The sequence below is a fragment of the Sphingopyxis sp. LK2115 genome (assembly GCF_014595975.1).
Taxonomy (GTDB): domain Bacteria; phylum Pseudomonadota; class Alphaproteobacteria; order Sphingomonadales; family Sphingomonadaceae; genus Sphingopyxis.
In genome coordinates, this window is record NZ_JABWGQ010000015.1 from 1 (window position 1) to 113,757 (window position 113,757).

The following is a 113,757-nucleotide window of genomic DNA, read 5'->3' on the forward strand; positions in this document are numbered from 1 at the left end:
TTCCTGTGGAAGCGGGCGGTTCCTGTTTGGTGCCGGCAGCCGCGCACGAAAAGGGGTTAATGATCGCCGCGCCCCTTGCGATTCCGCCCCGGCTTGCGATATTCCGCATGATGATGCTTCCCGCTTCGATCCCTCTTGCCGTCCGCGCCATGGCGGACAAGGACGACGACGCTACGGGCACCCCCGGCGTCGGCATCGCCACGCGCACGCGCGCCAAGCCCAAAAAGCCGTCGATGTACAAGGTGCTGTTGCTCAACGACGATTATACGCCGATGGAGTTCGTCGTGATGGTGCTGCAACGCTTTTTCAACATGGACATCGAACGCGCGACGCAGGTGATGCTGCACGTCCACCAGCAGGGCGTCGGCGTGTGCGGCGTCTTCAGCTATGAGGTCGCCGAAACCAAGGTCAATCAGGTGATGGACGCCGCGCGGCAGAACCAGCACCCGCTGCAATGCACGCTGGAAAAGGCCTGATCGACGGCCAATCGGTCATTTCCGCGAAGCCGGATGCGCCGATGTCGAAACATGCCGTCGGCCGCGCGCCGCCTGCTCGGCACTGAGCGCCGGCGAGGGCTCGCCTTTCAAATCGCCATAGCGTAACACCTCTCCGCAGCCGGGGCAGACCGGCGATGTGCCGACATCGGCGCCGCACGCACGGTGGACGTAACGGATCGCCGGACCGCCGCCCGTCTCGCCGTCGCGATAGGCCCAGCGCTCGGCCCAGCCGCGCATCGCATAGAGCACACCGAACAGATCCTTGCCCTTGTCGGTCAGCCGATATTCGTGGCGCAGCGGACGGTCCTGATAGGGCTGGCGCGCCACCACCCCTTCATCCTCCAGCATCCTGAGGCGCGCGGACACCAGCTGCGGCCCCAGCCGCGTGTTCGCCGCGATCGCCTCGAACCGCCGCCGCCCGAAAAACAGCTCGCGCAGGATCAGCAACACCGCGCGGTCGCCGAGAATCTCGGCCGAGCGCCCGACAGGGCAGAATGTGTCCGACAGATCGGCGCGTTTCGGCACAATTGTCCCCTTATCGTCATTGCAAGCACAGCGAAGCAACGCAGCGCGGATTACGCAACTTTTGACTGCTTCGCTGCGCTCGCAATGACAAGGCTTCCTGTCGCCGCACGACGATCAGCCCCGATGAAAAACCGCTTGCTACTATGATTATCATAGTTACTATCGCAGGCAAGAGGAGAATCGCATGTCCGCAGCCGTCATCATCGGAGCCGGGGACGCCACCGGCGGCGCTATCGCGCGCGCCTTTGCCGCCGAAGGGTTTACCGCCTGCGTCAACCGCCGGACACGCAACGCCGACGCGCTCGAAGCCCTGGCGCAATCGATCCGCGACGCCGGGCACCGCGCGCGCGCCTTTCCCGCCGATGCACGCGACGAAGCGGCGATGATCCGGCTGTTCGACACGGTCGAGGCCGAAGTCGGACCCGTCGAGGTCGCGGTGTTCAACATCGGCGCCAACGTCAATTTCCCGATCGCCGAAACGACGCTGCGCGTTTACACAAAGGTGTGGGAAATGGCGTGCCTCGGCGGTTTCCTGATGGGCCGCGAAGCCGCCAAACGCATGACGCCGCGCGGCCGCGGCACGATCCTGTTCACCGGGGCGACCGCATCCTTGCGCGGCGGAGCGGGCTATGCCGCCTTTTCGGGCGCCAAAGGCGCGCTTCGGATGCTCGCGCAGTCGATGGCGCGCGAGCTGGGGCCGCGGGGCATCCACGTCGCGCACATCGTCATCGACGGGGCGATCGACACCGACTTCATCAAGGGCCGCCACCCCGATTTCGACAGGGCAAAGGCGCAGGATCTGATCCTGAACCCGGCGGCGATCGCCGCCAATTATGTGATGCTCCACAAGCAGCCCAAAAGCGCGTGGACGCACGAACTCGATCTTCGCCCATGGGGAGAAACATGGTGAGCAGGACCCTTGAACTCATTTTCGATTTCGGCAGCCCCAACGCCTATCTGGCGATGAAGGCGCTCCCCGACATGCTCGACCGCACGGACGCCGACCTCGTCATCACCCCCTGCCTGCTCGGCGGCATCTTCAAGGCGACGGGCAACAAGGCGCCGATGGTGCAATATGCGGGCGCGCCCGCGAAACTCGCCTATGAAAATCTCGAAATGCGGCGTTTCATCGAACGCCATCGCCTGACGCGCTTTCGCCTGAACCCGTATTTCCCCGTGAATACGCTGACGATCATGCGCGGCGCGATCGTCGCCGAGGATGAAGGCAATCTCGACGATTATGTCGACGCGGTGAACCGCGCGATGTGGGAGGAAGGCCTGAAGATGGACGATGCCGACGTCATCGCGGCCTTCCTCTCGGCCAATGGTTTCGATGGCCCCGCGTTGCTCGCGCGCACGCAGGAACCGGACATCAAGGCAAAGCTCGCCGCCAACACCCAAGCCGCGGTCGCGCGCGGCGTGTTCGGCATCCCGACCTTCTTTGTCGGCGGCGAGATGTTTTTCGGCAAGGACCGGCTGGGCCAGGTCGAGGAGGCCTTGCTCGGTTGACGATGGGCCAGGCGACGGCGGAATTAGCTGAGGCTTCGGGACATTCCCTTCTTTCCGTTCGCATCGAGCGACGTCGCCTGCTGCGCGACGCGAAGATCCGTCTTGATCGTCGGCAAGGTTGGACGCGCGGCGAGGACTTGCATCCCTCGCATGGCGCTTCGTCAGCCCGATGGCTGACGTGCTACGGCCGCAAGCTTCACCGTGTCACGCGCGTCCTTTGCGTCCTGTAGCACCGCGCCGGATCATTCTCAATTCCTGCCCATCGAGGCGGGGGTCAGGGCGTTGCCGCGCCGCTCGTCCCCATGCTGTCATATCCGCAACCGGTCGAAACCGGGCACCGCGTCGGGCGCCCCAACCACCGCACCCGCTTGCACGCCCCCGCGCATCGGCTAAAGACGCCCGATGGATCAAATCGTCATTCGCGGCGGCCAGCGACTCAAGGGCCGTATTCCGATCAGCGGCGCCAAGAACGCTGCGCTCACGCTGCTGCCCTGCGCGCTGCTCACCGACGAACCGCTTACCTTGCGTAACCTGCCGCGGCTCGCCGACGTAGACGGCTTCGGGCATCTGCTCAACCAGCTCGGCTGTTCGACGACGATCGAGGGCTCGCGGCCCGAAGATTTCGGCCGTGTGATGACCGCGCGCGCGACGACGCTGACCTCCACCGTCGCCCCCTATGACATCGTGCGCAAGATGCGCGCCTCGATCCTCGTGCTCGGCCCGCTGCTTGCCCGCGCGGGCGAAGCGACCGTCTCGCTGCCCGGCGGCTGCGCGATCGGAAACCGCCCGATCGACCTGCATCTGAAAGCGCTCGAAGCCTTTGGCGCGGAGATCGAACTCGCCTCGGGCTATGTGAAGGCCGTTGCCCCCGGCGGGCGCCTCGCGGGCGGCAAGTTCACCTTTCCCGTCGTGTCGGTCGGCGCGACCGAAAATGCCGTGATGGCGGCGGTGCTTGCCAAGGGCACCTGCGTGCTCGAAAATGCGGCGCGCGAGCCCGAGATCGTCGACCTTTGCAACTGCCTCGTCGCGATGGGCGCGCATATCGAGGGCATCGGCACCGAAACGCTGACGATCGAAGGCACCCAACGCCTGCACGGCGCGACCTATCGCGTGATGGCCGACCGGATCGAGGCCGGCAGCTATGCCTGCGCTGCCGTGATTACCGAGGGCGATGTCGAACTGGTCGGCGCAAAGGCGAGCGAGATGGAAGCGACGCTGGCCGCGCTGCGCGAAACGGGCGCAACCGTCGAAGACACCAAGGGCGGCATCCGCGTCGCCATGTCGGGCCGCGCGCAGCCGGTGACGCTGTCGACCGCCCCCTACCCCGGCTTCGCGACCGACATGCAGGCGCAGTTCATGGCGATGGCAACGCTCGGCACCGGCGCGTCGCTGTTCACCGAAACCATCTTCGAGAATCGCTATATGCACGTTCCCGAACTCGCGCGCATGGGCTGCGACATTCAGGTCAAGGGCCGCACCGCGGTGGTGCGCGGGGTCGACCGGCTGATCGGTGCGCCGGTGATGGCGACCGACCTGCGCGCGTCGATGAGCCTGATCATCGCCGGCCTAGCCGCCGAGGGGCAGACGGAGGTCAACCGTGTCTATCACCTCGACCGCGGTTATGAGCGGCTGGAAGAAAAGCTCCAGGCCGTCGGCGCCGATATCGAACGGATCAGCGCGGGGTAGCGCCCGAATCGGAATCGACGGGCAAGGAGACCATATTGCCGCTGACCGACGGACGATCGGGACGCCGGGCGACCGCGATCACCAGCCCGATCAGCGCAACGATGCCGCCCGCGACCGACAGCATCGCCCAGCGATAATCCTCGAACGCCGTCGAAAAGCCCATCGCGATGATCGGGATGAGCACGCTCGACCACGCCGCCTGCCCCGGCCCGACCGCGCGGATGATGTTGAAATAGAGGGGAAAGGTCACCGCGCTGGCGATGACGCCCAGATAGAGGACGCCGCCCAGATACACCAATGTCGGTTCGACCACCGGCGGGCCGGTGGTGATCCACGCATAGGCGCCGTCGGCGAGCGCGCCGAACAGCATCGCCCAGCCGATCATCACGACCATTGATTGCGCGCGCGCGATCGTCGTGCCCTGCATCACATTGGCGATGGAGGCGCTCATCACGCCAGCGAGCGTCAGCGCCGTGCCCAGCAGCACCTCGCCCGCGCCGAGCGCCGCAACGCGATATTCGTGCAGGATCATCAAACCCACGCCAATGATCGCGATCCCCGCGCCGAGCAGGAAGCGGCCCTCCAGCGGTGTCTTGAGGAAAGCGCGTCCCATCAACGTATTGGGAACGATCAGCAGCGCGAACAGCACCGCGACAAGGCCCGACGTGATATACTGCTCTGCCCGGTAGACGAAGTTGAAGTTCAGGGCGAATTGCGCAACGCCAAGTGCCGCGGCGAAAAGCATCGCACGCTTATCGAGCCGAAGCCGCTCGCCGCGGATGAACGCAAAGGCGAACATCGCCGCGGCGGCGATGGCGAAGCGATAGGTCACCGACCAGCTGGGCGGCACGACGCCGAGCTGTCCCTTGATGACGATCCACGTCGACCCCCAGATCAGCGTCACCAGAAGGAAGGGCAACAGGACGCGCGGGCTGAGCAGCGTCGTCGGCGCAGCGCTCACAGCGCACCGATCGCGGCGGCGAGCGGCGCCACCGCTTCGGCGTCCTGGTCCCAGCTGACGACAAGGCGCGCCGCGCCCTCGCCCCAGTCATAAAAGTCGAACCCCGCGCTGCGCAGCCGCGCCGCCTCGTCGGCGGTCAGACGCACGAACAGCTCATTGGCCTCGACCGGATACAGGAGGCGGCTGCCGCATGCGGCGGCGAGTTTCGCCGCACCCGCATTGGCGGCGCGCGCATTGGCAAGCCACAGATCATCCTTCAGCATCGCGCGAATCTGCGCCGCGACGAAGCGCCCCTTGCTCAGCAGATGGCCGCCGCGCTTCTTCAGTTCGCGCACGCCCGCGCCGCCGCTGCCGCCGAAAAAAACGATCGCTTCGGCCATCATCGCGCCGTTCTTGGTAAAACCGAACGACAGCGCATCGACCCCGGCGCGCCAGGTGACGTCGGCGGGTGCGCAGCCCAGGAAGGCAACGGCATTGGCGAAACGCGCGCCGTCCATGTGCAGCTTCAACCCCTTGCGTTTGGCGATTTCGCTGATCTCGCCGATTTCCTGCGGCCGCCACGCCAGGCCATATTCGGTTGCATTGGTGATGCTGACCGCGGCGGGCTGAACCTGATGCACGTCCTGGCGGATGCCCGCGATCCGCGCCTTCAGCGCCGCCGTGTCGATTTTCGCACCGCGGCCGGGGAGCGGCATCAGCTTCGCACCGCCCGAATAAAAGGTCGGCGCGCCGCATTCATCGACCTCGATATGCGCTTCCTCGTAACAGAGTATGCCCTGCCACGGCCGCACGAAATGCGCGAGGATGATACTGTTCGCCGCGGTTCCGGTCGACACCCAGACAACCTCGCAATCGGTTTCGAACAGATCGGAAAAGGCCGCATCGAGCGACTGGCTGAGCATGTCGCCGTCATAGGCGGTGTCGACATGGTTGGCGGCAACGAGCGCGTCCATCACGGCGGGATGGACGGTGGCGGCATTGTCCGAAAAGAAGCGCGTCGCAGTCATGCGCCGCGCCTTAGCGCAGGACGATGCCGCTTGCTAACGCTTCCTTTCGTCAATCATCATCGTGCTTTGGGATGACTGGGCGCCGCCATCCACCATCGACGCGATAAAGCATCTTGCCAAGCGAGCGCGAACGCCGGGTCAGGTAACGGCCAGGGCCGATCCAGCGTCGCCGGACGCCATAGCCATCGGCGATCAGCACCCGGCGCGGAAAGACGACATAACATGGCCGCCAGTCCTGATCATCATTTCGTGGGGCTTGGGTATCGGACATGGCACATCCCCTGAAACAGGACCACCCCTCCGATTTTTCTTTCATTTTCGCTATATTTGGTTCGGGTATCGATAACGACGCGGCGCGACATTGTCAGCCCCGCCTACACTCAACGCGGCGTTCAGCCGCTGCGTTCCGTCACCGCTTTGATGGCCGGACGCGCCGAACTGAATGACCTCTGCCGCGCGCGCCTACCCGCCCTGTTTCGCGAGCAGTTTCAGCCGCAGCGCGTTGAGCTTGATAAAGCCGGCCGCGTCCTTCTGGTCATAGGCGCCGGCATCATCCTCGAAGGTCACATGGCGCTCGCTGTAAAGGCTGAACGGCGACCTGCGGCCGACGACATTTGCATTGCCCTTGTAGAGTTTCAGCCGCACCGTGCCGGTGACATTCGCCTGGCTGTGGTCGATCGCGGCCTGCAACATCTCGCGCTCGGGCGCGAACCAGAACCCGTTGTAGATGAGCTCGGCATATTTGGGCATCAGCTCGTCTTTCAGGTGCGCGGCGCCGCGGTCGAGCGTGATGCTTTCAATGCCGCGATGCGCGCGCGCGTAAATCTCGCCACCCGGCGTCTCGTACATGCCGCGCGACTTCATGCCGACGAAGCGATTTTCGACAAGGTCGAGCCGGCCGATGCCATGCTTGCGGCCAAGATCGTTCAATGCGGCCAGCAGCGTCGCGGGCGACATCGCCTGCCCGTTCAGCGCGACGCCGTCGCCGCGCTCGAAATCGATCGTGATATATTCGGGCGTGTCGGGCGCGTCCTCCGGGTTCACCGTACGCGAATAGACATAGTCGGGGGTTTCCTCCCACGGGTCTTCGAGCACCTTGCCTTCCGACGAGGTGTGGAGGAGGTTGGCGTCGGTGCTGAACGGGCTTTCGCCGCGCTTGTCCTTCGGCACCGGGATCTGGTTCTTTTCGGCAAAGTCGATCAGCGCGGTGCGGCTGGTCAGATCCCATTCGCGCCACGGCGCAATGACCTTGATGTCAGGGTTGAGCGCATAGGCCGAAAGTTCGAAGCGCACCTGGTCGTTGCCCTTGCCCGTCGCACCGTGCGCGACCGCGTCGGCGCCGGTTTCCCTCGCAATTTCGACCAGCCGTTTCGAAATGAGCGGGCGCGCGATGGACGTGCCAAGCAGGTAATCGCCCTCGTAACGCGCATTGGCACGCATCATCGGGAAAACGAAGTCGCGGACGAACTCCTCGCGCAGGTCGTCGATATAGATATGTTCCGGCTTGATCCCCATCAGTTCGGCCTTGGCGCGCGCCGGCTCCAGCTCCTCGCCCTGCCCCAGGTCGGCGGTAAAGGTCACGACCTCGCAACCATAGGTGACCTGCAGCCATTTCAGGATGACGCTCGTGTCGAGACCGCCCGAATAGGCAAGGACGACGCGCTTGATGGAATCGGACATGGCTGCACCTTGAACGAGGGGATGACGCGGGCGCGGCTAGCAGGGCGACGCTTTACGCGCAACCGGCGCTTTCGCGTCCGATGCAGCGCACGATATTCGCTTGGCGCTCCGCTCCGCCCTCGTTAGTGTCAAACGATACTAAATCTCATCAATGGGGAGTTTTATGCGCCTGACCCTTGCTTTCGCTTCCGCCGCCGCGACCGCCTTTGCCATTTCCTCACCCGCCGCGGCCGAAGAGGGCATGTGGACCTTCGATGCGGTGCCGACCGACGCGATCAGGACCGCCTATGGCTGGGCGCCCGACCAGAAATGGCTCGACCATACGCGCGCGTCGGCCGTGCGGCTGACGGGGGGCTGTTCGGCCTCTTTCGTGTCGGGCGAAGGTCTGATCCTCACCAACCATCACTGCGTGGTCGGCTGCCTCCAGAATCTGTCGAGCGCCGATAACGACCTGGTCGCGGGCGGCTTCAACGCGGCCGACCGCGCGCGCGAGCTCCAATGCCCCGGCCAGCAGGCCGAAGTCGTCACCTCGATCACCGACGTAACCGGCGGGATTTCCAAGGCGATCGGCAGCCTGACCGGCGAAGCGCTGGTCAAGGCGCGCGACGCGCGGATCGCGGAGATCGAGGCCGCCGAATGCCCCGACCGCGAAAAAACGCGCTGCCAGGTCGTCACGCTGTTCGGCGGCGGCCAGTACAAGCTTTATAAATATCGCAAATACAGCGACGTGCGCATCGCCTGGGCGCCCGAGTTCCAGGCGGCTTTCTTTGGCGGCGACCCTGACAATTTCAACTTCCCGCGCTATGCGATGGATGCTGCCTTCCTGCGCGCCTATGAAAATGGCAAGCCGGCCGCGACGCCCGTGCACCTCAAATGGAATCCGCGCGCGCCGCAGGAGGGTGAAATCACCTTCGTCGTCGGCAACCCCGGATCGACCCAGCGGCTGCTCACCGAAACGCAGCGCGCCTTTCAGCGCGCCGAACGCCTGCCGCTTACCCTGCTCATGCTTTCGGAATATCGCGGGCGGCTCATCGCCAGGATGGAGGAAAGCCCCGAAAAGGCGCGCGAGGGCGCCGACGAGCTGTTCGGGATCGAAAACAGTTTCAAGGCGCTGTCGGGCCAGTTTCGCGCATTGAACGACCCCGCCTTCACCGCCAAGATGACGGCCGACGAAGCCGCGCTGCGCGAAAAGGTAAAGGGCAATGCCGAAATCGGCGACCCCTGGGCGGAAATCGACGCCGCGATGGCAAAGCGGCGCGACACCTATCTCGACAGCGTGTTCCTTGAACGCGGCCCGGCGAGCTTCTCGACGCTCGCGGGTTATGCGCAGACGCTGGTGCGCGCCGCCGCAGAGCGGGCGAAGCCGAACAGCGAACGCCTGCCCGGTTTCACCGATTCGGCGCTGCCGCTCACCGAAAAGCGGCTGACCGATCCGGTGCCGACCTATCCCTGGCTGGAGGAACTGGCGGTCGGATTCTGGGCGAGCAAGGCGCGCGAATATCTGGGCACCGACAATGACGACATCCAGGAGCTGCTCGGCAAGGAAAGCCCCGAGGCGCTGGCAGAGCGGCTGGTGACGGGCACCAAGCTCGCCGATCCCGCCTATCGCAAGCAATTGTGGGACGGCGGCATGGCGGCGATCGCGGCGTCGGACGATCCGATGATCCGCTTCTTCGCGCAGCTCGATCCGCGCTCGCGCGCGATCAAGACGGCGTTCGACCGCGACTATGACGCGCCGGTCACCGCGGCGCAGGCGCGGCTCGCAAAGGCGCGTTTCGCCGCCTATGGCGACGCGCTCTATCCCGATGCGACCTTCACGCTGCGCCTGTCCTATGGCCAGGTAAAGGGGTGGACCGAACGCGGCAAGCCGGTGCCCGCGATGACGCGGATCGGCGGCACCTATGACCGCGCGACGGGCCAGCTTCCCTACAAGCTCGCTGACGGTTTCGTGACGGCCGAAAGCCGGATCGACAAAAATGGCGTCTATGATTTCGTGACGACGAACGACATCATCGGCGGCAATTCGGGGTCGCCGGTGATCGCGCGCGACGGCAGCGTGATCGGCACCGCCTTTGACGGCAATATCCATTCGCTGGGCGGCAATTTCGGATACGATGGCACATTGAACCGGACCGTCGCAGTGTCGACCGCGGCGATCCAGCAGGCGCTCGACGTGATCTGGCCCGCACCCGCGCTGTCCGCCGAACTGAAAGGCGGCACGCGCCGGTAAGGACCGCGCGTCCCGGCAGGGAGGAGCGGATGGCAAAAGCCGAGCTGAAAACCCAGGCGACCGCGGCTTCGGTCGCGGACTTCATCGCCGCAGTGCCGGACGCGCGGCGGCGCGAGGAAGCGGCGGTGGTCGATGCGATCCACCGCCGCGTCACCGGCCTCGATCCGAAGATGTGGGGACCGTCGATCGTCGGCTATGGCAGCTATGACTATCGCTATGACAGCGGTCGGTCGGGAACGATGTGCCGTGCGGGTTTCAGCCCGCGCAAGGCGGCGATGACCGTCTATCTGATGGGCCGCTATTGCGACCGGCAAGCCGAAGCCGACGCGCTGTTCGCGCGGCTCGGCAAGCACAAGACGGGCAAGTCGTGCCTTTATATCAACAGGCTGGCCGATGTGGACCTTGGCATTCTGGAACAACTCGTCGCGCTGAGCTGGGACAGCATGAACGATCTTTATCCCGTTTAACCCGTCATCCGCACAAAGGCCGGAATGACGATCGGGAAAGGCAGCGAAGATATTCGGTTTCGGTCGCCGCCATATAGTCGCGTGTCAGCGGCAGCGCGTGACGGCTGCGCGCGAACTGGATCTGGTAATTGCCCATCCCGCCGCTCTCGAAGGCCGCGGTCGCGCCGGCGAGATAGAAGCACCACATGCGGAAGAAGCGGTCGCCCATCAGGGAGATAATCTCACCCTCGTGCGCCAGGGTGCGCGCATACCATTGGCGCAGGGTCAGCGCATAATGCAGCCGCAGCGTTTCAATGTCGGTGGCGATCAGCCGGCTTTTTTCGCTCGCCGCCAGCGTCTCGCTCAATGCCGGGATATAGCCGCCGGGGAAGATATATTTGCGCGTGAAGGCGTCGGTCGCGCCGGGCCGCCCGAAGCGCCCGATCGTGTGGAGCAGCATCACCCCGTCGGCGGTCATCAGATTGGCGACGGCGCGGAAAAAGGCCTCGAAACTGGCGGCCCCGACATGTTCGAACATGCCGACCGAAACGATGCGGTCGAACCGTCCCGCCTCGCGCGCAGCCAGGTCGCGATAATCGATCAGCTCGAATCTCACGCGATCGGCGACCCCCGCCGCCGCGGCGCGCTCGCGGGCCAGCATCAGCTGTTGTTCGGACAGGGTGATGCCGACCACTTCGACCTTCTCGAGCGTCGCCAGCGTAATCGCCATCCCGCCCCAGCCGCAGCCGATGTCGAGGATGCGCTGCCCCGGCGCGAGCGCGAGTTTCGCGGCGATATGCGCCTTTTTCGCCGCCTGCGCTTCCTCCAGCGTCATGTCGGGCCGCGACCAATAGGCGCAGCTATATTGCATGTCGTCGTCGAGGAAGAGGCGGTAAAGTTCGTTGCCGATGTCGTAATGATGCCGGACGTTGGCGCGCGACTGGCGCTGGCGGTTGATCGAGCCGAGGCGCGTTTTCAGCCAGTCGGCGCGGCGGCCGAGCCAGCTCTTGTCCTTCAGCCTTGCGCCGCGATCCCATGGCGTGTTCATGCGAATAAGGGCGACGAGATCCATGATGTCGCCCTCGATCAGCTGCATCTCGCCATCCATGAACGCCTCGCCCGCGCCGAGCCGCGGGTCGAGCAGGATGCGCCACATGCCGCGGCGGCTGGTGAAGCGGACGGTGACGTCGGGAAAGCCGGACGCGGGTTCGCCGAACGTCTCGCGCGCGCCATCGGGCGCAACGACGGTCAGACGCCCCTTGCGAACGATGCGGGAAAGAAACGGACGCAGGATCGACATTTTACCAAGCAAATATTTTGGGCCGCAAATCGTTGCGTTCAGATGCCAGCATACCATTCGTAATCGATGCGGTCTTCCCAATAGCCGCCCTTGCCCGCGCCGATGCCGCCCAAGCTGTCGACCGCCTCGATCGCCGTGACATATTTGGCGTGCTTGTAGCCGAGCTGGCGTTCGAGGCGCAGGCGCAGCGGCGCGCCATTCGCGATCGGCAGGATTTCACGGTTGAGCGCCCAGGCAAGGATCGTTTGCGGGTGCAGCGCGTCGACCATGTCGCAGCTTTCATAATAAAGCGCATCGCCCAGCCGGTCGGCGCAGCGAAAGACGATATAGCGCGCGCGCTCCTTCACCCCCGCCGCGGCGAGGATACGGCGAAGCTGCGGCCCCGTCCATTCGCCGATCGCGCTCCACCCCTCGACGCAGTCGTGGCGCGTGATCTGCGTGCGCTGCGGCATCGCGCGAATGTCGGCCAGCGACAGCGACAGCGGCCGCGCGACAAGGCCCGTCACCGCGACGCGCCAATCGGCGAACCCGCTGGCGACGTGCGCGGCATAGGCTTCGCCCGGCGGCAGGCGCGTGCCGTTCGAGCGAAAGACCGGCGACAGGTCGGCGCGGGTGAACTCGCGCGCGAGCGCATCGCGATCGATCAGCGCGCGCTGGCTCGCGCGATTCATCTCCTCGCCCATCGACAATATCTTGCGCACCGCGGGTGCGTCGTTGATCGCGTCGCACGCGCCGAGCAGCGGCAGCGCGGCGGCAAGCCCGCCGGCGCGGACGATCAGCTTGCGGCGGGGCATCATCACGCCGCTCATTTCGCCTTCTCCGCAGGCAGACGGAACCAGCCGGTCACCATCGAGCGAACTTCGTTCACCGGCCCCGCCAGCAGCACCATGACGATATGAACGAGGAAAAAGGCGACGAGCGCCCAGGCGCCGATGAAGTGGATCGAGCGCGCCGACTGGCGCCCGCCGAACAGGTCGAGCAGCCACGGCGCCGCGGCGTTGATCCCCGGCGACATGGTCAGCCCGGTCGCGATCATCAGCGGCAACAGGATGAAGATCACCCCGATATAGCTGAGTTTCTGGAGGATATTATAGCGCGCCGCCGCCGCGCCGGTCGGAAAGCGCAGCCGGGCATGATCCTTGATGTCGTGCCAGATATGGCGCGGCGACCATTCGTCGCGGCGGACGTGGAGATCCTTGCGGAGGTGCCCGCCGATCACGGTCCACAGCATATAAAGCGTCAGACTGATCGCCAGCACCCATGCGAACAGCAGGTGCCAGCGCCGTCCGTCGGCAAGGCTGTAGCTGGTCGGGATCGTCGCCCAGCCGGGAAAGGCCCAGGTCTTTTCCACGCCCTGTGCATCGGTCCAGCGGCCGAGGACGCCGGTGGTCTCGATCCGCGCGGCGCCGATTCGCACATAGCCGGTGTCGGGCGTCGATCCGATCGCGAACCACGCATAATCGGCGTTCGCGCCATATTGCCCCCAGTAAAGGCGCGGGTGTGCGTTGAAGATCATCAGCCCGCTCATCAACAGCACGAGCAAAGTGACCGCGTTGACCCAGTGCCAGATGCGCACGGGCAGCCGGTGGCGATAGACGCGCGTTGGCAATGGGGCGGTTTGCGAAGGAGCGATGGGCGTTTCAGCCTCGGCCATGGTCCCGGTTCGCTCCTTCATCGGGGTCGGTTACGCGGCAACCTCCGCCGCATAGGTTTCGCGATACTGGTTCCGCAAGCTGACCTTGTCGATCTTTTCGCTGCCGAGCTTGGGCAGCGCGTCGTTCGACATCCAGATCCTGCACGGCACCTTATAGGGCGCGAGCCGGGCGCTGAGGAAAGCGCCCATGTCGTCGGCGGTGACGCGGCTTTCAGGCTTCATCCAGATCACCGCGCCGACGACTTCGCCCAGCCGCTCGTCGGGAAGCCCGAAGACCGCGCATTCGTTCGTTTCGGGATGTTCGTAAATCGCCGCCTCGACCTCCTGGCAGCTGATATTTTCGCCGCCGCGAATGATGATGTCCTTCTTGCGGTCGACGATGAACAAATATCCGTCCTCGTCGAGATAGCCGAGGTCGCCCGAACGGAAATAGCCATTGTCGAAAAAGGCCGCCCTGGTCGCCGCCGGATTGTTCCAATAGCCTTCGAAGTTGCACACCGAGCGGATGCACACCTCGCCAACGCCGCCCGGCGGCACCGGTTCGCCATTGTCGTCGAGGATCGCCAGATCGACCAGCGGCTTCGACGCCGGGCCGGTCGATAGCGGCTTGGCGACGTAATTTTCGTTGATGATGCCGCAGCCCACGGCGTTGGTTTCGGTAAGGCCATAGCCGAGCAAGGGCTTGGCCTCGCCCATTTCGGTGGCGAGGCGCTTCACATGTTCGGGCGGGCGCGGCGCGCCGCCGCCGGCATAGCTTCTGCACGTCGACAAATCGTAATTCTGGCGGTTCGGATGCGTCAGTATCTCATAGCTCATCAGCGGCACGCCGACGAAATAGTTGACCTGTTCATCCTGGATCAGCCGCATCGCCTCCTCGGCGTTCCATTTCGGCATCAGGACGAGCTTGCGACCGAGCGCAAAGCTTTGCAGGAACACCGGTATTTCCGCGGTGACGTGGAACAGGGGCGTGCAGATGAGCGTCGCGGGCTGGATGTCCGACATCTGCCCGTCCTCGGTCAGCAGATGCACGATGCTTGCGGTCTGCGTGACATAGTTGAAGATCGCCTGAACCACCGCTTCGTGGCGCGAATAGGCGCCCTTCGACTGGCCGGTCGAACCCGAGGTGAAGAGGATCGTCGCGAGATCCTGGCCGGTCAGCGTCGGCAGCACGGTCGCGGCGCCTCCCTTGGACGCCAGGGGAGCGATGGCCTCGTCGATCGGCCGGGTGATGTCGAGCGTGACGACCTCGGCGCCATGATCGAGGCCCGGTTCGGCAAGCCGCGCGGCACGCTGCGGGTCGGCGATGACCAGTTTGGCTTCGCTGTCCTTGATCCCGGCGGCAAGTTCGCCGCCCTGCCACCAGCCGTTGAGCAGCGTTGCACAGCCGCCCGCCATCAATATGCCGATATAGGTGACGCACCAGGCATTGGCGTTACGCATCGCAAGGCCCACGCGGTCGCCGCGCTTGACGCCGAATCCTTCGACCAGCCCCGCCGCGACCTGCCGCGCCGCCATATAGACCTGTTTGAACGACAGCCGCTCGTCGCCTTCGACGAGGAAGGTCGCATCGCCATGCTGCGCCGCGAAATAGGCGACATAGTCGGCGAGGTTGGTCGGCGCGTTGGTGATGAAGGGCAGCTGGCGGCCAAAGCGCTCGACGGACCCGACCTGGATCGGTCCGCCCGGTCCCGTGATCAGATTATAGGCGGCTTCCAGGCGCAAATCGAGCGCTGATGGCATCGTATATCTCTCCTCTTGGTCTCGCTCGCCTTACCCCTTATGGGGAGGCCTCTCCTGGGGAAGGATCGCGCGACTATATGTTTCTTTTTGCAACCTTAGCCGAAGCAACGCAATATGTGAACTTCGAGGAGCTGATGGGCCCCAACAGCGAGATCGCGTTCAGCGTCTTCGGCCTGCCGATCCGCTGGTATGCGCTCGCTTATCTGGCCGGCATTTTCGTCGGTTACTGGTATTTGCTGAAGCTGATCGCCCAGCCCGGCGCGCCGATGGCGCGGCGCCATGCCGACGACATGATCTTCTATGCCATGCTCGGCATCATCATCGGCGGGCGGCTCGGCTATGTGCTTTTCTATAACCTCGGCGCCTATCTGGGCGACCCGCTGGCGATCTTCAAATTGTGGGACGGCGGCATGTCGCTCCACGGCGGCGTCGTCGGCGTGCTGGTGGCGATCTGGCATGTGACGCGCAAGGACAGGCTCAGCTTCCTGCGCTTTTGCGATTATATCGCGTGCGTCGTCCCCTTCGGCCTCTTCTTTGGCCGCCTCGCCAACTTCGTGAACGGCGAGCTGTGGGGCCGCGCAACGAGTGTGCCGTGGGCGATCATCTTTCCGGACAGCGGCACGATGGACCCCCGCCATCCCAGCCAGCTTTACGAAGCCGGACTTGAAGGCCTGTTGATGATGGCGATCCTCGCCTTCTTTTTCTGGCGCACCGACGCGCGCTACAAGCCCGGATTCCTGTTCGGCATGGCGGCGATCATCTATGGCCTCAGCCGTTTTGCCGTCGAGTTCGTGCGCGAACCCGATGTCCAGCTCGGCACATTGTCGTGGGGGCTGACGATGGGGCAGACGCTGACCCTGCCGATGCTGCTGGCGGGCGTCTGGCTCGTCGCGACCGCGAAAGCGCGCCGCCAGCGCGTCGAGCCGATCGCCGGGCCCGATGCCGTTGCGTGACGGACCTCCCGCCCCTGACGAACTGATAAGCCAAATAGCGGCAGCGCGCCCGGTGACGGTCGCCGACTATATGGCGGCGGCGAACGCGCATTATTATGCGACGCGCGATCCGCTCGGCGCCGCGGGCGATTTCACCACCGCGCCCGAAATCAGCCAGATGTTCGGCGAAATGGTTGGCGTGTGGATCGCCGACCTGTGGACGCGCGCCGGCGGCCCCGCCTTTCGCTATGTCGAACTTGGCCCCGGCCGCGGCACGCTTGCCGCCGACGCGCTGCGCACCATGGCGCGCTTCGGCTGCGAACCCGTCGGCATCCACCTCGTCGAAACCAGCCCGGCGCTGCGCGCGGCGCAGTTGGCGCGCCTGCCCGCCGCCACGCACCATGACGAGGTCGATGCGCTGCCGGACGACGTGCCGCTGATGATCGTCGCCAACGAGTTTTTCGACGCGCTGCCGATCCACCAATATGTCCGCACCGCAGGCGGCTGGCGCGAACGGATGGTCGAGCGCCGCAACGGGAAGCGCGTTCCGGTCGCGGGCGACGTCCCCGCCGACGAAGCGATCCCGGCGGCGCTGCGCGGCGAAGCCGAAGGCGCGATCGTCGAAACCATGCCCGTCGCCGCCGCGATCATGCAGCGCTGCGCTTTCCGCCTTGCGCGGCAGGGCGGCGCGATGCTGGCGGTCGACTATGGCTATTGCGGCCCCGCCGCGGGCGAGACGTTGCAGGCGGTCAAGGCGCACCGCTTCGCCGACCCGTTCGCCGATCCGGGTGACGTCGACCTCACCGCGCATGTCGATTTCACCGCGCTGGCCGACGCCGCGCGGGCGGGCGGCGTCGCGGTGGCCGGTCCGGCGCCGCAGGGCGCGTGGCTGCGCCATATGGGCATTGACGCACGGCTGGCGTCGCTTGCCGCCGCAGCACCCGCACGCACCGACGAATTGCAGGGCCAGCGCGACCGGTTGGTGGAGGCGGATGCGATGGGCGATCTGTTCAAGGCGATCGCCTTCACGGCACCGAACTGGCCCGCGCCCGCCGGTTTCACAGGAGTTCCCGCATGACCGCCATCCAGTTCGCCGAACCCGCCGACGCCGAAGCGATCAGCGCCTTTGCCGAAGCGTCGTTCAAGCATACGTTCGGGCATCTTTACGACCCCGCCGACCTCGCAGCCTTCCTCGCCGACTGGAATCCGCCCGCGCGGCTGCGCGCGCAGATCGCGAACCCCGACTATGCCATCGCGCTGGTGCGCGGCGAGCCCGGCGCGATCCTCGGCTTCATCAAGATCGGGCCGGTCGATTTCGAGCTGCCGCCCGACCAGCCGGCCGACGATGCCGTCGAACTTCACCAGCTCTACGTCGCCGAAGCCGCGAAGGGCACTGGCGTCGCGGCGGCGCTGATGGACTGGGGTATCGCCTGGGCGCGGGCGCGCGCGTCGATCCTCTATCTGTCGGTCTTTGTCGACAACGACCGCGCGCAGGCCTTTTACCGCCGCTATGGCTTCGTCGATGTCGGCCGCAACGCCTTTCGCGTCGGCAATCATATCGACGAAGACCGGTTCTTCCGGCTCGACCTGTGAGCGTGCCTTTCGTCACCGCGCCGACGCTGGATGGCATCGCGCACGGCTTTTTCGGTCGCCGCGGCGGTGTTTCGACGGGCGACCTTGCCTCGCTCAACTGCGGCCTGGGTTCGGGCGACGATCCGGCACGGATCGCCGAGAACCGGCGGCGCGTTGCCGAAGCCGCGCTCCCCGGCGCGCCGGTCACCGGACTCTATCAGGTCCATGGCAACCGCTGCGTCATCGTCGATGAAGGCACCGACCTGGCCGACCGGTCCGAAGCCGATGCGCTGGCGACGCGCAGGCCAGGCGTGCTCCTTGGCATATTGACCGCCGATTGCGTGCCCGTGCTCTTCGCCGACCGCGAGGCCGGGGTCGTCGGCGCGGCGCACGCGGGGTGGAAAGGCGCAATCGCAGGCGTCACCGACGCAACGATCGATGCGATGGAGCGCCTTGGCGCCAGACGCGCCAGCGTCGCCGCCGCGATCGGCCCGTGCATCGGCCGCGCTTCCTATGAGGTTGACGATGCTTTTGTGGAGCGCTTCGTCGCCGACGATCCCGCGAACGAACGTTTCTTCGCCGCGGGCAAGCCCGGCCATGCGATGTTCGACATCGCCGCCTATGTCGCTGCGCGGCTTGCCGGCGCCGGGGTCGCGCGAATTGCCATCGGCGGGCAGGACACCTATGCCTTGCCCCAGGATTATTTCAGCTATCGCCGCGCATGCCACAAAGGCGAAAACAGCTATGGCCGCCAATTGTCGGTGATCGGACTGCGGTAGCGACATACGGATCCCGTCACCCCGGCAAAGGCGGGAATGACGCGGTGACAGGGATGGAAGAGGGGGAAGGATGACGCGCACGCGCTGGTTGGGTTTGATCGGCGGCTTCGTCGTTTTTTGCATCATGCTCCTCCTCCCTGCCCCGGCGGGCATGGAACTCACCGCCTGGCGCGTGGCCGCGCTCACCGTGTTGATGGCGATCTGGTGGATGACCGAGGCCCTGCCGCTCACCGTCACCGCGCTGCTTCCCTTCCTCACCGTCCCCGCGTTCGGGGTGATGGACGCCAACGCCATCGCCAAGGAATATTATTCGCCGATCCTCTTCCTGATCCTCGGCGGCGCCTTTCTCGCGCTCGCGATCGAGCGCGTCGGGCTGCACCGCAGGCTCGCGCTCGCGCTGCTCAAGCGCGCGCCGCAGACCGCATCGGGACTGCTCTTCGCCTTCATGGCGGCGACCGCGCTGCTCAGCATGTTCATATCGAACACCTCGACGACGCTCATCATGATCCCCATCGCGCTCGCCGTCGTGCGCGCGGGCGGCGTGCAGGAGGGCGATACGAACGGTTTCGCCGGAGCGGTGATGATGGGCATCGCCTTTGCCGCCTCGCTCGGCGGGCTCGGCACGCTCGTGGGCAGTCCGACCAACGCGATCGCCGCGGGCCTGATCGAAAAGGCGCTCGGCCTTCGCATCGCGTTCCTCGACTGGGCGATTTATGGCGTGCCGGTCGTGATCCTGTCGGTGCCCGTCGCCATGGTCGCGGTCGCACGCGTCCAGCGGCTCGCCGACCATCCCTTCGACGGGCGCGCCGCCGCCTCGGCGCTCGGCAACCAGGCGATCTGGACGACCGCCGAGCGCCGTGTCGTCCCCGTCTTCCTCGCCGTGCTCGCCGCATGGATCGCCCAGCCCTGGCTCGAACCGTTGCTGCCCAAGGGTGCGCTGACCGACGGCACGATCGCGGTGGCGGGCAGCCTGTTGCTCTTCATCCTGCCCGACGGCACGGGCCGTCCGCTGCTCATCTGGAAAGAAGCCGACCGCGCGCCGTGGGGCGTCATCATGATGTTCGGCGGCGGACTTGCGCTTGCCGCCGCGATCACCGCGAGCGGGCTCGCCGCCTGGCTCGGCGCGGTGCTCGCGCCGCTCGGCGACATGCCGACCGTCCTGCTCGCGGCGATCATCGTCGCGCTCACCATCCTTGTCACCGAATTCGCCAGCAATGTCGCGACCGCAAGCGGGATCATGCCCGTGCTCGCGGCACTGATCGCCGCGACCGGCGCCGACCCCCTATTGCTCGCGCTGCCCGTCGCGATGGCGGCAAGCTGGGGCTTCATGCTGCCCTCCGGCACCGGCCCGAACGCGCTTGCCTGGGCAACCGGACATATCGCGCTGCCGCGCATATTGCAGGCGGGATTGGCGCTCGACATCGTCGGCGTGCCGCTGCTCATCGGCACGATCTGGTCGATCGCGGCGATCGCCTGAGCGCGCGCAATATAGTTTCAAACGAAACCTGGTGCGCTATAAGGGCCGCCTCATCATCAGGAGCACCCCCATGGCCATGCGCGGCAAACCCAAGACCAACAACAAGAAGATCGGCGACCGCGAACTCAGCCCGGCGACGCTGATGATGGGGCTCGGCTATGACCCTGTGCTCTCCGAAGGCTCGCTCAAACCCCCGATCTTTCTGACCTCGACCTTCGCCTTTGAAAGCGCGGCGGCCGGCAAGCGTTTCTTCGAGCATATCACGGGCAAGCGCGAAGGACCGGCCGACGGCCTGGTCTATTCGCGTTTCAACGGCCCCAACCAGGAAATCCTTGAGGATCGCCTCTCCGTCTGGGACGGCGCCGACGACAGCCTCGTCTTTTCCAGCGGCATGTCGGCGATCGCCACGCTGCTCCTCGCGCTCGTCGGCCAGAATGACGTGATCGTCCATTCGGGGCCGCTTTATGCGGCGACCGAAACGCTGATCGCGCGCATATTGGCGCGCTTCGGCGTCAGCTTCGTCGATTTTCCCGCCGGGGCGACGCGCGAGGAGATTGACGCGATCCTTGCCCGCGCGAAACGGCTGGCCGACGAAAAGGGCGGCAAGGTCGCGCTCGTCTATCTCGAAAGCCCGGCGAACCCGACCAACGCGCTTGTCGATGTCGAGGCGGTGCGCGCCGCGCGCGATGCGGCCTTTCCGGGCGAGGCGAAACCCGCGATCGCCATCGACAACACCTTCCTCGGCCCGCTGTGGCAGCAGCCGCTGAAACAGGGCGCCGAACTCGTCATCTACAGCCTCACCAAATATGCCGGCGGCCATTCGGACCTGGTCGCGGGCGGCGTGTCGGGCGACCAGCGCCTGCTCGACATCATCCGCCCGATGCGCAACACGATCGGCACGATCTGCGACCCCAACACCGCATGGATGCTGCTGCGCAGCCTTGAAACGCTCGAACTCAGGATGAGCCGCGCGGGCGAGAACGCGCTCAAGGTCTGCACCTATCTGCGCGACCACCCCAAGGTCGAAGGGCTTGGCTATCTGGGCTTTATCGGCGATCCGCGCCAGAAGGATATTTTCGACCGCCACTGCACCGGCGCCGGATCGACCTTCTCGCTGTTCATCAGGGGCGGCGAAGCGGAGAGTTTCCGTTTTCTCGATGCGCTCAAGATCGCCAAGCTCGCGGTCAGCCTCGGCGGCACCGAAACGCTCGCCAGCCATCCCGCCGCGATGACGCACCTGTCGGTTCCCGACGAACGCAAGAAGGCGCTCGGCATCACCGACAATCTGGTGCGCGTGTCGATCGGTATCGAGGACGCCGACGATCTGATCGCCGATTTCGCGCAGGCATTGGCGGCGGTGTGACGATCGCCAGGCCGATACAGCGGGCCGTTGGCGATTGTTGGTTTTGCCGTCATCCCGGCGAAAACCGCGATCGCGCCGGTGCGTCATTCCGATAGGGTGATATCCCCGCCTTTGCCGGGACGAGGTTGAGAGGGACCGGGCGCCGGCCGCCGCTTGGCCCGCCAGTCGACCACCTGCCACCCCATGATCGGCGCAAGCCGTTTCAGGCCGCGCGACGGTGTCGTCGCGACGGCTTCGTCGGCGAAACGCAGCATCGGATGGTCCGACACATGATCCGAATAGGCGCGGATATGCGCGTCCTCGCGCGTGATCGCATTGTCCGCGAGCCAGCCCGAAATACGCGCGAACTTGGCGTCGCCATAACAATTGTCGCCCGCCAGCCGCGCGTGGATATGATCGGCGCCGTCGGGTTCGTCGAGCCGCGTCGCGAGCACGTCGTCGATCCCCAGCCGCCGCGCGATCGCATCGACATAAAGGTGGAACGACGCGGTCGCGAGCAGCAGCCGGTATCCCGCCGCCCGGTCGGCGGCGATCTGTTCGAGCGCGGCGGGATGCACGCCGCGTGCGACGACCTTGTCGGCATAGCTTTCGGCGAGCGGGGCGATTTCGGCACGCGGAAACCGTTTGCCGACCAGCAACCGCAGGTTGATCGCTTTCAACCGCGAACGGTCGACGAGGCGCAGCGCATAGGCCGCCCCCGCAAGGCCGACCAGCGGCAGGAGCAGCAATCGCCATGGCTGGCGCCGCCGCGCAACATGGATCAGGAACCCGCTGTACGTCCCCGAATGGGTGATCGTCCGGTCCATGTCATAGATGGCGACGCGGTGCCGGTGGCGGACGGTCGGCATGGCGAGCGGCTTCTCCATGCCTCTTCATAGAATGCGGCGCCGCGCTGGCCAAGCGCTGGCGACGTTTGCCATGGATTCGCTTGCCGTGCCCCGGCAAATAATCCAATGTCGTCCGCACGATGGTGGCGAGGGCGGATTTCGAACATGACGAGGGCGTCGACGGCGCCGAGGTCCGCTTCACCGGGCGACTGACGCTCGCGCGGCTCGGCGACCTGCCCGCGCGGCTCGACGCGCTCGGACCGATCGCGACGCTCGATCTGTCGGCAATCGACCGCATCGACACTGTCGGCGCATGGATCGTCACGCGCACCGCCACCGACCATGGCGCGAAAATCACCGGCGCCAGCGCCGAGGCGCAGCGACTGCTCGACGCGCTCGCGAGCGACAAGAGCGAATATCGCGTCCACCGCGACCGCCGCCCGGCGTGGGTGCGGATGCTCGAACAGGTCGGCACGGCGAGCGTCGCGGTGTGGAACGAACTGCTTGGCATTATCGGCTTTTTCGGCGCGATGATCGTCGCCATCTTCAACCAGATCCGCGCACGCCGCCGCCTGCGCTGGAACGCCATCGTCACGCGTTTCCAGACCGTCGGCGTCGACGCCTTGCCGATCATCGGGCTGATGAGCTTTCTGATCGGCATCGTCATCGCGCAACAGGGCGCGGTGCAGCTCGAACAATTCGGGCTGGAGGTGTTCACGATCAACCTCGTCGGCCGCGCGTCGATCCGCGAACTTGGCCTGCTGATGACCGCGATCATGGTCGCGGGCCGGTCGGGATCGGCGTTCGCCGCACAGATCGGCACGATGAAGCTGACCGAAGAGGTCGACGCGATGCGCACCATCGGCGTGTCGCCGATGGAGGCGATCGTGCTGCCCCGCGTCGCCGCCTCGACGATCACCATGCCGCTGCTCGGTTTCTATGCCAGCCTCTGCGCGATCGCGGGGGGCGGCCTTTTCTGCTGGGTCGGGCTCGACATCCCGCCGCTCACCTATATCCAGCGGCTGCGCGAAATCATCCCGATGACCGATTTCTGGATCATGCTGATCAAGGCGCCGGTGTTCGGCATATTGATCGGCGTCACCGGCTGTTACGAAGGGATGCAGGTGCGCCAGAACGCCGAGGAAGTCGGCCAGCGCACGACCTCGGCGGTGGTCGCGGCCATCTTCCTCGTCATCGTGCTCGACGCCTTTTTCGCCGTCTTCTTCTCCTCGCTCGGGTGGAACTGATGACCGGCGAGGAGGAAACCGAAATCCGGGAAGAACTGGCCGCCGCCGACGCAGTGCGTCCCGAAACTTTCGAGCACGCCATCTGCATCCGCGGCCTCAGGAACCAGTTCGGCGACGCGGTGATCCACGACGGGCTCGACCTCGACGTGCGATCGGGCGAGATATTGGGCGTGGTCGGCGGGTCGGGCACCGGCAAGTCGGTGCTGATGCGCTCGATCATCGGGCTGCAAACCCCGACGGCTGGCGAGATCGAGGTCTATGGCAAGACGCTGGTGACGATCGCCGACGAAGAAGAATCGCGCGACCTGCGCCGCCGCTGGGGCGTGATGTTCCAGGGCGGCGCACTCTTCTCGACGCTCAGCGTTGCCGAGAATATCCAGGTTCCGCTGCGCGAATATTATCCGCGGCTCGACGCAAAGCTGCTCGACGAGATCGCCGCCTACAAGGTGCAGATGGTCGGCCTGCCGCCCGATGCGGGGCCCAAATATCCCGCCGAGCTGTCGGGCGGCATGGTCAAGCGCGCCGGGCTGGCGCGCGCGCTGGCGCTCGACCCTGCGCTATTGTTCCTCGACGAACCCACCGCCGGGCTGGACCCCATCGGCGCCGCCAAGTTCGACGAGCTGATCCGCGAGCTGGCCGACACCATGGGGCTTACCGTCTTCCTCATCACCCACGATCTCGACACCCTCTATGCGACCTGCGACCGCGTGGCGGTGCTGGCGGAGAAAAAGGTGATCGCGGTCGGCACCATCCCCGAACTGCTTGCCACCGAACATCCGTGGATACAGGATTATTTCAACGGACCCCGCGGCCGCGCCGCAGCGAGCGGGAACCAAAGCGCAAGGTCGCCCGTGCTGGGTGGCGATAGGAACGATTGATGGAAACTCGCTCGAACAACGTCCTCGTCGGCGCCTTTCTGCTGCTTTTCACCGCCGCGCTCGCCTTCTTCGTCGTCTGGCTGGCGAACGACAGCGGCGGGGCCAAACGCGAATATGACATATTTTTCAAACAATCGGTCGATGGGCTGAACAAGGGCGCCCAGGTGCAATTTTCGGGCGTGCCGTCGGGGCAGGTGCGCGAAATCGCCCTGTGGCCCGACGATCCGCAATTCGTCCGCGTGCGAATCGAAGTGAATGAAGGCGTGCCGATCCTGCAAGGCACGACTGCCGCGCTCGAGGGGGTCGGCTTCACCGGCGTCTCGCAAATCTCGCTCGACGGCGCGGTCAAGGGCGCGCCGCCGATCACCGACAAGGGGCCGGCGGGCAAGCCGGTGATTCCGACGCGCGTTGGCGGGCTCGGCGAGATCCTCAACACCGCGCCGCAACTGCTCCAGCGGCTCTCGACGCTCACCGAACGGCTCGCCGAGCTGGCCGACGATCGCAACCAGCAAAGCTTCGCCAACATCCTCGACAATGTCGAGGCGACCACCGCGACGCTCGCGCGCAACGGCCCCGCGCTCGAACGCGCGCTTGCCGACACGCGGATCGCGATCCAGCAGGCGGGGCAGGCCGCCGAACAGATCGGCAGCCTGGCCGCCACGACGCAGGGGACGATCGACCGCAACGTCGACCCGGCGATGCGCAATTTGCGCGACACGCTCGCTTCCGCGAACAAGTCGATGCAGACGCTCGAAGCCGCAATTGCCGATGCGCGCCCCGGCCTCAAGACCTTCAGCGAGACGACGATTCCCGAAGCCAATGCGCTGATCCGTGACCTTCGCCGCACCTCGGCCTCGCTTTCCAGCCTGACCGACAAGCTCGACCAGCAGGGCGCGGGCGCAGTCATCGGCGGCAGCAAGCTCCCCGATTACAAGCCATGAGGACCGCCATGATTCGCCGTATCCGCACACCACTGATCGCCCTTGTCGGCGCGGCAACCCTGTCGGCCTGTTTCAGCTTCGGCGGCAAGCCTCCGCCCTTCCTTCTGACGCTCGATCCCGACGCCGCCCCCGCGGCGGGCGCGGCGCGCACCGCTGCCGACGCATCGACGCTGACCATCCTTATCCCCACCGCGCCGCAAAAACTGCGCACGACGCGCATTCCGGTGCAACAGGACGATGCCAGCATTGCTTATGTCCAGGATGCGCAATGGGTCGAGGCGCCACAGCGCCTGTTCCAGCGGCTTTTGTCCGAAACCGTCGCCGCGCGCACATCGCGCGTCGTGCTGGACGAGGGGCAATATCTGACCGCGCCGGGCGAACAGCTCGCGGGGCAGCTCATGGAGTTCGGCGTCGATGCGCGATCGAACGAGGCGCTTGTCGTCTATCAGGCCATGCTCGTCGCGGCGGGCGGCAAGACCGTCACCCAGCGCCGGTTCGAGGCACGCGAGCCGATCGGCGGCAAGGTCGAGGCAAAGCGCACCGGCGAAGCGCTGACCCGCGCCGCGAACCGCGTCGCCGTCGACGTTGCGGTGTGGCTTGGCGAATAGCCATGGCCGTTCGCGCCGTAGCGATTTCGATTACGTCTGACGTAATCGCTCCGGATCGCCGCGCCCGCTAAACAAGCCTCCATCAGACGATGGAGGGACAGATGGACAGACGCCAGCTGATGTCGGCCGCGGCGATCGGGGCAGCGGGGGCGATGATGTTCGCGCCGGTCCGCGGGTTCGCCGCCGAATCCGCTGCCAAACGCCCTGCCGAAAGCTTCGTCGCCGCGAAGGACGGGACGGCGCTGTTTGTGCGCGACTGGGGCGCGGGACAACCGGTGCTCTTCCTGTCGGGATGGGCGCTGCCGTCAGACTTCTGGGGTTATCAGATGCTGGGGCTGGCGCGCAAAGGCTATCGCGCGATCGCCTATGACCGGCGCGGGCACGGGCGGTCGACCGATCCGGGACGCGGTTATGACCATGACACGCTTGCCGACGATCTGGCGGCGGTGATCGAATCGCTGGCGCTCGACGGCGTGACGGTCGTTGCGCATTCGATGGGCGGAACCGAGATCGCACGTCATTTCGCGCGGCACGGCGGCCGCGGCATCGCGCGCGTCGCGCTGGTCGGCACGATCACGCCCTTTCTGATGAAAGGCCCCGACAATCCTGCGGGCGTCGATCCGGCGATGCTGGCCGAAGGCGCGGCGCTGATCGCGCGCGACTTTCCGGCGTGGATCGAGGTCAATACCCCGCCCTTCTTCACCCCCGACACCTCGCCCGCGATGGTCCGCTGGGGGCAGACTATGATGATGTCGACCTCGCTGCTTGGCGCAGCGCAACTCGCCGCCGCCAATTTCGCGACCGACTTCCGCCCCGACGTGCGGCGAATCACCGCGCCCGTTATGCTGATCCACGGCGACCGCGATGTTTCGGCGCCGCTGGCGCTGACCGCACAGGCGACGGCGGCGCTGCTGCCGCAGGCGACGCTCAAGGTCTACCAAGGTGCACCGCACGGCCTCCCGCTCACGCATGTCGAGCGCCTGACGGGCGACCTGCTCGGTTTCCTCGGCGGCGGCTGACAGGCTTGCCAGCCTGCGCGCGCCGATCTATCAGCCCCGCGCGCATGGCCTCTTTCGGGTTTCCGGCCCGCGCTTGTCCGACGAGCCCGCCGACCCGAAAGGACGCGCCCCGTGGGATGGATCATCCTCGCCATCGCCGTTTTCACCGAAATCTGTTGGGCGCTCAGCCTGAAATGGGCGGCGACGCTCGGCACCTGGCAGGCGTCGATCGTGCCGATCGCGCTCAGCTTTCTCAACATGGCGCTGCTCGCCCTTGCGATGCGCGAAATCTCCGCCGGCACCGCCTATGCGATCTGGACCGGCCTCGGCGCGGTCGGCGTCATCATCGGCGGGACGATCCTGTTCGGCGAAAAGGTGAGCTTGGTGCAGGCGGGTTTCATGGCGCTGATCGTCGTCGGCGTCGCGGGGACCAAGCTCTTCGCCGCGCATTGAGCCGCAAGGGCTGGTTTCAACCGGTTGCGGCCATGACCGCCATATAATCCGTTCGCATCGCGCGAAGTCGACATGCCCGTCGGCGTGGCGCGGTGTCGATGGGTGTCTCGACTTCGCTCGATGCGAACGGAAAGGGGGGAAGGTCTCGAATCCACCCCCAAACCGCCCTACCCCAGCAGGCTTTTCGACGCCTGTTCGGTGACGTCGCGCGACAGCCCCGGCTGCGCCAGGATGCGTTCCAGTTCGGCCTTCATCAGCGCCTGCCGCCGCTCGTCGAACCGCTTCCAGCGGCCGAGCGGCGGGATCATGCGCGCCGCGGTCTGCGGATTCTTCGGATCGAGCGCGATGACAAGGTCGGCGATCAGCCGGTAGCCCGCACCGTCGGCCTGGTGGAACGCCGCCTGATTGCCCGTCAGCGCGCCATAAAGCGCGCGCACGCGATTGGGGTTGGCCAGCGTGAAGTCGGGATGATCAGCCAGCGTGCGCACCGCATCGACGGTGTCGGGGCGCATCGACCAGGCCTGCACCTGGAACCATTTGTCGAGCACGAGCGGATTGTCGCGATAGCGTTGATAAAAAATGTCGAGCGCGTGCGTGCGTTCATCGCTGTCGCCGTGCGCGAGCGTGGCCAGCGCCGCCTGCCGTTCGGTCATCCCGTCGGCCTGCGAAAAGATCCGGAACGCCAGCGCAGCGCTATCGGCCATGCCTGTTGCAGCAAGATAGGCGAGCGCAACGCCGCGCAGACGGCGGCCACCCTTGGCCCCGCGCGACAGGTCAGTCGCGGGCGGCGCCGCGCCGCCCAGGATCGCGCGCCACTCGCCTTCCAGCGCGGCGCCGATCGCCGCCTGCAGCGCCAGCCGCTCGCGGCGGATCGCGTCGGGATCGACGGTCAGCATCTGGTCGCCGATAAAGGCCTCGCTCGGCAGCAAAACCGCCTCGGCGACGAAGGCCGGGTCGGCGGCGCGCCCCGACAGCGTCTGCGCGACGGCATCGATCACCGCCTGCGCGTCGCGATTCTCGCCCGACACGGCGGCGACAAGGGTGTCGAGCATCAATTGCTGGAGCGCCTCGTAACGCGCAAAGGGGTCGTCGTCATGCGCCGCGAGCCACGCCAGCTCGCCCGGCGCGCGCTCGAAATCGACGATGATCGGCGCCGAAAAGCCGCGATTGACCGACAGCGCCGGGCGCGACGCAAAACGACCGAGCGCGATCCGCTGGGTCGCCCCGGTGATCGTCACCAATGTGTCGGCGAGGTGCGCGCCGCTGCTGTCCATCGCGAAGGCGGCGAGGCGAAGCGGCATCATCATCGGCTGTTTTTCGGGCTGGCCCGGTGTCGGCGGCACCGTCTGAACGATATCGAGCGACCAGTTCCCCGCTTCCTCGACCAGCGACAGTTTGAGCCGCGGTGTGCCCGCCTGTTCATACCAGCGGCGGAACTGCTTGAGGTCGATGTCCGCGCCATCCTCGATCGCGCGAACAAAATCCTCGCACGTCGCCGCTTCGCCGTCGTGGCGCTCGAAATATAGGTCGGTGCCCTTGCGAAACCGCTCCGGCCCCACCATCGTCGCCATCATGCGGATGATCTCGGCACCCTTGTTATAGACGGTGGCGGTATAGAAGTTGCTGATTTCCTGATAGCTGTCCGGCCGGATCGGGTGCGCGAGCGGACCGGCATCCTCCGGGAATTGCGCGGCGCGGAGCAGGCGGACATCCTCGATCCGCTTGACCGCGGCCGATCCCATGTCGGCCGAAAAACACTGGTCGCGATAGACGGTGAAGCCTTCCTTCAGGCTCAGCTGGAACCAGTCGCGGCAGGTGACGCGGTTGCCCGACCAATTGTGGAAATACTCATGTGCGACGACGCCTTCGACGCCGTCATAATCCATGTCGGTCGCGGTGTCGGGATCGGCAAGGATATAGCGGGTGTTGAAGATGTTGAGCCCCTTGTTCTCCATCGCCCCCATGTTGAAATCGCCGACCGCGACGATGTTGAACAGGTCGAGGTCATATTCGCGGCCATAGACCTGTTCGTCCCATTTCATGCTGTTCTTGAGCGCCTGCATCGCATGGCCGGTGCGATCCTCGTCGCCCGCACGCACCCAGATGCCCAGTTCGACCCGGCGCCCCGACATGGTGGTGAAACTGTCGCGGTTGACGACAAGGTCGCCCGCAACGAGCGCGAACAGATAGGAGGGCTTCGGCCACGGGTCTTCCCACAGCGCCCAGTGCGTGCCGCCCTCGCCTTCGCCGCGGTCGATGCAATTGCCGTTCGACAGCAGCACCGGAAAGCGGCGCCTGTCGCCCGCCATCCGCACCCTGTATCGACTGAGCACGTCGGGACGGTCGGGGTGGAAGGCGATGCGGCGGAACCCTTCGGCCTCGCACTGGGTGCAAAGCATGTCGTTCGAAGCGTAAAGCCCCATCAGCTGGGTGTTGGCCGCCGGGTTGACGATCGTGTCGACCTCGACCGTCGCCGCTGTCCTTGCGCCAAGGTCGACGATCAGGTCGTCGCCCTCCATGCGCCAATCGTTCCACATCTCGCCATCGACGCGCACCGCCGCCGGGGTCAGTCCGTCGCCGCGCAGCAACAACGGTACAGGCGCGTCGACGGCGCGCACGACCGACAGCGCCGCGGTGACGCGCGTTTCCTCGATCCCCAGCGCGAAATCGAGCGCGACCTGGGGCACCAGCCATTCGGGCGGGCGATAATCGCCGCGATGGATGGTCACAGGCATTGCGGGGGTAGAGGAGGCGTCGGTCATGCGCAAAAAATGCCTTAAACAGACCGTTCGCCCCGATCGTGTCGAAGGGCCGTTCTTCTTTGGCCGCGAAGGCGAAGGACGGAGCCTCGATACGCTCGGCACGAACGAAAAAATGATCGCTTATTGTCCTAGGCTTGCGTCGCCCACCGCGCAATAAGGCGACGGATGAGCCATATGCTGATTTTCGGAATGGGCTATGCCGCGGGCCACCTCGCCCATCGCCTTCGCGCGCGCGGGTGGCAGGTGACGGGGACGACGCGCGACGGTCGCGACGGCACGATTGCGTTCGCGCACGGGACGGCGGTGCTCGCTGCGCTGCGAAGCGCCACGCATATCCTTTCGTCGGTCCCGCCGGTCGATGATGACGACCCGGTGCTCGCCCGCTATGGCGATGCGATCGCACTCGCCCCGGCGACATGGACCGGCTATCTGTCCTCAACGGGCGTCTATGGCGACACGGGCGGTGCGTGGGTCGACGAAAGCGCCCCGGTCAAAGGCCGCCGCGCGGGCCGCAACGCCGCCGACGCCGCATGGGTTGCGCTGCGCGGCGACAGCCACGTCTTTCGCCTGCCCGGCATCTATGGCCCCGGCCGCTCGATCCTCGACCGCATCCGGCAAGGCCGCGCGCATCGCATCGACCTGCCCCACCAGGTCTTCAGCCGCATCCATGTCGACGACATCGCGAGCGGAATCATCGCGTCGTTCCGCGGCCCCGCGGGCGTCTATAACCTCGCCGACGACGAACCCTGCCACCAGAACCGGCTGGTCGAATGGGGCTGCACGCTGCTCGGCGCGCCGCTGCCGCCGCTCCAGACGCTGGAGGAAGCCGGCCTGTCGCCCGCCGCGCGCGCGTTCTATGCCGAGAATCGTCGCGTCGCGAACGGCAAGGCAAAGCGCCTGCTGGGGTGGGCGCCGCGCTATCCGACGTTTCGGGAGGGACTCGCGGCCTGCCCATAAGCCGTCGCCCCCGCAAAGGGTCAAATCAACACATCGACCGTGTGGATCGCGACGCCGACCAGGCCGCCGACCAGCGTGCCGTTGATGCGGATATATTGCAAATCGTCGCCCACCGCATTTTCCAACCGGTTGGTGATCGTCTTGGCATCCCAGCCGCGGATGGTGTCGGACACCAGCTTCAGCGCCGCCTCGCCATAGCTGTCGACCATGCCGACCACCGCACGCCGCGCATAGCGATTGAGCGTGCGCTTGATGTGCGCGTCCTCGCCCAGCATCGTGCCGAACTGCGTCACCAGCTCGCCGATCCGCCCCGCGAGCATCGTGTCGGGGTTGCGCGCGGCCCTGAGCAGCGCGGCGCGGCCCTGTTCCCACAATCCGTCGAGCCACCGCTTGACCGCCTTGTTTTCGAGCAGCTCGTCGCGCACGCGCGCGACCTTCGCCTTCACTTCGGGGTCGTGTTGCAGGTCGAGCGCCATCTTGGCGAGCCCTTCCTCGACGCGAAGGCGCAGCGGGTGCGTTTCGTCGACCGCCATTTCGCTGAGCAGCTTCGACAGCCCGGCGACGATGCGGTTCGAAATACTCTCATCAAGCCCGGTGAAGCGCACGATCGCATTCGAGTTGTCGTGGACCATCTGGTGGATCAGATGCTCGTTGAGTTCCAGCGTCTTCGACCCCCATTTGACCATCGCGTCGAGGAGCGGTTGATGCCGCCCCTCGGCAAGCGCGGCCTGAAGCGCCTGCCCCAGCAGCGGTGCGACATCGAGTTCGCGCAGGCGATCGGCGATGGCCGACTTGACCATGCCGCCCAGCCTTTGCTGGTCGAGCGCGCCCAGCCCGTCGGCAATGATCCGCGACGCACCGAGCCGCAGCCGCCCGCCGCCCTCTGCGGGTTCGGACAGGAACCTGCCCACCGCGCCCGCGACATCGACTGCCTGCATCTTGCGCGCGATCAGCCGTGGCAGCAGGAAATTGGTGAGCAGGAAACGCGCCAGCGTGTCGCCGATGCGGTTCTTGTTGCGGGGGATGATCGCCGTGTGCGGGATCGGCAGCCCCATCGGGTGCCGGAACAAGGCGGTCACCGCGAACCAGTCCGCCAGCCCGCCGACCATCGCCGCCTCGGCAAAGGCGCGGACGAAACCGATCGCCGGATGCACGTCCTGATATGTTTTCGCGCCGACAAAGACGATCGCCATGACGACGAGCATCCCCGTGGCGACGATACGGATGTTGGAAGGTTTCGCCGCGACGGCGACGCCGATCGGCCGGCGGAAAGCGAGGTCGGTCATGCCAACCAAATGGCGAACCGGCGCAAAGGTTGCAACCGGCGCGACCCGACGCCGCGCCGGTCGACCATCATGTCACTCCGCCGGTTCCGGGCTCGCCGCGCCGTGCGGCCGCGTGTCGTCGCCGGGCTTGTAGGTCAGCAGGTTGCGCGAGAAGAACCGGCCCAGCCGCTTTTCGATGCTGTCGGCGAGGCTGAAGCCCGCGGGCACGATCAGCAGCGTCAGCACCGTCGACAGGATCAGGCCGCCGATCACGACAACGCCCATCGGTGCGCGCCAGGCACCATCGCCCGACAGCGAGATGGCGGTCGGGATCATGCCCGCGACCATCGCCACGGTGGTCATCACGATCGGCTGCGCGCGCTTGCGCCCTGCGTCTATCAGCGCCGCGGTCTTGCCGATGCCCTTGTCCATTTCCTCGATCGCGAAATCGACGAGCAGGATCGAGTTTTTAGCCACGATACCCAGCAGCATCAGCAGGCCGATGAACACCGGCATCGACACTTCCATGCCCGTGACGAGCAGGCCGAGCAGGCCGCCAAGCGGCGCCAGCAGCAGCGACGACATGTTGACGAGCGGCGACAGGAAGCGGCGATAGAGCAGCACCAGCGTCGCGAACACGAGCAGCAGGCCCGACACCACCGCGACCATGAAATTGGTCAGCATCTCGGCCTGCCATTTGGCGTCGCCCTGGACGACCTTGCGAATGCCCTGTGGCATATTCTTGATCGACGGCAGCGCATCGATCTTTTTCTGCGCGTCGCCCGTCACCAGGCCCGGCGCGAGGTCGGCCCCGATCACGATGCGTCGTGTCTGGTTGTAACGACGCAATTCGGTCGGTCCCGCGCCAAAGCCGATCGTCGCGACCGACTTCAGCGGCACCGTCGTCCCGCGCGAGGTCGGCACCGGCAGATTTTCGATCGTGGCAAGCGTCCGGCGCGAATCTTCCGACAAAAGCACCCGGATCGGGATCTGACGATCAGAGAGCGAGAATTTCGCCGCGTTCTGGTCGATGTCGCCGATCGTCGCGATGCGGATCGTCTGGCTGAGCGCGGCGGTTGTCACGCCCAGTTCGGCGGCAAGGTCGAGCCGCGGCGTGACGATGATTTCGGGCCGCGGAATGTCGCCTTCGATCCGCGGCGCGCGCAGTTCCTTCAGCCCCTCCATTTCCCTGACGATCCTGCGTGCGTGGCGTTCAAGCGCCACCGGATCGTCGCCGCCGATGATGAAGGTGATGTCGCGGCCCGAAAAACCGCCCGACTGGCTCTGGAACGACACGCGCGCGTCGGGGATCGCCGCCATCTGGGGTTGCAGGCTGCGCTCCCACTCGACGCTCGAGATGGGCCGGTCCTTCTTCAGCGTCAGGAAGGCGTTGCCGCTGCCCACTTCGACGTCATAAAAGGCGTTCTCGACCACCGGATCGTCGCGCAGGATCGCGTTGATCCGGTCGGCGATCGTTTCGCTCTGCGCCAGCGTCGATCCCGGCGGCAGCTCGTAACGGATCTGGCTGTAATCGCTGTTCGTGGTCGGCTGGAACTGCTGCGGCAGAATGCCGAACAGCACGAGGCTCGAAATGAAAGCCGCAACGCCGATGCCGACGATCCACACGCGATGGTCGAACAGGCGCGCATAGGCGCGCTGGAGCATGAACTTCGCCCAGTTGGTAAAGGCAAAGTCGCGCATCCCCAAGGCATAGGCAAGCGCGCCACCCAGGACCATCAACAGGCTGGCCACAAGGAAGGCCGCGATCGCCGACAGCGGCGTCATCAACAGAAAGTGCAGGGCCGGGTTGGGCGCATCCTGCCCCACCGGCACCGGCTGGAAATATTGGAAGGTCAGGCCGATGACAACCAGCCCGGCGACGATGGCGGGAACAAGGAAATAGATCAGCCGCGTTGCAAACACCGCGTAACGCGCCTTCACCACCTTCTGCTTTGAACTGTCGAGCGTAAAGGCGAGCAGCCGTTCATAACGGTCGATCCACGGCCCGTTGGCGTGATCCTGCTCGCCCTGCGCCGACAGGAAATAAGCCGCGATCATCGGCGTGATCATGCGCGCGACAGCCAGGCTCATCAACACCGCGAACACGACGGTCATGCCGAACTGGATGAAGAATTGCCCCGACACGCCGGGCATCAGCGCGACGGGCAGGAACACCGCGACGATCGACATCGTCGTCGCGACCACCGCGAGGCCGATTTCGTCGGCGGCGTCGATTGACGCCTGATAGGCGGTCTTGCCCATGCGCATGTGCCGGACGATATTCTCGATCTCGACGATCGCGTCGTCGACGAGCACGCCCGCGACCAGGCTCAAGGCGAGCAGCGACAGGCCGTTCAGCGAAAAGCCCATCATCTCCATGAACCAGAAAGTCGGGATCGCCGACAGCGGGATGGCGAGCGCGCTGATCAGCGTCGCGCGCCAGTCGCGCAGGAACAGAAAGACGACGACCACCGCGAGCACCGCGCCCTCGATCATCGCCAGCATCGAGCTGCGATATTGTTCCTTGGTATATTCGGTGCGGGTGAACAGGATCGTGAAGTCGACCTTGGGGTTCGCCTTCTTGATCTGTTCCAGCTTCTTCATCGTTTCGTCGTGGACGGTGACGTCCGATGCACCCTTGGCCTTTTCGATCGAGAAGCTGAGCACCTGCCGCCCGTTGATCTTCGCGAGGTTGCGCTGCTCGGCATAGCCGTCGGTCACTTTCGCGACATCCGCCAGACGGATCGTGCGGCCGTTGCCGATCGAAATGCGCGTCTCGCCGAGCTGGAAGGCACTGCCCGCATTGCCGAGCACGCGCACCGCCTGTTCGCTCCCGGCGATTTCGGTGCGCCCGCCCGCCGCGTTGACGTTCACCTGCCGCAATTGCTGGTTCACCTGGCTCGCGGTCAGGCCATAGCTTTGCATCCGCGCGGGATCGAGGATGACGCGAATCTCGCGGTCGACCCCGCCCGACCGGCGAACCTGGCTCATGCCGGGAATCGAGAGCAATTCCTTCGCAACCGTATTGTCGACGAACCATGACAGTTGCTCCAACGTCATGTCGGTCGCCTCGACGGCGAAATAGGTGATCGGGCCGCCGGCGATGTCAACGCGGACAACCTGCGGTTCCAGGATGCCGTCGGGCAGGTCGCTGCGGATCTGCGAGATCGCCTGATTGACATCGTTATAGGCGCGGTCGATCGGCGTGCCGATCGCAAACTGCACCATCGTCCGGCTGCTGCCTTCGCTGACATAGGAAGACATTTCGTCGACGCCGCTCACGCCGCGAACCGCCGCCTCGACGCGCTGCGTGACCTGCGTTTCCAGCTCGGTCGGCGCCGCACCGGGTTGGCTGACGATCACCTGCACCGCCGGGAACTCGACGTCGGGATTGTCGTTGACGTCCATCCGGTTGAAGCTGACGAGCCCCGCAAGCAACAACAGCACGAACAGCACGATCGGCGGCACCGGATTGCGGATGCACCAAGCGGAAATGTTGCGGAAACTCATAACTCAGGCGCCCTTGTGCGAATGCGATACCAGCGAGCGAATTACTGCGGCGTTTTCTGCAACACGGGCTTGACCGTGTCACCGACGTTCAGGAACGCGCCGGCGAGCGTCACCACCCGTTCGTTGCCTGTCAGCCCCGACGCGATCGACACGCCCGCGTCGCTGACCGTGCCGACCTTGACCGGCCTGCGCTCGATCTTGTTGTCCTTGCCGACGATCAGCACATAATTGCCTTCGGGCCCGCTCTGAACCGCGCTTTCGGGCAATAACGGCGCCTCGGCCGTGCCTGCGATCAACCGCGCATCGGCAAAGCCGCCCGGCCGCAGCACCGACGAATAGGGAATTGCGATACGCACCGTGCCCTGGCGCGTGTCCATGTCGATGACCGGCGACACCTGCCACACCTGGCCCGGAATCTCGACATCCGTGCCGACCGGCGTCACCGTCGCGCGTGTGCCGACGCGCACGCGCGCCAGATCGGCTTCGGCCATCTGGGCCAGCATTTCCATTTCGCCGCCACGCGCCATGCGGAACAGCACCCCGCTGCCCGCGCCGACGATCTGGCCCGGTTCGACCTGCCGCGTCAGCACCAGCCCCGCGGCAGGGGCGACGATGTTGAGCCGCGCATTGCGCGCCGTGGCTTCGGCATATTGCGCCTGCGCTACGCGGACGCGCGCGTTGGCGGCATCGCGCGTCGCGCGTTTGCGATCCATGTCGGCCTTGGAAATGAAACCGCGCGACACCAGCGCTTCGGCGCGCTCCAGTTCAGCCTGCGCCAGATTGGCATCGGCCTGCGCGACACGAATCTGCGCCGCGAGGCTCGCCGCCTGCTGCGACTGCACCGACCGGTCGATCACCGCGAGCGTCTGACCCGCGCCGACCCACTGGCCGGGCTCGACAAGCACGCGCTCGACCTGCCCCCCCTCGCCCGCAACGCCGACCGGCATTTCACGCCGCGCCGCGATCGTGCCGTTGGCGGCGATCGCCGCTTCGACCGACACGCGACCGGGAATGACCACCGTAACACTCGGCACCGCGGCCGCTTCGCCGCCACCGGCATCGGCGGCGCCCTTGCCGCTCGAAAAGGCATAATAGGCCGCCGCCAGGGCCAGCACGATGAGCACGACGGCGACGATCAGCCGGGTGCGCTTGCGCCGGCTGTCGTCGACCTCTTCGTAAAAGCTTTGCGTCCCCGCCAGGCTGTCCATCGAATCCACTTTCCGCTCGTAGTTCACGCCGAAATCCCTCCCTGGCATCACGCGGCGCCGGTGCGGTGCGCATCGGCGCGCCCGCCCCGAAAGTCCGGCATGGCAGGACCAAAACTCTGTCGAGGTGTATTACCTAATTAAATCACCACTTGCAAGAGGCGATACCTCGCCGTCCCGCCCGCGCCCCGGAGGGCGGTGCATAAAGCGATCCGCCCGTGATTTCCAGTGGTTGCGCGCACGAAAAAGGGCGGCGCGCCCTATGGGCGGCCACCCTCTTTGGGTCCAGCCGACGATGCCGGAGCGGTCAGCGCACGCGCCCGCGCCGGATCAGGTTGACGACGGCAAGCAAAATGACCGCACCGATAAAAGCGGTGAGCAACGTCATCGGGTCAAAGGCGTCACCGCGCAGATGGCCGCCGCCAAGGAAGCTGCCGAACAGGAAGCGGCCGAGGATCGAACCGACGCAGCCGACGACGATATTGAGGAAGATGCCCTGCTGGGCGTCGGTGCGCATCACGATGCTGGCCAGCCAGCCGATGATGCCGCCCATGACGATTGCGATAATCCAGGTAAGCATGAATAACCCCCTACTATCTGTGGTCACCCGACTGTGCAGGCACGCTGTTGGTAACCCAAATATCTGAAATCGCCTAGCGGAATGGCGAGCGAGCGCCGATCCGCGCGCTCGCCATTCCGGTTCAGCGCACGCTGCCGCGGCGAATCAGGTTGATGATGCCGAGGAGCACGATCGCGCCGATAAAGGCCCAGAGCAGCCCGATCGGGCTGAAGCTGTCGAGGCTGGCCCCCATGCCGAAAAAGCTGCCGAGAAAATTGCCGAGAAACGCCCCGACAATGCCGACAACGATATTAAGGATGATGCCCTGCTGCGCATCGGTGCGCATGACGATGCTGGCCAGCCAGCCGATGATGCCGCCGACGATCAAGGTGACGATCAAACCAACCATAATAATCCCTTCCCTGAACCGGCCGGACTGCCGATTGGCCCCGGCCCTTGCTGGAACGCCCCGCCGCAGCGGAGCCTCGCCTAGGCGATGCTCAAACAATGCCGAATGGATCGGAAAGGTTCCCGGCCACCCCATCGGAGGCGGCCGGGAAAGGGGGATCGGTTCCTGAACGGGAACGTCTCCGGGTCGCGGCACCACATAAGACAGCAGGATTTGACCGCGGTGTGACGCAGGTCACATGGGCGCCAATAAAGCGGGGTCGATGGGGTGGCGCCGATCAACGGCACTGTCGGCGCGTGGGCCGACGACGGCGCGGACGGCGCGCATACGAAATGGGGGCCGGCATCGCTGCCAACCCCCACTATCCGGTCCTGCCCCGTGCGCCTCGCCCGCTTCATCCCGGTCCGCCTCTCTTTCGATCGGCAGCCCGCAAAACGATCGTTGCGATGCGCGCCGGAACGATCCGGCGATGGTTTGGTCGGCCCCCTTTCGGGGGCCGGCCTCACCTGAAAAGCCCTTCATCATCTCGTCCCGCGCTTCTGCCGAAACAGCTGCGCTTCAAAAGCGATGGACTGCCTTTCAATTGCCCGATCGGGTTCGCATCAACTCGTGGGAATCGCTGCGTTCCGTGATCGAACTATCGGTCGATTTCCTCATCGAACCAGTCCGTTCCCGTCCGGCTGGTCTTGCAACCACCCTTGATGTCCCGGCGGTCCGACGTTTCTGTCGTCCGATGATTGAAAGCTGTCACGAACGCCTTTCGACGCCAACAAAAAAGCGCCCAAACCACCGCTGAAAAGGCCCACACTTGTGGATAAGTCCGGCATTAGCAACAAGCGGATTCGGTGCAGCATTTTTGTAACAAGCATGCAGCATTTTCGGACTCGTGTTTCCCGCAGCGGCGCGCCGACTCGATCTTCGGATCGACCGAATCACGCCGCCGAGTCGCGACTCACGCCCGGCCCAGATCGCCCTTGCCGACCGTTCCCGACGCCATTTCCAGCATCCGGTCCAGGCTCTTCCGCGCCGCGACACGCAATTCCTCGTCAAGTTCGATGCGCGGCTGAAGGTCGCGCAGCGCGATGTAGAGCTTTTCCATCGTGTTGAGCGCCATATAGGGACAGATGTTGCAGTTGCAGTTGCCATCGGCCCCCGGCGCGCCGATGAAGGTCTTTTCGGGCAGCGCCAACTGCATCTGGTGGATGATGTGCGGTTCGGTCGCGACGATCAGCGTGTCGCCGTCGAAGCTCTTGGCGAACTGCAGGATGCCGCTGGTCGATCCGACATAATCGGCATGCTCGACGATGTGCGGCGGGCATTCGGGGTGCGCCGCGACCGGTGCGCCCGGATGCTGCGCCTTCAGCTTCAGAAGCTCGGTCTCGCTGAACGCCTCGTGGACGATGCACACGCCCGGCCACAACAGCATGTCGCGCCCGAACTTGCGGTTCATATAGCCGCCGAGATGGCGGTCGGGGCCGAAGATGATCTTCTGTTCGGGCGGGATCTGGCTGATGATCGTCTCGGCGCTCGACGAGGTGACGATGATGTCGCTGAGCGCCTTCACCGCCGCCGAACAGTTGATGTAGGTGAGCGCGATATGGTCGGGATGCGCTTCACGGAAGCGCTTGAACTGTTCGGGGGGGCAGCTGTCCTCCAGACTGCATCCCGCGTCCATGTCGGGCAGGATGACGATCTTTTCGGGGCTCAATATCTTCGCGGTCTCGGCCATGAACTTGACGCCGCAAAAGGCGATGACGTCGGCATCGGTTTCCGCCGCCTTGCGCGACAGCTCGAGCGAATCGCCGACGAAATCGGCGAGATCCTGAATCTCTGCCTTCTGGTAATAATGCGCGAGGATGACGGCGTTGCGATCCTTGCGGAGGCGGTCGATCTCGGCACGCAGGTCGAGGCCTGAGAGGTTGTCGCGGATGGGAGCAGTCATGGCGTTATCCTTATCTGGCCTGGCCGTGTCGCCGCCCCTACACGTTGCCCCGCGGCGGGGCAATTCGCCGTATCAGCCGGCATGGCGTGCGGCGAGCGCGATGACGGGCGGCGTCATCGACCGTGTATAGCGTGTATAGATGGTGAGGCGGACGGCGATGACAATCGCCACGACCGTCTTTGTTCGCGGATCGTAAACGCAACCGCCGGCCAACCCGGCTTGCGTCACGCGACGCGGCGCGCGCGCCCTCGCGGCGGCGCGGCACGCACGCCGATCAGTTCGTCGATATCGACCGTGGCGGCGAACTGCACCCCGGTTCGGTTCTCGGCCGACCATCGCGCTTCGGCGTCGATCTGGAGTCCGGCCCCGAACTCCAGCGTGAGCTGCGTTCCCGGCGGCACGTTCCACAACCCCTCGATCAGCGCGCCACGCGGCGCGATGTTGCGCACGATCGCTTCATAACGATGGCCGCCGCTGTCGACGTGGATCGTGCGGAAAACGGTGAGTCGCGGCGCGCGCGCACTCTTGTATCCCTGGGCCTCGACGCGCCCGCCCCCGGCGCGCAGCAGCGCCAGCACTTCGCCCAGCTGCATGGGCTGGCCATAGATATATCCCTGGACGTGGCTGCATCCGAGACTGCGGACCAGCGCGAGGTCGTCGTGCGTCTCGACTCCCTCGGCGGTTGTTTCCATATCGAGCGCGCTGGCCAGCCCCACGATCGAGGCGATGATCGCTGCGTTCATGCTGCTCTTGTCTGCCGCGCCGAGCACGAAGCTCTGGTCGATCTTGATCTTGTCGAACGGCGCCTTCTTCAAATAGCCGAGCGCCGAATAACCGGTGCCGAAATCGTCGAGCGCCAGCCGGACGCCGGTGCGTTTCAGCTTCTGGAACATCGCCAGATTTTCGGCGCTTTCGTCGAGGAAAACGCCCTCGGTAATTTCGAGCTCAAGCTGATCGGGGCGGATGCCCGCACCCGACACCGCGTTCAGAATCGTCGCGGGCAGCGCCTCATTCGCAAACTGGCGGGGAGAGACGTTCACCGCGACGCGATAGCCGGGCCCAAGCGTCGCGACCGCGGCGCAGGCGGTGCGGATGATCCATTCGCCGATCGGGATGATCAGGTTCGATTCTTCGGCGATGGGAATGAACTTTTCGGGACTGATCGTTCCCGCGGTCGCATGGCGCCAGCGGATCAGCGCCTCGAACCCCGAAATCCGTTCGCTTCCGACATCGACGATCGGCTGATAGAGCAATTGCAATTCGTCCTTGGCCAGCGCGTCGCGCAGCGCATCCTCGATTGCCTTGCGTTCGCTCGCCTGGTTGTGCATCGCGTCGGCATAAAAACGATAGACGCCGCGCCCCGCATCCTTGGCGGCGTAGAGCGCGAGGTCGGCGTTGCGCACGAGCGCCGACGCGCTCAACCCCTCGCCATCCGAAACGGCGATGCCGATTGACGAACCGATCCGCACCTGTTCGCCTTCGATTGCGAAAGGTTTGGCCAGGCTCAGGATAATCGCATTGGCGATGGCGGCGATCTTGTCGGGGTGATTGATCTGCGGCAGCACGATCTGGAACTCGTCGCCGCCAAGCCGCCCGACCTGCCCCTTGTCGCCGACGATCTGGGTCAGGCGCCCGGCGACCTGCTGCAACAACTGGTCCCCGACGGGATGCCCCAGCGTGTCGTTCACCGCCTTGAACCGGTCGAGGTCCATGAGCAGCAGCGCGCATGGCTGTGGCTGGCCGATATGGGTCCGCAGCGCACGTTCGAGCAGGTCGGTGATGTGCCGCCGGTTGGCGAGGCCGGTGAGCGTATCATAGCGCGCGAGCTGGTTGATCTCGCGCTCCGACCGTTTCTGGTCGGTCAGGTCGGTGCCGCTGCCGCGAAATCCCTGGAAATGGCCGAGTGCATTGCTGATCGGTTGGCCCGAAATCGACCACCAGCGCTCCTCGCCGGGCACAGCCGCCTGCACCGTCAGTTCCTTGAACGGCGTACGCGACGACAGGCTGAACCCCAGGGTGCGCTCTTCGCTTTCATCGTTACCGATGCGTTTGCGGATGATGTCGGTAAAGGGTCGGCCGATCAGCTCGCCAAGTGGTTTGCCGAGCCGCGCTGCGATCGTCGGCGAGATGTAGACCAGCTGGCCATCGCGGTCGGTTTCCCAGAACCAGCCGCGCCCGGCGCGCTCGAAATCCCGCATCAGATTGAGCGCGCGCTGCTGCTCGCTCACCGCGCGGCGCGCTGCCGCGGTCGCGCGCCGCTGGTGGCGGACATCCTCTCGCGTCATCACGATCAGCAGCGCGAGAAAGACCGCGCCCGCCAGCGCAAAGGGCCAGGACGCCGTGCCGACCGCACCGCCGAACGCCACCGACCCGGCAAAGCCGAAAAACAGCGGCCGGACAATCGAGACAGCCGAGGCAGCGACGAGCAGCGACCCGATCTGGATGGCGACGAGGCTGTCGAAATGGCGCCCGCCGTCGGGCACCGCGATCGCCGCAAACATCGCTGCCGCATTGAACAGGGTGCCGAGCGCGACAAGCGCCGCAGAGAGCGTCGCGACCCGGCGCGCGCGCGCGGCAAGCGCGGGGGCGGGCGTGCGCATCGCCTGCCCCGTCACCGTCAATACGGTGTCGCACATCAGCCCCGCGGCCATCGTCAGCCACAGCGAAGGCCGGTCGAGAAAAGGTGCCACACCCGGCAGAACGGCAAAGGCCACAAAGGCAAGCAACCGCCCGACCAGCACATAATGCCACAAGGTCGCGACGCGCAGCAGTTGCGCGATGAATTCGGGTGAATCGAACAGCGATTCGCGCATCGCAAACTCGTCGCGTGACGGTCGGATGATGTTGCGCCGAACCCCCAATGCCTTGTTCTTCCCCGCTCATTTGCCCGCGCCGATCCACTGCGCGAAAGGGGGTTACCAATATCTTACCGGCGGCGCGTCGTTCGCGCCATTGCTGTGCCAAAACGGAAAGGCTTGGGTTTCGCTTCGCAACTTGTTATCATGGTGTCGATCCGATGCCTGCCGTTCGCCTCTTTCCGCCCGACCGCTTTTTCGACCGCGCCAGATGGTCGGAAATCACGCGCCCGTCGTCGTGGCGCGGAATCTGGCTCGTCGCGCATGCCTGGATCGTCAGCATCGCGCTCGTCGGCCTCGCCGCCTGGTCGCAGAATCCGCTGGCCTGGGCATTTGCCGTGATCTTCGTCGGCGGGCGCCAGCTCGGCCTCGCCATATTGATGCACGACGCGGCGCACGGGGCGCTTCATCCCAACCGCAAGGTCAACAATTTCCTCGGCCAGTGGCTGACGGGCGCTGCGGTCGGGTCGGACCTTATCGCCTATCGCACCTATCACCTCCAGCATCACAAATATACGCAGCAGCCCGAAGACCCCGACCTCGCGCTGTCGAAACCCTTTCCCACCACGCGCGCAAGCCTGTGGCGCAAGGTCGTGCGCGACCTTACCGGACAGACGTTCTTCAAACAGCGCAGGGCGCAGTTCGGATTCGCGCTCGTCGGCCTGAAAGCGATGCTGCGCGGCGAGGCGGGCGCAACTGCCGGTGCGGGCACCAGGGCGGGGACGCCGTTCAACAAGCAGTCCGACGATGGCATGACGTCGCCGACGATCGACGTCGCGGGCGCGATGGCGGTGACGCGCGCGGTCGGCCGCTTCCTTTTCGTGCAGGCGGTGCTGCTTGGGTTGTCCCTCGCGCTGTATGGCTGGGCGCCCTATCTGCTCTGGCTGGCCGGACTGGCAACGACCTTCCAGCTTTATCTTCGCATCCGCAACATCGCCGAACATGCCTGCACGACCACCGGCAGCGACGATCCCTTCACCCACGCGCGCACCACCCGCGCGGGCTGGCTAGCGCGCGCGACGGTTGCTCCATATTGGGTGAATTATCACGCCGAACATCATCTGTTCATGGGCGTGCCCTGCTATCGGCTGCCAGAGGTTCACGCCGCGCTCGGCCGCGCGGGCAAGCATGACGCAATGACGATCGCGCCCAGCTACGCCGCGGTGCTGCGACAGGTCACCGCCGCGGGCTGAGCCTTTCCACCATCGTCATGGCGAGCGCGACCAGGTTGCGCCAAAGGCCGCTGCCCATATTTCGTCATCCGGCGAAGGCCGGGCTGACGAGGCGCTGACGAACGGGGGCGGCGTCTCGGTCGAACCCCGATCACGCCTAGCGCTCGCGATATTCGGGCGCGCGTTTCTCCAGAAAGGCGGACAGCGCTTCCTTGTGATCCTCGGTCGCCGACAGGATCACCTGCTGCCGGTCCTCGATCGCCATTGCGGCGTCCAGGCTGGGCGCATCAAGGTTGAGGTTCAGCGCCTGCTTTGACAGGCGCAGCCCGTGCGGGCTGGTCGCCAGCATCTCGTCGGCGAGCGCCAGCCCGCGGTCCAGCAGCGCCTCCTCCGCCACGATCTCGCTCACCAGCCCGGCGCGCAGCGCGCGCTCGGCGTCGATGAAGCGCCCGGTCAGGATCATCTCGGCGGCCAGGCTTGCGCCGACCAGCCGCGGCAGGAAATAGCTGGACGCCATGTCGCACCCGCCCAGGCCGATGCGGATATAGGCGGCGTTGCAGCGCAGCGACGGCGCGGCATAGCGCACGTCCGATGCGAGCAGCAGCGACAGCCCGCCACCGCACGCGGCGCCATGGCCCAGCGCAATGACCGGCTGCGGACAGGCGCGCATCTTGCGATAGATATTGCCGATCCGCGTCTGCGTGCGCAGCGTGCGGAGCACCGGCGTTTCGTCGCCCGACCGATCTTCCTGAATATCCAGCCCCGCGCAGAAGCCGCGCCCCGCGCCGCGCAGGATCACGACGCGGACCTCCGGCCGCTCGGCGAGCCCGCCGAAATAGGCGTTGAGTTCGTCGACCAGCTCCTCGTTCAGCGCGTTCAGCCGCGCGGGACGATTGAGCGTCGCGATCTCGACCGCGTCGCGCGCCTCGATCAGCAGCGCGCTCACAAGGACTGCCCGTCGTCGATCGTCAACACGCTCCCCGTGATGCCCGCCGCGGCGTCGGAGCACAGCAACAACAGCGGCGCGTGCAGGTCACTCGCGGGGCGCATCCGCTGGCGCGGAAAGCTTTTCACCATCGCCGCGCCCGCGTCGCTGTCCAACAGTTCGGCGGTCATTTCGGATGCGAAATAGCCCGGCTGGATGACATTGACGCATATTCCGCGCCGCGCCCATTCGCGCGCCAGCGCCTTGCCCAGATGGCGCACCGCCGCCTTGGTCGCGCCATAGACCGAGGTGGCGGGAAACACCTTCTCGGCGGTGATCGATCCGATCAGGACGATGCGCCCGTGCTGTTTCTCGCGGCTTCCCGCCTGGTCGAGCCGTTTCGCGCCCTCGTTCGCGGTCAGGAACACGCCGCGGACATTGGCGGCGAGCAGGAAATCGACATCTTCTGCCGACAGGCCCATCGCCAGCTTCTCGGTCGCGACGCCGGCGTTGGCAACGATCGTATCGACGGTGCCAAAGGCCGCCTCCGCGGCATCATAGGCCGCCCTGGTCGAAGCTTCGTCGGTAACGTCCATGCTGACCGCGATCGCCTGACCGCCCGCCGCCTCGATCGCCGCCACCTGCTCCGCCAGCTTGTCGGCGCGCCGCGCGGCGAGCACGACCCTGGCGCCTGCCGCCGCCAGCGCCTTGGCGAAACCCGCACCAAGCCCCGACGACGCCCCGGTCACCAACGCCACGCGCCCCGTCAGATCGAACTTCGGCTGCTCGGCCATATTCATCCCCTTCCTTAGCCAACTCAGCATTGGTCGCGATGGACGGTTACGTCAACCGGCCGATCCGATTGCCCGACGAAACGGCCACAAGGGATTGACGAGCGCGCTTTGTTCACTTAATGTTCCTTTCGTGCACAACCAACCTCATCCCCCGTCGCGGCCGCCAGGCGCGGCGGACGGGGGATAAAGCTTCGCTTTCCCACCTTTGGATCATTTCGGATCGCGCCGCATGATGAAGCGGTCGCGCGCTGCGACGGGGCATATTGCCCTCGATCAGACAGCGGCGCGCAAGCATCGGCCCCGGACAGAAAATCTCGCCGCGCATCGCCCATGATCGCGACGGCTGCACCTGCATCCCGATCACGGGGAGGAGCAGGACGACGATCGGCGCCAGGTCGAACCCGCGCACCGCCGCCCCGGCGGCCTGCTGCGCCGTTGCCGCGGCCGTCGCCCATCCCCCCGCCTTGGATTTCAGCCAGCCCCCAAGCGCGGACCGAATCAAGGCCCCCGACCAGAACGCAAGCACCGCTTGCCCGCTCCATCCTTATAGGATAGGGGGGTATATTATGACGCATCTTGCTTCCCGCCCTGACCTCGTCGCGCGCGTCCGCCGGATCGCGGGGCAGGTCGCCGCAGTTGAAAAGGCGCTCGCCGCCGATGCGCCGTGCGCGACGGTGCTGCACCGCGTCGCCGCGGTGCGCGGCGCGGTGAACAGCCTGCTCGCCGAAGTGATCGCCGAACATCTGAAGGACCATGTCGCGCTGCCGGGCCTCAGCGACGCCGAACGCGCGGCCGGAACCGACGATCTGCTCGCGGTGATCCGCCGTTACGCGAAATAGCGCGCCGCCATGTCCGAATCCGTCCCGGCCACACATCGCCACGACTTTCTCGGCGCCGCGCACGACGACAATGCGCGGCGAACCCTTTGGGTGGTCGCGCTCACCGCGGCGATGATGGTGGGCGAAATTACCGCCGGTTACTGGACGGGGTCGATGGCGCTGCTCGCCGACGGTTTTCACATGGCGACCCATGCGGGCGCGCTCGGGCTGGCAGCGCTCGCCTATCGCTACGCCAAAAAGCACCGCCACGACCCGCGCTTCAGCTTCGGCACCGGCAAGGTCGGCGACCTCACCGGCTTCGCATCGGCGTTGATCCTCGGTATCTTTGCGGTCGGCATCGCGGTCGAATCAACCTCGCGGCTGATCGCGCCGGTGCGCGTCGATTTTGCGAGCGCAACGCTCGTCGCGGCGCTGGGGCTCGCGGTCAATATCGTCAGCGCACTGCTTCTGATGGGCGGGCACCACCACCATGGGCATGGGCATGGGCATGGGCATGGGCATGGGCATGGGCATGGGCACGATCACGCCCATGGCCACGACAATAATCTCCGCTCGGCCTATTTCCACGTCCTTGCCGACGCGCTGACCTCGCTGCTCGCGATCGCCGCGCTGCTCGCAGGGCGCTATCTGGGACTCGGCTGGATGGACCCGGCGATGGGCATTGTCGGCGCGATCGTCATCGCGCGCTGGTCGTGGGGCCTGATGCGCGACACCGCCGCGATTCTGCTCGACGCCCACGACGAACGCGCCGCCGCCGCGATCCGCGCAAGCGTCGAGGCGGCGGGCGTCGAGGTCACCGACCTTCACGTCTGGCGCGTCGGTCCCGATGCGCGCGCGGCGATCGTCGAGGTCGCGGATGCCGCCTCGGCCGCCACGCTGCGCGGGCAGCTCGCGGGCGCCCCCGCCATCGCGCATCTGACGATCGCCGTGCGCTGAACCCGGACGCCTTATTGGCGATTCGATACAATCGGAATAGGCGGGACGGCGTTAAGAGCGCGTCGGCGCAAAGGAGGGGGCAAGGACGATGGCGGCACCGTTCAGTTCCGGGCAGCTCAGATTTCTGAAAGCCTTGACCGAGGCCTTGTTCGACGGCGCGGCGATGGCCATCACCCCCGATCAGGTCGTGGCCAATATCGCCGAACTGTTCGGCAAGGTCGGCGGCACCAAGCTCGACGAGATGCGCGTCTCGCTCATCGCCACCGAGATTGCACTCGGCCCGCTGTTTGTCGAGGTCGATGTCCGCACACGCGTCGAGCGCATCGCGGACCGGCTGCGCGACAGCCGCATTGATCTGTTTCAGGACATGGGACGGCTGCGCGGCATCGTTTATGCCTGCTATTACGGCCACTGGCTGCCCGGCGATCAGGACGACAATGTCGCGAACCCCGTCCACCGCCAGATCGGTTTCGCGCTCCCCAGGTTCCGTGCGCGCGGCCCGGACGACGTCCCGATCGCGCCCGTTCAGGGCCGCGAAATCGACCCTGCGCACATCCTGACCGCCGACGACGTCGACGACGAATATGACGTGATTGTCGTCGGGTCGGGCGCGGGCGGCGCTGTCGCCGCCTATAACATCGCGGCGCAGGGCTATAGGGTGCTGATCGTCGAGGCCGGCCCTTTCTATCCCAGCCATGCGATCACCCATCACGAACTCGACATGATCGCGAATCTTTACAAGCATGGCGCGGTGCAGACGACGACCAACCGCGATTTCGTCGTCTTTCAGGGGCGCTGCGTCGGCGGATCGTCGACGATCAACAATGGCATTTGTTTGCGCGTGAACGAGCCCGGCCGCACGCATCCCGACGCGCCGGACGTGCTCGCCAAATGGGCGAGCATCGGCGCCCCCGTCGACCGTGCGGCCTTTCACGCCAGCTATGACGCGGTGAAGGCGATGCTTGGCATCGCCCGGATCGAACCGCGCAGCGGGCGCCACAATGGCCCGCACCTGATGAACGGCTGGCGCGCCTATGCCCAAGCCTCCACCGACCCCAGGGACAAGCGCGCGGTTGCCGACTGGTTCGACAAGAACTTTGGGCCGCCGAACACGACGAACGCCTGCGCCTATTGCGGCTATTGCAATGCGGGCTGCGCCTATGGCCGCCGCATGGGCGTTGCACAGACCTATTTGCCGCGGGCCTGCCGCGACCATGGCGCGCGCATCCTGCCCGATACCAAGGTCCAGCAGATATTGTGGCAGACCGCGATCGACGGGCGGCGCGAGGCCGAAGCGGTGCGACTCGTCCTGCCCGGTGGATCGACCCGCCTCGTCCGCGCGCGCGTCGGCGTCGTGGTCGCCGCGGGCACGATCGCCTCGTCCAAGCTACTGAACCGCAGCGACATCGACGGCACGGGTTGTCATGTGTCGCTGAACGTCGCCTCGCCCGTCGTCGCGCTGATGCCGCCGGGCGTCGGCGGCGATGCGTGGGACGAGGACCAGATGTCGAGCTATGTCGATTGCGGCGATTTCCTGCTCGAAAGCCATTTTCAGCCGCCGATGTCGATGGCCTCGCTGATGCCGGGCTGGTTCGCCGAACATGCCGCGCGCATGAAAAATTACGGCCGCGTCCATTCGGCGGGCATCCTCTTTCCTGCCGACCGGCGCGGCCGGATCGTCGATGGCAAGCTCAACTTCCGCCTCGATACGGGCGATGACCTGCCGCTGCTCCGCCGCGCGATGGCGACGCTGACCAAGGTGCATTTCGCCGCCGGGGCGCTCGAATGCTATCCGGCGCTGGCAAGGGGCCAGGCGGTGACACCCGACATGGACATCGACGCCTTTTACGACGCCGCGATCCGCGAACAGGACGATGTCACCCTGTCGAGCAGCCACCCGCACGGCGGCAATACGATGAATGAAGACCCGCAGCACGGAATCGTCGACCCGAACTGCCGCGTCCACGGCACCACCAACGTCATCGTCACCGACGCCAGCGTCTTCCCCAGCTGCATCCGCGTGAACGCGCAATGGACGACCATGGCGATGGCGCATTATGCGACGGCGCGCGGCGACCCGTTTCGATAGCGCCAGCGCCCGCACAGATGCGGGCCATCCGCGTCCCTTGTGACTTGGCGAGAAACGGCGGACAGCGACGAAACCAACGAACCGGATCGCAGGCGGGCACAACGGAACACGGCAGGAAAGCGCCTCCTTTCCGCTTGTCCTTGACGTCGGCGCCCCGGTCGAGTCCGCGATGGCGATGAAGGACCGTGGGGGTTCAACACTCCACGACGCTGACCGCGAGCCCCCCCTTCGATGTTTCCTTATATTTGTCGCGCATGTCGCGGCCGGTCTGCAGCATCGTCGCGATCACCGTGTCCAGGCTGACGACATGTGTGCCGTCGCCGATCATCGCGATGCGGCTGGCGTCGATCGCCTTGATCGCGCCCATCGCGTTGCGCTCGATGCAGGGGATCTGGACCAGACCGCCAATGGGATCACAGGTCAGGCCAAGATTATGCTCCATCCCGATCTCGGCGGCATTTTCGACCTGCGCGTTGGTGCCGCCGAGCGCCGCGGTCAGCCCCGCCGCCGCCATCGAGCAGGCGACGCCGACCTCGCCCTGGCAACCGACCTCGGCGCCCGAAATGCTGGCATTGCGTTTGTAGAGCGCGCCGACCGCGCCGGCGGCGAGCAGGAAGGTGCGCACCCCCTTTGCGTCACCGCGATAGCTGCGCTTGTAATAGCGGATCACCGCCGGAATGATCCCTGCCGCGCCGTTGGTGGGCGCGGTGACGACCTTTCCGCCCGCGGCATTCTCTTCATTCACCGCCATCGCCCACAGGTTGATCCAGTCCATCATCGCCATCGGATCGGACAGATTCGCCTCGTGCCGTTCGCGGATGTCGGCGGCGATCTGCGGCGCGCGGCGCTTGACCTTGAGCCCGCCGGGGAGCGTTCCGGTGCTTGAGCATCCCGCATCGATCGAGGCGTCCATCGCCGCGGCAATGTCGTCGAGCCCGGCATTCACCTCGTCCAGACTGCGGTGGACGAGTTCGTTTTCGAGCATCATCTCGGCGAAACTCTTGCCTGTCGCCGCGCCCATGGCGAGCAGATCGGCGCCCGATGTAAAGGCGAAGGGAAGCTCGACCTCATCCTCCGCCCCGCGGCTGTTGCGCCCCGCTTCATCCTCGTCGACGACGAAGCCGCCGCCGATCGAGAAATACATGCGGCGGGCCAGGATTTCCCCCTCTCCGTCGCGCGCGGTGAAGCTGAGCGCATTGCTGTGAAACGGCTGGCGCTGGCGCATCTGGAAATGCAGGTCACGCGCGGGCTGAAAGCGGACCCGCTGGCGGCCGAGCAGATAAAGAAAGCCTTCGCTTGTCGCGCGGTCCCAATGCGCCTTGATCGCGGCAAGGCTGGTCGAGGCAGGGATTTCACCCGCCAATCCCGCGACGACGGCGGTGTCGGCGGCGTGCCCCCTGCCGGTCAACGCGAGCGAGCCGTAGAGATCGGCTTCGACATGTGCGGTCCTGGCGATCAATGCCTGCTCATCGAGCCAAAGGGTGAAGCGCCGCGCGGCGACCATCGGACCCACCGTATGCGAGCTGGAAGGACCGACACCGATCTTGAAGAGTTCAAACAGGCTGATCGTCATGGCGCGCCTATAGGCGGAACGCGATCATAGGGATAGACCCGCGCGGGCCGATTTTCGTTACGGAATGCCAGCCATGGAACGGGAAGGACTTGACATCATGGCGCCTGCTTCCGTCAGGGCGGGAACCCGTCTCCGTGCGGCGCCGCCTTGAACCGGCTGTTGATGGGCCCCCGCCGACGCGGGGGCACACCGCATGATTGCAGCGGACCTTACGCCGGATAGGTCCAGCTGCCTTCGCGCGCGAAATTGTCGGCGGCGAAATCCCAGTTCAGCAACTCGTCGACCACCGCGTCGACATAGGCGGGGCGCAGATTCTTGCGGTCGATATAATAGGCATGTTCCCACACGTCGATGACGAGCAGCGGCTTGATGCCCGCGACGAGTTCGGTGCCCGCATCGTGCGTGTCGGTAACCGCCAGCGTGCCATCGCGCGAGACGAGCCACGCCCAGCCGGAGGCGAAGTGATTGACCGCGGTTTCCTTGAGCTTTTTCTTGAGTTCGTCCAGCGACCCGAAATCGCGGTCGATCGCGGCAAGAAGATCGCCCTTGGGTTCGGTCTTCGTCGGGCTCAGGCTTTCCCAGTAAAAGGCGTGATTCCAGGACTGCGCCGCATTGTTGAACAGGCCCTTGTTGCCCGACCCTTCGGCATGATGGACGATTTCTTCGAGCGGCTTGTCGGCCAGCTCGGTGCCTTCGATCGCGGCGTTGACCTTGTCGACATAGGCCTTGTGATGCTTGCCATGGTGCGTCGCCAGCGTATCGGCGGAAATATGCGGCGCAAGGGCGTCCTGAGCGTAAGGCAGGGGAGGATGGGCGATCGTCATGGCAGTCTCCATTGTGTTTTGAGATGTTTGCGGGCCTTAACTCGGTATCGGCCCGCACGGTTGCAACCCCGTGACGGCGAAATTTTGCCCCATCCTCGCGGGGAGGCGAAGGCGACGCGGCAATCCAGCGCGGGCTTAAACCGCTCTGGATGGCTTCGCTCCGCTCACAATGACGCCGCTTGTCAGGTCACCATCGCCCGCAACGTCGCGATCCGGTCGGCTTCTTCGGCGGGCTTGTCGCGGCGGATGCGCGATATGCGCGGGAAGCGCATCGCGAGGCCCGACTTATGGCGCTTGCTGCTGTGGATCGAGTCGAACGCGACTTCGAGCACAAGCGACTTTTCGACCTCGCGCACCGGGCCGAAGCGGTTCAGCGTGTTGTCGCGCACGAACTTGTCGAGCCACTTCAGCTCCTCGTCGGTAAAGCCCGAATAGGCCTTGCCCACCGGCAGCAGCTCGCCCTCCTCCGACCAGCAGCCGAACGTATAGTCCGAATAGAAGCTCGCGCGCCGCCCGTTGCCGCGCTGCGCATACATCATCACGCAATCGGCGGTGAGCGGGTCGCGTTTCCATTTATACCAAAGCCCGGCGCGCCGCCCCGCCACATAAGGCGCATCGCGGCGTTTGAGCATCACCCCTTCGATCGCGGCATCGCGGGCGCCGGCGCGGCGTTCGGCGAGGTCGTCGAAATCGCGTGCCTCGATAATTTGCGACAGGTCGAAATGGCTGGCGGCGAGGCGCGGAACGAAGCCCTCCAGCTGCCGCCGCCGCTCGGTCCATGGCAGGGGGCGCAGGTCACTGCCGTCCAGCGCGAGAAGATCGTAGACGCGCACGAACGCCGGATAGTCGGCGAGCATCTTTTTCGATACCGTCTTGCGGCCAAGGCGTTGTTGCAACGCATTAAAGCTCGCCGCGTCCCCGCCCTGCACCTCGCCGCGCACGAGCAGTTCGCCGTCGATCACCGCCTCCTGATCGAAGGCTGCGACCAGTTCGGGAAAGGCGCCGCTGATCTCCTCGCCGCCGCGGCTGTAGATGCGCGTCGCGCCGCCGCCGCGGACAATCTGGACGCGGATGCCGTCCCATTTCCATTCGGCGGCATAGTCGGCAAGATCGACGGTCGCGTCGTCCAGCGGATGGGCAAGCATGAAAGGGCGAAAGAAGGCGACGTCGGCAAGGTCGGGTCGCGCCGCCCTGCCCTCGCCCCAGGCAAAGAGCGGCGCATAGGGCGGCGGGATCGCGTGCCACAGCTCCTCGACATCTTCGATGGGGACGTCGAACGCCTGGGCAAACGCCTGCTTGGCAAGCCGCGCCGACACGCCGACGCGCATCCCGCCAAGCGCGAGCTTGAGCAGCGCATAACGCCCATCGGCGTCGAGCCGGTCGAGCAGCGAGGCGAGGATTTCAGGAGCGGTCGCGCGCGTGGCGGCTGCAAGGGCGTCAACCGTGGCCGCCACTGTGAGGCCTGATGGCGCTACCCGCGCGCCGGGCCACAGCAGCGCCGCGGTCTCAGCCGTATCGCCCACGAAATGCCGCGACAGGCGGAACAATTCCTCGTCCACGCGGGTCGCAAGCAAGGCGCGCACCATCCCTGCCTTGACCGCCGGAAAGTCGAGGCTTTCGGTCAGCGCCGCGATCGCCCAGCCGCGATCGGGATCGGGGGTATGGCGCAGATAATCGACGATCAGCGCAAGCTTCCTATTGCGCGACCGCGTGTAGATCAGCCGGTCGATCAGCGCGGCAAAGGGCGTCACGCCTCTTCCTCCAGATCGCGGCCGACGAGGTGCAGCGCGCGCGCCTTGCGCTGGGTGAGTTCGCACCAGCGCAGCAGGCCATCCTCGCTGCCGTGGGTGATCCACGTTTCCCTGGGGTTCACTTCGGCGATCGTCGCGGTCAGCTCATCCCAATCGGCATGGTCCGAAATGACGAGCGGCAGTTCGACCATCCGCTGCCGCGCCCGCTGGCGGACGCGCATCCACCCCGATGCCATCGCGGTCACCGGGTCGGGCAGCCGCCGCGACCAGCGGTCGTTCAATGCCGAGGGCGGCGCGATGACGATCTGCCCCGCCATCGCGGCCTTGTCGCTCTCGCCGACCAGCCTGAGATCCCCCAGATCGAGGCCATGCGCGGTATAGAGTGCGCACATCTTCTCCAGCGCGCCATGGATAAAGATCGGCGCGTCCCAGCCCGCCGCGCGCAGTTCGGCGATCACCCGCTGCGCTTTGCCCAGCGCATAAGCGCCGACAAGGACGCAGCGGTCGGGTTCGGCGCGCACCGCGCCGATCAGCTTGGCGATCTCCTCGCCCGTCGGCGGATGGCGGAACACCGGCAGGCCAAAGGTCGCCTCGGTGATCAGGATGTCGCACGGCACCACCTCGAACGCCGCGCAGGTCGGGTCGGGCCGCCGCTTGTAATCGCCGGTGACGACGATCCGCTCGCCCGCATATTCCATCAATATCTGCGCGCTGCCCAGCACATGCCCGGCGGGATGAAAGCTGAACCGCACTCCGCCACGCTCGAATCCGTCGCCATATCTGACCGCCTGCTTCTGGCGTGCTTTGGCATCAACGCCATAGCGCAGCGCCATGATCGCAAGCGTTTCGGGGGTCGCGAACACCGTGTCATGTCCGCTGCGCGCATGGTCGGCATGGCCGTGCGTCACCGCGGCGCATCCGGCGGGGTGCGAAGGGTCGATCCACAGGTCGGCCGGTCTCACATATATGCCGCCCGGATGCGGTTCGATCCAGGTCGTCGCGCCGCGCATCGTCTTATGATCAGGCCTCGCGCCACCGGGCGGGGAGCGTGATGTCGACGATCAGCCCGTCGGGCTCCCAGCGCCGCGCGATCATCCCGCCCAGATTGTTCCTGACGCTGCGTTCCATCAGCAAGGTACCGAAGCTTGTCCGCTCGGGCGGCGTAATCGCGCGGTCAGCGCCGCTTTCGGCCCAGGTCAGGCGAAAGCGGCGGTCATCGGCGCCCTCCTCGTCCTGCGTCCAGTCGACGTCGACCTGCCCGCGTTCGCCCGACAATGCGCCATGCTTGGCGGCATTGGTCGCAAGCTCGTTGAACAGCAGCGCCATCGCCACCAGCGCATTTTCGGGGAGCAACAGGTCCGGCCCCGACCAGCGGATACGCGGAAAGCTCGCCTCCACCTCGCGCAGCAGCGCGTGCATCGACCCGGTCATGAAATTGGCGCCGAGCAGCACATTCTGCGCGCGGTTGAGCGCGTCGAGCCGGTTGCTGATCCGTTCGACATAATCGTCGACGTCGCGCGCCGCGTGGCGGGTGAGCGAGATGATCGCGCCGACCGTCGCGAACAGGTTGCGCATCCGGTGATGCAGCTCGCGCATCAACAGATTGGCGTTTTCCTGGCGGCTTTTCTGTTCGGTGATGTCGATGCTGACCCCGGTCAGGATCGCATCGTCGGTTCTGACGTCCCAGTCGGCGTGCACCGCGATCCAGCGCACCCCGCGTTCGGGATGCAGGATGCGATATTCGGTCGCGTAATGGCCGCCATTTGCAACCGAATCGCCCAGCACGCCGCGCACGGCTTCGCGATCGTCGGGGTGGAGACGGTCGAAGAAGCCGTCGATATGCGCCAGCGCGGTCGCATAGTCGGCACCCCATAGTTCGGCCACCGCCCCGCTCCAGAGGATCGTGCCGGTGCGCGCATCATAGCGCCATGTCGCGATGCCGGAAAAATCGAGCGCGCGTTCCAGCGTCCGCCGCGCTTCGTCGCGTTCGCCGACGATCCGGCGCAGGTCGGCTTCGGCCATCACCAGCGCGGCGAAATCCTGAAGCCGCTCGATCTCGCGCGGGCCGGGCGCCGCGCGCGGTTTGCGGTCGATGATGCAGAGCGTGCCGAGGATCGCGCCATTATAGGCAAAGAGCGGCACCCCGGCATAAAAACGGATATGGGGCTCGCCTGTCACGAGCGGATTGTCGCGAAAGCGCGGGTCGCTGATCGCATCGCCGACGATGAGCGGTTGTTCGTCCTCCACGACATATTCGCAGAAGCTGATATCGCGCGGCGTTTCGCGAACGTCGAGGCCGTGCGCCGACTTGAACCATTGGCGACAGTCGTCGACGAGCGAGATGAGCGCTATCGGGGCGTCGAACAGATCCGCGACCAGCTTGGTCACCCGGTCGAACGCCGGTTCGGCGCCTGTATCGAGCAGATGATATTCGCGCAGCGTTTCGACCCGCCGCCGCTCGCTCTCCAAGCGTTCGTCATTGGTTTGCAGCAAATCCCATCCCTCACGCGCCCCCGATGCGGCCCGCGCCGCATCGCTTATGTCCCCAGGCGGTCGCTCTGCCATGAACTTGGTCCTAAAGAAACGATGTTGCCGCCCGGCGTACGAAACGGCACGATTTCACCAGCTTGCCTCCATCGCCACGGGCAACCCGGCTGACTCTACGCATCAGCACGCGACGGGTTGCACCCGCCCCCAGGGAACCGAAAGGCGAAGCGGGCGTATCCAGTCACAAAGGGAGGCGATTTGATGAGTTTGGGCGACGAAATCCGTGGGCATCTTCCCTATTTGCGCCGCTACGCACGCGCGCTGACCGGCAGCCAGCAGCATGGCGATAATTTCGTCCATACGCTGCTGGAAGTGATCGTTGCGGCGCCCGACGAGTTCCGCAGCGGCGCCAGCGTCCGCATCGACCTGTACCGGAGTTTCCACCGCATCTGGGAAAGCGCCTATATCGACGATGGCGAGGGCAGCGACGACGCCGAAAACGCCCTTGTCCGCGCCGCGCACCAGCGGCTTCAGCAGATGACGCCGCTTGGGCGGCAGATCCTGTTGCTCACCGCGCTGGAAGGCTTTTCGGTCGACGAAGCGGGACAGATCACGGGAACCGACACGGCGACGGTCGAATCGCTGCTTGCCGACGCGGTGGCGGACCTCGACCGCGAATCGCGCACCTCGGTGCTGATCATCGAGGACGAACCGCTGATCGCGATGGAACTCGAACAGATCGTCCGCGGACTCGGCCACGATGTCGCCGCGGTCGCAACGACGCACGAAGATGCGGTCGCGGCGTTCGAAAACACCGACGCCGGGCTGGTGCTTGCCGACATCCAGCTCGCTGACGGATCGTCGGGGATCGACGCGGTGCAGGACATTCTGGCACGCGCGCCAGTGCCCGCCATCTTCATCACCGCCTTTCCCGAGCGGCTGCTCACCGGCGGACGGGTCGAACCGACCTTTCTCATCTCCAAACCGTTTCGCGAAAATACGGTGCGCGCGGCGATCAGCCAGAGCCTGATCTTCACGCCCCAGCTCGCGGCATAGCATCGACACGCTTTGCGGCACCGGCCGGCGAAAGCCGGAAATAACCTCAGTCCGGTGCCGGCGCGCCACCCGTCAGCTCGTCGACATGGTCCATGATCGCGCGGAAGGCTTCGTTCGACGGCAATTCGTCGCTGCTCCGCCTCGGCATGTCGCCGCTTTCCAGGATCGCCTGAAGCGCCGCGCGTCCGCGCGACACGCGGCTTTTCATCGTGCCGATCGCGCAGCCGCAGATCGCCGCGCCTTCCTCATAGCTCAGCTGTCCCGCGCCGATCAGGATCAACGCTTCGCGCTGGTCGACGGGCAGCATCAACAGCGCGCGCTGAACGTCGGCGAGGTGGAGGCTGTCGTCCTGGTCGTCGGGCGCCACAAGCAGGCGTTCGGCGGCAATCTCGTCATATTCGGCGGTGAACTTCCTGCGCCGCATCTGCGACAGAAAACAGTTGCGCAGGATGACGAAGGCCCAGCTTTTCATGCTCGCGGGGCCGGGCACATATTGCGCGCGCGCCTTCCACGCCTTCAGCATTGTTTCCTGCACCAGATCGTCGGCCAGATCCGCATTGCCCGTCAGACTGCGCCCAAAGGCGCGCAGGTGCGGCAACATCGCCGCCAGTTTCTGCTTGAAGCTGGCGTCGTCGAGCGGCTGAGGCGTTATGGTGCTGATAGGAAGCCCTTTGTCTGACGGTCGATTTTTCGCTTTTCTATGACGGGCTTAACGCGCTCACCGGTCATTGCAAGGGCGCCTGCCCGCCGGACGGCGGCGGGCGACGGCCGAGCGCGACGAAATTGCCAAGCATCCGCTCGACCTCGGGATCTAGGCGGCCGTTCGCCACCAGTCGGGCGAACTCCGCCTCGTGACCGTGAAAGCCGGGCTCGTACAGCATGGCCCAGTCGGCGAAATCGCGGCGCTCGATCGCGCGGCGCCGGATTTCGGTCATCCCGCTGTGCCGCGAATCGTCCCGAATCACCGCCAGACAAGCATCGACGCGATCGGCAGGCCCTTCGAGCAATTGCATGAAATTATGCCCGTTATAGATAAGCGCGCCGGTCAGCGCGTCACGGGCATTGTTGCGGCGCGCACTCGTCAATATGGCGTTGATGTCGGCGGACGAAAGCAGCGGGTCGGCGACGCTGACATAGATTACGGAAAGCAAGTGGTGACGCTCCGTCGTTCGGCGCAATAGCCCTACCGTGTGACCCCTCACAGGCTTGTGATTAGGACGAGTGTGGCTTCCTGGCAACGCATTCGTCGCAAAAAACGGGTGGCGCGGGAACCCAGGGCCTATTTCCTCGTTGCTCTCGCATGGCAACGCAAGGCAACAAAGGAATGGATGACAAGGGGGCGCCGCGCCCCCTCGGCGCCGATGCGCCGCGCCGCGCACAGGGAAGCTTTCCCGGGACGCATGGCGACGAATGGCATCGCACGCTGACCGGGCGGCAGGCGCCCGAACCGGTGAGTGCGAAACTGCGCATGATCTATGGCAATATCGTCGCCGAACCATTGCCCGACCATATGCTCGAACTGCTTGCGCAGATCGAACAGACAAGTTCCAAATCATAATGACCGCCCCCACCGCCGCCGCCTCGCGGCCGCAGGCCGACGCGCTTTCGGACAGCGAATTCAAGTCCCTGCTCGCGGGTGTCATTCCCCATCTGCGCGCCTATGGCCGCAGCCTTTCGGGCAACCCCGACCTCGCCGACGACCTGACTCAGGACACGATGGTCAAGGCGTGGGCATCGCGCGACCGGTTTGAACGCGGCACGTCGATCAAGGCGTGGACCTTCGTGATCCTGCGCAACACCTTTCTGTCGCAGATGCGCCGCAACAAATTTGTCGGCGAATATGACGAAACCGCCGTCGAACGCACCATGTCGACCCCCGCGAGCCAGGAGGAAAGCGGCGAAATGGCCGACCTGCAGCGCGGGCTGATGGAATTGCCGCAGGACCAGCGCGAGGCGCTGATCCTGGTCGGCGCGGGCGGCATGTCGTACGAGGAAGCGGCGAGCATCTGCGACTGTGCGCTCGGCACGATGAAAAGCCGCGTGTCACGCGCGCGCGCCGCGCTTGAAGACATCATGGCGCGCGGTCAGTTCGTGCAGAAGCGCGCCGACACGCCCCCCGCAAGCGAAGCAGTCGATGCGATCATGGACAGCGTCGAGGAAATCGCCGCGCGCCGCGAGGCGGCAAACCGCTGAACCTTGCATCCAATCTTTCTCGTCCGTTCGTGCTGAACTTGTCGAAGCCCCGTCCTTATGCACCGCCGGAAGAAAGAACGGCCCCCTTCGGCTGCCTTGTCAGTCGACCAGGACAGGCTTCGACAAGCTCAGGGCGAACGGATAGGACTGGTCCTCGACAAGCCGAACCATGCGCGCCAAAACAGCATCTTCGTCCCCAGCCAAGCGAGATTTTCCGATGAAGAATCTTCCTCCCCTTGCCTTGATCGCCGCGCTCGCGATGGCCGCCTGCTCGGCGCCGGCGAGCACGAAGGCCGCGTCCGCCGACACCGCCGCGCTCGACGCATCGGGCGACCATCCCGCCGCCCCGCTTGCCGATGCCCCCTTCAGGGTGCAGGAGGTCGCGCGCTTTGACGAGCCCTGGGCGATGACCTTCCTTCCCGGCACCCGCGCCGCGCTGGTCACCGAAAAAGCCGGCAAGCTGAAACTGTGGCAGGAAAGCGGCCCGACGCTCGACGTCGCGGGGGTTCCCGCGGTTGCCTATGGCGGCCAGGGCGGCTTCGGCGACGTCATCGTCGCGCCCGATTTTGCGACCACCGGCACCATTTACCTGAGCTGGGTCGAAGCGGGGCGCGACGGCACCTATGGCGCGGTCGCGGGCCGCGCAAAGCTGATCCAGGGCGCCGCGCCGCGTATCGAGGGGCTGGAGATCATCTGGAAACAGGCGCCGAAGGTCACGGGCCGCGGTCATTATTCGCACCGCCTCGCCTTCTCGCCCGACGGCAAATATCTGTTCATCGCTTCGGGCGAACGGCAAAAGTTCGATCCGGCGCAGGACATGACGGGCAATCTTGGCAAGATCGTCCGCCTCAACCCCGACGGCAGCGTCCCCGCCGACAATCCCTTTGCCGGCAAAGGCGGCGTCACGGCCCAAATCTGGTCACTGGGCCACCGGAACATCCTGGGCCTCGCCTTCGACGACGCCGGGCGGCTGTGGAATCAGGAAATGGGGCCGCGCCACGGCGACGAGGTGAATCTGGTTCAGGCAAAGGCCAATTATGGCTATCCGATCGTGTCGAACGGCGACCATTATGACGGCCGTGACATCCCCGACCACCCGACGCGCCCGGAGTTTGCAGCGCCAAAGCTGTGGTGGAACCCCGCGGTTTCGCCAGCCGGGCTCGCCTTTTACGGCGGCGACCTTTATCCCGGCTGGAAAAACAGCCTGTTGATGGGCGCGCTGTCGGGCGAAGGGCTGGTGCAGATGCGGATCGACGGCGAGACGCTCCACAAGGCGGGGCGATGGGACCTGGCCACGCGCATTCGCGAAGTGGAGGTGCGCGATGACGGCACCGTCTGGCTGCTCACCGACGGCGACGACGGCAAGCTGGTGAAGCTGGTTCCCAAAGGATAAAGCGACCGCATGATCCGCGGCTTCCTTACCCGGCGCGCCGAATGGCCCGCGCATGTCCCCGATCCCGACGCGCCGCCGCCGCTGAAGCTGCTGTGGCGCGAGGTCGGGGCGCTGGTGCGCGCGGTGGCCGCCCGCATCCGCCCGCTCCCGCCCGAGCCCAATCCCGCCAGCGACCATCCGCCCGTCATGGTGCTGCCGGGGTTTTTGTCGGGAGACTGGGCGACCAAGGGACTGCGCGCCGACCTCCGCCGCGCGGGCTTCCGCTGCTATGCGTGGGGGCTTGGCTTCAACCGCGGCGCCACCCCCGACATCATCGAACGGATCGATGGGCGCGTGCAATGGATCATCGACCGCACCGGCTACGCACCCGCGCTGGTGGGGTGGAGCCTCGGCGGCATTTACGCGCGCGAATATGCGAAGCGCCACCCCGACAAAGTCGCGCGCGTCGTCACGCTGGGATCGCCCTTTTCGGGCAGCCGCCGTGCCAATCGCGCCTGGCGGCTCTATCATCTGATCGCGCGCCACCCGGTCGACAATCCGCCGATCGACTTTCACCCCGCGCCGCGCCCCGAAATGCCGACCTTCGCGCTCTGGTCAAAGCATGACGGCGTCGTCGCGGTGAACAGCGCGCGCGGCCAGCCGCACGAAAGCGACCGCGCGGTCGAGGTCGATTGCAGCCATATGGGCTTTGCCTATGCCCCCACCTCGGTCGCGGCGATCGTCAAGGCGCTGACCGAAGAGGTAACGCCGTCAGCCTGATCCGCCCGGCGCCATCGGGGGATGGCAAGGATCGCGGGTTCACGGGCCGGGTTCGCCTCGCCGCAAATCGACCGCCTGGATAAGGGTCAGTCGACCGCCCTGACGATCAAACTTGCGTTGGTGCCGCCGAAACCGAAGCTGTTGTTGAGCGCGGCGCGCACCTTGCGCTTCTTGGCGACCTTGGGAACCAGGTCGGCGCCCTCGGTGCCTTCGTCGGGATTGTCGAGGTTGAGCGTGGGCGGGACGATCTGGTCGCGGATCGCGAGGATGCAGAAGATCGTCTCGACCGCCCCGGCGCCGCCGAGCAGGTGGCCGATCGCCGACTTGGTCGAGCTCATCGACACATTGGCCATCGCGTCGCCGAACAGCCGCTTCACCGCGCCCAGCTCGATCGTGTCGGCCATCGTCGAAGTGCCGTGGGCGTTGATATAGTCGATGTCGGCGGGCGTCATGCCCGCCTTTTTCAGCGCCGCGCTCATCGAGCGGAAGGCGCCGTCCATTTCCGGGTCCGGGGCGGTGACGTGATAGGCGTCGCCCGACAGACCGTAACCGACGACTTCGGCATAGATTTTCGCGCCGCGCGCCTTGGCGTGCTCATATTCCTCGAGCACGACGACGCCCGCGCCCTCGCCCATCACAAAACCGTCGCGGTCCTTGTCATAGGGGCGGCTCGCCTGTTCGGGACGATCATTATAGCTCATGTTGAGCGCGCGCGCCTGCGCGAAGCCGGCGATGCCGATCGGGCAGATCGTCGACTCGGCACCGCCCGCGAGCATGATGTCGGCATCGTCGTCACGGATCATCCGCGCCGCGTCGCCGATCGAATGCGCGCCGGTCGAACAGGCGGTAACGACCGCGTGGTTGGGGCCTTTCAGGCCATATTTGATGCTGACCTGCCCCGAAATGAGATTGATGAGGCGGCCGTGGACGAAATGCGGCGACACGCGGCCCGGCCCCTTTTCGGCGAGCAAAAGGCTTTCGCTTTCGATCCCCGGCAGGCCGCCGATGCCCGACCCGATCGAACAGCCCGCGCGGAGCTTCTGTTCCTCGGTCAGGTCGGTGAGCCCCGCATCCTCGAGCGCCTGGCCCGCGGCGTCGATGCCATAGATGATGAAGGGATCGACCTGGCGCTGCACCTTGTGATCGACGCGCTTGCCGGGATCAAAGCCATATTCGTGGTCGGCGGGCTTCACTTCGCACGCGATCGTGCATTTCTGGTCCGAAGCGTCGAACTTCGTAATCGGGCCCGCGCCCGATTTGCCCGCGATCAGATTTTTCCAGCTGGTTTCAACGTCGCCGCCCAGCGGCGTCACCAAACCCAAACCCGTCACCACAACCCGGCGCATAGTCATTCCTTTCGTCGGCCCTGTTCCCGCAGGATGCCGCTTCATATGATTTGCATCGTCAACCCGGCGGAGGCCGGGGTCTCGCCCTCGCGACCTGTGATCGCCGAACCGGCGAGATCCCGGCTTTCGGCCTTTCGGCTGAAGTTTACCCCCATCGCCTGCCAGGACAGTCGAAGGGGCGGGATGACGGATGTAGCGCTGTGCCAGGCTACATCCATAAAAAAAGCTTCCCGGCCATCGCGCACAAGCGCTCGGGACCGGGAAGCCGGAAACGCGTGGACGGCTCCGGCATGGCCGGACCGCAGAGCCTTAGCCCTTGTTCGCTTCGATATAGTCGATCGCATCCTTGACGGTGGCGATCTTTTCCGCCGCATCGTCAGGGATTTCGACCCCGAATTCTTCCTCGAACGCCATTACCAGTTCGACGATGTCGAGGCTGTCGGCGCCCAGATCGTCGATGAAGCTCGCTTCTTCGGTGACCTTGTCGGCTTCGACGCCCAGATGTTCGACGACGATCTTTTTAACCTTTTCGGCCGAATCGCTCATGCACAGTTCCTTTTTCTGACCTGTTCGTGAATGTTGGAGATTGCCCTAGTGTCCGTCGGCGGGGCTGGCAAGAGGGCTGGCGCGGGCCACCCGTCGATGCGGCCTGTCGCCCCTGTCGCATTGCCCGAAACGCGGGCGCGCCCCTTTCCGCCCCTTTGGCGCCCGCCGTCGAAATAGGCACCGCGATCCCGGCGCGCAAGACCGCACGCCGCGAATAATCGGCGCGCGGAGGGTCAGCCCGCCGGGGGGCCGACGACGCCGGATTCGCGCAGAGCCGCCGACGCCCGCACGATCACCGCCGGGGTGATCATGAAGCGGCCGAGCACCTGTTCGGGCGACGCATCGGCGGGCTGGCGCGTATAATCGAGCAGGCGTCGCCACAGAGCGCGCGCCGCCTCCAGCTCGCCCTGCCGCGCCAGCACGACCGCGCGCACCATCAGATATTGCGGTTCCAGATTGGTCGGCGACGGCATCCGGTCGAGGATCGCCTGCGCCTCCGCCTGTTCGCCGCGCTGCGACAGGATGAAGGCCAACGCGACTGCGGGCACGCCGGGGTTGGAGGGGTCGAGCGCGAGCGAACGGCGCAGCAGTTCCTCGCCCTCCTGCGCGTGATCGCACGCCACCTTGAACAGGCCGAGAAAGCCGGCCATGTCGGCATCAAAGGGATTGAGCGCCCGCGCGCTGTCGCCCATCGCGATCCCCCCGGCGCAGTCGCCGGCATAGAAGTGCGCGCGCGCCATTGCGAACTGTCCGGCCGAGGCATTCGGATTTTCGCGATAGGCGCGCAGCGCGAGCGCGCGCGCCTCGGCAAAGGCTTCGCGGCCGGCAGGTGTCTTGCGCTGCGGCTGCCAGTCGCCGAAACGCACGAGCGATAACGCCGCGAGTGCAACCGGATCGCGCGGGTTGGCCTCGATCGTCGCGCGGAGGCAGCCGTCGACGCGCTTCGCCGTCGCCGGATCGCGCATCTGGCGCAACCGGTTGAACTGCGCAAGACAGGGATAGCCGGGCGCAAAATTGTCGGGCTGGCGCCGAATCTGGTCGCGCACGATCACGCCATAATCGCCCCCAAGCTGGGCGATGACGGGCTCGACGGCGGTGAACTCGGGCGTGTCGAGATGATCGAGCCGCAATTGCTGCGACCAGATCGCTCGCTGATCGGCGACGCGATTGAGCACCAACGTCACATCCACAACTCCGTCGACCGTGCGGACGAGCGATGTGTCGAGCCGATAGTCGGCGGTGCGCGGAGCCGCATCGCCCATGGCATTCGCGGCGAGCAGGTCGATCAGGTCGAACCGACGCAGCCCGTCGCGCAGCCTGCCGTCGAGCGCGCGTGCAAGCGCGCGCGATTCGGGCAGATTGCCCGATTCCGGCGCGCTGATTTCGAGCAGGGGTTCGGGCACCGGATCGCGCCCGAGCAGGCGCGGCGCTTCGCCGCGCAGCGCCCAGAGCGCCAGAAAGGCGAGCGCCAGAAGCAGCGGGGCGACGATCCACCGACCGAAGCGGCCGACGTCCGGGCGGGCGGGCGTCGGCGGCACCCCATCGCCGCCGATCGCCGCGGCTGCGGTCTTGACGTCATCGCCGCCGTCCGGTCCCCCGGTTCCGCGCGCGGCGGGCGGCGACGAGCGATGCTGGACGACCACTTCGTAACTGCCTTGCGGCACGCGCAGCCGGTGGACCCACGGCGTCTCTGCATAATAGCGGTCGAGCAGTGTCCGCAATCGGCCGACCATCACCCGCGGATAGCTGTCGACGGCGGGGTCGAAATCCTCGCTTCGTCCCAGCGCCTCGGTCGCGATCGCATAGGCCTTGGGCGCGCTGCGCCCGCCGCGCAGCCGATGTTCGACAAGGAATTGCAGCAACCGCGACAGCACCGGCGAGCGCGTGAACAGGGGCGATTCGAGCAGACGCTGAAGCTCCTCGGCGATGATCCGATCGACCTCGTCGGGGTCCATTTCGTTCGTTTTCGCCTGGTCCATGCTACCCTCAAATGCCCGCGGCGGGCGATGCGGTAGATACGCCAATCGTCCGGCGCGCCCACCCTTTGTTACGCCCTCGTAACGGTAACACGCCGAGCGATCCTCATATCAGATGTCCAAGGCCGCGCCAATGCACGACCGAAAAGGGCGAAACGGGTTAAGAAAGGGTTATCAAAAAGCGACACACCCGCATGTGACCCCTTGTAACTGCCCCGAAACGGGATTTCTGTCATCCTTTTCACCGCTGCATCGTCCTTTTTCGATGCGCCGTGAGGCCCAAGGCGAATGGTGCGAGCTGGTCCCTGGCACCTTTCGAACCCCCTCAGGCCTCATTTCAAGACTTCGCCGGGCGGCTCGACAGCCCCACCTGTTCGCCGCCCGGCAAGTCGATCCGCGTGCCCGCGATCGAGCGCCGCGCGCGACGATGCCACCGGCGCAGCGCCAGCGCCGCGACCATCAGGGATTCCAGCAACAATTCCATCGCCCGCAAGCATCGCCACGGCGACCGCCACCAGTCCTGCTGCCGCGGCCGCGAGCAGCGGCGCCGCGCCGTTGTCGAGCCAGCCTGCCGCGTTCAGGCCGGCCCGATCCGAAAGGCGCAAAGCTTGTTGCCGTCGGGATCGCGGAAATAGGCACCGTAAAAGGCGCGCGCGCCCTCCTCACCGCGCACCCCCGGCGGCCCTTCGCAGCGGCCGCCGAGTTCGAGCGCCCTGGCGTGAAGCGCGTCGACCTTCGCGCGCTCGTCGACGACGATCGCCGCCATATGGCCGTTGCCGGGATGCGGCGGCTGGCCGTCATAGGGCCGCGTCACCGCGATTCCCGGCTGTCCCCAGTCGGTCGCATAAAGGGTGAAGCCGTTCGCCTCCTCGTCGGACATCCGCATCAGTTCGCGCGCGCCAACGCTGGCGAGCAGTTCCGAATAAAAGCGGCGCGCGCGGTCAAGATCGCTGGCGCCCATGGTGACATAACCGAGCATCGCGCTTTCCTTTCTGCCGTCGGCGTCGATCGCCAGGCTTAACGAAGGGAGCGTCCGTGTCCACGGACACCGCCGAACTTCGTCGTAAAAAGCCTGGCGTCAGCTGGTCGCCGGCGCCTTGCACGGTCCGGTGTGCGTGCTCGTCATCTGCATCACCATCTCCATGTCGCCGCCGGTCGGCACTTTACCCTTGGTGGTGATCGTCACGTCGGATTTTTTGGCTTCCATCGTGCCGTTCATCGCCATTTCAACGGTCTGGCCGTTGGCGGTGCAGGTGCCTGCAACGTCGATCTTGCCGCCCGCGACATCCTTTTTCGACCAGGTGCATTCGCCGCCGTTGCCCGGCCCCTTGGCGAGCTCCGCCGCGATATCTTCCTTGTCGACCTGTTCCTGCGTGAAGCACTGGTCCATGCCGCTGGCGCCTTCGACCATCTTGGCCATGCCGTCCCTCATTTCGGGCGGCATTCCCGGAACCTCGAACTTCACCAGCTTGACCTCGGTATTCCAGTTGCCCGCCTCGCGCTTCACCGTGCCACCGGCATTTTCCGCCTTGCCGCAGCCGGACAGCGCCAGGAGCGTGCCGACGGCTGTAATCGCCATAATCTTTTTCATACCCTGTCTCCTGTGACTTGCCGCTGCCTGCTCTGTGGCGGACTCATTGCGATTGTGGACCCGCTCCATCGATACCATATTGGCGGCAATGGCAATCCAGATTCGCACCTCGCTCGACGAAATCGACACCGCCGAAGGCTATGTCCCGCACCGCCCCGCCCGGCCCGACAAGGTCGAGGGCGGCAAAAGATTTGAACTGGTCAGCGATTATGAACCCGCGGGCGATCAGCCCACCGCGATCAGGGAGCTGGTCGATACCGCGCGCGCGGGCGAACGCGACCAGGTGCTGCTTGGCGTCACCGGATCGGGCAAGACTTTCACCATGGCAAAGGTGATCGAGCAATTGCAGCGCCCGGCGCTGATCCTCGCGCCCAACAAGATCCTCGCGGCGCAGCTCTATGGCGAGTTCAAGAGCTTTTTCCCCAACAATGCGGTCGAATATTTCGTCAGCTATTACGACTATTATCAGCCCGAGGCCTATGTGCCGCGCAGCGACACCTATATCGAGAAGGAGTCGAGCGTGAACGAGGCGATCGACCGGATGCGCCATTCGGCGACGCGCGCCTTGCTCGAGCGCGACGACGTTATCATCGTCGCCTCGGTGAGCTGCCTTTACGGCATCGGCTCGGTCGAAACTTACTCCGCGATGATCTTCGATCTGAAGAAGGGGCAGGTCGCCGACAATCGCGAAATCATCCGCAAGCTTGTCGCGCTGCAATACAAGCGCAACGATCAGGCCTTTGCGCGCGGCAATTTCCGCGTCCGCGGCGACAGCCTCGAAATCTTCCCCTCGCACTATGAGGATATGGCGTGGCGGGTCAGCTTCTTCGGCGACGAGATTGAGGAGATCACCGAGTTCGACCCGCTGACCGGCAAGAGGATCGCGAGCCTGAACAGCATCCGCATCTATGCTAACAGCCACTATGTCACGCCCGGCCCGACGCTGAAACAGGCGACCGAGGCGATCCGCCACGAACTCGCCGAGCGGCTGAAAGAGCTGGAGGCCGAAGGCCGCCTGCTCGAAGCGCAGCGGCTCGAACAGCGCACCAATTTCGACCTGGAAATGATCGCCGCGACGGGAAGCTGCGCCGGGATCGAAAATTACAGCCGCTTTCTCACCGGCCGCCTCCCCGGCGAACCGCCGCCGACGCTGTTCGAATATCTGCCCGACAACGCGCTGCTGTTCGTCGACGAAAGCCATCAGACGATCCCGCAGATCGGCGCGATGTCAAAGGGCGACCATCGACGCAAGATCACCCTCGCCGAATATGGCTTCCGCCTGCCCAGCTGCATCGACAACCGGCCGCTGCGCTTCGCCGAATGGGACATGATGCGCCCGCAGACGATCAGCGTTTCGGCAACGCCGGGGACATGGGAAATGGAGCGCACGCAGGGCGTGTTCGCCGAACAGGTGATCCGCCCCACCGGCCTCATCGACCCGCCGGTAGAGATCAGGCCGGTCGAGGAACAGGTCGACGATTTGATCGCAGAGGCGAAAAAGACCGCGGCGGCGGGGTATCGCACGCTCGTCACCACGCTGACCAAGCGCATGGCCGAAGATCTGACCGAGTTCCTCCACGAAGCGGGCCTCAAGGTCCGCTATATGCACTCGGACGTCGAAACGCTGGAGCGCATCGAGATCATCCGCGACCTGCGGCTCGGCGTGTTCGACGTGCTCGTCGGCATCAACCTGCTGCGCGAAGGGCTCGACATCCCCGAATGCGGGCTCGTCGCGATCCTCGACGCCGACAAGGAAGGTTTCCTGCGCAGCGAAACCAGCCTCGTCCAGACGATCGGCCGCGCCGCGCGCAACGTCGACGGCCGCGTCATCCTCTACGCCGACCGCATCACCGGCAGCATGGAACGCGCGCTGCGCGAAACCGACCGGCGCCGCGCAAAGCAGCAGGCGTATAATGAAGCGCACGGCATCACCCCGACGACGATCAAGCGCAATATCGGCGACATCATCGCGCATGTCGCGTCAAAGGACGGCGTCGTCATCGACATCGGCGAGGACAGGCCGCAGCACATGGTCGGCCACAACCTGCGCGCCTATATCCAGGAGCTGGAAAAGCGGATGCGCGACGCCGCGGCCGACCTGGAGTTCGAGGAAGCCGGCCGCCTGCGCGACGAAATCCGCAAGCTGGAGGCCGACGAACTGGGCCTGCCACCCGATCAACAGGTCGCACCGCGCGTAGGGCGGAGCAACGAGGGCAAGCCGGGGACGCGCAAGGGGCGGTTCGGGAAGCAGAGCAAGACGAAGTGGGGGCGGTAGCCCCCCTTCGACCAAAACCCCAATCCAACCGACCAGCACCCTTGCCGCCTTCCCGCGCGCGGCTTAGCGTCCGCGCTTCCAAACGGGGAGACAAGTTGATGAAATCGGGTCTGTCGCTGATCGCGCTGGCGCTTGCCGCCGCGGTTCCTGCCATCGTCCATGCCGAGGACCAGAATGACAAGGCGAAGGCCGAAAAGCCCGTCGACTACGAACCGCAAATCCGCACCACCAGGCTCAGCGGCACCTTTGGCGGCCAGCGCGTCAATTATGCCGCGACGATCGGCGAGACGATCATCAAGAACAAGGACGGCGTGCCCGAAGTCGCCGTCGTCACCACATCCTATGTCAAGGAACCGCGCGACCCCAATCGCCCCGTGACCTTTCTGTTCAACGGCGGCCCCGGTTCGGGCACCGTCTGGCTGATGATGGGCGCGTTCGGGCCGAAGCGCGTCGCGATCCCCGGCACCGGGGTCGACGACGGCGCCCCGCCCTACCCCATCGTCGACAATCCCGACGCGCTGCTCGACGTCACCGACATCGTGTTCATCGACCCGCCGGGCACGGGTTTTTCGCACCTGATCGGCAAGGCCGACCCCAAGGATTATTACGGCGTGACACAGGACGCCAAGCTGGTGGCCGAGGTGATCCGCCGCTGGCTTGCCGACAATGGCCGCTGGAACAGCCCCAAATATCTCGGCGGCGAAAGCTATGGCACGACGCGCACCGCCGCGGTCGCACACCAGCTGATGAACGCGACCTATAACGACGTCGCCTTCAACGGGCTGATCCTGATTTCGGCGGTGCTCGATTTTGCGGCGGGCGCCGACACGCCGGGCAACGAACTGTCGCCGATCACCAATCTGCCGTCGATGGCGGTGACCGCGCTCTATCACGGCAAGGCGCAGGCGGCCTCACCCGAAGCCTTTGCCGAAGAGGCGCGACAATGGGCCATCGGCCCCTATGCGACCGCGCTGCTCAAAGGACAGAAGCTGCAGGGCGACGAACGCGCCGCGATCCGCCGCGAACTGGCGCGCTTTACCGGCCTGTCCGAAACCTATCTCGAACAGGCGGATCTGCGCGTCACGCCCGCGCGCTTCTACAAGGAACTGCTGCGCGATCGCGGCCTCACCGTCGGGCGGCTCGACAGCCGCTATACCGGCACGGATTACGACAACGCCGGCGAAACGCCCGACAACGATCCCAGCTTTTACGGGATCGACGCCAGCTATACCGCCGCGATCAACAGCTGGTTGCGCGACGGGCTGGGGTTCAAGACGACCCGCGAATATCAGTCGATCAGCGGCATCGGCAGCCAGTGGGACTGGCGCATCGGCGGGCGCGACAGCAACGCCTATCTCAACGTCGCGCCCTGGATCGGGCAATCAATGCGCGAGAACAGCGGGCTGCGCGTGCTCGTCGCGCAGGGCTGGTATGATTTCGCGACGCCCTTTTTCGCCGCTGAATATGCGCTGTCGCGCACCGGCATTCCGCAGGATCGCATTATCTACACCTATTATGGCGCGGGCCACATGATGTATATCCGCGACGAGGACCGGCGGAAACTGTCAGAGGATGTGCGCGCCTTCATCCGCGCGCGATAAGGTGTCAGGTCCGACCGGCCCCGACGCCTGTCGGCCCCGGCATCGCGCTACCCCCGCATCCTGTTCGCCATGCCCAGGATGTCGTCGAGCGGATTGCCGTCGCCGTCCATGTCAAGCATCCGGGCCAGCCCGCCTGCCGAGGAGGCGCCGCCACCCAGCGCGCCGCCGAGGACATTGCCGAGCAGACCACCGAGGCCGCCCGAAAGCCCGCCCTCGCCGCTGCCCTGTCCGCGCTGTTTCGCCATATAGCCCGCGACCATCATCGCGAGGATCGGCAGCATCTTTTTGAGCAGCCCTGCGTCGAGGCCGGTCTCGGCCGCCGCCCGCCTCGCGACGGTGCGGCTGACGTCCTTTGACCCGAAGATCTGGCCGAGCACGTCATTGCCCGCCTGAACCGGCGTCGGCTGCGGGCCAAGCACGGCGTCGAGCAGCCCCCCGCCGCCGAGCTGGCCGAGCAGGCCGCCGAGACCTTCGACGCCGCCGCCCGCCTGCGCCTGTTTCTTGAACCCGCCCAGGATCGCGGGAAGCAGCGCGTCGGCGCCCTGTTTCGCCATCGCGGGCGGCACGCCCAGTTCCTTCGCCATCGATTCGATGCCGCCGGCCTGCGCCAATATGTCGGTGAGGTTCATCGCGCGCGTCTCCCGCTATGGCGCCGATCGGTCCGCGCCCCAGACCTGCACTATAGCAGCGCGCCAGCGCACGGCGAGACGTTCATTTGGCTGTCATTATCAACGCCATAATCCTAGCCTGCGGTTCCCCGACTCGGCCATTCCGGCCAGACCGCGCGACAGTGGGAGCGAAATCATGGGCATTTTCAGCAGCATCAAGGATGCGATCTTCGGCAAGAAGGCCGAAGCGGCCGAACCCGTCGCCCCGGCGGCCCCCAGCCCCGTCGGCTCTGCGCTCGACGCCGCGACGCAGGCGATGGCGACGGCCGCCGCCCAGCCGGTCGATGTCGAGGCGATTTTGACCGCCGAGGCCGCAAAGACCGATCAGGACCTCAACTGGCGCACTTCGATCGTCGACCTGATGAAATTGCTCGGGCTCGATTCGAGCCTCGCCAACCGCAAGGAACTGGCGACCGAGCTCGGCTATACCGGCGCGCTCGACGGCAGCGCCGAAATGAACATCTGGCTGCACAAGGCGGTGATGCGCGAGCTTGCAGCGAACGGCGGCAAGGTTCCCGCCGACCTGATGGATTGATCCCGGTCAAGCCCGCCCCTTCGGGGGACGGCAGCGAAATCCGGCGGCTTGCCGTCTGGTTGCAGCGGGTGGGGGCTTGTCGCCTTGCGAAGGCTACAAGCCCTCAATCGGCGTCGGGTGGATCGGCCCCCGGCTGGTTCAGGTCGGTCCGGGGGACCGACCGACCCGACACCCGCTTTCCCGAAGGGCGGGGCTTCATGCCGACCATTGACCGTCGCGCTCCGCCGCCTAGACAGGTTTCAACCGAAACAAACCTTTCAGGGAGCCGCCAGTGCATCGTCCGCTTTCCGTCCCCGTCAGCCGCCGCCACACGCTCGCCGCGCTCGGCGCGGGCACCGCGGGCATCGCCCTCGCCAGCCCCGCCGCGGCGTTGCAGGACGCGCCCGGCGACGGCGCGCAGCGATTGCTCGCCTCGGTCGCCGACAATCTGCTTGCCCATTCGCCCGAGGGGGCGACCTCGCTCGGCATCGACACCGGCGACCGCGCGGCGATGCGCGGGCAGCTCGGTGATCGCTCGGCGACGGGTGTGCAGGCGCTCGCCGACACGCTGAAGGCCGATGTAGCGCGCGTCCGCGCCGTCGACAAGGCGGGCCTCGACCATGCGACGCGCACCAGCCTGGCGGTTGTCGAAAGCGCCTATGACGTCGCGCTCGCGGGCTTTGCCCTGCCTTATGGCGACGTCGCCGTCGGCGGGTGGCGCAACACGCCCTATGTGGTGATCCAGAACGTCGGCGCCTATCTCGACATTCCCAAGTTCCTCGACAGCGACCATCCGGTCAAATCGTCGGCCGACGCCGAAGCCTATCTGGCGCGCCTCAATGCCTTCCCCACCGTTCTCGATGGCGAGACCGAGCGGCTGAAGGCCGCGGGCGCGCAGGGGCTGATCGCCCCCGCCTTCCTGATCGACAAGGCGGTCAAGCAGATGGAGGCGAGCCTTGCCGACGCAAAATCGGGCGGGTCCATGGTCGAAAGCCTGACGCGCCGCGCGGCCGCGGCCAAACTGGGCGGCGACTGGGGCGCGCGCGCCGCAAGGATCGTGCAGGGTCCGGTCGCTGCCGCGCTTGAGCGCCAGCTCGCCGCGATGAAGGCGCAACGGCCCGGGGCGACGATGGATGCGGGCCTGTGGGCACGGCCGGGCGGCGACGAATGGTATGCATGGGGGCTGCGCGCATCGACCACCACGCGGATGACCCCCGACGCGATTCACGAAATGGGGCGACACGAACTCGCCGAACTCCACGGCCGGATGGACCCGATCCTGAAGAAGCTCGGTTATACGCAAGGTTCGGTCGGCGACCGGATGAACGCGCTCGCCAGGGATCCGCGCTATCAATTCCCCGACAATGACGCGGGCCGCGCCGAAATCGTCGCCTATATCCAGACCTGGCTGGACAAGATCCGCGCCGAACTGCCGCGCGCCTTCCGCACCTTGGTCAAGGGCAATGTCGAGGTGAAGCGCCTGCCTCTGGCCGAAGAGCCGGGCGCGCCCGCGGCCTATGGCGGCGCGGGGTCCATTGACGGCAGCATTCCGGGGCGCTTCTGGATCAACCTGCGCACCACCGAATTGCACAGCAAATATTCGCTTCCCGATCTGACGATGCACGAGGCGATCCCCGGCCACGCCTGGCAGGGCGAATATGCGCATTCGATGCCGCTCATTCGCACGATGCTGGCGTTCAACGCCTATTCGGAGGGCTGGGCGTTATACGCGGAACAGCTTGCCGACGAGCTCGGCCTCTATGACGATTTCGAGGTCGGACGGCTCGGTTACCTTCAGTCGCTCGCCTTCCGCGCCTGTCGTCTTGTCGTCGATACCGGCCTTCATGCGAAACGCTGGACGCGCGAGCAGGCGGTGCGCTTCTTCGTCGAGGAAAATGGCTCGAACCCGCTCGAGGTCGCGAGCGAGGTCGACCGCTATTGCAGCTGGGCCGGGCAAGCGTGCGGATACAAGGTCGGGCACAGCGAGATCGTCCGCCAGCGCGGGCTGGCACAGGCGGCGCTGGGGCCGAAATATGACCTGCGCGATTTCAACGATGTCGTGGTCAAGGGCGGCAATGTCCCGCTCGACGTGCTGGCGCTGAATGTTGCCGACTATATGAAGGGCGCGAAGGAGTAAGCTCCGTCAGCGCCGCGATATTTCAGACTCGCACAAAGCTGCGAAGCCACGAAATTGTCCCCAACCCATTCGCCCTGAGCTTGTCGAAGGGTCGTTCTTTCTTCCGGTGCCGGAAAGGACGATGCTTCGACAAGCCCGGCGCGAACGGAGGGCGAAAGACCCACATTGCGGCTTCGTGGCATTGCGCCAGTCCCGCGGGCGCGACGCTCAAGGCAGCGGCATCAAATCCGGCTCGACAAACCCGCGCCGCGCGGACACCGAAAAGAGCCGTTCGCGACTGTAAAAGCGCAGCGGCCAGTCGCGTCGGCCGACGTCGGACAACAGCAGCGCGTTGACACGCGCGGCCAGCCCGGTCTCGGCGGTCTCCGTCAGAAACAGCCGCACGCCCGCCACATAGGCGCGGGTGATGCTGTCGTGATAGCCATTATGGTCGTCGTTCACCCCGCCGACGCTTTCGTTGAAACGGCGGATGATCCCCGCGATCGCGGCATCGACGTCGATGCCTGCACGCTCGGTGAGCAGCCACAGGCACGCGGCCAGATGCGCCTCGTGCGTCCACGCCGCGCGCGGCAGCGTGCAGGCGAGCAGCCCTTCGCCCAGCGCGCGGATGTCCGCATCGCGCTCGAACAGGCGCGGCGAAAAATCGGTGGTCATTGGTCCGGTCCTTCGAGGTGAATGGCCACCCGGGAAGGACCGGGCGGTTATGCTGCGACGGTGGCCTGCGGGGCGGCCTGGCGGACGCCTTCATCGACATGGCTTTCAAATTGCGCGAAATTGTCGATGAATTGCTGGACCAGCACCTGCGCGGTGCGGTCATAGGCCGCCTTGTCGGCCCAGGCTTCGCGCGGGTCGAGCAGGCTCGCGTCGACCCCCGGCACCGCGACGGGGACCATGAAGCCGAAATAGGGATCGCGGCGGAACTCGGCATCGTTCAGGCTGCCGTCGAGCGCGGCGTTGAGCAAGGCGCGGGTCGCCTTGATCGGCATCCGCTTGATGCCGTCCATCGTCGCCATGCCGCCGGTCCAGCCGGTGTTGACCAGCCAGCACTGGACGCCGCCCCTGGCGATGCGCTCTTTCAACAGATTGCCATAGACCGACGGATGGCGCGGCATGAAGGGCGCGCCGAAACAGGTGGAGAAAGTCGCCTCCGGCTCGGTCACGCCGATTTCGGTCCCCGCGACGCGCGCGGTGTAGCCCGACAGGAAATGATACATCGCCTGATCGGGGGTCAGCTTCGCGATCGGGGGCAGCACGCCATAGGCGTCGGCGGTGAGCATGATGATGTTCTGCGGCACCGGACCCATATTTTTTTCCGACGTGTTCGGAATGAAATCAATGGGATAGCTGCCGCGGCTGTTCTCGGCGAGGCTCGCGTCGTCGAAATCGAGCTCGCGCGTCACCGGGTCCATCACGACATTTTCGAGCACCGTTCCGAAACGCTTGGTGGTCGCGAAAATCTCTGGCTCGGCTTCCGGCGACAGGCGGATCATCTTGGCATAGCAGCCGCCCTCGAAATTGAAGACCGCGGTATCCGACCAGCCATGTTCGTCGTCGCCGATCAGCGTGCGCGAGGCGTCGGCCGACAGCGTCGTTTTGCCAGTGCCAGACAGGCCGAAAAAGACCGCAGTGTCGCCCTTTGGCCCGATGTTCGCCGAACAGTGCATCGGCATCACGCCCCTTGTCGGGAGCAGGTAATTGAGGATGCCGAACACCGACTTCTTCATTTCGCCGGCATATTGCGTGCCGCCGATCAGGATCAGCTTTTCGGTGAAATTGACCGCGATCACCGTTTCGCTGCGCGTGCCATGCTTCGCCGGGTCGGCACGGAAGCTCGGCAGGTCGACGATCGTATATTCGGCCGCAAAGCCGGTCAGCTCCTCGGCCGTCGGGCGGCAGAGCAGGGTGCGGATGAACTGGCTGTGCCAGGCGAATTCGGTGATGACCTGCACCGCGACGCGGTGTTCGGGCTGCGACCCGCCGAACAGCTGCTGGCGATAGAGGCGCGGACGCCCGGCGAGATGTGCGAAGAAATCGGCCTTCAGTGCCGCGAAATGATCGGGGGTCATCGGCACATTGGTCTTGCCCCACCAGATCGTATCGCGCGTTTCATCGTCCTGGACGATGAACTTGTCCTTCGCGCTGCGTCCCGTGTGCTTGCCGGTCGCGACGACAAGCGGGCCGTCCTTGGCAAGCCGACCTTCGCCGTGGCGAACCGCATCCTCGACCAGCGGCGCGGTGCCCCAGTTTTCGGCGATATCCGCCTGCGTTTCGATAGTGTCGCCGCCGATCACAACCTTGGTCATTTCACTCGCCTTTCCTTGGCCCGCGGGCGCCTTTGCATAGGTATGCAGGACATGCCGTGCGAAAGCGATGGGCCCGCACGAACATGGGGTGCCGACGAAACGCCGATTCCGAAATCCCGGCCGCGTTAGCGAGGATGCGCGCCGAGGTCAAAAGATTAAAGGGTGAATCGCGGCGTGGCGCCCGCCACGCCCGCCAACTCCATCCGTCCCCCTTCCGATGGGGGACGGACAGGCAGCCCTGACCACGAAGCGGCTTGGGCGGAGCGGGGCGCGGGGGCAGGTGCGAGTCACGCGGTTGTCGCTGAGCCACTTATCGGCTAATTCGCGGATCAAGGTCGGCCAACGGAAAGAGCATGACGGCAACCATCGCGCTGGTCGACGACGACCGCAACATCCTGCAATCGCTGTCGATCGCGCTTCAGGCCGAGGGGTTCGCCACGCGCGTCTATTCGGACGGCGAAGCGGCGCTGAAGCCGCTTATCGACAATCCACCCGACCTCGCCGTCTTCGACATCAAGATGCCGCGGATGGACGGGCTCGAGCTGCTCCGCCGCCTGCGTGAAAAAAGCCAGCTTCCGGTCATCTTCCTGACCAGCAAGGACGACGAGATCGACGAGGCGCTGGGCCTTGCAATGGGCGCCGACGATTATATCGCCAAACCTTTCTCGCAGCGGCTGGTCATCGCGCGCATTCGCGCGATCCTGCGTCGCGTCGAATTGAACCGTGCGACGCCAAGCGAGGATGACGAACCCGTCGCCGAGCCGATCACACGCGGGCGGCTGCGAATGGACCCCGCGCGCCACAAGGTCAGCTGGGACGGCAAGGACGTCACGCTGACCGTCACCGAGTTCCTGATCCTCGAAACGCTGGCCAGTCGCCCCGGCATCGTGCGCAGCCGCAACCAGTTGATGGACGCCGCCTATCAGGACGATGTCTATATCGACGACCGCACGATCGACAGCCACATCAAGCGGCTGCGCCGCAAGTTCCGCGAGGTCGACCCCGATTTCGACGCCATCGCCACCCTCTATGGCGCCGGATACCGCTTTGCCGACGAGGGCTGATCCCCTGCCCCCCGACGCGAGCGCGGCCGAACAGGAGGAATCGCCGCTCGTCTGGTCGGCGCGCTGGTCGCTGACGACGCGCATCCTGGCGGTCAACATCCTCGCGGTCGCGCTGCTCGCGGGCGGATTCTATTATCTCGACACCTATCGCACCCGACTGGTCGACACGCGCATCGCGGTGATGGAGGATCAGCTCGCGATGCTCGACACCGCGCTGGAAGCGGCGCGCCCCGAAGAACGCGACCGATTGATCGGCGAATTTGCCGAAGCGACCGAATCGCGCCTGCGCTTCTACGCCGCCGACGGCCGCCTGATTTCGGACAGTTTCCGGACCGGCGCGCCGACCTATACATTGCGCGATCCCAATTTGCAGGCGTGGCAGCGCGACGCCGCGCGGGCAATGGACCGCGGGATCGACTGGATCGTCGGCGCGCCGACCTATCCCGACTTTCGCGAGCCTGCGGTCGATAAGGCCGCGGCATGGCCCGAAGTGATCGAGGCGCAGCGCACCGGGTTGCCGACGAGCCGCTTTCGCTATGCCCCCGAACGCACGCCGCTGCTCAGCGCGGCGCGCGTCGTCGATCTCGACACACCGCAGACGGTGCTGATGACGCTCAACGCGCGCGACATCACACGCACGGTGCGCGCCGAGCGCTTCCGCCTCGCCGTCGTCGTCGCGATGGTGCTGATCGCCTCGATCCTTTTGTCGCTGTTCCTTGCGCGCACGATCGTACGCCCGCTGCGGCGGCTTGCGCGCGCCGCGGTGCGCGTTCGCCTGGGCCGGGCGCGCGAAGTCGTCGTCCCGCGCCTGCCGAGCCGCCGCGACGAGATCGGCACGCTCGCGCGCGCATTGAGCGACATGACGCAGGCGCTGCGCGAGCGCATCGACGCGGGCGAGCATTTTGCCGCCGACGTGACGCACGAGCTCAAGAATCCGATCGCGTCGGTGCGCTCGGCGATCGAGGGACTGGGCCGCGTCCAGTCCGACGAACAGCGCGCGCAGCTGCTTGCCATCGCCGACGAGGATGTGCGGCGGCTCGACCGGCTGGTGAGCGACATCAGCGAGGCGAGCCGCGTCGACGCGCAATTGTCGCGCACCTTGTTCGAACCGATCGACGTCGGGATGATGATCGAATCGATGCTCGCGGCGCGCAAGGCGCGGATCGACCCCGACGCGCCGCACCCCCGCCTCGCCTTTGCGCGCCCGCGCAAGGGCACCACCATCGTGATGGGCGACGGGCACCGCCTTGAACGCGCCATCGACAATGTCATCGACAACGCCATCAGCTTCTCTCCCGAAACCGGCCTCGTCTGCATCGCCGCGACGCGGCTGGGCGACGAGGTGCATGTCCGCATCGACGACGACGGTCCCGGCATCGACCCCGCGCAGCGCGAAGCTATTTTCCGCCGTTTTCACAGCGAGCGTCCGCCCGGCGAAGCCTTTGGCCGTCACAGCGGCCTCGGCCTTGCGATCGCGCGCACGATCGTCGAGGGGCACGGCGGGACGATCAGCGCGCGCGACCGCGACGACGGCAAGCCAGGCGCGAGCCTGCTCATCACCCTGCCCGCCGCCGAAAGCGCGACAGCCGCCCACTGACCGCAACTGCCTATCGCCTTGCGGCCCCGCTTCGGCGCCGGTAAGCCTGCGCCATGCTTCCGAGCCGGACCAGACCCGAAATCGTCAACATCCATGCGAGCTGCGTCGCCGCGGGCAATGGCGGGGTGCTGATCCTTGGCAATTCGGGGCAGGGCAAGTCCGACCTCGCGCTCCGTCTCATCGACCGCGGCGCCAAGCTCGTCGCCGACGATCGCTGCGACATATGGTTCGACCGTGGCCGGCTGTGGTGTCGCCCCCCCGACACGCTGGCGGGCAAGCTGGAGGTGCGCGGGATCGGTATCGTCGACCGGCCGTGGACCGCACCGGTGCCGCTGGCGCTCGCGGTGCGGCTGACCGACCGTTACGACCGGATGCCTGCGGTCGGACAGGTCGAAACGGTCGTCGGCCACCCGCTTCCCGCGCTGCTGCTGTCGGCGTTCGAGGTGTCGGCGCCCATCAAGATCATGCTTGCGCTCGAACGGCTGGCGCCCGCGGCATGAACGGACAGGCGAACCCTGCCGCCGAGTCGCGGCTGCTCCTCGTCACCGGCCTTTCAGGTGCAGGCAAATCGACGGTGCTGAAGGTGCTCGAGGATCTGGGCTGGGAAGTCGTCGACAATCTGCCGCTCGCGCTGCTTGAAGCGCTGATCGACGCGCCGGTGAAGCGCGGCGAGGCCGAACGCCCGCTCGCGATCGGCATCGACAGCCGCAGCCGGGGGTTTCGCCCCGCGCTGCTCGTGCGACGGATCAAGGAATTGCGCGAGGGCGGCGGGCGCGACATCCAGACGCTCTTCCTCGATTGCGCGGGCACCGAACTTGAACGCCGCTTTTCCGAAACGCGGCGGCGTCATCCGCTTGCCGAGGATCGTCCCGCCGCCGACGGCATCGCGCGCGAGCGCGAGATGATGGAGCCGCTGCGCCGCTGGGCCGAACATGTCGTCGACACCACCAATTACAGCAGCAACGATTTGCAGCAGGAGGTGCGCCAGCGCTTCGGCGATGCCGAGGACGGTAACCCGGTGCTCAACATATTGAGCTTTGGCTTCGCGCGCGGGTTGCCGCGCAACGCCGACCTGGTGTTCGACATGCGCTATCTGCGCAACCCGCATTGGGATCCGAAGCTCAAGCCCGGCACCGGGCTCGATCCCGATGTCGCCGCCTATGTCATCGCCGACCCGGCCTATGAAGACAGCGTGTCGCAGATCGAAAAGCTGATCCTGACGCTGTTGCCGCGTTACCGGGCCGAGGGCAAAAGCTATGTCACCATTGCCTTTGGCTGCACCGGCGGACGTCACCGTTCGGTCCATGTCGCCAGTCGTGTTGCCCGAACGCTACGCGATTGCGGATATGAGCCGGTGCTGACCCACCGCAATCTTGACTCTGCCCCGCAAGATGGGCTTGAGGGCAAGCCCCCGCCCGCTGCCCGCGCGTCGGGCGGCAAACGATAAGGGTCGATCACTGCATGCCGAACGACAAGGCTCTGCCGCTCCTGGGAATGGTGCTCGTCACGCACGGCCGCCTCGCCGAGGAAATGGTCCGCGCGATGGAACATGTCGTCGGCCCGCAGCGCGCCGTCGCCACCGTGTGCATCGGCCCCAACGACAATATGGAGATGCGGCGCCAGGAGATCGCCGACGCCATCCGCAACGTCGATGAAGGCCGCGGCGTGGTGATGCTGACCGACCTGTTCGGCGGCACCCCTTCAAACCTGGCGATCAGTCTGCTTGAGGCCGGAAGGACCGAGGTGATCGCGGGAGTCAACCTGCCGATGCTGATCCGCCTCGAAAGCGCGCGCAAGTCGATGGAACTTCGCGCCGCGGTGATCGCTGCCAAGGAAGCGGGCCAGAAATATATTTCGGTCGCATCCGAAATGCTGGGAGTGGGACCGTGAACGAGGTTTCCGAAACCGTCGAGATCACCAACCAGCGCGGGCTGCACGCGCGCGCGAGCGCAAAGTTTGTAACCTTCGTCAGCCGCCTGCCCGCAACGGTGACGGTCGAGGTCGAACGCAATGGATCGCGCGTCAACGGCACCTCGATCATGGGGCTGATGATGCTCGGCGCGGCCAAGGGCGACACGATCACCATCCACACCAGGGGCGACGGGGCCGACGCTGCGCTGCTCAAACTCGTCGGGCTGGTCAAGGACAGCTTCGGCGAGGATTAGCGGTCCGCCCTTTCTCGTTTGCGTGTCCCCGCAAAGGCGGGAACCCCTCGCCCGCCGGTTCAGGATAGCGCCCACGAGAGGTGCCCCCTCGCCTTTGCGGAGGAACGGAAAAGCAGAAACATGAGCGGTCGTCGTTCCACCATCGAAAGCCTGTCCAACCCGCTCGTCAAGCGGATGCGCCTGCTGCGCGAAAAACGGCATCGCCGCGCCGAGCGGCTGTTCCTGGCCGAGGGGCTGCGCATCGCGACCGAGGCACGCGAGGCTGGCGTGCTGCCTGCATGGCTGTTCCTCGGCCCCGATGGCGCCGGGCATCCGCTCGCGCAGGCGCTTATCGACGCGACAATGGCGGCGGGCGGCGAAGTCATCGACACCACGCCCGCGATCCTGTCGAAACTGTCGGGCAAGGATAATCCGCAAACCATCGTCGGCATCTATGCCGAACCCCAGGCGACGCTTGCCGACATAGACCGCGATGCGGCGCCGATCTGGCTGGTCGCCGAACGGCTCCGCGATCCCGGCAATCTCGGCACGATGCTGCGCACCGGCGACGCGGTCGGCGCGGGCGGGCTGATCCTGCTGGACGACAGCACCGATCCCTATGGCGTCGAGGCGGTTCGCGCGAGCATGGGGGCGATCTTTACGCAAAGCCTTGTTCAGGCGCGCTGGGACGAGTTCCTGCCCTGGCTGCGCAGCGGAGCGGGCGAACTGGTCGCGACCTGGCTCGGCGACGACGGCGTCGATTATCAGGCGGCGCGTTACAGCGCGCCGACCTTCATCCTGGTCGGCAATGAATCGCAAGGACTGCCCGCCGAATATGCCGCGGCGGCCGACGTGCGCGTGAAGATGCCGATGCTGGGCAAGGCCGACAGCCTGAACGCCGCGGTTGCGGCGGCGGTGATGGCCTATGAGGTGCTGAACCAGCGAAGGGACTGATGGGGAGCGGCTTTTTTGGTTCAGCCAGCCGCCAGCATCATGCTATTATCCCATGCTCACGTCCCGTTGGCATCGAGCGACGTCGAGATGCGCCTCGACCACGCGCCATGCCGATGGGCGTTGCGACTTCGCTCGACACGAGCGGAACCAGGGAGTGTCCATGCCCCGATTCCTTTCCGTCTGCATCCTCGCCCTGACGCTCGCCGCCTGCGCGCCCGCAGCCGAGACGCCCGCCGGCCCCGGCGAGGCGCCCGCCGCCTATATGGCGCTCGGCACCGAGCCAGGCTGGACGCTCGAGATCACGCCCGCGCGGCTGAACTATGCCGGCGACTATGGGGAAACGATGATCGCGGTGCCCAATCCGGGCGCGCAGGCCGCGACGGGGGGCAAACGCTATGCCGCCGGTCGGCTGACGGTCGATGTGACGCCCGGCCCGTGCAGCGACGGGATGAGCGATCGCCGTTATGCCGACACGGTGACGGTGGTGGCCGATGGCAAGAGGGTGACGGGATGCGGCGGCGACATATTGCCGCCCGATGCGCTCGCGGGGACCAGCTGGACCTTCGTGTCGATCGCGGGTGTGCCGGTCGCGCCCGACCGCCCCACCTCGCTGGCGTTTGACGGCGCGCGGCTGAGTGGCAGCGCGGGCTGCAACCGTTTTTCGGGGAGCTATGCGGTCGCCGACGGCACGCTCACCGCGGGGCCGCTGATGGCGACCAAAATGGCCTGCCCCGGCGCGGCGATGACGCAGGAAAGCGCCTTCTTCGCGCTGATGCGGGGACCGGTGCGCCTGCATTTCCCGAGCGACGGGACGATGGAGATCAGCGGCGACGGCGGACAGACCGCGGTGTTGAAGCGGGCGATCTGATCCCTGCCCGGAAAGGCCCGAATAGCGTCACCCCGGCGAAGGCCGGGATCGCACCGTCCCGGCCGCGCACACCGCGGAGGCCCCGGCCTTCGCCAAGGTGACGATCAATGACAAGCATGTCTGCGCGTTCGCGCGAGGCGGGGACGACGCGATTCATTCGGCCGCGTCATTCTCCGCGCTCGGCGCCGCCGCAAGCTTTGCCAGCGGCCGCGCCGCCTGTTCGGCGACCGGGAGCGTCGGAATCTCCCGTCCGCCGGTTTCGATATCCAGCGCCTCGAAACGCCTGGCTTGCGTCAGAACCTGCGATTCGAAGCTGCCGACAAAGGCGTTGTAGGCACCGGTCGCCTGATCCAGATTCTTGCCGACGCGCGCGATGTGCGCGCCCATCGCCGACATGCGCGCATAAAGCACCTTGCCGAGCATCGCGATTTCGCGTGCCTGGTTGGCAAGCTTTTCCTGCCTCCACACCGCCGCGACGGTGCGCGCGATCGCGATGAGGTTGGTCGGCGTCGCAAGCAGCACCTTGCGTTCAAAGGCATAGTCCCAAAGCTCATGGTCATGGTCGAGCGCGGCGGCAAGAAAATGTTCGCCGGGGACGAACATCACGACGAAATCGGGCGTGTCGTCGAACTGGTTCCAATAAGCCTTGGCGCCAAGCGCATTGACATGCGCCTTCATCGCCGCGGCGTGCGCGGCGAGATGCGCCGCCCTTTCGCCCTCGTCGACCGCGCCGAAGGCGTCCTGATAGGCGTTGAGCGAAACCTTGGCGTCGATCACCAGGCTCTGGCCGCCGGGCACTTTCACCACGACATCGGGACGCAGCCGCCCGGCTTCGCCGCCATCGACGCTCACCTCGGTCTGAAAATCGGCATGTTCGCTAAGCCCGCAGCTTTCGAGCACGTTGCGAAGCTGCTGCTCGCCCCAGCGGCCGCGTGCCTTGGGCGCGTTGCGCAGCGCGTTGACGAGCTTTGCCGCCTCGCTCGACACGCGCTCGCTCTGCGCGCGCATCGATTCGATCTGACCCTGCAATAATCCGAATGCGCTCTGGCGCTCGGTCTCGACCTTCTTCACCTCGGTCTCATATTTCTCCAGCCGTTCATGGACGGGTTGGAGCAGCGCCTTCAGATGCTGGCCCGCGCTTTCCTCGCTCTGCCGGAAGCGCGCCTCTGCGCGGTCAAGGAACGCCTTCTGCGCTTCGCCGAGCATCGTCTGCCCGACTTCGCGAAACTGCGCGGTGAGCGCCGCCTGCGCCTGGGTGAGCTGCGCGATCTGCGCGTCGTGCGCGGCATCGCGCGCCTTCTGCTCGGCGAGCAGCGCCGCGAGTTGAATGTCCGCTGCCTTGCGTGCCTCGGCCTCGGCGGCCAGATCGGTCACGGCCGCCTTGAACCGTTCGGCCAGCCCGTCGCGCTCGGCCTTCAGCGCTCCGGCCTCACGGCCGGCGAACAACCAGCCGACCAGGGCGCCGACGACAAGGGCAACAAGGGCGACGCCAAGCGATAGTCCATCCATGGACGGAACATAGGACGAACGCTGCGGGCTTGGCTAGGGGTAATCGGACGCGGGTCAGCACGCTGGCGCGGGGTTGCTATTCGATCACCCCTATCTCGGTTCGCAATTCGGCGATCAGCGCCGCCACCTTCGGCAACCGCGCCGCCTCTTCGTCGAGAATCGCATGGAAAGCTCGGCGTTTCATCGCCGCCAGCGCCTCTGCGGACAGCGCGCCCTCGCCGGTCACGCTCGACGCGACGATGTCGATCAGCCGGTCGGCACCGTGCAAGCGCCCCCAGAGATAGTCATTCTCGCGATAGGCGCGGCTGAAAAAAGCGCCGAAGCTGTTGAACTCGATCCCCTTCAGCATCGCCGCGGCGCCGCCCTGGCGGATCGCGGTCGCGTCGGAGGGCGAGATGCGGTCGATCTTGATCGGGTCATATTCGTCGAATCCTTCGCCCTGGAGCAGCGGCAAGGTCGCGATGTCGTAAAAGGGATAGCCCAGATAGGCGAGCAGCAGCACGCGCCGGTCGTCCTTCGGCATCGCCGCGAGCCCCGCGGCGATCAGCGCGTCGGCTTCGCCATCGACGGCGGCAAGATCGCGGCGCGCGGCGATCGCGTCGATCCAGTCGCCGGGGCCGGCGTCGGCAGGCAGGTCGAGATCGGCGAGCCAGCTGTCGCCTTCGCGGTCCAGATACCGACCGAGCGCCGCAAAGATCGCCTCGCGCATCGCGTCGCACGCGGGATCGCGCGCGTCGCGCCTTGCCTCGACCGCGGTGTCGAGCTCGCGCGCCAGGAAACGCAGGCGACGGATACGAAAGCCAAGGTCGTGGGTGCGGAAAAAGACGATCGCGTCGCCGCTTGCCCCGGCTCCCTTCTTCCCCGAAATCCGGTCAAGCCCGCGCGCACGAACCTCGTCCCACAGGGCGACGCGCCGGTTCGCCCGGTGAATCGCGCCCTCGGCAGGCCGCAGCCGGTCGATCAGGCGCGCAAGATCCTCGATCACCGCCGACAGTTTGAGGTGGCCATAAGGCGCAAAGGCAAAGCCCGCGCGCGCCGCGGCCTGTTCCTGCGCCTTCGCGCGCCATTTCTGGAGCCGCGCGGGGGTTGGCGTGTCGAGGAAAAAGGTCGTGCCAAAGAGCGCCGCCACCTGTTCCTCGACCTCGACCTTCATCGCGTCGATGATATGCTGCATCCGGCGAATGCGCCGCGACATACCCTCGATCGCCTCGACATTGTCGCGGATCGGCTGTTCGCGCGGGATTTCCGAAAGCGCGCCGAGGATCGTCGGCACGAAACCCGGCAAGCGCGGCTTGTCGCCATCGGCGGGGTCGCCGGGCTTGCCGAAGCTAATCGAGCGAAAGTCGGGCTTGGGGTCGATATAGACGAAACGGCGGTCAATCTCGCGCCGTGCCGGGCGCTGCTTCAGCGCCGCGATCGCCGGGCGGAAGGGCGCGTTGGCGAGCACCGAGCCGTCGATCAGCACGCGGTCGGCGGGGTCGCTCGCCTCGCCCGGCGGCAATTGCGCGCGGATGAACGCATCGCGGCCCGGCCAGTCCAGCCCGCGCTTTTCGAGCACGCGGTCGATCTCGCGCAAGGTGAAGGGCGGGAAGGCGCCGGGAAAGCTGGCGGTCGCGCGCGCCGCCGCCGCAAGCCCCGGCACGTCGTCGAGCCGCTTGCCGACACGGCCATCTTCGCGGAAATGCAGGATCAGCCGATGCTCGTCCTCGGTGACGCGCGGCGGGCTGTTGAGCGCGAGGGGGACGCTGTGCCCCGCGAAATCGGTGACCGACACGAACAGGTCGATGGGCTGGCCGTCCGGCACCAGCACCGGGCCGCGCGGCGCCGCGTCCATCGCCGCAAAGGCGTCGAACAGCAGGTGCGAAAAGGTCTCGCCGCCAAAGGGCGGCTCGAACCAGCGCGCACGCACGAAACGCGACAGCTTGGCGCGCACCTCATCCTGCGCCGCTTCGCCGACGGTGCGGTCGATGCTGTTGCCGCGCCGCTTCATCGCCCAGCCGGCGATCGGCACCGCCCAGAATTTCGTCATTTTCGATAGCGGCCGGGCGTCGGGGTCGAGCAGATTGTCGACATCGGCACTCTCCAGCCAGAGGTCCGTGAGCGGATCGAGCGATTCGCCCGTCGCCAGCGCGCGGGCAAGAAAGATACCGTTGATGCCGCCCGCGCTGGCGCCCGCGATAATGTCGGTAAAGACGCGCAGCCGCACATTGCCCTGCGCCTCGATGGCGGCGATCAGGTCACGATACACCGCGCCCGCGCCGTCGATCGCGCCGCCGTCGTGAAAGGCGCGCGACGCGACCGCCAGCCGCCACACTTCCTTGGTGACGCCGTGCATATAGACGGCAAGGCTGATGCCGCCGTAACAAATCAGGGCGAAGCGCAGTTCCTTTTCCCGCATGGCCGGGTGATAGCGCGGATCGCCGGGCCGCGTCACCCCCGACGCCGCGCGGTGACGGCCATGCGGCGGCGCGCGGGCGTTCCGATTGACCGTCGCCCCGCCTGTGCGGGGGCGACGCCTTCCTTCGGTCGACACCCGCCCCCACCCGCGCCTCTCCCACAAATCTTCTTGCATTTGCGAATGTGTCGCACTAGCGGCCGGTCGCAAGCAGGAGTTGATAATGAATCGCAAATGGCTCGTCGCCGCGTTGCTGTCAGGCGCGCTTCCCTTCCCCGCATTCGCGCAGGACACGCGGCCCGTCGACGAAGCGATTGCGGGCGATGCGGGCGAAACGATCGTCGTCACCGCTGCGCGCACCATCCTGCCGCCCAACGCCCTGCCGCTGACGATCGACGTCATCGACAAGGACGCGCTCGACCAGCAGGTCGCCATTTCGGGTTCGGTCACCGACGCGGTCGCGACGCTGTCGCCCAGCTTTTCGCCGACGCGGCAGAAACTTTCGGGCGCGGGCGAGACGCTGCGCGGCCGCTCGCCGCTCTATGCCATCAACGGCATTCCGCAATCGACCCCGCTGCGCGACGGCAGCCGCGATGGTTTCACCATCGACGGCTTTTTCGTCGATCGGGTGGAACTGATCTTCGGATCGAACGCCTTGCAGGGGATCGGCGGCACCGGCGGCATCGTCAACCAGGTCACCGTCGGCGCCCCCGCCGACGAGGGTGTGTCGGGCCGCGCGCTGCTTCAGGCAACCGCCGACAATGACCTCTCCGACGAAGGCATGGGCGGCAAAGTCGCCGGCCTCGTCCAGTATAAGGCGGGGCGCTTCGACGCCTCGGTCGGCGCCGCATGGGAACGCCGGGGCGTGTTTTTCGACGGCGAGGGGCGCCCGGTCGGCATCAACCTGACGCAGGGCGAGACGCAGGATTCCGAAACCCTCTCCTTGTTCGGCCGCTTCGGCTATGCCGTCACCGACACGATGCGGCTCGACCTGATCGCGAGCCGCTTCGAGCTGGAGGGCGACGGCGATTATGCCGTGGTTGCGGGCAACAAGCTCGGCGGCGTGCCGACGAGCGCACAGCCCGGCACGCCGCCCGGCGTTCCCGCGACGAACCGCACCGAAAGCCTTGCATTGTCGCTGACCGACAGCGACTTTGGCGGCGGCAATTTCGTCGCCCAGATTTTCTGGAACCGCAGCCGCGACACCTTCGGCGGCGAACCCAATCCGATCGCGACCTTTCAGGATGCGGCGATCGCGCCCGTCGGCACGCTGTTCGACCAGTCGCAGAACCGCAGCCGCAAATATGGCGGCAAGCTGTCCTATGAACGCGCGGTGCCGGGGCTGGAAGCGCTGACGCTGATCGCCGGGTTCGACGCGCTGTGGGACACGACCGAACAACGGCTGATCGCAACCGACCGTGTCTGGGTGCCACCGACCGATTTCCGCAGTCTGGCGCCCTTTGGCCAGGCGAACCTCAAGCTTGCGGGAGGGCTTGTCCGGCTTGCGGGCGGCGTGCGCTATGAAAATGTGAAGATCACGATCGACGATTATACGACGCTCGCGTCGGCGGGCCGCACGTTCGTTTCGGGCGGCAGCCCGACCTTCGACGATGTATTGCTGAACGGCGGGGTGATCATCGAGCCGAGCCCCGGCATCCGCGCCTATGCGAGCTATGCCGAAGGCTACACCGTGCCCGACGTCGGCCGCATCACGCGCGCGGTGCGCACACCCGGCATCGACATCGACAGCTTCCTCGACATTTCGCCCATCGTGTCGAACAATCGCGAACTGGGCGTCGAGGTGAAGCGCGGCCCGCTCGACGCCAGCGCAACCTATTTCTGGTCGTCGAGCAAGAAGGGCCAATTGCTTATCGCACGCCCCGACGGCATTTTCGATGTCCAGCGCCAGCGCGTCGAGATCGAGGGGCTGGAAATCAACCTCGCGGTCAAGATGCCGATCGACGGGCTGACGCTGTCGGCGGGCTATGCGCATATCGTCGGCCAGTTCGACGACAACGGGGATGACGTGGTCGAAACCGACCTCGACGGCGCGAACATTTCGCCCGACCGGCTGAACCTTGCGGCGGCCTATGCCAGCGGCCGCTTTTCGGCGCGGGTGCAGACGCAATTCTATCTGGCACGCAGCTTCCGCGGCCCGAACCGCGACGCGCGCAACGATTTCGACGGCTACAACCTCACCGACGCAATCGTCCGCTATCAAACACGCCTCGGCGGGGTCAGCCTTGCGGTGCAAAATCTGTTCGACAAACAATATATCAGCTACGCAAGCGACACCCAGCGGCCGACCGACAATTTCTTCAACTTCGCCGGGCGCGGGCGCAGCTTCACGCTGGGGTGGGACTATCGCTTTTAACCAAACCCTTCCCCCCGCGAAGGCGGGGGCACATCTCCGGCCGGCGTCATGCCGGCCCAGTCGGCGATGGGTTCCCGCGTTGGCGCTATGCGCCGCGTTCGACTCCGCGCGAACACAAGGCTTTTTCAGGATGACCTTGCCAAAATGATGAAACTGCTCGACACACTGCACCGCTGGACCGGGGGGCTGATCGGTCTCGTGCTGGCGTTGCTCGGCCTGTCTGGCACGATCCTGCTCTACGAACATCTGTGGATCGGCGTTCCGGGCGCGAGCGACCCGCTGCGCGGCGACCTTGCGAGCGTCGCCGTCGCGACCGAAAAGCTGATGGCGGCGCCGGGCGCGCAGGGCATCATCTATGCCGACGACCGCTTCGGGCTGCATCAGCTGCGATTGGAGCAGGACGCGGGCGCCTATGCCAGCCAGTCCGGCGAGATCGCCGCACGCTGGGCAAGCCAGTGGGAACGGCCCGAATTGTGGATCTTCGATTTCCATCACCATCTCTTCGCAGGCGACAATGGCGAATGGGTGATCGGCATCGCGGGGCTTGCCGGACTCTTCTTCATCATCAGCGGGGCGATCCTCTGGTGGCGGACACGGCGGACCTTTCAGCTGCGCCTCTGGCCCAGGCGCCTGTCGCGACCGTCGATCGTCATGCACCACCGCGACCTCGGCATCGTTGTCGCGCCGCTGCTGCTGATCTCGATCATCACCGGCACGATGATGATTTTCCGCCCGTTCGCCCTGGGGGTGGTCGCGCCTTTTGGCCCGGTCGCAGAGACCGCCAAGGCGCTCGATCCGCCGAAATACAAGGGCGGTCCGCTGGCGGCGAAGCCCGATTACACTGCGATGCTGACCGAAGCGCACCGACGTTTCCCCGATGCCGATTTTCGCATCCTCAGCCTGCCGCGCGAGGATGGCGACCCGATCAGCCTCAGGATGAAGCAGCCCGCCGAATGGCTCCCCAACGGCCGCACGACCCTGTGGTTCGACGCCGCAACGGGCGAGTTGCTCGGCGCGCGCGACGCGCTCGCGATGCCGCTGGGCGCGCAGGCGTTCAACACGGCATTCCCGATCCATGCATCCAGGGTCGGCGGTTGGGCTTGGCGCGGCCTGATGACGGTTTCGGGCCTGTCGCTGACGCTGCTCGGCAGCCTTGCGGTATGGACCTTCTGGTTCCGGCGGCCGAAAGCAGCGAAACGCAGCGCGCGGGCAGCGCTGGTTCCGACTTAGGCGTGGATGGCGGCATTAGGTGGCAAGCTGACGTAGCGCAATCAAGTCCCTGTTCTTCAGGGTAGCGGCTTTATGGCCAAAACCGGGCGAAAGCCGCCACCGCCGACCAGGCGGCTTTCCTATTTCACCCGCCGCCCTATATCCTCCCCCATCCATGACCCGCGCCCGCGTCCTCCTGCTCACCGCCGCTCTCGGCCCGCTCGATTATCGCGTGCCGCAGGGCAGCGAAGCGCCGCTCGGCAGCGTCGTCGTCGCGCCGCTGGGTCCGCGGCGGATGGGCGGGGTGGTGTGGGAGGATGAAAGCTTCGGCGCGCCCGATCCGGTCGGCGACAACCGGCTGCGCAACCTCTATGACATCGTGCCCGTGCCGCCCATTGCGGCACCGCTCCGCCGCCTCGTCGAATGGACCAGCGACTATTATCTCAGCCCCCCCGGCGCGGTGCTGCGCATGGTGCTGCCCGGCATCGCCTTTGCCGATGCGCGGCGTCCGATCGTCGAATATCGCGCAACCGGCGAAATGCCGAAGCGGATGACGCCGCAGCGGACGCTCGCGCTCGAAAAGATCGGCAGCCGGCAGGGCATCGTGCGCGAACTCGCCGCGCTCGCCGAAGTGAGCGAGGCCGTGATCCGCGGACTGGTCCAGACCGGCGCGCTCGAAGCCGTGACCGTCTTGGCCGACGAGCCTTATCCCCAGCCTGATCCCGTCTTCGCGCCGCCCGACCTGTCCGCCGAGCAGGCGGCCGCCGCCGCACAGCTGCGCGATGCCGTCGCCGGTGCAAGGTTCGACACGCTGCTGCTCGACGGCGTCACCGGGTCGGGCAAGACCGAAGTCTATATGGAGGCGATCGCCGCCGCGATCGACGCGGGCAAGCAGGCGCTGGTGCTGCTCCCCGAAATCGCGCTTACCGAGCCGATGCTCACCCGCTTCGCCGCGCGCTTCGGCTGCGAGCCCGTTGCCTGGCACAGCGGGCTTCGTTCCACCGAGCGCCGCCGCGCGTGGCACGCGATCGCGAGTGGTGAGGCAAAAATTGTCGTCGGCGCGCGCTCGGCGCTCTTCCTGCCTTATGCGAATCTGGGCGTCATCGTCGTCGACGAAGCGCACGAGACGAGCTTCAAGCAAGAGGACGGCGTCCATTATCACGCGCGCGACGTCGCGGTGATGCGCGGGCATTTCGAAGGGTTGCCGGTCATCCTCGCAAGCGCGACCCCGGCGCTCGAAAGCCTCGCGATGGTCGAGGCGGGGCGCTATCGCCACATCCGCCTGCCTGCCCGCTTCGGCGGTGCGACGCTGCCCGGTCTCGCCGCAATCGACATGCGGCGCGATCCGCCTGACCGCGGCCGCTGGCTCGCGCCGCCGCTCGTCGATGCACTCGCCGACCGGCTCCACAAAGGCGAGCAGAGCCTGCTTTTTCTGAACCGCCGCGGTTTCGCGCCGCTGACCCTGTGCCGCACCTGCGGCCACCGCATCCAGTGCCCCAATTGCACCGCGTGGATGGTCGAGCATCGGCTCGTCCATCGCCTCGCCTGTCACCATTGCGACCACGTCATGCCGCCGCCGCGGCTCTGCCCCGAATGCGACGACGAGGACAGCCTTGTCGCGTGCGGCCCCGGCGTCGAGCGCGTCGCCGACGAGGTGGCGTTGCGCTTTCCCGAAGCGCGCGCCGCCATCGTCACCTCGGACACGCTCTGGTCGCCCGCGAAAGCCGCCGAGTTCGTCGCCAATGTCGAACAGGGGCTCGTCGACATCATCATCGGCACCCAGCTCGTCACCAAGGGTTATCATTTCCCCAATCTCACCCTCGTCGGAGTGGTCGACGCCGACCTTGGCCTTGACGGGGGCGATTTGCGCGCGTCCGAACGCAGCTTTCAGCAGATCGCGCAGGTCGCGGGGCGGGCCGGGCGCGGGGTCAAGCCCGGCGAGGTGCTGATCCAGACCCGCGTGCCCGACGCCCCGGTGATGGCCGCGCTGGTCGCGGGCGACCGCGACGGTTTCTATGCCGCCGAGGCCGCGGCGCGGCGGCAGGCGGGCGCGCCGCCCTATGGCCGCTTCGCCGCGCTCATCATCTCGTCCGAAGACCTCGATGTCGCGCGCGGCGTCGCCAGGCGGCTGGGCGACAAGGCGCCGGTCGCCGACGGCCTCGCCGTCTATGGCCCCGCCCCCGCGCCGCTCGCGATGCTGCGCGGCCGTCATCGCTTTCGCCTGCTGCTTCACGCCCCGCGCAGTTTCGACCTGCAGGGTGCGATCCGCGCCTGGGTGAACAGCATCGACTGGCCTGCCAAAGCGCGGCTCGCGATCGACGTCGATCCCTATAGTTTCGTCTGACCGTCAATAATCGGGCTCGCCGCCGCCCAGCACCTGCGCCGCCTGGCCCGTCAGCCACGCCATCGCCGCCGCCCAGGGCTGGTGCCCGTGGCTGATCCGCGCGACGCCCAGATCGGCGAGTTGCCTGTGCGTCGGACCGCCCTTGCCGCGCAATATGTTCACCGGCAGCGGCGAAGCATCGCAGATCGCGCCGATGCACCTGGGGTCGAGCAGGAAGGGCACGAACAGCGACCCCGCGCCCGCATCGGCATAGGCGCGCGCGCGTTCGAGCGTCACGGCAACCAGCGCATCGCCATCCTTCGCGACGTCTTTCCCACGGAAGCTGTCGCAGCGCGCATTGACGAAAATCCCGGTGTCGGCGGCGGCGCGATATCGCGCCACCGCTTCGGCAATTGGCAGCAGATCGCTCTGGCCGGGCAGCCGGTCCTCCATATTGATTCCCGCAGCGCCCGCGTCCTTCGCGCGGCCCACCGAAACGCCGACCGCTGCCGGATCGGCGCCATAGCCCGATTCCATGTCGATCGTCACCGGCAGGTCGGTGACCGACAGGATGCGTGTCAGGTTCGCGAACACATCGTCGATCGGGAAATCCTCGCCATCGGCGCGCCCCTGCGCGCCAGCGACGCCGAAGCTGCCCGTCGCTATCGCTTTCGCGCCCGCCGCAGCAACTGCCTTCGCGCTCCCCGCATCCCAGATGTTGACAAGGATCAGTGGGTCGCCGGGGGTGTGCAGCGCGCGGAAACGGGCAATCTTGTCAGTCATGCAAAAACTCCTTGGACATTCTGGCGGCGGATTATTGGGGGCGAAGTCCGGCGGCCAACCGCTTCCGGCCGCGCTGACCCATCAAAGTTCGTCGAAGCGGCGCTGCCCCGGCGCCCCTTCGCGGCGGAGCAATTCGTCCTTGATCGGCAGGCCATAGGCGTAGCCGCCGAGCGAGCCGTCGCCGCGCACGACGCGGTGGCAGGGGATGAGCACGGCGACATTGTTCGCGCCGTTCGCGCTCCCCGCCGCGCGCACCGCCCTGGGCTTGCCGACCGCGGCGGCAATGTCGGCGTAGCTGCGGGTCTCGCCCGCCGGAATCTTGCGCAGTTCGCGCCACACAGCCTCCTGGAACGCCGTCCCTTTCACGTCGATCGGGATGTGGTCGAAACCCTGCGTCGGCGCCTCGACGGCTTCAATTACCTGCAAGAGAAGCGCGGCGAATTCTTCGCCGCCTTCGACCAGCGTGGCCGCGGGGAAACGTTGTTCGAGCGCCTCGCGTCCCTCGGCGAAGCTCAGGCGGCACACGCCCTTGTCGGTTGCCGCGACGAGCATGTCGCCAAGACTGGTCGGCACGACCGCCCAGTGGATTTCCACACCCTTGCCGCCGTTCACCCATGCTGACGGGGTCATCCCCATACGGCCCTCCATATTATCGTAAAAGCGCGACGGCCCCGAAAAGCCGGCGTCGTAGATCGCGTCGGTCACCCGCGACCCCTCGCTCAGCGCCGCCCGTGCGCGCTCCTCGCGCAGCGCGCGGGCATATGCGGCGGGCGACAGGCCGGTGTGACGCGTGAAGACGCGCTGGAAATGCGTCGGCGAATAGCCGGTGCACGCAGCGAGATCGGCGAGCGCGAGCGGCTCCTCGCTCTGCTTGATCGCGGCGATCGCCTTGATCACCGCGCTTTCGTCGCGCGCGACATCGTCGGGCAGGCAGCGTTTGCAAGGCCGCAAGCCCGTCGCACGCGCCGCCGCTCCATCGGCAAAGAAGCGCACATTTTCACGCAGCGGATGCCGCGCGGCGCAGCTCGGCCGGCAATAGATGCCGGTGGTGAGCACGCCGGTCACGAAGCGCCCGTCGAACGCCTTGTCGCGCGCCTGCACCGCCCGCCAACATTCATCGTCGGCCATCCGAAGGTGGCGGCTCATGGCTCATCCCTTTCGATCCGCGCGGCGAAACAGCCGTGCGCGGCATTATGCGCATCGATATAGGCGATGGCATCGTCGGCGAACAGGTTGCGGATCGCGCCATCGGCGTCGCCCGGCCCCGCCAGCGCCGCGGTCCTCAGCATCCCGTCGGCGCCAAAGGCGCGCAGCGCGAGCGGGCGCCCCTCGAACACCGGCGGGGTTTCGTCACGCCAGATCGCCGCCTCGACGCCCGGCCGAACATAGATGGCATAGGCGCTGCGATAGGGCGTTTCGACATCGTGGCTGACATGGTGGAGCAGAATCAGTTCTTCGCCCGCCTTCGCATCCTCCAGGCTGATCCGACACGGCCAGCCGCGGTCGGCCTCTGCGGTGACGCGCCGCGCGTTGTTCGCGGCAAGCTCGGCGTCATCCATCGCGAACAGGGGGGCGAAGAGGTCGGGTGACAGCCCGCTGATCCTGTAGGTCATCGCATCGTCCTTTCTCTGGTTCGCGATCATCATGCCGCCACGCCGTCCGCGCCGCGTCCCGATGCTTGCGTTCAAAGCCTGCTCGACTAGTCTGCCGCGCCATGACCCGCTTCCTCGCGCTGCTGCTCGCCCTTTTCGCCCTCACCGTCCCCGCGCGCGCCGCCGACGACATCAGCGCCGCGTCGCGCAGCGTCGTGCGCGTCGTCACCGTTGCGATGATGGACGGCGAGGTCGTCGGTTTCGGCCATGGCAGCGGCATCGCCATCTCGCCGACGCGCATCGTCACCAACGCGCATGTCGTCGAATCGGCGGCGCGCTACCCAGGCAATGTCGCGCTGGGCGTGGTTCCGTCGGAAGGGCAAAAAAGCTTTGCCGGCAAGCTGATCGCGATCGATACCGCGCGCGACCTCGCGCTGGTCGAGATCACCGAGGGGCGCCTGCCCGCCGCCGCCGTCTACACCGGCCCGCTCGAATCGGGCGCCGATGTCGTCGCGCTCGGCTATCCCGGCAATGTCGACCTTGCGACCGCGCGCAGCGCGAACGACTATATCACCCCGCGCACGCCGACGCGCAGCGAGGGCAATTTTTCGAACATGCAGGCGGTCGACGGCGTCGCCATGCTGATTCACACCGCCAAAATCTCGCGCGGCAATTCCGGCGGACCGCTCGTCGACCAGTGTGGGCGCATCGTCGGCATCAATACCGCGATCACCCGCGCCGACGACGGCGATTCGCCCTTTGCCTTTGCGATCGCCGGGCGCGAGCTTACGCGCTTCCTCGCCGATGCGGGGCAGCAATATGGCAGCGTCGGCACCACCTGCCTGTCGATGGCCGAAGCCGACGCACGCGAACGCGCGGCGATCGAGGCCGAGGCGCGCGCCGCCGCCGCCGCCAATGCCGCGCGCGACGCCGCGGCAAAACTTGACCGCGAGCTCAAGCAGGCGCGCGCCGAGGAGGAGGCGCTGGCGGCGCGCGAAAATCGCATCGCGCTCGCCGGCGTCCTGTTCGTCATCGGCGCGCTCGCGGCGGGCGCCGGGCTGATGTTCTACAGCCAGAAGAATCTGCGCCATGCCAAGCTGGCGGGCGGCGGCGGCGGTGCGCTGATGCTCGCGGCGGTGGCGCTGTTCGTCACCCGGCCCGATGCCCATGCCGACATCGCCGACGAGGCCGCCAAATCCCCCGCAAGCGAAGCGCCGCAGCTCGCCGAGGGCAGCCTGCTTTGCACGATCCGTCCCGACCGCAGCCGGATCACCGTGTCGGCGACGACCGACGTGCCGATCCGCATCGGCAAGGGCGGCTGCGTCAACGGCCGCACCCAATATACGCGCGGCGCCGACGGCCGCTGGCAGCGCATCCTGGTGCCGAACGAGGAAGCGACCGTCACGGTTGCGTCGATCGACGCCGCGGGGCGCGACTATCGCGTCGAACGCTATCTGCTGGATGCCGAAACGATGGCAAAGGCCCGCGAGACGCGCACCGCGATCACGCTCAAGATCTGCACCGCAGACCCCGGCGAACTCGCGGGCCTCGCCGCGCAGCAGGACGCGATCCGCAGCGCGCTGCCCGCCACCCCCAACGAACGCCTCGTCTATCGCTGCCAACCGGCGACCGGCGCGGCGGCGGAGTCCGCGCCCGGCGACTGAGCCTCAGCGCAGCCCGTCCATCCACCGCGACAGCTGCGCCTGCGCGGGCGCGGTATAGGCCAGTTCATGCCCGACGCCCGCGATCCGCACCACGGTCGCATCGGGCCGCGCGGCGCGCAGTCGCTCCAGATTGGCCGGTGTCACCAGCGTGTCGGCATCGCCGTGCAACAGGAAAACAGGCGCCTTCACCCGCGCAAGCTTTGCGCCATTGTCGAAGCGATCGCGTATCAGCCAGCGCGGGACGAAGGGGATCGCCTCCACCACAACATCGGGCAGGCTGGACAAGCCCGACACCAGCATCAGCGCCGCGACATCGTGCCGCAGCGCGATTTCGGTCGCCGGACCGGACCCGATCGAATTGCCGACGACGACGACATCGCGCTCCGCCATCCCTTCTGCCGCCAGCCAGCGCATCGCCGCCGCGCCGTCGCGATAGAGACCTTCTTCGCTGGGCGAACCAGGGTTGCCGCCATAGCCGCGATATTCGGCGAGCAGCAGCCCGTTTCCCTTCGCCGCGAAGCCGCGCGTCGCCTGAACCGCGCCAAGCAGATTGTCGCCATTCCCGTGAAAGAACAGGATGGTGCGCTGGCCCGGCTGCGCCGCGCGGTAGAAGGCGATCAGCCGCAGCCCGTCGTCGGTCTGCGTGTGGACCAACCGGAACCCCGGTGGCGGCGCCTGCGGATATTGCGCGGGCGCCGGAAAGATCATCCGCCGTTGCTGGGTATAGAGCAGCGCCGCCGCCGCCACGACAAAAACGAGAATCAGAAGGCCCAGCCTGGCGAAGCTCACCCGCCGCACGCCCTGAACAGCATCAGCGTGCGCTCGCGCGCCAGATCCGCGCTCGGTTCGTGATAATCCTTGCGGCGGTCGCTGTTGAAGCCATGCCCCGCATCGTAAACGAAAATCTGCGCCGTCGGGTGATCCTTTGCGATCAGCGCCTCGACGCCGTCCATCGGGATACCGCCATCATAGCGGCCGAAATGGGCGATGGTCGCGCAGCGCGGCGCCGCGTCCCTGAACATCGTCGGCACGAGGCTGCCGTAATAGGAGGAAGCCGCCGCCAGATCGGGGCTGACCTGCGCCATGCGCCACGCGACGGACCCGCCATAACAATAGCCGGTGATGAAGACTGGCCCCTTATCCTTGAGTGCGTCGATGCAGGTCTGCGCGTCCTTCAGGCTCTGTTCAAAGGGATGAAGCTCGCGCGCCAGCTCGACCGCGCGTTCGAACTGCGGCCCCGAATAGTCGCTCTCGAACCCCGGATGCTCGCGGTCGAAGAGCGCGGGGCTGAGCACTTCATAACCGTCGGCGGCATATTCGTCGCAAAGCTCGCGGATATGGTCGGTGACGCCGAAGATTTCCTGCACGAGCACCAGCCCGCCGCGACGTTCGCCTTCGGCCTCGGCACGATAGACGGCGATTTCAGCGCCATCGTCCATCCTCATGCGGATCATCTCGCCCATGGCCTTGCCCCTCATCCGTTCGCCCCGAGCGTGTCAAAGGGCCGTTCTTCCGTCCCTTTTGCAGAAAGGACTGCCGTTCGACAAGCGCCGGGCCTGCTCCCGCGAAAGCGTGGGGCAGGCGGGTTGGGAAAGGCAGCGCTCGGACTTCCAACCCCCGCCTTGCATTGCGCCACAATCGTTGCTACGCGCGCCCCGACTTTGCAGCGGGGGGCATTTTCGGATGCCGGTCAAATCCGCGCAGCCATCCCCCTTGGGATCGAAGAAAAGGACTTTCGCGCGTGGAGAATTCCGGCGGCATTCAGGGCAACATCACGGCGGGCCTCGCGGGCCGTTATGCCAGCGCGCTGTTCGACCTGGCCCGCGAATCGAACGCCATCGACAGCGTCAAGAAGAGCCTGGCCGATCTGAAGGCGGGTCTGGCCGAATCGGCCGACCTGTCGGCACTGATCGCGAGTCCGGTCGTCGCGCGCGCCGACGCCGCCAAGGCAATCGAAGCCGTCGCCCGGGCGATGAAGCTCGATTCGCTGACCGCGAAGTTCCTGGGCGTGCTCGCCGAAAACCGCCGCCTTGCGGATCTGCCCGCGATGATCGCGGCGTATGACGCGATCGTCGCCGATTACCGCGGCCAAGTGACCGCCAAGGTCACCAGCGCACACCCGCTCACCGCCGAACAGCTTGAAACGCTGACCGCCAACCTCAAATCCCGTGTCGGGCGCGACGTCACCGTCGCGGCGACCGTCGATCCCGCCATCCTCGGCGGCCTCGTCGTCCAGCTGGGCAGCCAGCTGATCGACGGCAGCATCCGTACCCGTCTCAATAGCTTCGCGACTGCGATGAAAGGCTGAATAATGGAAATCCGCGCCGCTGAAATCAGCAAAGTCATCAAGGACCAGATCGCCAATTTCGGGACCGAAGCCACGGTCAGCGAAATCGGCTCGGTGCTCTCGGTCGGCGACGGCATCGCCCGCGTCCACGGCCTCGACAATGTCCAGGCCGGTGAAATGGTCGAATTCGCCAACGGCGTGAAGGGCATGGCATTGAACCTCGAAGCCGACAATGTCGGCATCGTGATCTTCGGCAGCGACGCCGAGATCAAGGAAGGCGATCAGGTCAAGCGCACCGGCACGATCGTCGACGTCCCCGTCGGCAAGGGCCTGCTCGGCCGCGTCGTCGATGGCCTTGGCAACCCGATCGACGGCAAGGGGCCGATTCTGGCCGACAAGCGCATGCGCGTCGAGGTGAAGGCGCCGGGCATCATCCCGCGCACCTCGGTCCACGAACCCGTCCAGACCGGCCTCAAGGCGCTCGACGCGCTCGTCCCCGTCGGCCGCGGCCAGCGCGAACTCATCATCGGCGACCGCCAGACCGGCAAGACCGCCGTTGCGATCGACACCTTCATCAACCAGAAGGAAATCAACAAGGGCGACGACGAAACGAAGAAGCTTTATTGCATCTATGTCGCGGTCGGCCAGAAGCGCTCGACCGTCGCGCAGATCGTCCGCCAGCTCGAAGAAAATGGCGCGATGGAATATTCGATCGTCGTCGCCGCGACCGCGTCCGAGCCCGCGCCGCTCCAGTTCCTCGCGCCTTATACGGGCTGCACGATGGGCGAATATTTCCGCGACAACGGGATGCACGCCGTGATCGTCTATGACGATCTGTCGAAACAGGCCGTCGCCTATCGCCAGATGTCGCTGCTGCTGCGCCGTCCGCCGGGCCGCGAAGCCTACCCCGGCGACGTTTTCTATCTGCACAGCCGCCTGCTCGAACGCGCCGCGAAGATGAACAGCGACAATGGCGCCGGCTCGCTGACCGCGCTGCCGATCATCGAAACGCAGGCGGGCGACGTGTCGGCGTACATCCCGACCAACGTGATTTCGATCACCGACGGCCAGATCTTCCTCGAAACCAACCTGTTCAACGCGGGTATCCGTCCGGCGATCAACGTCGGCCTTTCGGTGAGCCGCGTCGGCTCGGCCGCGCAGACCAAGGCGATGAAAAAAGTGTCGGGTTCGATCAAGCTCGAGCTCGCCCAGTATCGCGAAATGGAAGCCTTTGCGCAGTTCGGTTCGGACCTCGACGCCTCGACGCAGAAGCTGCTCAACCGCGGCGCGCGACTGACGCAGCTTTTGAAGCAGCCGCAGTTCCAGCCGATGCCGTTCGAGGAACAGACCGCGTCGATCTTTGCCGGCACCAACGGCTATCTCGACAATGTCGCGACGACCGACGTGTCGCGTTACGAACAGGCGATGCTCGCCTATCTGCGCAGCGACCATGCCGATGTGCTGAAGGCGATCCGCGACACCAAGGATCTGGGCGACGACACGAAAAAGGCGCTGGTCGCGGCGCTTGACGCCTTCGCCAAGATTTTCGCGTAAGCCAAGTTACCGTGAGCCCGGCCACCTGCGCCGGGCTGACGAACAAGAGGGGCCGTAATGGCATCGCTTAAGGAACTCAAAGGGCGGATCGTCTCGGTCAAATCGACCCAGAAGATCACCAAGGCCAAGAAGATGGTCGCCGCCGCCAAGCTGCGCAAGGCACAGGCCGCGGCCGAAGCCGCGCGTCCTTACGCCGAGCGGCTCGAAGGCGTCGTCGCCAGCCTCGCGTCAAAGGTCGGCGCGTCGGATTCGGCGCCGAAGCTGCTCGCGGGCACCGGCAAGAGCGACACGCACCTGCTCGTCGTGCTCAACAGCGACCGCGGCCTTGCCGGCGCGTTCAACTCGAACATCGTCAAAGCCGCGCGCGACAAGGCGCTCGAATTGCAATCGCAAGGCAAGAAGGTTCTCTTCTACCTCGTCGGCCGCAAGGGTCGCCCGGTGATCGCGCGCCTCTTCCCCGGCCAGATCATCGAACAGTATGAGACGACCGGAATCCGCGACATCGGCTTCGAGCAGGCGAGCGAGATTTCGGCGAAGCTGATGGAGCTTTACGAAGCCGGCGCCTTTGACGTCGCGCATCTCTTTTATTCCAAGTTCCGCTCGGCGCTGCTCCAGATCGCCACCGGCCAGCAGATGATCCCCGTTCCGCCACCGGCCGAAGCGCCGGTGTCGAGCGGCGCTGCCGTCGAATATGAACCGGGCGAAGAGGAAATCCTCGCCGACCTGTTGCCGCGCAACGTCACGATCCAGATCTTCAAGGGCCTCCTTGAAAACGCGGCGTCCGAACAGGGCGCGTCGATGACCGCGATGGACAATGCGACGCGCAACGCCGGCGAGCTGATCAACAAGCTGACCATCGTTTACAACCGCACGCGTCAGGCGGCGATCACCACCGAACTCATCGAAATCATCGCGGGCGCCGAAGCGCTCTAACCGATCAACCCAAGGAAGAAGACCATGGCAACCGCACCCGCCCCTGAAAAGAAGGCACCCGCCAAGAAGGCCGCCGCGCCCAAGGCGGCAGCGTCGAAGAAGGCCGCCGCACCCAAGGCCACCAGCACCGCAACGGGCCGCGTCGCGCAGGTCATCGGCGCCGTCGTCGACGTCCAGTTCACGGGCGAGCTGCCCGCGATCCTGAACGCGCTCGAAACCGACAATAATGGCAACCGCCTTGTCCTCGAAGTCGCGCAACATCTTGGCGAAAACACCGTCCGCACCATCGCGATGGACGCGACCGACGGCCTGACCCGCGGCCAGCCGGTGCGCGACACCGGCGCGCAAATCTCGGTCCCCGTCGGTCCGCAGACGCTCGGCCGCATCCTCAACGTCATTGGCGACCCGATCGACGAACGCGGCCCGGTGAACAGCGACATGAGCGCGCCGATCCACGCCAAGGCCCCCGAATTCGTCGACCAGTCGACCGAAGCGTCGATCCTCGTCACCGGCATCAAGGTCATCGACCTGATCGCTCCTTACGCCAAGGGCGGCAAGATCGGCCTGTTCGGCGGCGCGGGCGTCGGCAAGACCGTGCTCATTCAGGAACTGATCAACAACATCGCCAAGGGCCATGGCGGCGTCAGCGTGTTCGCGGGCGTCGGCGAACGCACGCGCGAAGGCAACGACCTGTATCACGAGTTCCTCGACGCCGGCGTTATTGCCAAGGACGCCGACGGTAATCCGACGCCGGAGGGTTCGAAGGTGGCGCTGGTGTTCGGCCAGATGAACGAGCCGCCGGGCGCCCGCGCGCGCGTCGCGCTGTCGGGCCTCACCATGGCCGAATATTTCCGCGACCAGGAAGGCCAGGACGTGCTCTTCTTCGTCGACAACATCTTCCGCTTCACCCAGGCGGGTTCGGAAGTGTCGGCGCTGCTCGGCCGTATTCCGTCGGCGGTGGGCTATCAGCCGACGCTGTCCACCGACATGGGCGCGCTGCAGGAACGCATCACTTCGACCACCAAGGGTTCGATCACCTCGGTGCAGGCGATTTACGTTCCCGCGGACGACTTGACCGACCCCGCGCCCGCGACCTCCTTCGCACACCTCGACGCGACGACGACGCTCAGCCGTGCGATTTCGGAACTCGGCATCTATCCCGCGGTCGATCCGCTCGATTCGACCTCGCGCGTGCTGACGCCCGCCGTCGTCGGCCAGGAGCATTATGAGACCGCCCGCCGCGTTCAGGAAACGCTGCAGAAATACAAGTCGCTGCAGGACATCATCGCGATCCTCGGCATGGACGAGCTTTCGGAAGAGGATAAGCTCGTCGTCGCCCGCGCACGCAAGATCCAGCGCTTCCTGTCGCAGCCCTTCCACGTCGCCGAAGTCTTCACCGGCATCCCCGGCAAGTTCGTGCCGATCGAGGAGACGGTGAAGTCGTTCAAGGCGGTCGTCGACGGCGAATATGACCACCTGCCCGAAGCGGCCTTCTACATGGTCGGCGGCATCGACGAAGCGGTCGCCAAGGCCGCGAAGCTCGCCGAAGACGCGTAAGTTGATTACCCCCTCCCCTTCAGGGGAGGGGCACAGAGACTGGTCCGGCATGGCCGGGCCCTGGTCGAGCGGGGTGGGGGCTTCGGCCTTGCGCAAGGTCGAAAGCCCAACCCCAACCCTCCCCTTAAGGGGAGGGGCTTTAGGAATGAAGACATGGCTCTGAAGTTCGAACTCGTCACCCCCGCCCGCCTCGAGCGGTCCGCCGACGTCCATATGGTCACCGTTCCGGGGACCGAGGGCGATTTTTCGGTGCTCGAAGGTCATGCGCCCTTCATGGCGACGCTGCGCAATGGCCCGCTGACGATCTATGCGTCGCAGGGCGCCGCGCCCGAAGTGATCGAAGTCGAAGGCGGCTTCGCCGAGGTCAACGAAGCGGGCCTCACCGTTCTGGCCGAACATATCGCCGGCTGAGTTCTCCCTCCCCCCCCCCGTCCACGGGTTGGGTCGAAAGCCCGCATCCACCCGGATGCGGGCTTTTTACTTATTGGGGGCATGTCGCGGGCGCACGCTGCGGAGTGGCGGTTAAGGACATGGTGGCTCTCTCCCGCACCGCGTCTCCCGGCCCGCGACATTAGGACAATGTCAAAGTTTCCGATTTATTCACCGTGGCATATGGGGGTTCCGTCAGCATTTCGGCGGGATTCCTTGTTGAGAGAATCGAAGCAGGATAAAGCGAATGAGTGCATTCGGACGCCGACCCGGAGCCGCTGGCCGCCCCGCCTTTGGCGTGGCGAAGCCGATGCAGACGGGTGCCGCCCTACCCGGTGGAGCCCAGTTCCCCGCGATTGACACGCCCGCCGAAACCCCGTTGCCGATGCCGTCGCACCTGTCGCCCGAAGACGACGCGATGGAACGACTCAACCAGCGCTCGACCGCCGAGATGGCCGAACCCGAAAAAGCACAGGGATTCGAGGTGAGCGTCCACAAGATCAAGGAACAGGTGCTGCCGCGCCTGCTCGAGCGTGTCGATCCCGAAGCCGCGGCGACGCTGTCGAAGGACGAGCTGACCGAAGAGTTTCGCCCGATCATCCTCGAAGTGCTCGCCGAGCTTCGCATCACGCTCAATCGCCGCGAACAGTTCGCACTCGAAAAGGTGCTCGTCGACGAACTGCTCGGCTTTGGCCCGCTGGAGGAATTGCTCGCCGATCCCGACGTTTCCGACATCATGGTCAACGGTCCCTATCAAACCTATGTCGAGCGCAAGGGCCAGCTGATGCTCGCGCCGATCCAGTTCCGCGACGAACAGCATCTGTTCCAGATCGCCCAGCGCATCTGCAACCTCGTCGGCCGCCGCGTCGACCAGACGACGCCGCTCGCCGACGCGCGGCTCAAGGACGGCAGCCGCGTCAATGTGATCGTGCCGCCGCTGAGCCTGCGCGGCACCGCGATCTCGATTCGCAAATTTTCGGCAAAGCCGATCACGCTTGACATGCTCTGCCAATGGGGCGCGATGAGCCAGAAGATGTGCACCGCGCTGAAAATCGCAGGCGCCAGCCGCTTCAACATCGTCATTTCGGGCGGCACGGGTTCGGGTAAGACCACCATGCTCAACGCCCTGTCCAAGATGATCGACCCCGGCGAGCGCGTGCTGACCATCGAGGACGCCGCCGAACTTCGCCTGCAACAGCCGCACTGGCTGCCGCTCGAAACGCGCCCCGCGAACCTTGAAGGCAATGGCGCGATCCACATGGGCGACCTTGTCAAGAACGCGCTGCGTATGCGCCCCGACCGCATCATCATGGGCGAGGTTCGCGGCGCCGAATGTTTCGACCTGCTCGCCGCGATGAATACCGGTCACGACGGGTCGATGTGCACGCTCCACAGCAACAGCCCGCGCGAATGCCTCGGCCGTATGGAAAATATGGTGCTGATGGGCGACATCAAGATTCCGAAGGAAGCGATCTCGAAACAGATCGCCGATTCGGTCGACCTGATCGTCCAGATCAAGCGCCTGCGCGACGGTTCGCGCCGCGTCACCAACATCACCGAAGTGATCGGCATGGAAGGCGACGTCATCGTCACCCAGGAATTGTTCAAGTTCGAATATCTGGACGAAGACAAGGACGGCAAGATCGTCGGCGAATATCGCTCGATGGGCTTGCGTCCCTACACGCTGGAAAAAGCGCGGCAGTACGGGTTCGACCAGCCGTATCTGGAGGCGTGCCTGTAGTATAAGCCCCCGCCCCCCAGGGGAGAAGGAATCACGGCTTCAGCGCCAGCGCCGCGGCCAAAAACGCAACCCCCGCCGACGTCAGCGCGATCCCGCGCCACGGCATGAATCCGACCTTGTCGACGTCGCGCCGGTTGTTGCGACGCCAATTCGCGACTTCGGCGATGCCGAACAACGCTCCCGCCGCAATCGCCACCGACAGCATCGACACTTGCATTGACGCGCGCACCTTCGCAAACAGGGGACAGTCCCCCAAAAGAGAGGTTGCCCATATGCGTTCGCTGATCCTCGTTGCAAGTAGTGCCCTCGCTCTCGCCGCCCCCGCGGCGGTCCTCGCCGACCATCATGGCGACGGCCACGCGGCACACCAGGCGCATCACGCAATCGCCGCCGCGGTTGCCGCGCCGACGCGCACTCCCGCGAATGTCGAGCGCGACAAATATCGCCACCCCGCCGAAACGCTCGCCTTTTTCGGCGTGAAGCCCGGCGACACGGTGGTCGAACTGTGGCCCGGTGGCGGCTGGTACACCGAAATCCTTGCCCCGCTGGCCAAGGCCGGCGGCGGCGCGCTTTATGTCGCGGCGCCGTGGGAACGCGGGCTCAATCGCATCAAGGAAAAACAGGCCGCCGACGCTGCCACCTATGGCGCGCTGAAACTGGCCGAGTTTCCCGCCACCGGCGCCGGACCGAAGGTGCCCGACGGCAGCGCCGACGTCGTGCTGACCTTCCGCAACGTCCACAACTGGCGCTTTAGCGGCGCCGACAAGACCGCCGACGCCTTCAGGCAGATTTTCGCGATGCTGAAACCCGGCGGCACTTTGGGTGTCGTCGAGCATCGGCTGAACGAGGATGACGACGCCGCCAAGGAAGAAAAATCCGGCTATATGAAGGAAAGCTCGGTCATCGCCTTTGCCGAAGCCGCAGGCTTCAAGCTGGTCGGCAAGAGCGAGATCAACGCCAATCCCAAGGACACCAAGGATTATGAAAAGGGCGTCTGGACGTTGCCGCCGAACCTGCGCGAAGGCGAGGTCGACCGCGCCAAATATATCGCGATCGGCGAATCGGACCGGATGACGCTCAAATTCGTGAAGCCCGCAAGCTGAAGCCGATCGAATCCATCGACCCTGCGCTGCTGCTGAGCGCCTATGCGCAGGGGATTTTCCCGATGGCCGACGGGGCGGACGACCCGTCGGTCCATTGGGTCGAACCACGACTGCGCGCGATCCTGCCGCTCGACGGCTTTCACCTGTCGCGCAGCCTCAGGAAAGTCATCGTCGCCGACCGCTTCCGCGTCACGACCGACACGGCATTTGCCGACATGGTCGCGCTCTGCGCCGAGCCCGCCGACGACCGGCCGACGACGTGGATCAACCCCGTCATCCGGGCGAGTTACGATCGGCTGTTCCGGCTCGGCCACGCGCACAGCGTCGAATGCTGGCGGGACGGCGCGCTGGTCGGCGGGCTTTACGGCGTGACGCTGGGCCGGGCCTTTTTCGGCGAATCGATGGTCAGCCGCGCGCGCGATGCGTCGAAGGTCGCGCTCGCCCACCTGGTCGCGCGGCTGATCGCGGGCGGTTGGAAACTGCTCGACTGCCAGTTCCTGACCCCGCATCTCGCCAGCCTCGGCGCGATCGAGATCCGCCAGGCCGACTATCTGGCCCGGCTCTATTCGGTGTTGGCGGGGGGCGACGGCTCGGCGGCAGTCGGCGCTGAAACAGGCGCCGGAACCGACGTCGCAGGGGTTTCAGTCCCCTCGCCGCCGTTCGTCGCGGGCGACTGGGGTGCGCTCGACGCCTTGGGCGCCGCCGCCGCGGGTGCGGAGCGCTGGACCGGCTCGCCGCCTGGATATGTCATCGCGCAGCTTTTGACGAAAACATCGTAAATCGGATGTTCGATCACGTTGCGGTCGGGTCGCTCGCGGAAAAGCCAGCCCGAAAAGACGCGGCGCCACTTGTCGTCGCGCTGGTCCTGCACGGAAAGCTGGACGAAGGCGCCGGTTTCGGGGGGGTCTTCCCATGGCGCCGTTTGTTCGCACGCGCGCAGCCGCACGATCGCGCGGCCGACGCGCAGCGATTCGCCGGGCTTCATCTCGAGTTCGCGCACCAGTCCGTTGCGCTTGTTGAGCAGGCCCAGCACCGCGATACGCTCGGCCATCGGGGTTGTCCCTTCGATGCCGTCGATTTCGGCCGGAGCGCGCTCTGACTTCAGCGCCGTTGGAACGGTCTTGCTGCCGTTCGAAGGGGACCGGTCACATCCGGCCAGCGCCAGCGCCGTCACGGCGGCAAGGACGATCCAGACGCAGCGCGCCATTAATCGGCGCCGGGCCGCCAGGCCTCGTAATCGCCTGTCGCAGCGGCGCGGCGGCCGCCGCGTTCGAGCGCACCCGCGGGGCGATAGGCGCCCGCGCTGCCGGTCAGATTGGGGGTCGGTTCGCGTTCCCACGCGCGCGGCGCGGGCAGCACGTCGGCGGGCAGTTCGTCGAAGGTGCCGTGCAGCCAGCCGTGCCATTCGGGCGGCACGCGGCTCGCGTCGTTCGATCCCTTATAGATCACCCAGCGACGCGGCCCCTTTTTGGCGCGATAATATACATTGCCCAGGCTGTCCTCGCCGACCCTTTCGCCGCGCGCCCAGCTGTTCAGCAATGTGCCGACGGTCGCGCCGTCCCACCAGGTGAAAATCTTGCCCAGAATGCTCATGGCTGCGGCGTTTACAGCCAAGGGTGCAGGCTTCGCAAGCGAATTGCTCGCCGATTTGCTGCCTATTCCGTCCACGTCACCTTTGCCGTCTCGTCGATCCCCAGCTTCGCCGCCGTGCCGCCCGCGAGTTCGAGCACCGCGCTCACTTCGCCGCCGCTCGCGACGGGTTCAAGCGATCCGGGGATGGTGTTTTCGGCGATGCGGTCGATACTGCCGTCGGCCCGGATGAAGATCATGTCGAGCGGGATCAGCGTGTCCTGCATCCAGAAACTTGCGATCCGCGGTTTCTCGAACGGAAAGAGCATCCCGCCGTTCGCGGGCAGGCTGGTGCGGAACTTGAGGCCGCGCTTCTGCTCCGCATCGGTGCGCGCGACCTCGACGTCGAAGCGGTGCGCCGTGCCCGCCATGCGGATCGTCACCGCCGCCGTCGCCGCACGTTCCGCCTCGCCCGCATCGCGGCTGCACCCCGCCATCGGCAGGGCCAGGGACAAGGCAAGCGCCGCCAGAAAGATACGCGTCATGTTCGACCCCGCATTCTCCATCCCGGCGAAGGCCGGGATGACGTTCAATGGGAAGGATTCCCGGCTAATCAAGCGCCACCTCCGCGTCCAGCGCCGCCAGCGCGTCCAAGTCGCCCGGCGCCACGCCAAGGATGCGGCGCGCCAGCGCCGGGCTATGCCCCGCGCGCGCAAAGGCGGCGACTTGTCGCTCGCGCAGCCGGGGATCGTCATCGGCGCGCAAGGCAAAGGGCCCCAGACGACGCCGCCGCGCAAAGCCGACCGCCGCCGCGACCGCCTCGCGCTCCGCCGCGGCGATCGCTTCGCGGCTGTCCGCCGCGGCGATTCCATCGACGTAAAGCTGCGCCTTCACCCGCCGCGCTCCCAACCCGCGCCGCGTCATCGCCTGACCACGCATCGCCGCATATTGGCGGTCGTCGAGATAGCGCAAACGCGCCATCCGGTCAGCGATGGCCTCGCACGCCGCCATGGCGTCACATTCGTCCAACCATTCGGATTCGCGAACTTTTCGGGCAAGATAACGCAACAGCTTGGCGCGGCTCGTCGCGAATCGCGCGACATAGGCAAGCGCCAGTTCGTCGAGCTTCGCTGCGTCGAGCGGCTTTCTGGAACGGTCGAACGGAGCACAAGGCTTGGGCATGTGCCATGTTTGTGCCACAGTCAGGCCCGATTGAGAACGATCAACACCGCCATATCGGGCGCAAAGGCCCGGAACTGGGCGATATGTTCAAACAACGCAGGGTTCGCACACGCTTCATGGCACAGAAAGATGACATGCTTGTTGCTGCGCGCCGCGAATCGAGGGACGTCGCACCCCTTATGACCGAAAATCATGCCGCGTCGGCCGACACGCTCGTGCCGACCCCTACCCGGTGCGCGCAACCGCGCCGCTTTTCGGATTTCGCCACCGTGGGCGAAGCGCTCGACTATGCCGCCGCGGGCACCCGCGGGCTCAATTTCCACGATCCGCGTGGGCGTCTGGTGCGCCCCTATCCCTACAGCGAGCTTCGCGCCGACGCGCTCGCGGCCGCCTATCGCCTGATCGCCGCCGGGGTGAAACCCCAGGATCGCATCGCGCTGATCGCCGAAACCGGCCCCGAATTCGCCGCGCTCTTTTTCGGGACCATCTATGCCGGCGCATGGCCGGTGCCGCTGCCGCTGCCGACGAGCTTTGGCGGGCGCGACTCCTATGTCGGCCAGCTCGTCGTCCAGCTGACGAGCTGCGATCCCAAAATGCTGTTCTTCCCGCCTGAAATCGCCGCGATGGCGGCCGAAGCGGCCGAGCAACGCGGGGTCGAACCGATTGACTGGACCAGCTTTGCCGAGCGCGCGGCCCCCGTCGCCGAACTGCCCAGGCAGAAAAGCGACGAAACCTGCTATCTTCAGTACAGCAGCGGATCGACGCGCTTTCCGCACGGCGTCGCGGTGACGCATGGCGCGCTGCTCAACAATCTGTCGGCACATTCGCACGGCATGAAGCTGCAGGACAGCGACCGTTGCGTGTCGTGGCTGCCCTGGTATCACGACATGGGCCTCGTCGGCTGCCTGCTCTCGCCCGTCGCGAACCAGGTTTCGGTCGATTATCTGAAGACCGAGGATTTCGCGCGCCGCCCGCTCGCCTGGCTCGACCTCATCAGCCGCAACGAAGGAACGACGCTCAGCTATTCGCCAACCTTCGGCTATGACATTTGCGCGCGCCGCATCTCCAGCCAGAGCCATGTCGCCGACCGTTTCGACCTGTCGCGCTGGCGCGTCGCGGGCAATGGCGCCGACATGATCCGTCCCGACGTGATGCAGGCCTTCGTCGATGCCTTTGCCGACGCGGGATTCAAGGCGAGCGCCTTTCTGCCGAGCTACGGCCTCGCCGAAGCGACGCTGGCGGTCAGCATCATGCCGCCGGGCGAAGGCATCGTCGTCGAACTGGTCGAGGAAACCGAGCTGTCGGGCGCCGCGAACGATTCGGGCCGCCCGACGCGCTATCGCGCGATCGTCAACTGCGGCAAGGCGGTCAAGGACATGACCATCGAAGTCCGCGACGAGGCGGGCAATCCCCTCCCCGACCAGACGGTCGGCAAGGTGTGGTGCAGCGGCCCGTCGCTGATGACCGGATATTACCGCGATCCCGAAGCGACCGCGGCCTGCATGAAGGACGGCTGGCTCGACACCGGCGATATGGGTTATATGTCAAACGGTTACATCTATATCGTCGGCCGTGCCAAGGACATGATCATCATCAACGGCAAGAATCACTGGCCGCAGGACATCGAATGGGCGGTCGAGCAATTGCCCGGTTTCAAGTCGGGCGACATCGCCGCCTTTGCGATCACCACGCCGGGCGGCGAAGAGACCCCCGCGGTGCTTGTCCAGTGCCGCACCAGCGACGATGCCGAACGCGCCGCGCTGCGCGAGACGATCCGCGAGCGCGTCCGCGCGATCACCGGCATGAACTGCCTCGTCGAGCTGATCCCGCCGCGCTCGCTGCCGCGCACCAGTTCGGGCAAACTCAGCCGGTCGAAGGCGCGCGCGCAATATCTGGCGGGGGAAATCCAGCCCTTTGCGATTGCGGCGTAAGGGCGGGAACGTCCGGTAGCGGCCGCAAGCAGTCATCCGAATATCATCGTCATCCCGGACGTGATCCGCGGTCCATGGCTTCAGCGCCGCGGCGGATCCCGGATCAAGTCCGGGATGACCGATAAGCGGACGACAGCGGCCCACCCCAAAAACCGTCATTCCCACCCAATCCTCCATCCTGTCCCCGCGCGGAACAAAAATTCGCCATGCCGCAGCGCGATGGTTACCTTCGGGTAACCCGCACCCGTTAAACCGGCCGGGTGAAAAGCCTGCCTACCGACCCGACTGCCACCGACGTCATTCCCGCACGCACCCTGCTGGGGCTGGGGCCGCGGGGCCAGGACCTCGGCAACCTCCGCCAGATCCAGCTCGCGCCGCTTCGCGGCCGCGGCGCGCTGCGGCTCTGCATGGGGCTCGGCATGGCGCTCGTCGCCTTTGTGACCATGCTTCACCATGTCGCGCTGCCGGTCGCCGGCGGCTGGCTCGGTGCGTCGCTTCTCTTCAGCTTCTGGTCGTGGCGCCGGTTCCACAGCCTGCCGCTCGGTGATCCCAAGCTGCCGGGGAGCGCCGAATACCGGCTGTGCCATCGCCACGCGCTTTATTCGGCGCTGCTCTGGGGGGCACCCTTCTGGCTTCAGGGGCTCGCGCCCGGCATCGACCATATCCTGTCGATGTGGACGATCGCGGTGCTGATGATGCTCACGCTGGCGATCGTCGCGCACAGCGTTCCGCTCGCCTGCACCCTGTTCATCATGCCCGTTTCGCTGTCCGCGGCGGCGGCGCTTGGATTGGCCGGGGTGCCGGAAATCGCCGCGGTCACGCTTGTCGCAGGCATTCTGCTTTCGGCCTTCTGCGTCCGTTTTGCGCAAATCCACATCCGTTCGCGCCGCGCCGAAGAGACGCTGCACGAAAAAAGCGAAACGGTCAGCCTGCTGCTGCGCGAGTTCGAGGAAACCTCGGCCGACTGGCTGTGGCAGACCGACAGCAACCGCCGCCTCGTTCATGTTTCGCCGCGCCTCGCCTATGCGCTCGGCAGCAGCGCCGACCAGCTCGAAGGCGTGCCGCTGCTCCAGGCGCTGTCGGGCGATGCGTGGGACACCGGACTGTTCCCCAAGAGCCTGCACGACATGGCCGAACGGATGAAGCGGCGTGAAAGCTTCTCGAACCTGATCGTGCCGGTGTCGATCGGTGGCCGCCCGCGCTGGTGGGAATTGTCGGCGTCGCCGCGCCTCGACGAATCGGGCAAGTTCCTGGGCTTTCGCGGGGTCGGGTCCGATGTTACCGAACAGCGCGCAACCGCCGAACAGATTGCAAGAATGGCGCGTTTCGACAATCTCACCGGCCTGCCCAACCGGCTCAGCCTCAACGAGGATCTGGCCCGCGCGCTCACCCGCGCCGTCGAGACCAAATCGCGCTGCGCCCTGCTGATGATCGACCTCGATCGCTTCAAGGCGGTCAACGATACGCTGGGCCACCCCGTCGGCGACAAATTGCTGGCACAGGTCGCGGCGCGGCTGAAGGCGTTGATGGAGCGCGGCATGACCTGCGGCCGCCTTGGCGGCGACGAATTCGCCGTTGTGCTCCACAATGTCGCATCGGGCGCGGTCGCCGAAGAACTGGCACAGCGGATCATCGCGACGATCAGCCGACCCTATGTCGTCGACAATCACCAGTTGTTCGTCGGCGCCAGCGTCGGTTACGCGATCGGGCCGACCGACGGCGCGACGGTCGAAACGCTGACGCGCAACGCCGACCTTGCACTGTATAAATCAAAGGATCGCGGCGGGAATGTCGTCGCCGCCTATGTCGCCTCGCTTCACGCCCAGGCCGAGGAACGGCGCGTCATGGAACAGGAATTGCGCGGCGCGCTGGAACGCGGCGAGTTCGAGCTTTATTACCAGCCGGTCGTCACCGCCGCCGACGGTACGCTGAATGGATTCGAAGCGCTGCTCCGGTGGACCAACCAGAAGCTGGGCAATGTTTCGCCGGGCCGGTTCATCCCGCTTGCCGAGGATGCGCGCCTCATCTCGCCGATCGGTGAATGGGTGCTGCGCACCGCATGCCGCGAGGCGATGAAATGGCCGTCCAACCTGAAGGTTGCGATCAACGTGTCGGCCGACCAGCTCACCGACCCCAGCTTCGCCTCGGTCGTCGTCTCGGCGCTCGCGCAGAGCGGCCTTCCGCCGCAAAGGCTGGAGATCGAGGTTACCGAAAGCGTCTTCCTGCGCGACGGCGGGGGCGCCGCGCAACTGCTCGACCAGCTCATCGCGCTCGGCATCCGCCTGTCGCTCGACGATTTCGGCACCGGCTATTCGTCACTCGGCTATTTGCGCAAGACGCAATTTTCGACGATCAAGGTCGACCGCAGCTTCGTCGTCGGTGCCGCCAAGGGCAGTATCGAATCGATCGCGATCATCCGCGCCGTCGTCGCGCTCGCCGACAGCCTTGGCATGTCGACCACCGCCGAAGGCGC

101 protein-coding genes and 1 pseudogene (1 of these 102 only partly in view) are annotated in these 113,757 nt (G+C 66.0%); 54 read left to right on the plus strand and 48 right to left on the minus strand.

The window, feature by feature from the left end; all coding sequences use genetic code 11:
- Positions 1–149 precede the first annotated feature (149 nt).
- Positions 150–476, plus strand: coding sequence for an ATP-dependent Clp protease adapter ClpS (gene clpS / locus HUW43_RS02070; RefSeq protein ID WP_120222303.1), 327 nt, complete (start codon positions 150–152; stop codon positions 474–476).
- A gap of 15 nt (positions 477–491) precedes the next feature.
- Here clpS and HUW43_RS02075 read toward each other — a convergent pair whose 3' ends face one another.
- A complete protein-coding gene (locus tag HUW43_RS02075; protein ID WP_188235861.1) occupies positions 492–1,022 on the minus strand; it encodes a winged helix-turn-helix transcriptional regulator in 531 nt (176 codons plus the stop codon).
- 184 nt (positions 1,023–1,206) lie between these two features.
- Between HUW43_RS02075 and HUW43_RS02080 the strand changes: the two genes are divergently transcribed.
- The 3 genes from HUW43_RS02080 (at position 1,207) to murA (ending at position 4,217) form a co-directional block, all read left to right on the plus strand.
- Positions 1,207–1,932 (plus strand): SDR family oxidoreductase, encoded by a 726-nt coding sequence (locus HUW43_RS02080; protein ID WP_188235862.1) that lies wholly within the window; start codon positions 1,207–1,209, stop codon positions 1,930–1,932.
- Positions 1,926–2,531 carry a 2-hydroxychromene-2-carboxylate isomerase gene (locus HUW43_RS02085; protein ID WP_188235863.1) on the plus strand — a complete coding sequence of 202 codons (606 nt, stop codon included), beginning with the start codon at positions 1,926–1,928 and terminating at the stop codon, positions 2,529–2,531. The genes HUW43_RS02080 and HUW43_RS02085 overlap by 7 nt, the downstream gene beginning before the upstream one ends.
- A gap of 402 nt (positions 2,532–2,933) precedes the next feature.
- Positions 2,934–4,217, plus strand: a complete 1,284-nt coding sequence (murA, locus tag HUW43_RS02090) for a UDP-N-acetylglucosamine 1-carboxyvinyltransferase (RefSeq protein WP_188235864.1) — start codon at positions 2,934–2,936, stop codon at positions 4,215–4,217.
- Here the strand turns inward: murA and HUW43_RS02095 are convergent.
- From HUW43_RS02095 to HUW43_RS02110, 4 genes are all read right to left on the minus strand, one after another.
- On the minus strand, positions 4,204–5,178 hold the full coding sequence (locus HUW43_RS02095) for a DMT family transporter (protein ID WP_188235865.1): 975 nt from the start codon (positions 5,176–5,178) through the stop codon (positions 4,204–4,206). The two genes, murA and HUW43_RS02095, sit on opposite strands and share 14 nt — an antisense overlap.
- Positions 5,175–6,185: a threonine aldolase family protein gene (locus HUW43_RS02100; protein ID WP_188235866.1), complete on the minus strand. Its 1,011-nt coding sequence runs from the start codon at positions 6,183–6,185 to the stop codon at positions 5,175–5,177. The genes HUW43_RS02095 and HUW43_RS02100 overlap by 4 nt, the downstream gene beginning before the upstream one ends.
- 49 nt (positions 6,186–6,234) lie before the next feature.
- Positions 6,235–6,456, minus strand: coding sequence for a hypothetical protein (locus tag HUW43_RS02105; protein WP_223181202.1), 222 nt, complete (start codon positions 6,454–6,456; stop codon positions 6,235–6,237).
- 191 nt (positions 6,457–6,647) lie between these two features.
- Positions 6,648–7,865: an argininosuccinate synthase gene (locus HUW43_RS02110; protein ID WP_188235868.1), complete on the minus strand. Its 1,218-nt coding sequence runs from the start codon at positions 7,863–7,865 to the stop codon at positions 6,648–6,650.
- A gap of 163 nt (positions 7,866–8,028) precedes the next feature.
- On the opposite strand from HUW43_RS02110, the gene HUW43_RS02115 reads away from it, so the two are divergent.
- Positions 8,029–10,095, plus strand: a complete 2,067-nt coding sequence (locus HUW43_RS02115) for a S46 family peptidase (protein ID WP_188235869.1) — start codon at positions 8,029–8,031, stop codon at positions 10,093–10,095.
- Positions 10,096–10,124: 29 nt separating this feature from the next.
- Positions 10,125–10,562: a DUF1801 domain-containing protein gene (locus tag HUW43_RS02120; protein WP_188235870.1), complete on the plus strand. Its 438-nt coding sequence runs from the start codon at positions 10,125–10,127 to the stop codon at positions 10,560–10,562.
- A 4-nt stretch (positions 10,563–10,566) separates the two neighbouring features.
- Here HUW43_RS02120 and HUW43_RS02125 read toward each other — a convergent pair whose 3' ends face one another.
- The 4 genes from HUW43_RS02125 to HUW43_RS02140 are packed head-to-tail and all read right to left on the minus strand — an operon-like array spanning position 10,567 to position 15,235.
- Positions 10,567–11,841 carry an SAM-dependent methyltransferase gene (locus HUW43_RS02125; RefSeq protein ID WP_188235871.1) on the minus strand — a complete coding sequence of 425 codons (1,275 nt, stop codon included), beginning with the start codon at positions 11,839–11,841 and terminating at the stop codon, positions 10,567–10,569.
- 38 nt (positions 11,842–11,879) lie between these two features.
- Positions 11,880–12,638 (minus strand): molybdopterin-dependent oxidoreductase, encoded by a 759-nt coding sequence (locus tag HUW43_RS02130; protein WP_223181203.1) that lies wholly within the window; start codon positions 12,636–12,638, stop codon positions 11,880–11,882.
- A gap of 8 nt (positions 12,639–12,646) precedes the next feature.
- Positions 12,647–13,495: a cytochrome b/b6 domain-containing protein gene (locus tag HUW43_RS02135; protein ID WP_188235873.1), complete on the minus strand. Its 849-nt coding sequence runs from the start codon at positions 13,493–13,495 to the stop codon at positions 12,647–12,649.
- 30 nt (positions 13,496–13,525) lie between these two features.
- Positions 13,526–15,235: a class I adenylate-forming enzyme family protein gene (locus HUW43_RS02140; protein WP_188235874.1), complete on the minus strand. Its 1,710-nt coding sequence runs from the start codon at positions 15,233–15,235 to the stop codon at positions 13,526–13,528.
- A gap of 77 nt (positions 15,236–15,312) precedes the next feature.
- On the opposite strand from HUW43_RS02140, the gene lgt reads away from it, so the two are divergent.
- The 6 genes from lgt (at position 15,313) to HUW43_RS02170 (ending at position 21,358) form a co-directional block, all read left to right on the plus strand.
- The gene (gene lgt, locus HUW43_RS02145; protein ID WP_188235875.1) at positions 15,313–16,188 is read left to right on the plus strand and encodes a prolipoprotein diacylglyceryl transferase; all 876 of its coding nucleotides are present in this window, start codon (positions 15,313–15,315) and stop codon (positions 16,186–16,188) included.
- Positions 16,175–17,245, plus strand: coding sequence for a class I SAM-dependent methyltransferase (locus tag HUW43_RS02150; protein ID WP_188235876.1), 1,071 nt, complete (start codon positions 16,175–16,177; stop codon positions 17,243–17,245). The genes lgt and HUW43_RS02150 overlap by 14 nt, the downstream gene beginning before the upstream one ends.
- Positions 17,242–17,760 (plus strand): GNAT family N-acetyltransferase, encoded by a 519-nt coding sequence (locus tag HUW43_RS02155; protein ID WP_188235877.1) that lies wholly within the window; start codon positions 17,242–17,244, stop codon positions 17,758–17,760. The genes HUW43_RS02150 and HUW43_RS02155 overlap by 4 nt, the downstream gene beginning before the upstream one ends.
- Positions 17,757–18,518, plus strand: a complete 762-nt coding sequence (gene pgeF, locus HUW43_RS02160; RefSeq protein WP_188235878.1) for a peptidoglycan editing factor PgeF — start codon at positions 17,757–17,759, stop codon at positions 18,516–18,518. The genes HUW43_RS02155 and pgeF overlap by 4 nt, the downstream gene beginning before the upstream one ends.
- Positions 18,519–18,588: 70 nt before the next feature.
- Positions 18,589–19,995 (plus strand): SLC13 family permease, encoded by a 1,407-nt coding sequence (locus tag HUW43_RS02165; RefSeq protein ID WP_188235879.1) that lies wholly within the window; start codon positions 18,589–18,591, stop codon positions 19,993–19,995.
- A 70-nt stretch (positions 19,996–20,065) separates the two neighbouring features.
- On the plus strand, positions 20,066–21,358 hold the full coding sequence (locus HUW43_RS02170) for a cystathionine gamma-synthase family protein (RefSeq protein ID WP_188235880.1): 1,293 nt from the start codon (positions 20,066–20,068) through the stop codon (positions 21,356–21,358).
- An 83-nt stretch (positions 21,359–21,441) separates the two neighbouring features.
- Here the strand turns inward: HUW43_RS02170 and HUW43_RS02175 are convergent, their stop codons facing one another.
- On the minus strand, positions 21,442–22,224 hold the full coding sequence (locus HUW43_RS02175) for an HAD family hydrolase (protein WP_223181204.1): 783 nt from the start codon (positions 22,222–22,224) through the stop codon (positions 21,442–21,444).
- Positions 22,225–22,325: 101 nt separating this feature from the next.
- Here HUW43_RS02175 and HUW43_RS02180 point away from each other — a divergent pair, with 101 nt between their 5' ends.
- The 6 genes from HUW43_RS02180 to HUW43_RS02205 all read left to right on the plus strand — a co-directional run bounded on the left by HUW43_RS02180 (position 22,326) and on the right by HUW43_RS02205 (position 27,310).
- Positions 22,326–23,432, plus strand: coding sequence for an ABC transporter permease (locus HUW43_RS02180; protein ID WP_188235881.1), 1,107 nt, complete (start codon positions 22,326–22,328; stop codon positions 23,430–23,432).
- Positions 23,432–24,310 carry an ABC transporter ATP-binding protein gene (locus HUW43_RS02185; RefSeq protein WP_188235882.1) on the plus strand — a complete coding sequence of 293 codons (879 nt, stop codon included), beginning with the start codon at positions 23,432–23,434 and terminating at the stop codon, positions 24,308–24,310. The genes HUW43_RS02180 and HUW43_RS02185 overlap by 1 nt, the downstream gene beginning before the upstream one ends.
- Positions 24,310–25,251, plus strand: coding sequence for an MlaD family protein (locus HUW43_RS02190; RefSeq protein ID WP_188235883.1), 942 nt, complete (start codon positions 24,310–24,312; stop codon positions 25,249–25,251). Before HUW43_RS02185 ends, HUW43_RS02190 begins: the two co-directional genes overlap by 1 nt.
- 8 nt (positions 25,252–25,259) lie before the next feature.
- Positions 25,260–25,859 (plus strand): ABC-type transport auxiliary lipoprotein family protein, encoded by a 600-nt coding sequence (locus HUW43_RS02195; RefSeq protein ID WP_188235884.1) that lies wholly within the window; start codon positions 25,260–25,262, stop codon positions 25,857–25,859.
- A 101-nt stretch (positions 25,860–25,960) separates the two neighbouring features.
- Positions 25,961–26,878: an alpha/beta fold hydrolase gene (locus HUW43_RS02200; RefSeq protein WP_223181205.1), complete on the plus strand. Its 918-nt coding sequence runs from the start codon at positions 25,961–25,963 to the stop codon at positions 26,876–26,878.
- Between the two features lie 111 nt (positions 26,879–26,989).
- Positions 26,990–27,310, plus strand: coding sequence for a DMT family transporter (locus HUW43_RS02205; RefSeq protein ID WP_188235885.1), 321 nt, complete (start codon positions 26,990–26,992; stop codon positions 27,308–27,310).
- Positions 27,311–27,477: 167 nt separating this feature from the next.
- Here the strand turns inward: HUW43_RS02205 and pepN are convergent, their stop codons facing one another.
- On the minus strand, positions 27,478–30,072 hold the full coding sequence (gene pepN / locus HUW43_RS02210; protein ID WP_188235886.1) for an aminopeptidase N: 2,595 nt from the start codon (positions 30,070–30,072) through the stop codon (positions 27,478–27,480).
- 165 nt (positions 30,073–30,237) lie between these two features.
- Between pepN and HUW43_RS02215 the strand changes: the two genes are divergently transcribed.
- On the plus strand, positions 30,238–31,029 hold the full coding sequence (locus HUW43_RS02215; RefSeq protein ID WP_188235887.1) for an SDR family NAD(P)-dependent oxidoreductase: 792 nt from the start codon (positions 30,238–30,240) through the stop codon (positions 31,027–31,029).
- Positions 31,030–31,049: 20 nt separating this feature from the next.
- On the opposite strand, the gene HUW43_RS02220 is transcribed toward HUW43_RS02215, so the two are convergent.
- The 7 genes from HUW43_RS02220 to HUW43_RS02250 all read right to left on the minus strand — a co-directional run bounded on the left by HUW43_RS02220 (position 31,050) and on the right by HUW43_RS02250 (position 42,732).
- Complete coding sequence (locus HUW43_RS02220) at positions 31,050–32,315, minus strand: DUF445 domain-containing protein (protein ID WP_188235888.1); 1,266 nt, start codon at positions 32,313–32,315, stop codon at positions 31,050–31,052.
- A gap of 72 nt (positions 32,316–32,387) precedes the next feature.
- On the minus strand, positions 32,388–35,804 hold the full coding sequence (locus HUW43_RS02225; protein ID WP_188235889.1) for an efflux RND transporter permease subunit: 3,417 nt from the start codon (positions 35,802–35,804) through the stop codon (positions 32,388–32,390).
- 41 nt (positions 35,805–35,845) lie between these two features.
- Complete coding sequence (locus HUW43_RS02230) at positions 35,846–37,012, minus strand: efflux RND transporter periplasmic adaptor subunit (protein ID WP_188236000.1); 1,167 nt, start codon at positions 37,010–37,012, stop codon at positions 35,846–35,848.
- Between the two features lie 304 nt (positions 37,013–37,316).
- A complete protein-coding gene (locus HUW43_RS02235) occupies positions 37,317–37,589 on the minus strand; it encodes a GlsB/YeaQ/YmgE family stress response membrane protein (protein WP_120220632.1) in 273 nt (90 codons plus the stop codon).
- Between the two features lie 121 nt (positions 37,590–37,710).
- Positions 37,711–37,977, minus strand: a complete 267-nt coding sequence (locus HUW43_RS02240; protein WP_188235890.1) for a GlsB/YeaQ/YmgE family stress response membrane protein — start codon at positions 37,975–37,977, stop codon at positions 37,711–37,713.
- A gap of 952 nt (positions 37,978–38,929) precedes the next feature.
- The gene (nadA, locus tag HUW43_RS02245; protein WP_188235891.1) at positions 38,930–39,919 is read right to left on the minus strand and encodes a quinolinate synthase NadA; all 990 of its coding nucleotides are present in this window, start codon (positions 39,917–39,919) and stop codon (positions 38,930–38,932) included.
- A 224-nt stretch (positions 39,920–40,143) separates the two neighbouring features.
- On the minus strand, positions 40,144–42,732 hold the full coding sequence (locus tag HUW43_RS02250) for an EAL domain-containing protein (RefSeq protein ID WP_223181206.1): 2,589 nt from the start codon (positions 42,730–42,732) through the stop codon (positions 40,144–40,146).
- Positions 42,733–42,935: 203 nt separating this feature from the next.
- Between HUW43_RS02250 and HUW43_RS02255 the strand changes: the two genes are divergently transcribed.
- Positions 42,936–43,967, plus strand: coding sequence for a fatty acid desaturase family protein (locus HUW43_RS02255; protein ID WP_188235893.1), 1,032 nt, complete (start codon positions 42,936–42,938; stop codon positions 43,965–43,967).
- Positions 43,968–44,103: 136 nt separating this feature from the next.
- Here HUW43_RS02255 and HUW43_RS02260 read toward each other — a convergent pair whose 3' ends face one another.
- Entirely contained in the window at positions 44,104–44,892 is a 789-nt protein-coding gene (locus HUW43_RS02260) for an enoyl-CoA hydratase/isomerase family protein (protein ID WP_188235894.1), read from the minus strand.
- Positions 44,889–45,665, minus strand: coding sequence for an SDR family NAD(P)-dependent oxidoreductase (locus HUW43_RS02265; RefSeq protein ID WP_188235895.1), 777 nt, complete (start codon positions 45,663–45,665; stop codon positions 44,889–44,891). Before HUW43_RS02265 ends, HUW43_RS02260 begins: the two co-directional genes overlap by 4 nt.
- A gap of 566 nt (positions 45,666–46,231) precedes the next feature.
- Here HUW43_RS02265 and HUW43_RS02270 point away from each other — a divergent pair.
- The 3 genes from HUW43_RS02270 to HUW43_RS02280 all read left to right on the plus strand — a co-directional run bounded on the left by HUW43_RS02270 (position 46,232) and on the right by HUW43_RS02280 (position 49,529).
- The gene (locus HUW43_RS02270; protein ID WP_188235896.1) at positions 46,232–46,504 is read left to right on the plus strand and encodes a metal/formaldehyde-sensitive transcriptional repressor; all 273 of its coding nucleotides are present in this window, start codon (positions 46,232–46,234) and stop codon (positions 46,502–46,504) included.
- 9 nt (positions 46,505–46,513) lie between these two features.
- The gene (gene dmeF / locus HUW43_RS02275; protein ID WP_188235897.1) at positions 46,514–47,440 is read left to right on the plus strand and encodes a CDF family Co(II)/Ni(II) efflux transporter DmeF; all 927 of its coding nucleotides are present in this window, start codon (positions 46,514–46,516) and stop codon (positions 47,438–47,440) included.
- Positions 47,441–47,528: 88 nt separating this feature from the next.
- Positions 47,529–49,529, plus strand: a complete 2,001-nt coding sequence (locus tag HUW43_RS02280) for an FAD-dependent oxidoreductase (RefSeq protein WP_188235898.1) — start codon at positions 47,529–47,531, stop codon at positions 49,527–49,529.
- A gap of 193 nt (positions 49,530–49,722) precedes the next feature.
- Here the strand turns inward: HUW43_RS02280 and HUW43_RS02285 are convergent, their stop codons facing one another.
- From HUW43_RS02285 to HUW43_RS15595, 5 genes are all read right to left on the minus strand, one after another.
- Positions 49,723–51,102: an L-serine ammonia-lyase gene (locus HUW43_RS02285; protein ID WP_188235899.1), complete on the minus strand. Its 1,380-nt coding sequence runs from the start codon at positions 51,100–51,102 to the stop codon at positions 49,723–49,725.
- A 209-nt stretch (positions 51,103–51,311) separates the two neighbouring features.
- A complete protein-coding gene (locus tag HUW43_RS02290; protein WP_188235900.1) occupies positions 51,312–51,926 on the minus strand; it encodes a superoxide dismutase in 615 nt (204 codons plus the stop codon).
- A 182-nt stretch (positions 51,927–52,108) separates the two neighbouring features.
- Positions 52,109–53,677, minus strand: a complete 1,569-nt coding sequence (locus HUW43_RS02295; RefSeq protein WP_188235901.1) for a cisplatin damage response ATP-dependent DNA ligase — start codon at positions 53,675–53,677, stop codon at positions 52,109–52,111.
- Complete coding sequence (locus HUW43_RS02300; protein ID WP_188235902.1) at positions 53,674–54,687, minus strand: ligase-associated DNA damage response exonuclease; 1,014 nt, start codon at positions 54,685–54,687, stop codon at positions 53,674–53,676. The genes HUW43_RS02295 and HUW43_RS02300 overlap by 4 nt, the downstream gene beginning before the upstream one ends.
- 10 nt (positions 54,688–54,697) lie before the next feature.
- On the minus strand, positions 54,698–56,170 hold the full coding sequence (locus tag HUW43_RS15595; RefSeq protein ID WP_317450803.1) for a sensor histidine kinase: 1,473 nt from the start codon (positions 56,168–56,170) through the stop codon (positions 54,698–54,700).
- Positions 56,171–56,425: 255 nt separating this feature from the next.
- Here HUW43_RS15595 and HUW43_RS02310 point away from each other — a divergent pair, with 255 nt between their 5' ends.
- On the plus strand, positions 56,426–57,220 hold the full coding sequence (locus HUW43_RS02310) for a response regulator (RefSeq protein ID WP_188235904.1): 795 nt from the start codon (positions 56,426–56,428) through the stop codon (positions 57,218–57,220).
- Positions 57,221–57,266: 46 nt separating this feature from the next.
- Here HUW43_RS02310 and HUW43_RS02315 read toward each other — a convergent pair whose 3' ends face one another.
- On the minus strand, positions 57,267–57,881 hold the full coding sequence (locus HUW43_RS02315; RefSeq protein ID WP_188236001.1) for a sigma-70 family RNA polymerase sigma factor: 615 nt from the start codon (positions 57,879–57,881) through the stop codon (positions 57,267–57,269).
- Positions 57,882–57,945: 64 nt separating this feature from the next.
- The gene (locus HUW43_RS02320; protein WP_188235905.1) at positions 57,946–58,371 is read right to left on the minus strand and encodes a BLUF domain-containing protein; all 426 of its coding nucleotides are present in this window, start codon (positions 58,369–58,371) and stop codon (positions 57,946–57,948) included.
- A gap of 173 nt (positions 58,372–58,544) precedes the next feature.
- Between HUW43_RS02320 and HUW43_RS02325 the strand changes: the two genes are divergently transcribed.
- The 4 genes from HUW43_RS02325 to HUW43_RS02340 all read left to right on the plus strand — a co-directional run bounded on the left by HUW43_RS02325 (position 58,545) and on the right by HUW43_RS02340 (position 61,565).
- The gene (locus tag HUW43_RS02325; RefSeq protein WP_188235906.1) at positions 58,545–58,778 is read left to right on the plus strand and encodes a NepR family anti-sigma factor; all 234 of its coding nucleotides are present in this window, start codon (positions 58,545–58,547) and stop codon (positions 58,776–58,778) included.
- A complete protein-coding gene (locus HUW43_RS02330) occupies positions 58,778–59,413 on the plus strand; it encodes a sigma-70 family RNA polymerase sigma factor (RefSeq protein ID WP_188235907.1) in 636 nt (211 codons plus the stop codon). Before HUW43_RS02325 ends, HUW43_RS02330 begins: the two co-directional genes overlap by 1 nt.
- Before the next feature lie 217 nt (positions 59,414–59,630).
- A complete protein-coding gene (locus HUW43_RS02335) occupies positions 59,631–60,806 on the plus strand; it encodes a PQQ-dependent sugar dehydrogenase (protein ID WP_188235908.1) in 1,176 nt (391 codons plus the stop codon).
- Between the two features lie 9 nt (positions 60,807–60,815).
- Entirely contained in the window at positions 60,816–61,565 is a 750-nt protein-coding gene (locus HUW43_RS02340; protein WP_188235909.1) for an esterase/lipase family protein, read from the plus strand.
- Between the two features lie 86 nt (positions 61,566–61,651).
- On the opposite strand, the gene fabF is transcribed toward HUW43_RS02340, so the two are convergent.
- The 6 genes from fabF to HUW43_RS02370 all read right to left on the minus strand — a co-directional run bounded on the left by fabF (position 61,652) and on the right by HUW43_RS02370 (position 67,024).
- Positions 61,652–62,911, minus strand: coding sequence for a beta-ketoacyl-ACP synthase II (fabF, locus tag HUW43_RS02345; RefSeq protein ID WP_188235910.1), 1,260 nt, complete (start codon positions 62,909–62,911; stop codon positions 61,652–61,654).
- Between the two features lie 309 nt (positions 62,912–63,220).
- A complete protein-coding gene (locus tag HUW43_RS02350) occupies positions 63,221–63,457 on the minus strand; it encodes an acyl carrier protein (RefSeq protein WP_003039428.1) in 237 nt (78 codons plus the stop codon).
- A 233-nt stretch (positions 63,458–63,690) separates the two neighbouring features.
- Complete coding sequence (locus HUW43_RS02355; protein WP_188235911.1) at positions 63,691–65,436, minus strand: tetratricopeptide repeat protein; 1,746 nt, start codon at positions 65,434–65,436, stop codon at positions 63,691–63,693.
- 334 nt (positions 65,437–65,770) lie between these two features.
- Positions 65,771–65,917 (minus strand): hypothetical protein, encoded by a 147-nt coding sequence (locus HUW43_RS02360; RefSeq protein ID WP_188235912.1) that lies wholly within the window; start codon positions 65,915–65,917, stop codon positions 65,771–65,773.
- A 93-nt stretch (positions 65,918–66,010) separates the two neighbouring features.
- Complete coding sequence (locus HUW43_RS02365) at positions 66,011–66,412, minus strand: VOC family protein (protein WP_188235913.1); 402 nt, start codon at positions 66,410–66,412, stop codon at positions 66,011–66,013.
- Positions 66,413–66,511: 99 nt separating this feature from the next.
- Entirely contained in the window at positions 66,512–67,024 is a 513-nt protein-coding gene (locus tag HUW43_RS02370) for a DUF3617 domain-containing protein (RefSeq protein ID WP_188235914.1), read from the minus strand.
- Between the two features lie 88 nt (positions 67,025–67,112).
- On the opposite strand from HUW43_RS02370, the gene uvrB reads away from it, so the two are divergent.
- Together uvrB and HUW43_RS02380 are read left to right on the plus strand one after the other, a co-directional pair.
- The gene (uvrB, locus tag HUW43_RS02375) at positions 67,113–69,299 is read left to right on the plus strand and encodes an excinuclease ABC subunit UvrB (RefSeq protein ID WP_188235915.1); all 2,187 of its coding nucleotides are present in this window, start codon (positions 67,113–67,115) and stop codon (positions 69,297–69,299) included.
- 98 nt (positions 69,300–69,397) lie between these two features.
- The gene (locus tag HUW43_RS02380) at positions 69,398–70,900 is read left to right on the plus strand and encodes a S10 family peptidase (protein WP_188235916.1); all 1,503 of its coding nucleotides are present in this window, start codon (positions 69,398–69,400) and stop codon (positions 70,898–70,900) included.
- 47 nt (positions 70,901–70,947) lie between these two features.
- Here the strand turns inward: HUW43_RS02380 and HUW43_RS02385 are convergent, their stop codons facing one another.
- On the minus strand, positions 70,948–71,529 hold the full coding sequence (locus tag HUW43_RS02385) for a DUF937 domain-containing protein (protein WP_188235917.1): 582 nt from the start codon (positions 71,527–71,529) through the stop codon (positions 70,948–70,950).
- A gap of 175 nt (positions 71,530–71,704) precedes the next feature.
- Here HUW43_RS02385 and HUW43_RS02390 point away from each other — a divergent pair, with 175 nt between their 5' ends.
- Both HUW43_RS02390 and HUW43_RS02395 read left to right on the plus strand, forming a co-directional pair.
- Entirely contained in the window at positions 71,705–72,103 is a 399-nt protein-coding gene (locus HUW43_RS02390; protein ID WP_188235918.1) for a DUF3597 domain-containing protein, read from the plus strand.
- A 271-nt stretch (positions 72,104–72,374) separates the two neighbouring features.
- Positions 72,375–74,219, plus strand: coding sequence for a DUF885 domain-containing protein (locus HUW43_RS02395; RefSeq protein WP_188235919.1), 1,845 nt, complete (start codon positions 72,375–72,377; stop codon positions 74,217–74,219).
- 207 nt (positions 74,220–74,426) lie between these two features.
- Here the strand turns inward: HUW43_RS02395 and HUW43_RS02400 are convergent, their stop codons facing one another.
- Positions 74,427–74,873 carry a hypothetical protein gene (locus HUW43_RS02400; protein ID WP_188235920.1) on the minus strand — a complete coding sequence of 149 codons (447 nt, stop codon included), beginning with the start codon at positions 74,871–74,873 and terminating at the stop codon, positions 74,427–74,429.
- 47 nt (positions 74,874–74,920) lie between these two features.
- The gene (locus tag HUW43_RS02405; RefSeq protein WP_188235921.1) at positions 74,921–76,522 is read right to left on the minus strand and encodes a phosphoenolpyruvate carboxykinase; all 1,602 of its coding nucleotides are present in this window, start codon (positions 76,520–76,522) and stop codon (positions 74,921–74,923) included.
- Positions 76,523–76,875: 353 nt separating this feature from the next.
- Between HUW43_RS02405 and HUW43_RS02410 the strand changes: the two genes are divergently transcribed.
- From HUW43_RS02410 to HUW43_RS02445, 8 genes are all read left to right on the plus strand, one after another.
- Positions 76,876–77,586, plus strand: coding sequence for a response regulator transcription factor (locus tag HUW43_RS02410; RefSeq protein ID WP_188235922.1), 711 nt, complete (start codon positions 76,876–76,878; stop codon positions 77,584–77,586).
- A complete protein-coding gene (locus HUW43_RS02415) occupies positions 77,552–79,183 on the plus strand; it encodes a sensor histidine kinase (RefSeq protein WP_223181207.1) in 1,632 nt (543 codons plus the stop codon). The genes HUW43_RS02410 and HUW43_RS02415 overlap by 35 nt, the downstream gene beginning before the upstream one ends.
- Positions 79,184–79,236: 53 nt before the next feature.
- Positions 79,237–79,683, plus strand: coding sequence for an HPr kinase/phosphorylase (locus tag HUW43_RS02420; protein ID WP_188235923.1), 447 nt, complete (start codon positions 79,237–79,239; stop codon positions 79,681–79,683).
- The gene (gene rapZ, locus HUW43_RS02425) at positions 79,680–80,630 is read left to right on the plus strand and encodes an RNase adapter RapZ (protein ID WP_188235924.1); all 951 of its coding nucleotides are present in this window, start codon (positions 79,680–79,682) and stop codon (positions 80,628–80,630) included. The genes HUW43_RS02420 and rapZ overlap by 4 nt, the downstream gene beginning before the upstream one ends.
- Before the next feature lie 14 nt (positions 80,631–80,644).
- Positions 80,645–81,073 carry a PTS sugar transporter subunit IIA gene (locus tag HUW43_RS02430; protein ID WP_188235925.1) on the plus strand — a complete coding sequence of 143 codons (429 nt, stop codon included), beginning with the start codon at positions 80,645–80,647 and terminating at the stop codon, positions 81,071–81,073.
- Positions 81,070–81,348 (plus strand): HPr family phosphocarrier protein, encoded by a 279-nt coding sequence (locus tag HUW43_RS02435; protein ID WP_188235926.1) that lies wholly within the window; start codon positions 81,070–81,072, stop codon positions 81,346–81,348. The genes HUW43_RS02430 and HUW43_RS02435 overlap by 4 nt, the downstream gene beginning before the upstream one ends.
- Positions 81,349–81,468: 120 nt before the next feature.
- A complete protein-coding gene (locus tag HUW43_RS02440) occupies positions 81,469–82,281 on the plus strand; it encodes a TrmH family RNA methyltransferase (RefSeq protein WP_188235927.1) in 813 nt (270 codons plus the stop codon).
- A 160-nt stretch (positions 82,282–82,441) separates the two neighbouring features.
- On the plus strand, positions 82,442–83,149 hold the full coding sequence (locus HUW43_RS02445) for an META domain-containing protein (protein ID WP_188235928.1): 708 nt from the start codon (positions 82,442–82,444) through the stop codon (positions 83,147–83,149).
- Positions 83,150–83,302: 153 nt separating this feature from the next.
- Here the strand turns inward: HUW43_RS02445 and rmuC are convergent, their stop codons facing one another.
- Together rmuC and HUW43_RS02455 are read right to left on the minus strand one after the other, a co-directional pair.
- Positions 83,303–84,658 carry a DNA recombination protein RmuC gene (rmuC, locus tag HUW43_RS02450; protein WP_188235929.1) on the minus strand — a complete coding sequence of 452 codons (1,356 nt, stop codon included), beginning with the start codon at positions 84,656–84,658 and terminating at the stop codon, positions 83,303–83,305.
- 76 nt (positions 84,659–84,734) lie between these two features.
- A complete protein-coding gene (locus HUW43_RS02455; protein ID WP_188236003.1) occupies positions 84,735–87,056 on the minus strand; it encodes a patatin-like protein in 2,322 nt (773 codons plus the stop codon).
- A gap of 220 nt (positions 87,057–87,276) precedes the next feature.
- Between HUW43_RS02455 and HUW43_RS02460 the strand changes: the two genes are divergently transcribed.
- From HUW43_RS02460 to HUW43_RS02470, 3 genes are all read left to right on the plus strand, one after another.
- Entirely contained in the window at positions 87,277–89,427 is a 2,151-nt protein-coding gene (locus tag HUW43_RS02460) for a TonB-dependent receptor (protein WP_188235930.1), read from the plus strand.
- 147 nt (positions 89,428–89,574) lie between these two features.
- Positions 89,575–90,657 (plus strand): PepSY-associated TM helix domain-containing protein, encoded by a 1,083-nt coding sequence (locus tag HUW43_RS02465; RefSeq protein WP_188236004.1) that lies wholly within the window; start codon positions 89,575–89,577, stop codon positions 90,655–90,657.
- A 154-nt stretch (positions 90,658–90,811) separates the two neighbouring features.
- Positions 90,812–92,980, plus strand: a complete 2,169-nt coding sequence (locus tag HUW43_RS02470; RefSeq protein WP_188235931.1) for a primosomal protein N' — start codon at positions 90,812–90,814, stop codon at positions 92,978–92,980.
- A 3-nt stretch (positions 92,981–92,983) separates the two neighbouring features.
- Here HUW43_RS02470 and HUW43_RS02475 read toward each other — a convergent pair whose 3' ends face one another.
- The 3 genes from HUW43_RS02475 to HUW43_RS02485 form a co-directional block, all read right to left on the minus strand.
- A complete protein-coding gene (locus HUW43_RS02475) occupies positions 92,984–93,742 on the minus strand; it encodes an isocitrate lyase/phosphoenolpyruvate mutase family protein (RefSeq protein ID WP_188235932.1) in 759 nt (252 codons plus the stop codon).
- 81 nt (positions 93,743–93,823) lie between these two features.
- A complete protein-coding gene (gene ada / locus HUW43_RS02480; protein ID WP_188235933.1) occupies positions 93,824–94,888 on the minus strand; it encodes a bifunctional DNA-binding transcriptional regulator/O6-methylguanine-DNA methyltransferase Ada in 1,065 nt (354 codons plus the stop codon).
- Positions 94,885–95,355, minus strand: a complete 471-nt coding sequence (locus HUW43_RS02485) for a DUF1203 domain-containing protein (protein ID WP_188235934.1) — start codon at positions 95,353–95,355, stop codon at positions 94,885–94,887. Before HUW43_RS02485 ends, ada begins: the two co-directional genes overlap by 4 nt.
- Before the next feature lie 101 nt (positions 95,356–95,456).
- Here HUW43_RS02485 and HUW43_RS02490 point away from each other — a divergent pair, with 101 nt between their 5' ends.
- Positions 95,457–96,998, plus strand: a complete 1,542-nt coding sequence (locus tag HUW43_RS02490) for a S1C family serine protease (RefSeq protein ID WP_188235935.1) — start codon at positions 95,457–95,459, stop codon at positions 96,996–96,998.
- 3 nt (positions 96,999–97,001) lie between these two features.
- On the opposite strand, the gene HUW43_RS02495 is transcribed toward HUW43_RS02490, so the two are convergent.
- Positions 97,002–97,787, minus strand: a complete 786-nt coding sequence (locus tag HUW43_RS02495) for an alpha/beta hydrolase (protein WP_188235936.1) — start codon at positions 97,785–97,787, stop codon at positions 97,002–97,004.
- A complete protein-coding gene (locus HUW43_RS02500; protein WP_223181208.1) occupies positions 97,784–98,461 on the minus strand; it encodes a dienelactone hydrolase family protein in 678 nt (225 codons plus the stop codon). The genes HUW43_RS02495 and HUW43_RS02500 overlap by 4 nt, the downstream gene beginning before the upstream one ends.
- A gap of 278 nt (positions 98,462–98,739) precedes the next feature.
- Here HUW43_RS02500 and HUW43_RS02505 point away from each other — a divergent pair, with 278 nt between their 5' ends.
- From HUW43_RS02505 to HUW43_RS02530, 6 genes are all read left to right on the plus strand, one after another.
- Positions 98,740–99,306: a F0F1 ATP synthase subunit delta gene (locus HUW43_RS02505; RefSeq protein WP_188235938.1), complete on the plus strand. Its 567-nt coding sequence runs from the start codon at positions 98,740–98,742 to the stop codon at positions 99,304–99,306.
- Between the two features lie 3 nt (positions 99,307–99,309).
- Complete coding sequence (atpA, locus tag HUW43_RS02510) at positions 99,310–100,839, plus strand: F0F1 ATP synthase subunit alpha (RefSeq protein ID WP_188235939.1); 1,530 nt, start codon at positions 99,310–99,312, stop codon at positions 100,837–100,839.
- A 57-nt stretch (positions 100,840–100,896) separates the two neighbouring features.
- On the plus strand, positions 100,897–101,772 hold the full coding sequence (locus HUW43_RS02515; protein WP_188235940.1) for a F0F1 ATP synthase subunit gamma: 876 nt from the start codon (positions 100,897–100,899) through the stop codon (positions 101,770–101,772).
- A 24-nt stretch (positions 101,773–101,796) separates the two neighbouring features.
- Entirely contained in the window at positions 101,797–103,329 is a 1,533-nt protein-coding gene (gene atpD, locus HUW43_RS02520) for a F0F1 ATP synthase subunit beta (protein ID WP_188235941.1), read from the plus strand.
- 153 nt (positions 103,330–103,482) lie between these two features.
- Positions 103,483–103,740 carry an ATP synthase F1 subunit epsilon gene (locus HUW43_RS02525; protein ID WP_120220733.1) on the plus strand — a complete coding sequence of 86 codons (258 nt, stop codon included), beginning with the start codon at positions 103,483–103,485 and terminating at the stop codon, positions 103,738–103,740.
- A 265-nt stretch (positions 103,741–104,005) separates the two neighbouring features.
- Positions 104,006–105,499 carry a CpaF family protein gene (locus HUW43_RS02530; RefSeq protein ID WP_188235942.1) on the plus strand — a complete coding sequence of 498 codons (1,494 nt, stop codon included), beginning with the start codon at positions 104,006–104,008 and terminating at the stop codon, positions 105,497–105,499.
- A gap of 31 nt (positions 105,500–105,530) precedes the next feature.
- On the opposite strand, the gene HUW43_RS02535 is transcribed toward HUW43_RS02530, so the two are convergent.
- Positions 105,531–105,674 carry a hypothetical protein gene (locus HUW43_RS02535; RefSeq protein ID WP_223181209.1) on the minus strand — a complete coding sequence of 48 codons (144 nt, stop codon included), beginning with the start codon at positions 105,672–105,674 and terminating at the stop codon, positions 105,531–105,533.
- 97 nt (positions 105,675–105,771) lie between these two features.
- Here HUW43_RS02535 and HUW43_RS02540 point away from each other — a divergent pair, with 97 nt between their 5' ends.
- Positions 105,772–106,602, plus strand: a complete 831-nt coding sequence (locus tag HUW43_RS02540; RefSeq protein ID WP_188235944.1) for a class I SAM-dependent methyltransferase — start codon at positions 105,772–105,774, stop codon at positions 106,600–106,602.
- 5 nt (positions 106,603–106,607) lie between these two features.
- A complete protein-coding gene (aat, locus tag HUW43_RS02545; RefSeq protein WP_317450805.1) occupies positions 106,608–107,381 on the plus strand; it encodes a leucyl/phenylalanyl-tRNA--protein transferase in 774 nt (257 codons plus the stop codon).
- A 35-nt stretch (positions 107,382–107,416) separates the two neighbouring features.
- Here the strand turns inward: aat and HUW43_RS15905 are convergent.
- The 4 genes and pseudogenes from HUW43_RS15905 to HUW43_RS02565 form a co-directional block, all read right to left on the minus strand.
- Positions 107,417–107,809: pseudogene (locus tag HUW43_RS15905) on the minus strand (DUF2155 domain-containing protein); the annotation flags it as partial.
- Positions 107,809–108,195 carry an NADH:ubiquinone oxidoreductase subunit NDUFA12 gene (locus tag HUW43_RS02555; RefSeq protein ID WP_188235945.1) on the minus strand — a complete coding sequence of 129 codons (387 nt, stop codon included), beginning with the start codon at positions 108,193–108,195 and terminating at the stop codon, positions 107,809–107,811. The gene HUW43_RS02555 and the pseudogene HUW43_RS15905, both read right to left, overlap by 1 nt.
- Positions 108,196–108,257: 62 nt before the next feature.
- The gene (locus HUW43_RS02560) at positions 108,258–108,716 is read right to left on the minus strand and encodes a DUF192 domain-containing protein (RefSeq protein ID WP_188236006.1); all 459 of its coding nucleotides are present in this window, start codon (positions 108,714–108,716) and stop codon (positions 108,258–108,260) included.
- Between the two features lie 64 nt (positions 108,717–108,780).
- On the minus strand, positions 108,781–109,353 hold the full coding sequence (locus HUW43_RS02565) for a RecX family transcriptional regulator (protein WP_188235946.1): 573 nt from the start codon (positions 109,351–109,353) through the stop codon (positions 108,781–108,783).
- A gap of 179 nt (positions 109,354–109,532) precedes the next feature.
- Between HUW43_RS02565 and HUW43_RS02570 the strand changes: the two genes are divergently transcribed.
- Together HUW43_RS02570 and HUW43_RS02575 are read left to right on the plus strand one after the other, a co-directional pair.
- A complete protein-coding gene (locus HUW43_RS02570; protein WP_188235947.1) occupies positions 109,533–111,284 on the plus strand; it encodes a fatty acyl-AMP ligase in 1,752 nt (583 codons plus the stop codon).
- A 260-nt stretch (positions 111,285–111,544) separates the two neighbouring features.
- On the plus strand, positions 111,545–113,757 hold the 5' portion of the coding sequence (locus HUW43_RS02575; RefSeq protein ID WP_188235948.1) for a putative bifunctional diguanylate cyclase/phosphodiesterase. Its footprint extends 142 nt past the window's final position; only the first 2,213 of its 2,355 coding nucleotides appear in the window; its start codon is at positions 111,545–111,547; its stop codon lies beyond the right edge, outside the window.

Excerpts from the sequence above, each read along its gene's own strand:
- HUW43_RS02335 (WP_188235908.1), top strand. The coding sequence starts at position 59,631 with ATGAAGAATCTTCCTCCCCTTGCCTTGATCGCCGCGCTCGCGATGGCC.
- HUW43_RS02330 (WP_188235907.1), top strand. The coding sequence starts at position 58,778 with ATGACCGCCCCCACCGCCGCCGCCTCGCGGCCGCAGGCCGACGCGCTT.
- HUW43_RS02350 (WP_003039428.1), bottom strand. The coding sequence starts at position 63,457 with ATGAGCGATTCGGCCGAAAAGGTTAAAAAGATCGTCGTCGAACATCTG.
- HUW43_RS02135 (WP_188235873.1), bottom strand. The coding sequence starts at position 13,495 with ATGGCCGAGGCTGAAACGCCCATCGCTCCTTCGCAAACCGCCCCATTG.
- HUW43_RS02515 (WP_188235940.1), top strand. The coding sequence starts at position 100,897 with ATGGCATCGCTTAAGGAACTCAAAGGGCGGATCGTCTCGGTCAAATCG.
- HUW43_RS02150 (WP_188235876.1), top strand. The coding sequence starts at position 16,175 with ATGCCGTTGCGTGACGGACCTCCCGCCCCTGACGAACTGATAAGCCAA.
- nadA (WP_188235891.1), bottom strand. The coding sequence starts at position 39,919 with ATGACTGCTCCCATCCGCGACAACCTCTCAGGCCTCGACCTGCGTGCC.
- HUW43_RS02475 (WP_188235932.1), bottom strand. The coding sequence starts at position 93,742 with ATGACTGACAAGATTGCCCGTTTCCGCGCGCTGCACACCCCCGGCGAC.
- HUW43_RS02240 (WP_188235890.1), bottom strand. The coding sequence starts at position 37,977 with ATGGTTGGTTTGATCGTCACCTTGATCGTCGGCGGCATCATCGGCTGG.
- murA (WP_188235864.1), top strand. The coding sequence starts at position 2,934 with ATGGATCAAATCGTCATTCGCGGCGGCCAGCGACTCAAGGGCCGTATT.
- HUW43_RS02285 (WP_188235899.1), bottom strand. The coding sequence starts at position 51,102 with ATGACGATCAGCCTGTTTGAACTCTTCAAGATCGGTGTCGGTCCTTCC.
- HUW43_RS02165 (WP_188235879.1), top strand. The coding sequence starts at position 18,589 with ATGACGCGCACGCGCTGGTTGGGTTTGATCGGCGGCTTCGTCGTTTTT.
- HUW43_RS02200 (WP_223181205.1), top strand. The coding sequence starts at position 25,961 with ATGGACAGACGCCAGCTGATGTCGGCCGCGGCGATCGGGGCAGCGGGG.
- HUW43_RS02565 (WP_188235946.1), bottom strand. The coding sequence starts at position 109,353 with ATGCCCAAGCCTTGTGCTCCGTTCGACCGTTCCAGAAAGCCGCTCGAC.
- HUW43_RS02555 (WP_188235945.1), bottom strand. The coding sequence starts at position 108,195 with ATGAGCATTCTGGGCAAGATTTTCACCTGGTGGGACGGCGCGACCGTC.
- HUW43_RS02400 (WP_188235920.1), bottom strand. The coding sequence starts at position 74,873 with ATGACCACCGATTTTTCGCCGCGCCTGTTCGAGCGCGATGCGGACATC.
- HUW43_RS02300 (WP_188235902.1), bottom strand. The coding sequence starts at position 54,687 with ATGCGCGGCGCGACGACCTGGATCGAACCGCATCCGGGCGGCATATAT.
- atpD (WP_188235941.1), top strand. The coding sequence starts at position 101,797 with ATGGCAACCGCACCCGCCCCTGAAAAGAAGGCACCCGCCAAGAAGGCC.
- HUW43_RS02560 (WP_188236006.1), bottom strand. The coding sequence starts at position 108,716 with ATGACGCGTATCTTTCTGGCGGCGCTTGCCTTGTCCCTGGCCCTGCCG.
- HUW43_RS02390 (WP_188235918.1), top strand. The coding sequence starts at position 71,705 with ATGGGCATTTTCAGCAGCATCAAGGATGCGATCTTCGGCAAGAAGGCC.
- HUW43_RS02415 (WP_223181207.1), top strand. The coding sequence starts at position 77,552 with ATGGCGCCGGATACCGCTTTGCCGACGAGGGCTGATCCCCTGCCCCCC.
- HUW43_RS02190 (WP_188235883.1), top strand. The coding sequence starts at position 24,310 with ATGGAAACTCGCTCGAACAACGTCCTCGTCGGCGCCTTTCTGCTGCTT.
- clpS (WP_120222303.1), top strand. The coding sequence starts at position 150 with ATGGCGGACAAGGACGACGACGCTACGGGCACCCCCGGCGTCGGCATC.
- HUW43_RS02185 (WP_188235882.1), top strand. The coding sequence starts at position 23,432 with ATGACCGGCGAGGAGGAAACCGAAATCCGGGAAGAACTGGCCGCCGCC.
- dmeF (WP_188235897.1), top strand. The coding sequence starts at position 46,514 with ATGTCCGAATCCGTCCCGGCCACACATCGCCACGACTTTCTCGGCGCC.
- HUW43_RS02085 (WP_188235863.1), top strand. The coding sequence starts at position 1,926 with ATGGTGAGCAGGACCCTTGAACTCATTTTCGATTTCGGCAGCCCCAAC.
- HUW43_RS02490 (WP_188235935.1), top strand. The coding sequence starts at position 95,457 with ATGACCCGCTTCCTCGCGCTGCTGCTCGCCCTTTTCGCCCTCACCGTC.
- HUW43_RS02410 (WP_188235922.1), top strand. The coding sequence starts at position 76,876 with ATGACGGCAACCATCGCGCTGGTCGACGACGACCGCAACATCCTGCAA.
- HUW43_RS02215 (WP_188235887.1), top strand. The coding sequence starts at position 30,238 with ATGAGCCATATGCTGATTTTCGGAATGGGCTATGCCGCGGGCCACCTC.
- HUW43_RS02525 (WP_120220733.1), top strand. The coding sequence starts at position 103,483 with ATGGCTCTGAAGTTCGAACTCGTCACCCCCGCCCGCCTCGAGCGGTCC.
- HUW43_RS02380 (WP_188235916.1), top strand. The coding sequence starts at position 69,398 with ATGAAATCGGGTCTGTCGCTGATCGCGCTGGCGCTTGCCGCCGCGGTT.
- rapZ (WP_188235924.1), top strand. The coding sequence starts at position 79,680 with ATGAACGGACAGGCGAACCCTGCCGCCGAGTCGCGGCTGCTCCTCGTC.
- HUW43_RS02115 (WP_188235869.1), top strand. The coding sequence starts at position 8,029 with ATGCGCCTGACCCTTGCTTTCGCTTCCGCCGCCGCGACCGCCTTTGCC.
- HUW43_RS02360 (WP_188235912.1), bottom strand. The coding sequence starts at position 65,917 with ATGGAATTGTTGCTGGAATCCCTGATGGTCGCGGCGCTGGCGCTGCGC.
- HUW43_RS02290 (WP_188235900.1), bottom strand. The coding sequence starts at position 51,926 with ATGACGATCGCCCATCCTCCCCTGCCTTACGCTCAGGACGCCCTTGCG.
- HUW43_RS02225 (WP_188235889.1), bottom strand. The coding sequence starts at position 35,804 with ATGAGTTTCCGCAACATTTCCGCTTGGTGCATCCGCAATCCGGTGCCG.
- HUW43_RS02105 (WP_223181202.1), bottom strand. The coding sequence starts at position 6,456 with ATGTCCGATACCCAAGCCCCACGAAATGATGATCAGGACTGGCGGCCA.
- HUW43_RS02230 (WP_188236000.1), bottom strand. The coding sequence starts at position 37,012 with ATGGACAGCCTGGCGGGGACGCAAAGCTTTTACGAAGAGGTCGACGAC.
- HUW43_RS02385 (WP_188235917.1), bottom strand. The coding sequence starts at position 71,529 with ATGAACCTCACCGACATATTGGCGCAGGCCGGCGGCATCGAATCGATG.
- HUW43_RS02180 (WP_188235881.1), top strand. The coding sequence starts at position 22,326 with ATGGTGGCGAGGGCGGATTTCGAACATGACGAGGGCGTCGACGGCGCC.
- HUW43_RS02405 (WP_188235921.1), bottom strand. The coding sequence starts at position 76,522 with ATGACCAAGGTTGTGATCGGCGGCGACACTATCGAAACGCAGGCGGAT.
- HUW43_RS02445 (WP_188235928.1), top strand. The coding sequence starts at position 82,442 with ATGCCCCGATTCCTTTCCGTCTGCATCCTCGCCCTGACGCTCGCCGCC.
- HUW43_RS02250 (WP_223181206.1), bottom strand. The coding sequence starts at position 42,732 with ATGCGCGAATCGCTGTTCGATTCACCCGAATTCATCGCGCAACTGCTG.
- HUW43_RS02080 (WP_188235862.1), top strand. The coding sequence starts at position 1,207 with ATGTCCGCAGCCGTCATCATCGGAGCCGGGGACGCCACCGGCGGCGCT.
- HUW43_RS02340 (WP_188235909.1), top strand. The coding sequence starts at position 60,816 with ATGATCCGCGGCTTCCTTACCCGGCGCGCCGAATGGCCCGCGCATGTC.
- HUW43_RS02120 (WP_188235870.1), top strand. The coding sequence starts at position 10,125 with ATGGCAAAAGCCGAGCTGAAAACCCAGGCGACCGCGGCTTCGGTCGCG.
- HUW43_RS02265 (WP_188235895.1), bottom strand. The coding sequence starts at position 45,665 with ATGGCCGAGCAGCCGAAGTTCGATCTGACGGGGCGCGTGGCGTTGGTG.
- fabF (WP_188235910.1), bottom strand. The coding sequence starts at position 62,911 with ATGCGCCGGGTTGTGGTGACGGGTTTGGGTTTGGTGACGCCGCTGGGC.
- HUW43_RS02195 (WP_188235884.1), top strand. The coding sequence starts at position 25,260 with ATGATTCGCCGTATCCGCACACCACTGATCGCCCTTGTCGGCGCGGCA.
- HUW43_RS02455 (WP_188236003.1), bottom strand. The coding sequence starts at position 87,056 with ATGCGGGAAAAGGAACTGCGCTTCGCCCTGATTTGTTACGGCGGCATC.
- HUW43_RS02310 (WP_188235904.1), top strand. The coding sequence starts at position 56,426 with ATGAGTTTGGGCGACGAAATCCGTGGGCATCTTCCCTATTTGCGCCGC.
- pepN (WP_188235886.1), bottom strand. The coding sequence starts at position 30,072 with ATGACCGACGCCTCCTCTACCCCCGCAATGCCTGTGACCATCCATCGC.
- HUW43_RS02540 (WP_188235944.1), top strand. The coding sequence starts at position 105,772 with ATGCGTTCGCTGATCCTCGTTGCAAGTAGTGCCCTCGCTCTCGCCGCC.
- HUW43_RS02440 (WP_188235927.1), top strand. The coding sequence starts at position 81,469 with ATGAGCGGTCGTCGTTCCACCATCGAAAGCCTGTCCAACCCGCTCGTC.
- HUW43_RS02280 (WP_188235898.1), top strand. The coding sequence starts at position 47,529 with ATGGCGGCACCGTTCAGTTCCGGGCAGCTCAGATTTCTGAAAGCCTTG.
- ada (WP_188235933.1), bottom strand. The coding sequence starts at position 94,888 with ATGAGCCGCCACCTTCGGATGGCCGACGATGAATGTTGGCGGGCGGTG.
- HUW43_RS02370 (WP_188235914.1), bottom strand. The coding sequence starts at position 67,024 with ATGAAAAAGATTATGGCGATTACAGCCGTCGGCACGCTCCTGGCGCTG.
- HUW43_RS02155 (WP_188235877.1), top strand. The coding sequence starts at position 17,242 with ATGACCGCCATCCAGTTCGCCGAACCCGCCGACGCCGAAGCGATCAGC.
- HUW43_RS02220 (WP_188235888.1), bottom strand. The coding sequence starts at position 32,315 with ATGACCGACCTCGCTTTCCGCCGGCCGATCGGCGTCGCCGTCGCGGCG.
- HUW43_RS02110 (WP_188235868.1), bottom strand. The coding sequence starts at position 7,865 with ATGTCCGATTCCATCAAGCGCGTCGTCCTTGCCTATTCGGGCGGTCTC.
- HUW43_RS02125 (WP_188235871.1), bottom strand. The coding sequence starts at position 11,841 with ATGTCGATCCTGCGTCCGTTTCTTTCCCGCATCGTTCGCAAGGGGCGT.
- HUW43_RS02270 (WP_188235896.1), top strand. The coding sequence starts at position 46,232 with ATGACGCATCTTGCTTCCCGCCCTGACCTCGTCGCGCGCGTCCGCCGG.
- HUW43_RS02100 (WP_188235866.1), bottom strand. The coding sequence starts at position 6,185 with ATGACTGCGACGCGCTTCTTTTCGGACAATGCCGCCACCGTCCATCCC.
- HUW43_RS02570 (WP_188235947.1), top strand. The coding sequence starts at position 109,533 with ATGACCGAAAATCATGCCGCGTCGGCCGACACGCTCGTGCCGACCCCT.
- HUW43_RS02235 (WP_120220632.1), bottom strand. The coding sequence starts at position 37,589 with ATGCTTACCTGGATTATCGCAATCGTCATGGGCGGCATCATCGGCTGG.
- HUW43_RS02140 (WP_188235874.1), bottom strand. The coding sequence starts at position 15,235 with ATGCCATCAGCGCTCGATTTGCGCCTGGAAGCCGCCTATAATCTGATC.
- HUW43_RS02460 (WP_188235930.1), top strand. The coding sequence starts at position 87,277 with ATGAATCGCAAATGGCTCGTCGCCGCGTTGCTGTCAGGCGCGCTTCCC.
- lgt (WP_188235875.1), top strand. The coding sequence starts at position 15,313 with ATGTTTCTTTTTGCAACCTTAGCCGAAGCAACGCAATATGTGAACTTC.
- uvrB (WP_188235915.1), top strand. The coding sequence starts at position 67,113 with ATGGCAATCCAGATTCGCACCTCGCTCGACGAAATCGACACCGCCGAA.
- HUW43_RS02470 (WP_188235931.1), top strand. The coding sequence starts at position 90,812 with ATGACCCGCGCCCGCGTCCTCCTGCTCACCGCCGCTCTCGGCCCGCTC.
- HUW43_RS02170 (WP_188235880.1), top strand. The coding sequence starts at position 20,066 with ATGGCCATGCGCGGCAAACCCAAGACCAACAACAAGAAGATCGGCGAC.
- HUW43_RS02355 (WP_188235911.1), bottom strand. The coding sequence starts at position 65,436 with ATGGACCAGGCGAAAACGAACGAAATGGACCCCGACGAGGTCGATCGG.
- HUW43_RS02365 (WP_188235913.1), bottom strand. The coding sequence starts at position 66,412 with ATGCTCGGTTATGTCACCATGGGCGCCAGCGATCTTGACCGCGCGCGC.
- HUW43_RS02485 (WP_188235934.1), bottom strand. The coding sequence starts at position 95,355 with ATGACCTACAGGATCAGCGGGCTGTCACCCGACCTCTTCGCCCCCCTG.
- HUW43_RS02255 (WP_188235893.1), top strand. The coding sequence starts at position 42,936 with ATGCCTGCCGTTCGCCTCTTTCCGCCCGACCGCTTTTTCGACCGCGCC.
- HUW43_RS02430 (WP_188235925.1), top strand. The coding sequence starts at position 80,645 with ATGCCGAACGACAAGGCTCTGCCGCTCCTGGGAATGGTGCTCGTCACG.
- HUW43_RS02325 (WP_188235906.1), top strand. The coding sequence starts at position 58,545 with ATGGATGACAAGGGGGCGCCGCGCCCCCTCGGCGCCGATGCGCCGCGC.
- HUW43_RS02175 (WP_223181204.1), bottom strand. The coding sequence starts at position 22,224 with ATGGAGAAGCCGCTCGCCATGCCGACCGTCCGCCACCGGCACCGCGTC.
- atpA (WP_188235939.1), top strand. The coding sequence starts at position 99,310 with ATGGAAATCCGCGCCGCTGAAATCAGCAAAGTCATCAAGGACCAGATC.
- HUW43_RS02530 (WP_188235942.1), top strand. The coding sequence starts at position 104,006 with ATGAGTGCATTCGGACGCCGACCCGGAGCCGCTGGCCGCCCCGCCTTT.
- HUW43_RS02420 (WP_188235923.1), top strand. The coding sequence starts at position 79,237 with ATGCTTCCGAGCCGGACCAGACCCGAAATCGTCAACATCCATGCGAGC.
- HUW43_RS02500 (WP_223181208.1), bottom strand. The coding sequence starts at position 98,461 with ATGGGCGAGATGATCCGCATGAGGATGGACGATGGCGCTGAAATCGCC.
- rmuC (WP_188235929.1), bottom strand. The coding sequence starts at position 84,658 with ATGGATGGACTATCGCTTGGCGTCGCCCTTGTTGCCCTTGTCGTCGGC.
- HUW43_RS02465 (WP_188236004.1), top strand. The coding sequence starts at position 89,575 with ATGAAACTGCTCGACACACTGCACCGCTGGACCGGGGGGCTGATCGGT.
- HUW43_RS02130 (WP_223181203.1), bottom strand. The coding sequence starts at position 12,638 with ATGATGCCCCGCCGCAAGCTGATCGTCCGCGCCGGCGGGCTTGCCGCC.